At 72.9% G+C, this 83391-nt stretch carries 74 protein-coding genes, 3 tRNA genes and 1 pseudogene; 41 read left to right on the top strand and 37 right to left on the bottom strand.

The window, feature by feature from the left end; genetic code table 11:
• Positions 1–137 precede the first annotated feature (137 nt).
• The 4 genes from V1258_RS11125 (at position 138) to V1258_RS11110 (ending at position 3885) form a co-directional block, all read left to right on the top strand.
• The gene (locus V1258_RS11125) at positions 138–1052 is read left to right on the top strand and encodes a CPBP family intramembrane glutamic endopeptidase (RefSeq protein ID WP_329749747.1); all 915 of its coding nucleotides are present in this window, start codon (positions 138–140) and stop codon (positions 1050–1052) included.
• 117 nt (positions 1053–1169) lie between these two features.
• Complete coding sequence (locus V1258_RS11120) at positions 1170–1889, top strand: metal-dependent transcriptional regulator (RefSeq protein WP_329747242.1); 720 nt, start codon at positions 1170–1172, stop codon at positions 1887–1889.
• Positions 1890–2077: 188 nt separating this feature from the next.
• On the top strand, positions 2078–2956 hold the full coding sequence (locus V1258_RS11115) for a C40 family peptidase (protein WP_329749746.1): 879 nt from the start codon (positions 2078–2080) through the stop codon (positions 2954–2956).
• 86 nt (positions 2957–3042) lie between these two features.
• Entirely contained in the window at positions 3043–3885 is an 843-nt protein-coding gene (locus V1258_RS11110) for a hypothetical protein (RefSeq protein WP_329747244.1), read from the top strand.
• 37 nt (positions 3886–3922) lie between these two features.
• Here the strand turns inward: V1258_RS11110 and V1258_RS11105 are convergent, their stop codons facing one another.
• The 5 genes from V1258_RS11105 to V1258_RS11085 form a co-directional block, all read right to left on the bottom strand.
• Positions 3923–4831 carry an HAD hydrolase family protein gene (locus V1258_RS11105; RefSeq protein WP_329749745.1) on the bottom strand — a complete coding sequence of 303 codons (909 nt, stop codon included), beginning with the start codon at positions 4829–4831 and terminating at the stop codon, positions 3923–3925.
• 90 nt (positions 4832–4921) lie between these two features.
• Positions 4922–5800 carry a putative RNA methyltransferase gene (locus V1258_RS11100; RefSeq protein WP_329749744.1) on the bottom strand — a complete coding sequence of 293 codons (879 nt, stop codon included), beginning with the start codon at positions 5798–5800 and terminating at the stop codon, positions 4922–4924.
• A gap of 6 nt (positions 5801–5806) precedes the next feature.
• A complete protein-coding gene (locus V1258_RS11095; protein ID WP_329749743.1) occupies positions 5807–6352 on the bottom strand; it encodes a YceI family protein in 546 nt (181 codons plus the stop codon).
• A gap of 223 nt (positions 6353–6575) precedes the next feature.
• Positions 6576–7376, bottom strand: a complete 801-nt coding sequence (locus V1258_RS11090) for an MBL fold metallo-hydrolase (protein WP_329749742.1) — start codon at positions 7374–7376, stop codon at positions 6576–6578.
• 42 nt (positions 7377–7418) lie between these two features.
• Complete coding sequence (locus V1258_RS11085; RefSeq protein ID WP_329749741.1) at positions 7419–9812, bottom strand: excinuclease ABC subunit UvrA; 2394 nt, start codon at positions 9810–9812, stop codon at positions 7419–7421.
• 158 nt (positions 9813–9970) lie between these two features.
• Here V1258_RS11085 and V1258_RS11080 point away from each other — a divergent pair, with 158 nt between their 5' ends.
• Positions 9971–11395, top strand: a complete 1425-nt coding sequence (locus tag V1258_RS11080) for a mycothione reductase (RefSeq protein ID WP_329749740.1) — start codon at positions 9971–9973, stop codon at positions 11393–11395.
• A 55-nt stretch (positions 11396–11450) separates the two neighbouring features.
• On the opposite strand, the gene V1258_RS11075 is transcribed toward V1258_RS11080, so the two are convergent.
• Positions 11451–13589 (bottom strand): LCP family glycopolymer transferase, encoded by a 2139-nt coding sequence (locus V1258_RS11075; protein WP_329749739.1) that lies wholly within the window; start codon positions 13587–13589, stop codon positions 11451–11453.
• A gap of 109 nt (positions 13590–13698) precedes the next feature.
• Between V1258_RS11075 and V1258_RS11070 the strand changes: the two genes are divergently transcribed.
• Together V1258_RS11070 and galE are read left to right on the top strand one after the other, a co-directional pair.
• Complete coding sequence (locus V1258_RS11070) at positions 13699–15159, top strand: GuaB1 family IMP dehydrogenase-related protein (RefSeq protein WP_329749738.1); 1461 nt, start codon at positions 13699–13701, stop codon at positions 15157–15159.
• A gap of 138 nt (positions 15160–15297) precedes the next feature.
• Positions 15298–16293 carry a UDP-glucose 4-epimerase GalE gene (galE, locus tag V1258_RS11065; RefSeq protein ID WP_329749737.1) on the top strand — a complete coding sequence of 332 codons (996 nt, stop codon included), beginning with the start codon at positions 15298–15300 and terminating at the stop codon, positions 16291–16293.
• Positions 16294–16335: 42 nt separating this feature from the next.
• Here the strand turns inward: galE and ilvA are convergent, their stop codons facing one another.
• From ilvA to V1258_RS11050, 3 genes are read right to left on the bottom strand one after another with little or no spacing between them, the layout of a single operon-like run.
• Complete coding sequence (gene ilvA, locus V1258_RS11060) at positions 16336–17673, bottom strand: threonine ammonia-lyase IlvA (protein ID WP_329749736.1); 1338 nt, start codon at positions 17671–17673, stop codon at positions 16336–16338.
• On the bottom strand, positions 17670–18167 hold the full coding sequence (ispF, locus tag V1258_RS11055; protein WP_329749735.1) for a 2-C-methyl-D-erythritol 2,4-cyclodiphosphate synthase: 498 nt from the start codon (positions 18165–18167) through the stop codon (positions 17670–17672). Before ispF ends, ilvA begins: the two co-directional genes overlap by 4 nt.
• Positions 18164–18463, bottom strand: a complete 300-nt coding sequence (locus V1258_RS11050; RefSeq protein WP_329749734.1) for a PTS sugar transporter subunit IIB — start codon at positions 18461–18463, stop codon at positions 18164–18166. Before V1258_RS11050 ends, ispF begins: the two co-directional genes overlap by 4 nt.
• A gap of 98 nt (positions 18464–18561) precedes the next feature.
• Between V1258_RS11050 and V1258_RS11045 the strand changes: the two genes are divergently transcribed.
• Together V1258_RS11045 and V1258_RS11040 are read left to right on the top strand one after the other, a co-directional pair.
• Positions 18562–19317, top strand: a complete 756-nt coding sequence (locus tag V1258_RS11045; protein ID WP_329747262.1) for an IspD/TarI family cytidylyltransferase — start codon at positions 18562–18564, stop codon at positions 19315–19317.
• Positions 19318–19327: 10 nt separating this feature from the next.
• Positions 19328–19639, top strand: a complete 312-nt coding sequence (locus V1258_RS11040) for a hypothetical protein (protein WP_329747263.1) — start codon at positions 19328–19330, stop codon at positions 19637–19639.
• Positions 19640–19687: 48 nt separating this feature from the next.
• On the opposite strand, the gene V1258_RS11035 is transcribed toward V1258_RS11040, so the two are convergent.
• Together V1258_RS11035 and V1258_RS11030 are read right to left on the bottom strand one after the other, a co-directional pair.
• Positions 19688–20401: a 2-C-methyl-D-erythritol 4-phosphate cytidylyltransferase gene (locus V1258_RS11035; RefSeq protein WP_329747264.1), complete on the bottom strand. Its 714-nt coding sequence runs from the start codon at positions 20399–20401 to the stop codon at positions 19688–19690.
• A 10-nt stretch (positions 20402–20411) separates the two neighbouring features.
• Positions 20412–20894 (bottom strand): CarD family transcriptional regulator, encoded by a 483-nt coding sequence (locus V1258_RS11030; RefSeq protein WP_076810443.1) that lies wholly within the window; start codon positions 20892–20894, stop codon positions 20412–20414.
• Between the two features lie 283 nt (positions 20895–21177).
• On the opposite strand from V1258_RS11030, the gene V1258_RS11025 reads away from it, so the two are divergent.
• Positions 21178–21711, top strand: coding sequence for a hypothetical protein (locus V1258_RS11025; RefSeq protein ID WP_329749733.1), 534 nt, complete (start codon positions 21178–21180; stop codon positions 21709–21711).
• A 136-nt stretch (positions 21712–21847) separates the two neighbouring features.
• Here the strand turns inward: V1258_RS11025 and V1258_RS11020 are convergent, their stop codons facing one another.
• Positions 21848–22540 carry a response regulator transcription factor gene (locus tag V1258_RS11020; RefSeq protein ID WP_329747266.1) on the bottom strand — a complete coding sequence of 231 codons (693 nt, stop codon included), beginning with the start codon at positions 22538–22540 and terminating at the stop codon, positions 21848–21850.
• Between the two features lies 1 nt (position 22541).
• Positions 22542–23801 (bottom strand): sensor histidine kinase, encoded by a 1260-nt coding sequence (locus tag V1258_RS11015; protein ID WP_329747267.1) that lies wholly within the window; start codon positions 23799–23801, stop codon positions 22542–22544.
• Positions 23802–23974: 173 nt separating this feature from the next.
• Between V1258_RS11015 and phoU the strand changes: the two genes are divergently transcribed.
• A complete protein-coding gene (phoU, locus tag V1258_RS11010; protein WP_329749732.1) occupies positions 23975–24649 on the top strand; it encodes a phosphate signaling complex protein PhoU in 675 nt (224 codons plus the stop codon).
• Between the two features lie 94 nt (positions 24650–24743).
• On the opposite strand, the gene V1258_RS11005 is transcribed toward phoU, so the two are convergent.
• From V1258_RS11005 to V1258_RS10970, 8 genes are all read right to left on the bottom strand, one after another.
• Positions 24744–25109: a DUF4235 domain-containing protein gene (locus V1258_RS11005; RefSeq protein ID WP_329747269.1), complete on the bottom strand. Its 366-nt coding sequence runs from the start codon at positions 25107–25109 to the stop codon at positions 24744–24746.
• A 25-nt stretch (positions 25110–25134) separates the two neighbouring features.
• Entirely contained in the window at positions 25135–26184 is a 1050-nt protein-coding gene (locus V1258_RS11000) for an LCP family protein (RefSeq protein WP_329747270.1), read from the bottom strand.
• 49 nt (positions 26185–26233) lie between these two features.
• A complete protein-coding gene (gene trmB, locus V1258_RS10995) occupies positions 26234–27025 on the bottom strand; it encodes a tRNA (guanosine(46)-N7)-methyltransferase TrmB (RefSeq protein ID WP_329749731.1) in 792 nt (263 codons plus the stop codon).
• Positions 27015–27443, bottom strand: coding sequence for a QcrA and Rieske domain-containing protein (locus tag V1258_RS10990; RefSeq protein WP_329747272.1), 429 nt, complete (start codon positions 27441–27443; stop codon positions 27015–27017). The genes trmB and V1258_RS10990 overlap by 11 nt, the downstream gene beginning before the upstream one ends.
• 46 nt (positions 27444–27489) lie before the next feature.
• On the bottom strand, positions 27490–28056 hold the full coding sequence (gene def, locus V1258_RS10985) for a peptide deformylase (RefSeq protein ID WP_329749730.1): 567 nt from the start codon (positions 28054–28056) through the stop codon (positions 27490–27492).
• On the bottom strand, positions 28053–29285 hold the full coding sequence (locus V1258_RS10980; protein WP_329747274.1) for a YihY/virulence factor BrkB family protein: 1233 nt from the start codon (positions 29283–29285) through the stop codon (positions 28053–28055). The genes def and V1258_RS10980 overlap by 4 nt, the downstream gene beginning before the upstream one ends.
• 153 nt (positions 29286–29438) lie before the next feature.
• Positions 29439–31985, bottom strand: coding sequence for a glycoside hydrolase family 65 protein (locus V1258_RS10975; protein ID WP_329749729.1), 2547 nt, complete (start codon positions 31983–31985; stop codon positions 29439–29441).
• Positions 31982–32761, bottom strand: coding sequence for an HAD family hydrolase (locus V1258_RS10970; protein ID WP_442878615.1), 780 nt, complete (start codon positions 32759–32761; stop codon positions 31982–31984). The genes V1258_RS10975 and V1258_RS10970 overlap by 4 nt, the downstream gene beginning before the upstream one ends.
• Positions 32762–32869: 108 nt before the next feature.
• On the opposite strand from V1258_RS10970, the gene V1258_RS10965 reads away from it, so the two are divergent.
• Together V1258_RS10965 and V1258_RS10960 are read left to right on the top strand one after the other, a co-directional pair.
• Entirely contained in the window at positions 32870–33550 is a 681-nt protein-coding gene (locus V1258_RS10965; protein WP_329749728.1) for an SRPBCC domain-containing protein, read from the top strand.
• Between the two features lie 76 nt (positions 33551–33626).
• The gene (locus V1258_RS10960) at positions 33627–34958 is read left to right on the top strand and encodes an MFS transporter (protein ID WP_329749727.1); all 1332 of its coding nucleotides are present in this window, start codon (positions 33627–33629) and stop codon (positions 34956–34958) included.
• A 69-nt stretch (positions 34959–35027) separates the two neighbouring features.
• Here the strand turns inward: V1258_RS10960 and V1258_RS10955 are convergent, their stop codons facing one another.
• The gene (locus V1258_RS10955) at positions 35028–35579 is read right to left on the bottom strand and encodes a CarD family transcriptional regulator (RefSeq protein WP_329747278.1); all 552 of its coding nucleotides are present in this window, start codon (positions 35577–35579) and stop codon (positions 35028–35030) included.
• Between the two features lie 125 nt (positions 35580–35704).
• Between V1258_RS10955 and V1258_RS10950 the strand changes: the two are divergent.
• From V1258_RS10950 to V1258_RS10940, 3 genes and pseudogenes are all read left to right on the top strand, one after another.
• Positions 35705–36385, top strand: a pseudogene (locus V1258_RS10950) (ABC transporter ATP-binding protein); the annotation flags it as partial.
• Between the two features lie 106 nt (positions 36386–36491).
• Positions 36492–37019, top strand: coding sequence for a hypothetical protein (locus V1258_RS10945; protein ID WP_329749751.1), 528 nt, complete (start codon positions 36492–36494; stop codon positions 37017–37019).
• Positions 37020–37078: 59 nt separating this feature from the next.
• The gene (locus tag V1258_RS10940; RefSeq protein WP_329749749.1) at positions 37079–37618 is read left to right on the top strand and encodes a class I SAM-dependent methyltransferase; all 540 of its coding nucleotides are present in this window, start codon (positions 37079–37081) and stop codon (positions 37616–37618) included.
• A gap of 193 nt (positions 37619–37811) precedes the next feature.
• Here the strand turns inward: V1258_RS10940 and V1258_RS10935 are convergent, their stop codons facing one another.
• A complete protein-coding gene (locus V1258_RS10935) occupies positions 37812–39020 on the bottom strand; it encodes an aminotransferase-like domain-containing protein (RefSeq protein WP_329749726.1) in 1209 nt (402 codons plus the stop codon).
• Positions 39017–39478: a hypothetical protein gene (locus V1258_RS10930; protein WP_329749725.1), complete on the bottom strand. Its 462-nt coding sequence runs from the start codon at positions 39476–39478 to the stop codon at positions 39017–39019. The genes V1258_RS10935 and V1258_RS10930 overlap by 4 nt, the downstream gene beginning before the upstream one ends.
• On the opposite strand from V1258_RS10930, the gene V1258_RS10925 reads away from it, so the two are divergent.
• Positions 39465–39641 carry a hypothetical protein gene (locus tag V1258_RS10925; protein WP_329749724.1) on the top strand — a complete coding sequence of 59 codons (177 nt, stop codon included), beginning with the start codon at positions 39465–39467 and terminating at the stop codon, positions 39639–39641. The genes V1258_RS10930 and V1258_RS10925 overlap by 14 nt on opposite strands.
• Positions 39642–39717: 76 nt before the next feature.
• On the opposite strand, the gene V1258_RS10920 is transcribed toward V1258_RS10925, so the two are convergent.
• A tRNA-Gly gene (locus V1258_RS10920) sits at positions 39718–39791 on the bottom strand.
• 138 nt (positions 39792–39929) lie between these two features.
• Between V1258_RS10920 and V1258_RS10915 the strand changes: the two genes are divergently transcribed.
• Both V1258_RS10915 and tig read left to right on the top strand, forming a co-directional pair.
• Positions 39930–40003: transfer RNA gene (locus V1258_RS10915), tRNA-Pro, on the top strand.
• A gap of 86 nt (positions 40004–40089) precedes the next feature.
• Positions 40090–41439, top strand: a complete 1350-nt coding sequence (gene tig / locus V1258_RS10910; protein ID WP_329747283.1) for a trigger factor — start codon at positions 40090–40092, stop codon at positions 41437–41439.
• A 116-nt stretch (positions 41440–41555) separates the two neighbouring features.
• Here tig and V1258_RS10905 read toward each other — a convergent pair whose 3' ends face one another.
• Positions 41556–42158 carry a dihydrofolate reductase family protein gene (locus V1258_RS10905; protein ID WP_329749723.1) on the bottom strand — a complete coding sequence of 201 codons (603 nt, stop codon included), beginning with the start codon at positions 42156–42158 and terminating at the stop codon, positions 41556–41558.
• Between the two features lie 172 nt (positions 42159–42330).
• The gene (locus tag V1258_RS10900) at positions 42331–43140 is read right to left on the bottom strand and encodes a C40 family peptidase (protein WP_329749722.1); all 810 of its coding nucleotides are present in this window, start codon (positions 43138–43140) and stop codon (positions 42331–42333) included.
• A 363-nt stretch (positions 43141–43503) separates the two neighbouring features.
• Between V1258_RS10900 and V1258_RS10895 the strand changes: the two genes are divergently transcribed.
• The 7 genes from V1258_RS10895 (at position 43504) to nrfD (ending at position 52252) form a co-directional block, all read left to right on the top strand.
• Positions 43504–44136, top strand: coding sequence for an ATP-dependent Clp protease proteolytic subunit (locus V1258_RS10895; protein ID WP_329747287.1), 633 nt, complete (start codon positions 43504–43506; stop codon positions 44134–44136).
• A gap of 130 nt (positions 44137–44266) precedes the next feature.
• On the top strand, positions 44267–44893 hold the full coding sequence (locus tag V1258_RS10890; RefSeq protein ID WP_329747320.1) for an ATP-dependent Clp protease proteolytic subunit: 627 nt from the start codon (positions 44267–44269) through the stop codon (positions 44891–44893).
• 178 nt (positions 44894–45071) lie between these two features.
• Positions 45072–46409 carry an ATP-dependent Clp protease ATP-binding subunit ClpX gene (gene clpX, locus V1258_RS10885; protein ID WP_329749721.1) on the top strand — a complete coding sequence of 446 codons (1338 nt, stop codon included), beginning with the start codon at positions 45072–45074 and terminating at the stop codon, positions 46407–46409.
• On the top strand, positions 46409–46783 hold the full coding sequence (locus V1258_RS10880) for a chorismate mutase (protein WP_329749720.1): 375 nt from the start codon (positions 46409–46411) through the stop codon (positions 46781–46783). The genes clpX and V1258_RS10880 overlap by 1 nt, the downstream gene beginning before the upstream one ends.
• A 62-nt stretch (positions 46784–46845) precedes the next feature.
• Positions 46846–50142 (top strand): formate dehydrogenase-N subunit alpha, encoded by a 3297-nt coding sequence (fdnG, locus tag V1258_RS10875; protein WP_329749719.1) that lies wholly within the window; start codon positions 46846–46848, stop codon positions 50140–50142.
• Positions 50139–51140: a 4Fe-4S dicluster domain-containing protein gene (locus tag V1258_RS10870; RefSeq protein WP_329749718.1), complete on the top strand. Its 1002-nt coding sequence runs from the start codon at positions 50139–50141 to the stop codon at positions 51138–51140. The genes fdnG and V1258_RS10870 overlap by 4 nt, the downstream gene beginning before the upstream one ends.
• Positions 51137–52252 carry an NrfD/PsrC family molybdoenzyme membrane anchor subunit gene (gene nrfD, locus V1258_RS10865; RefSeq protein WP_329749717.1) on the top strand — a complete coding sequence of 372 codons (1116 nt, stop codon included), beginning with the start codon at positions 51137–51139 and terminating at the stop codon, positions 52250–52252. The genes V1258_RS10870 and nrfD overlap by 4 nt, the downstream gene beginning before the upstream one ends.
• Positions 52253–52271: 19 nt before the next feature.
• Here nrfD and selD read toward each other — a convergent pair whose 3' ends face one another.
• Entirely contained in the window at positions 52272–53267 is a 996-nt protein-coding gene (gene selD / locus V1258_RS10860) for a selenide, water dikinase SelD (RefSeq protein ID WP_442878616.1), read from the bottom strand.
• 139 nt (positions 53268–53406) lie between these two features.
• Between selD and V1258_RS10855 the strand changes: the two genes are divergently transcribed.
• From V1258_RS10855 to V1258_RS10840, 4 genes are all read left to right on the top strand, one after another.
• A tRNA-Sec gene (locus V1258_RS10855) sits at positions 53407–53501 on the top strand.
• A 61-nt stretch (positions 53502–53562) separates the two neighbouring features.
• Positions 53563–54969: an L-seryl-tRNA(Sec) selenium transferase gene (selA, locus tag V1258_RS10850; protein ID WP_329749715.1), complete on the top strand. Its 1407-nt coding sequence runs from the start codon at positions 53563–53565 to the stop codon at positions 54967–54969.
• The gene (selB, locus tag V1258_RS10845) at positions 54966–56837 is read left to right on the top strand and encodes a selenocysteine-specific translation elongation factor (protein ID WP_329749714.1); all 1872 of its coding nucleotides are present in this window, start codon (positions 54966–54968) and stop codon (positions 56835–56837) included. Before selA ends, selB begins: the two co-directional genes overlap by 4 nt.
• 119 nt (positions 56838–56956) lie before the next feature.
• Entirely contained in the window at positions 56957–58261 is a 1305-nt protein-coding gene (locus tag V1258_RS10840) for a WXG100 family type VII secretion target (RefSeq protein ID WP_329749713.1), read from the top strand.
• Positions 58262–58321: 60 nt separating this feature from the next.
• On the opposite strand, the gene V1258_RS10835 is transcribed toward V1258_RS10840, so the two are convergent.
• From V1258_RS10835 to V1258_RS10805, 7 genes are all read right to left on the bottom strand, one after another.
• A complete protein-coding gene (locus tag V1258_RS10835; RefSeq protein WP_329749712.1) occupies positions 58322–58810 on the bottom strand; it encodes a PH domain-containing protein in 489 nt (162 codons plus the stop codon).
• A gap of 22 nt (positions 58811–58832) precedes the next feature.
• Positions 58833–61526 carry a valine--tRNA ligase gene (valS, locus tag V1258_RS10830; protein ID WP_329749711.1) on the bottom strand — a complete coding sequence of 898 codons (2694 nt, stop codon included), beginning with the start codon at positions 61524–61526 and terminating at the stop codon, positions 58833–58835.
• A 66-nt stretch (positions 61527–61592) separates the two neighbouring features.
• Positions 61593–62651 (bottom strand): lipoate--protein ligase family protein, encoded by a 1059-nt coding sequence (locus V1258_RS10825; RefSeq protein ID WP_329749748.1) that lies wholly within the window; start codon positions 62649–62651, stop codon positions 61593–61595.
• 77 nt (positions 62652–62728) lie between these two features.
• Entirely contained in the window at positions 62729–64024 is a 1296-nt protein-coding gene (locus V1258_RS10820) for a hypothetical protein (RefSeq protein ID WP_329749710.1), read from the bottom strand.
• Between the two features lie 106 nt (positions 64025–64130).
• Positions 64131–65153, bottom strand: a complete 1023-nt coding sequence (locus V1258_RS10815) for an ABC transporter ATP-binding protein (RefSeq protein WP_329749709.1) — start codon at positions 65151–65153, stop codon at positions 64131–64133.
• Positions 65150–66001, bottom strand: coding sequence for an ABC transporter permease (locus V1258_RS10810; RefSeq protein WP_329749708.1), 852 nt, complete (start codon positions 65999–66001; stop codon positions 65150–65152). Before V1258_RS10810 ends, V1258_RS10815 begins: the two co-directional genes overlap by 4 nt.
• A complete protein-coding gene (locus V1258_RS10805; protein WP_442878614.1) occupies positions 65994–66806 on the bottom strand; it encodes an ABC transporter permease in 813 nt (270 codons plus the stop codon). Before V1258_RS10805 ends, V1258_RS10810 begins: the two co-directional genes overlap by 8 nt.
• 105 nt (positions 66807–66911) lie before the next feature.
• Here V1258_RS10805 and V1258_RS10800 point away from each other — a divergent pair, with 105 nt between their 5' ends.
• The 8 genes from V1258_RS10800 to V1258_RS10765 all read left to right on the top strand — a co-directional run bounded on the left by V1258_RS10800 (position 66912) and on the right by V1258_RS10765 (position 76562).
• A complete protein-coding gene (locus V1258_RS10800; RefSeq protein WP_329749706.1) occupies positions 66912–68186 on the top strand; it encodes a dicarboxylate/amino acid:cation symporter in 1275 nt (424 codons plus the stop codon).
• 120 nt (positions 68187–68306) lie between these two features.
• Positions 68307–70523, top strand: a complete 2217-nt coding sequence (locus V1258_RS10795) for a molybdopterin oxidoreductase family protein (RefSeq protein ID WP_329749705.1) — start codon at positions 68307–68309, stop codon at positions 70521–70523.
• The gene (locus V1258_RS10790; protein ID WP_329749704.1) at positions 70520–71998 is read left to right on the top strand and encodes an FAD-dependent oxidoreductase; all 1479 of its coding nucleotides are present in this window, start codon (positions 70520–70522) and stop codon (positions 71996–71998) included. The genes V1258_RS10795 and V1258_RS10790 overlap by 4 nt, the downstream gene beginning before the upstream one ends.
• Before the next feature lie 48 nt (positions 71999–72046).
• Positions 72047–72451, top strand: coding sequence for an ArsR/SmtB family transcription factor (locus V1258_RS10785; protein ID WP_329749703.1), 405 nt, complete (start codon positions 72047–72049; stop codon positions 72449–72451).
• Positions 72451–73377, top strand: coding sequence for a cation diffusion facilitator family transporter (locus V1258_RS10780; RefSeq protein ID WP_329749702.1), 927 nt, complete (start codon positions 72451–72453; stop codon positions 73375–73377). Before V1258_RS10785 ends, V1258_RS10780 begins: the two co-directional genes overlap by 1 nt.
• Positions 73378–73428: 51 nt before the next feature.
• Positions 73429–74244, top strand: coding sequence for an SDR family oxidoreductase (locus V1258_RS10775; RefSeq protein ID WP_329749701.1), 816 nt, complete (start codon positions 73429–73431; stop codon positions 74242–74244).
• On the top strand, positions 74244–76106 hold the full coding sequence (locus V1258_RS10770; RefSeq protein ID WP_329749700.1) for an ABC transporter ATP-binding protein: 1863 nt from the start codon (positions 74244–74246) through the stop codon (positions 76104–76106). The genes V1258_RS10775 and V1258_RS10770 overlap by 1 nt, the downstream gene beginning before the upstream one ends.
• A gap of 177 nt (positions 76107–76283) precedes the next feature.
• On the top strand, positions 76284–76562 hold the full coding sequence (locus V1258_RS10765) for a hypothetical protein (RefSeq protein ID WP_329749699.1): 279 nt from the start codon (positions 76284–76286) through the stop codon (positions 76560–76562).
• 27 nt (positions 76563–76589) lie between these two features.
• Here the strand turns inward: V1258_RS10765 and V1258_RS10760 are convergent, their stop codons facing one another.
• Complete coding sequence (locus V1258_RS10760; RefSeq protein ID WP_329749698.1) at positions 76590–76862, bottom strand: 2Fe-2S iron-sulfur cluster-binding protein; 273 nt, start codon at positions 76860–76862, stop codon at positions 76590–76592.
• A 93-nt stretch (positions 76863–76955) separates the two neighbouring features.
• A complete protein-coding gene (locus tag V1258_RS10755) occupies positions 76956–77249 on the bottom strand; it encodes a hypothetical protein (protein ID WP_329749697.1) in 294 nt (97 codons plus the stop codon).
• Positions 77250–77470: 221 nt separating this feature from the next.
• On the opposite strand from V1258_RS10755, the gene V1258_RS10750 reads away from it, so the two are divergent.
• The 3 genes from V1258_RS10750 (at position 77471) to ileS (ending at position 83320) form a co-directional block, all read left to right on the top strand.
• The gene (locus V1258_RS10750) at positions 77471–78226 is read left to right on the top strand and encodes a response regulator transcription factor (protein WP_329749696.1); all 756 of its coding nucleotides are present in this window, start codon (positions 77471–77473) and stop codon (positions 78224–78226) included.
• The gene (locus V1258_RS10745) at positions 78223–79731 is read left to right on the top strand and encodes a sensor histidine kinase (protein WP_329749695.1); all 1509 of its coding nucleotides are present in this window, start codon (positions 78223–78225) and stop codon (positions 79729–79731) included. Before V1258_RS10750 ends, V1258_RS10745 begins: the two co-directional genes overlap by 4 nt.
• Before the next feature lie 292 nt (positions 79732–80023).
• Positions 80024–83320: an isoleucine--tRNA ligase gene (gene ileS, locus V1258_RS10740; protein ID WP_329749694.1), complete on the top strand. Its 3297-nt coding sequence runs from the start codon at positions 80024–80026 to the stop codon at positions 83318–83320.
• Positions 83321–83391 lie beyond the last annotated feature (71 nt).

Raw genomic sequence — 83391 nt, 5'->3', positions numbered from 1 at the left:
GTAGTCCGCGAGCAGAACTCCTCACCCCCAGGGGGTTTTTGCCCCGCTCCGCGTCCCGGCGGCAGGGTCCGGCGTGGGCGGGGCATCCTCGACCGAAGGAGGGGTCCCGCGGCGGAGCGCTCGGCGAGAATGGGGCGGTGACCACCGCTGACGTCGGAGCCCCCGCACCCCGCAACCCCGAGGCCGCCGCCCCGCGGCAGGCCCCCGCCGACCGGCCCGCCGTCGTCGGCGCCCTGATCTCGCTGTTCGTCCTTGCAATCGGCGTGACGATCGGGCTGAACCCCGAGGGCGTCGTCGTCTCCCGCGATCCGGGCTACGCCCCGATGCCGGTGCCGCTGCTGATCGTGCCCGCTCTGCTCGCGATCGCGCTCACCCTGCTGCTGCCGCGCGGCCGCGGCGACGCGGAGGTGGGCGTGCGCCGGCCCCGCGCCGTCCGCGCCGAGGCCGCGCTGCTGGTGCTCCTCGCGTGCGGCTTCCCGCTGCTGGTGCCGCTGCTGCCCACCGACGAGGACTACGTGCTGGCGAAGGCCGTCATGTTCCTCCTGGTGCCGATGGTGCTGCTCGCGCTGTCCGCCCGGCGCCGTGGGCCGTCGATCGAGATCGGACGCCCCGAGGTGCGCGGGTGGGTGATCGTCCTGCCCGCGCTGGTGCTCGGCGTGCTCTCCACCCTCGGGCCCTTCTCCTCGGGCGGGCCCTCCGCCTGGCCGCCCCTCGCCCTGCTGCTGATCGCCGCGACGGCCACCGCGATCACCGCCGGCGTCGGCGAGGAGCTCCTCTACCGGCGCCTGCTGCAGACCCGGCTCGAGGCGCTCGTCGGCTCCGGGACCGGGCTGCTGCTCGCCGCGATCCTCTTCGGCCTGATGCACGTCCCCAGCCACGGCGACGGGTCGCTGTGGGCGAGCACGGCGCAGGCCCTGGCCCTCCAGGGGACCACCGGCATCGCGCTCGGCCTGATGTGGCGGCGCTGGCGGAGGCTGTGGGTGTGCATCCTCGCGCACCTGCTGCTCAACGGCTTCGGCGTGCTCCTGCACCTGGTGGGGCTGCTCGTCTGATCGGGGGACGCGAGCGGGAAGGCGTCCGCTCCGGCTCCGCCGCCCGCGAACGCGGCCCGACCCGTCGGCCCGCCGGATAAGCTGGACGACGCCAGTCGCGCCGACCGAGGAGGGCCTGTGTCCGGAGATCTCATCGACACCACCGAGATGTACCTGAAGACGGTGTTCGAGCTCCACGAGGCGGGAGTCGCGCCGATGCGGGCGCGGATCGCGGAGCGCCTCGGCCACTCCGGCCCCACGGTCTCGCAGACGGTCGCCCGCATGGAGCGCGACGGACTGCTGCACCTCGACGACCAGCGCCGCATCCGGCTCACCCGAGAGGGCGAGGAGATCGCGACCGACGTCATGCGGAAGCACCGCCTCGCCGAGCGGCACCTGCTGGACGTCATCGGGCTCGACTACCCGCACGTCCACGAAGAGGCGTGCCGCTGGGAGCACGTGATGAGCCTCGAGGTCGAGCAGCGCATCGCCGCGCAGATCCGGCCGCCCTACGTCGATCCCTACGGCAACCCGATCCCGGGCCTCGCGGCCCTCGGGATCGACGAGACCGCGCTCACCCCCGAGGGTAAAGACTCCGCCTCCGCCGTCTCGGAGCTCGTGGAGGTGGTCGCCGACGGCGAGACCCGTGCCGTGCGCCTCGAGCGGATCGGCGAGCGGGTGCAGTCCGATGTCGCGCTGCTCGGCGACCTCGCACGTCAGGGCATGATCCCGGGAGCGGACCTGGAGGTCGAGCGACTCGCCTCCACCCTCGTGCTGCGCGGCCCCGAGGGGGGAGAGGTAGCGGTCACCGAGGTGGTCGCCGGCCAGCTGCACGTCAGTCTGCCGACCGCTCGGTAAAGGGTCCGTCAAGCTCTCCCCAGAACCTTTCGGTCGAGCTGTCCCGAAGCCCGCTCAGCTCCTAGTCTCGGGGTGCACCGCGGGACCAGGACTCACGGTGACCCGCCCGGAACGCCCCATCGCGCACCGGATCGGAGAGCGAGACGCCGAGAGCGCGAGGACCACGGTCCAGGGGCAGGGAGCTGAACGTGTCGAAGACTGCGATGAACACCCACCGCCGTGCCATGCGCCCGGTGACCCCGGCCGTGCGCGCCGGGCGCGCCGCCGCCGGGACCGCGATGGCCGCCGCCATGCTGCTCGGCGGTGCCGCCGCCGCGACCGCCGATCCCGCCGCCGAGGCCCCCGCCGCCCCGCAGGCCGACGCCGCCCCCGCCGTGCTCACCCCCGTGAGCGCCCCCGCCGTCGGCATCCCCGCCGCCGAGGCGTCCGCGAGCGCCGCGACCGTGATCGCCCCTGCCGCGACCATCTCCATCGAGCTGCCCGAGCCCGAGCCCGTCGTCGAGGAGACCCCGGCGGAGGACGAGGACGAGCAGGAGGGCACCTCGGAGGAGACCGAGTCCCGCGACGAGGACGAGTCCGCGGACCGCTCCACCGAGCGCGAGAGCCGTGAGGAGTCCTCCGACGAGTCCGACTCCGACGAGTCCGACTCCGACGAGTCCGACTCCGACGAGTCCGACTCCGACGAGGAGTCCTCCGAGGACGAGGAGCAGAGCGAGGCTCCGGCCTCCGCCGCGAAGGGCAGCTCGGTCCTGGCCACCGCCCGCTCCGGCATCGGCACCCCCTACGTCTACGGCGGCTCCTCGCCCTCCGGCTGGGACTGCTCCGGCTTCGTGCAGTGGGTCTACGCCCAGCACGGCATCAACCTCCCCCGCACCGCGGGCGCGCAGGCCGCCGCCGGCACCGTCATCCCCCGCTCCGAGGCTCGCCCCGGCGACCTGGTCTACAAGCCCGGTCACATCGGCATCTACGCCGGTGGCAACCAGTTCGTCGACGCCGGCAACCCCCGCGTGGACACCTCCGAGCGCAAGATCTACTCGGGCGACTGGACCTTCATCCGCGTCGGCTGATCGCCCCAGCGCCGTTCCGGCCCCGCCTCCCCTCCGGGAGGCGGGGCCGCTCCCGTTCCCGGGGGAGGGCCGGGTACCGTGGAACGGTGCCGACCTCACGCGCTCTCGATCCCGTCCGCGACCTCCTCGCCACGGCGCTGCTGCTCGTCGCGACGGTGCTGGGGGCGGCGTGGCTCCCCGCCGTCTGGCTCGAGGAGAACGTCGTGGACCAGGAGGGCTTCCTGGCGATCGCGCAGCCGCTCGGCTCCGATCCGGAGCTGCAGCGCGAGCTCTCCGACTCCGCCGTCGAGGAGGTGCTCGGGAACGAGAGGGTGCCCGGCTGGCTCGCGGACTCGATCCGGCCGACGCTCGAGGAGCAGGCCGCGAGACTCACCGGAACCGGCGGCTACCAAGCCGTCTGGGACGAGGCGATGGTCCAGCTCCACGGGGCCCTGTTCACCCCCGGCGGGAGCCCCGTCGACGTCGACCTCGCGCCCCTGGCCGATGAGATGCTCACCGCCGTGGAGGACGCGGTGCCCTTCGTGAGCGTGCCCCGCCCCGAGGACCTCACCATCACCCTGTTCACCGTCCCGGACGTACCGCTGCTCTCCCGAGCCGAGGTGCTCGACCCCTGGGCGCACCGGCTCGGGCCGATCGCCCTGGTGCTCGCCGCCCTCGCCCTGCTGCTCGGCGCACACCGCCGGATCCTGCTGGTCCTCGCCGGGCTCGGCGGGATCGCCGCCGGGCTCGGCGACTGGTTCCTGGCGCAGCGGATCGAGCAGATCGTCCCCGACCAGATCGACCAGGCCGCCGTCCTGGGGTCGATCGTGCAGGCGTTCCAGGAGCGCTTCGCGGCGGAGGTGGGGCCCTCGGCGGTGATCCTGCTCGGCGTGGGCGCCCTGCTGGCCGCCGCCGGGCTGGTCCTGCTGGGTCTGCGGCACCGCAGCTGAGCTGCGCGGCGGGAGGCAGGCGCCGCCCGACGGCGGATCAGAGCAGGCCGAGCCGCTCGAAGGCGTGGAGCACGCCGTGCTCGGCCGGAGGTGGCACCTCGAGATCCGCAGCGGCGAGGACCTCGGCGCGCGACCCCCGAATGGCGACCCCCGTGCCGGCGGCGCGGAGCATGCCCAGGTCGTTCATCCCGTCACCGATCGCGATCGTGTCCGCGACGGGCACCCCGAGGTGCTCGGCGAGGAGGAGCAGGCCCTGGGCCTTGTCCACCCCGGCGAGATGCAGCTCGCCCGAGCCGAGGCCGTCCGGGGAGATGGAGTTGGGCAGCGCCCCGAGCTCGGGGCCGATGTCCTCCGCGAGGGCCTCGATCGGCACGGGCGAGCTCCAGACGGTGATCTTCGCGGCCGGCACCTCCGCGAGGCGATCGGTGGTCCTCACCGCAGCGAGGAGGTCCTCGGTGCCGCGGCCGCGATCCCCCTCGGCGGGGACCACCGACCGGCGGGGACGCTCGCGCAGCAGCTGCGCGGACCGCTCGGTGCACCACAGGGCATCGGGGGCCTCGAGCACGAAGGCGGCGCCGTGCGCCTCGAGCACGTGGACCGCCCGCGCGGTGACCTCCGGGGGCAGACGCTCATCGCGCAGCAGCTCCGACCCGATCCGCACGTGAGCACCGGCGGAGGTGATCCAGCCGTCGAAGAGCGCGGCGACGTCCTCGGCGACGATCGATCCCGGGCGCCCCGTCGACAGCAGCACGGCATGTCCGGCCGCGCGGGCGGCCAGCACCGCCTCGGCCTGGGCGCGGGGCACGACGCCGTGCCGGGCGAGCGTCCCGTCGAAGTCGAGGAAGGCGGCACGTCGGCGGAGAGCGGAGCGCCCCGCCCGGTCGCAGGCGACGGCCTCCGGGCCGGTGGGCGTGGCGGGGACGGACGACGGGGCGGAGGGGGACACGGCGCTCCTGGGCGGTCTCAGCGGTGGGGGACCCGCGCGGGGCGCGGAGGCTCCAGCCTAGGCGACGTCGCCGCACCCGCGACGGCCGCCTCAGCGGGGACGGTGCGCGCTGAGCCGCACGTCGAGGCGGACGGTCAGGCCGTCGGCCGCGGCGAGCGCGGCCTCGACGCTCGCGGGATCCACGTGCCGGGCGCTCGGCGTCATCGCCACCAGATCCTGCGCCTGCTCGGCGGTGAGCGCGAGCTCGGAGCGCACCTCCCGCTCTGCGACGAGCGTGAACAGCGGATCGAGCGCCCGGTGCAGGCGCTCCTCCTTGCGCGGGTCGACCGAGACCATGCCCGGCACCACTTCGCGCAGCTCCGCCAGATGGCCCGTCGCCGGACGCGCCACCAGCAGCGCGCCGCCCGGGCGGAGCACCCGGGCGAACTCGGCCGGGTTCCGCGGCGCGAAGACGTCCAGGAGCAGGTCGACGGACCCCGCGGCCAGCGGGAAGGGGGCGAACACGTCGCCGGTCACCGCGGCGGCCCGCTCATGGGCCCGCGCGGCGGAGCGCAGCGAGCGCGCCGAGGTGTCGAGTCCCAGGCCGACCGCCCGGTCGAAGCGCTCGAGCATACCGGCCAGGTACCAGCCGGGTCCGCAGCCGGCGTCGAGCACCGTCGCACGCTCGTCCCGCCGCAGGGCGGGGACGGTCGCCTCGGCGAGATCCCCGAGGGCGGTGAGCAGCGGGGTATAGGCGCCGGTGGCCAGGAAGCGCTCGCGAGCCCGTGCCATCCCCTCATCGTCGCCCGAGACCGCCCCGCCTCCGCCCAGCAGCGAGACGTAGCCCGCGCGGGCACTGTCGAAGCTGTGCCGCTGCGGGCAGCGCAGGGCGCGCCCGTCGGCCGCGAGCGCGCCGGCGCAGATGGGGCAGCGCAGCAGCGGGAGCCAGGCGGCGAGCGCGGGAGGGAGCTCGGCGGGGGAGGGGGTCACCCGAGCTCAGGCCCGCTTGACCAGGGAGAGCTCGAACTCGAGCTGGATGCTCTCGGAGACCAGCAGGCCGCCCGAGTCCAGAGGGGTGTTCCAGGAGATGCCCCAGTCGCGACGGTCGATGCGACGGCTGCCCTCGAGGCCCGCGCGGACCGAGCCGAAGGGGTCGTTCTCGACGCCCACGAGGCGCAGCGGCACCGCGAGATCGCGAGTCACGTCGCGGATCGTCAGGGCGCCGTCCACGATCCAGCTGCCCTCGTCGACCTCCTCGATGCGGCGGGACACGAAGGTCATCTCCGGGTAGGTCTCGACGTCGAAGAAGTCCGCGCTGCGCAGGTGCTCGTCGCGCTGCGGGGTGCGGGTGTCGATGCTCGCCATCTGCACGGTGAGGGTGGCGGAGGAGGCGGAGGGGTTCTCCGTGTCGAGCACCAGCGTGCCGCTGACCTCGTTGAACGCTCCCCGCACCTTGGTGACCATGGCGTGACGGGCGGCGAAGCCGATGCGGGTGTGGGTGGGATCGACGTCCCAGGTCCCGGACAGCGCGGAGTCGGACATGGTGGCCTCTTCTGATCGGAGGCGGACCGCCGGGAGGGGCGACACCGCCGGGGTCGGGGGCCATGGGCCCCCGGGTCACGGGGATCGACCGCCTGGCCGATCGACGGAAACCTACCAGGGCCCCGGGGCGGGGTCCATGTCGCCCGATCCCCGACCGTCGTGCCGAGCGGTCCGAGAGGTGTGCCGAGCGGTCGGGCCGCCGAGCGGCGACGGGGCGCGCGCCTTAGCCGAGGGGCGTGCCCGGACCGGCCTCGCTCCGCGCCCGGGCCGCCTCGAACAGGGAGAGGTCGTGAGAGTTGATGATCTGCACCTCCGGGTCTCGGGCGAGGGCACGCAAGCGCCTCTGGGTGCGGTGCATCGTGCGCGGATCCTGCGCGATGAGCGTCTGGCGCAGCCGCACGTCGAGACGGAGCCGACCCGTGCGCAGCGTGCGCGCGTCGAGCGCCGCATCCCCGATGTGCAGCAACCACCCCTCGGGCGTCGGCACCGCGACCCCGGCATGGCCGGGCGTGTGACCGGGCAGCGGCACCAGCAGCAGCCCCGGGGCGACGTCGTCGAGCTCGACCGTCCCCTCCAGCCCCTTCCAGGTGCGGGTCCCCCGCGGATGGGCGACCAGGTTCGGATCGTGGCCCCAGTGCCCGGTGCGGTACCGCTGACGCACCCGGGGGCCGCGCCCGTCCCGGATCGCCGCCGCCTCCGCGGCGAGCAGGTGGATCCTGGCGTGGGCGAGGTCCGGGATGCCGCCGGCGTGGTCGAGGTCCCCGTGGGTGAGGACCACATCGCTCACGTCCGCGGGGTCGAGGCCGAGGGCGCGGATCCGCCCCACGGCGGTCCGGGACAGGTCGAGATCGGGGAAGAGCACGTGGCGCACGGGGCCGAGCCGGCGCGGATCGCGCACGTCCTCGGTGCCGAACCCGGTGTCGACCAGCACCAGGCGGTCACCGATCTCCAGCAGCAGCACGTGGCAGACCATGCGGCCGACGGGGGTGCGGAGGGTGCCGCAGTCGAGATGATGGATGCGCATCGAGTTCTCCTCGGGTCGATGACCTGTCCTGGACACGGTGACTCAGCCGCCGACGTACTCGCGTAGGTGCCGCGCCGTGAGGGTTGATCCGTCGGCCACGAGCTCGGCGGGCGTGCCCTCGAAGACGACCCGGCCCCCGTCGGCGCCCGCCCCGGGGCCGAGGTCGATGATCCAGTCCGCATGGGCCATCACCGCCTGGTGGTGCTCGATGACGATCACCGAGGTGCCGGCGTCGACCAGGCGGTCCAGCAGCTCGAGGAGGGTGCCGACGTCCGCGAGGTGCAGGCCCGTCGTCGGCTCGTCGAGCACGACCGTGCCGCCCGCGGTGCCCATGTGCATCGCGAGCTTGAGCCGCTGCCGCTCGCCGCCCGAGAGGGTGGTCAGCGGCTGGCCGATGGTGAGATAGCCGAGCCCCACCTCGTCGAGGTGGCGCAGGATCTTCGCGGCCGCGGGCACCTTCGCCGCCGGATCGGTCTGGCCGGAGAAGTGGGCGAGGGCGTCCTCGACGCTCATCTCGAGGACCTCCGCGATGTGCTTCCCGCCGAGGGTGTACTCGAGCACCGACGCCTGGAAGCGGCGGCCCTCGCACTCCTCGCACGGCGTCGAGACCGTCTCGAGGAAGCCGAGCTCGGTGTAGATCACGCCGTTGCCCTTGCACACCGGGCATGCGCCCTCGGAGTTGTTGGAGAACAGGGCGGGCTTGACGCCGTTGGTCTTCGCGAACGCCTTCCGCACCGGCTCGAGCAGGCCGGTGTAGGTCGCGGGGTTCGAGCGGCGCGAGCCGCGGATCGCGGACTGGTCCACGACTGTGACGTCGGCGCCCTTGGGGAGCGAGCCGTGGATCAGCGAGCTCTTGCCGGAGCCGGCCACGCCCGTGACCACGGTGAGCACGCCGAGGGGCACGTCCACGTCGACCTCCTGCAGGTTGTGCTGCGAGGCGCCGCGGATCTGGAGCGACCCGGTCCGTTCCCGCACCTGCTCCTTGAGCGCGGCGCGGCTGCCGAGGTGGCGACCCGTGAGGGTGTCCGCGGCGCGCAGCCCCGCGACGTCGCCCTCGTACTGCAGCTGCCCGCCGTGGCTGCCGGCGCGCGGGCCGAGGTCGACGACGTGGTCGGCGATCGCGATCGTCTCCGGCTTGTGCTCGACGACGAGAACCGTGTTGCCCTTGTCGCGCAGGGCCAGGAGCAGCTCGTTCATCGTCGCGATGTCGTGCGGGTGCAGGCCGATCGTGGGCTCGTCGAAGACGTAGGTGATGTCCGTCAGCGCCGAGCCGAGATGGCGGATCATGCGGGTGCGCTGCGACTCGCCGCCGGAGAGCGAGCCGGAGGGCCGGTCGAGCGAGAGATAGCCGAGCCCGATCCGCACGAAGGCGTCCAGCAGCGCGGCGAGGTTCGCGAGCAGCGGCGCGACCGTCGGCCCCTGGTGGCGGCCCCGCAGGTCCTCGACCCAGCGCGCGAGCTGGGTGATCTGCCAGGCGGTGACGTCGGCGATCGAGACCCCGTCGATCAGTGAGGTGCGGGCGTGCTCCGCGAGGCGCGTGCCCTCGCACTCGGGGCACTCGATGAACTTCACGGCGCGATCCACGAAGGCCCGCACGTGCGGCTGCATCGAGTCGCGGTCCTTGGACAGCATCGACTTCTGGATCTTCGGGATCAGACCCTCATAGGTCATGTTCATCCCGTCGATGCTGATCTTCGTCGGCTCCTTGTACAGGAAGTCGTGCAGCTGCCGCTTCGTGAACGACTTGATCGGCGTGTCCGCCGGGAAGAAGCCGGAGCGCACGAAGATCTTCACGTACCAGCCGTCAGGAGAGTAGTTCGGGATGGTGAACGGGCCCTCGTCGAGCGACTTCTCCTCGTCGTACAGCTCGGTGAGGTCCACGTCGGAGACCTGGCCCATGCCCTCGCAGCGCGGGCACATGCCGCCCACCCGCGAGTAGGTGGCCTTCTCGGCGATGGTCTTCGCGCCCTTCTGCACGGTCATCGCGCCGGAGGCGGTCACGGAGGGGACGTTGAAGGAGTAGGCGCCGGGACCGCCGACGTTCGGCTCGGCGAGCTTCGAGAACAGGGTGCGCAGGTAGGCGTTCGCGTCGGTCACGGTGCCGACGGTCGAGCGCACGTTCGCGCCCATCCGCTCCTGGTCCACGATGATCGCGGTGGTCAGGCCCGAGAGCTCGTCGACATCGGGACGGGCGAGCGACGGCATGAAGCCCTGCAGGAACGCGCTGTAGGTCTCGTTGATCATCCGCTGCGACTCGGCGGCGATGGTCCCGAACACGAGCGAGGACTTCCCCGAGCCGGACACCCCGGTGAACACCGTCAGGCGGCGCTTCGGGATGTCGAGGGAGACGCCGCGGAGGTTGTTCTCCCGCGCCCCGCGCACGCGGATCACGTCATGGGCATCGGCCGACGGGACGGACGAGGTCTGGGCGGTCATGGCGACTCCTGCGGGAGGGGAGGGGGAGGACGGGGAGGGACGCGAAAGGGTGGGGAGGACGGGGCCCGGTCATTCTGCCACCGGCCCCGCGGCCCGGAGCGGCCACACCCGTCGGCCCGGAGCGGCCGGTGCCGTCGGCCCGCCGATACCCTGGGGAGGTGAGCACCCCGACGCACTACGACATCGCCCTGATCGGCTCCGGCTCGATCAATTCCTTCCCGGGTCCCGACCTCGCCGGTCGCACGATCGTGCAGATCGACCGCGGCGTCGGCCCCGATCACGTCTTCGGCGGGACCTGCCTGAACCTCGGATGCATCCCCACCAAGATGTTCGTGCACACCGCGAACCTCGCCGCGACGCCCGCGGAGTCCGCGCGCTTCGGCCTGAGCGAGCGCCTCGAGGGCGTGGACTGGCCCGCGATCCGGGACCGCATCTTCGGGCGCATCGACCCGATCTCGGCGGGCGGCGAGGCCTACCGCCGCGATCACGAGGACAACGCCGACCTCACGCTGCTGCGCGGCACCGCGACCTTCGTCGGGCCGAAGCGCCTGCGCGTCGAGCTCGCGGGCGGCGGCAGCGAGGAGATCACCGCCGACACCGTCGTGCTCGGCGCCGGGTCGCGGCCCGTGATCCCGGCGATCGACGGCCTCGCCGAGGCCGCCCCGCACACCTCCGACACGATCATGCGGCTCGGGGCGCTGCCCGCCTCCCTGCTGATCCTCGGCTCCGGGGTCGTGGCCGTCGAGATGGCGCACGTGCTCGCCTCCCTCGGCGTCGAGGTCACCCTCGTCGCCCGCTCGGGGCGGGTGCTGCGCGCCGCCGACCCCGACGTCTCCGCGCGGCTCACCGAGATCCTCGGGGAGCGGCTGCGGCTCGAGACCGAGCTCGCGACCACCGCGGTCCGGCGCACGGCCGACGGGATCGAGCTGCGCGGCGAGCGGGACGGCGCCGAGGTGGTGCTGCGCGCCGAGGAGATCCTCGTCGCGACCGGACGCCGGCCCAACTCCGACCTGCTCGGGGCCGAGGCCGCCGGGATCGATCTCGCCGACGACGGCCGCGTCATGGTGGACCCGTACCAGCGGGTGCTCTCGGGCGGCGAGGTGCTCGAGGGCGTCTGGGCCCTCGGCGACCTCTCCAGCCCGCACCAGCTCAAGCACGTCGCCAACCACGAGCAGCGCATCGTGCGGCACAACGTGCTGCATCCGGAGGACCTGCGCCGCTCGGACACGATGCCCGTGCCGGCCGGGGTGTTCACCCACCCGCAGGTCGCCTGGGTGGGGATCGACGAGGAGACCGCCCGCGCGAGCGGCCGCGCGGTGCGGGTCGCGACCCAGGAGTATGCCTCGATCGCCTACGGCTGGGCGATGGAGGACACGACCGGCTTCGCGAAGCTCGTCGTCGACGCGGAGACCACCGAGATCCTCGGCGCGCACCTCATCGGCCCCGAGGCGACCACCCTGATCCAGATCCTGATCCAGGCGATGAGCACCGGGCAGACCGCACGGGACATCGCCACGACCCAGTACTGGATCCACCCGGCCATGCCCGAGCTGATCGAGAACGCCCTGCTGCAGGTGATCTGAGTGGCCCGGGCCCGAGCGAGACCCGGGCCGGGGCCGCGGCGACGAACGGTCGAGGTCAGCCGGCCTGCTCGTTGCTCGGCAGGCAGGACTTCAGCGGGTCCTGCTCGATGACCGGGGCCTCCGTCGCGGTCTCCTCGCCGGTTCCGGACTCCTCCGCGGAGGACTCCTCATCGCTCGGGGTCTCCTCCTCGGCGGTGGTCTCCTCCGCGCTGCTCTCCTCACGGGAGGACTCCTCGCCGGAAGCTTCCTCCTCGGGGGCGGCGCCGGTCTCGGCGGGCTCCGTGGAGCCGGGCTCGGTCTCGCCCACGACCGACTCCGGCGGATCCGCCTTCAGGGAGTCCTCGATGGAGGCCTGGGTCCACTCCTTGAGGTAGTCCCAGTCCGCGTTCGCCGACGGGGTGACGTCCTGCGTGATCGGGTACGAGGTGAACCCGCCGTCCTTGACCCGCAGGGCCAGGTCCACGAAGGCGTCGAGATCGGACACCGGGATGTCCGTGACGATATTCTGCTCGGCCGTGTTGACCAGGCCGGGGATCGACATCGCGAGGGTCGCCGGATCGGCTTCCTCGGCGACGGCGCGGACCATGCGCTGCTGGCGGCACATGCGGTTGAAGTCGTCGGAGCCCTCGCGGGAGCGGGCGTACCAGAGGGCGTGGAAGCCGTCGAGCGTCTGCGCGCCGGGCTCGATGTAGCCGTCGATCGGACCGGCGCCGCCGCCGATCGGGATGCGCCGCTCGACCACGAGGTCCACGCCACCGATGGCGTTGACCAGGTCCTCGAAGCCCTGCAGGTTCACCATCGCGTAGTAGTCGGTCTCGAGGCCGAGGGTCTCCTCGACGGCCCATCGGGTCGCCGTCAGGCCCGGCTCGGGATCTCCGGGGAAGAGGTCCGGACGGTCCTCGGCCCAGGTCCACACGGCGTTGATGAGGTCCTGGTTCTGCCCGAAGTAGCGGAAGCCGTCCGGGAAGACCTCCGCGGCGGGGGTGCCCTCGGGGAAGCGGACGTGCTCGAGGTTGCGGGGGATGGAGAACAGCGCGGTCTGGCCGGTCTTGGTGTCGATCGAGGCGACCATGAGGGTGTCGGGGCGGGTGCCGGTGCGGTCAACGCCCGCGTCCTGCCCGAGCAGCATGATGTTGACCCGCTCGGTGTTCGCCCACGGGTCCGGGCCCTCGGCGAGGTCGGCTGACCTGCCGCCGGCGAAGACGCTGCTCGAGCCGAGGAGGGACTGCCCGGCCCACAGTGAGCGGACCGTGTAGCCGGCGGGGATGGCGACGGCGACGACCATGGCGGCGGAGACCGCGAAGGCCAGATACCGACGCGTGCCGGTGAGTCGCTCCTTGGTGGTCTGGGCGAGGTTCGCGAGCACGATCTGCACGATCCAGACCAGCCCCACGACGGCGGCGACCGCGAGGAACCCGAGGAGCACCGTGCGGGAGGTGAGCAGCTGGATCATCTGCAGCCGGTCGCCGAACCTCCACAGCAGCAGGCCCGCGATCACGACGGCGGCGAGCACGGCGAGCAGAGCGATGCCGAGCCGGCGCATCCGCGTGGTGAGCAGGCCGGCGCCGGGCAGCACGGTGGTGAGCACCGTCCATCCGGCGACCTTCGGCAGGGAGCCCTCCGCGCGGCCCTCTTCACGGCGGGAGCGCGCGGCGGTCGAACGGGCGGCGAGATGCTCCGAGGCAGCCGAGGCAGCCGAGGCAGCCGAGGCGTCGGACGCGTCCGACGAGTCCGGGGACTCCGAGGAGTCCGGGACGTCGGGCCCGGCGGAGGGCTCTGCCGGCTCGGCCGACGGGGCGGGCTGGGTCGACGGGGAGGGAGCGCCCCAGGCGTCCTGCTCGTCGAGGAGGATCGCCCGCCGACGGCCGTGGCCGGGACGGCGCGCGGCGCGGTCCGCCGCGGCGTCCGCGGGCGGAACCGGGGCAGCGAGCGGCGACGTGGGGGGCTCGACGGGGGTGGTCGACGGCTCGACGGGCTGCGCGGGGGAGGACGTCTGCGCGGGCTCGGCCGAGGATGCCGGGGGCGTCGTCGCTCCCGGCCAGGTGCGCTTCGCCCCGCCGTTGCCGAAGGCGGCATTGCGGTTGGCGCGCGCCTGATCGGGGGGCAGCGGCGTCGAGGTCGGTCGCCGGAGCGGCTCCTGGTGCCTGCCGGACCGACGGCGTCGACGTCGGGGGGCCGAGGAGGGGTCCGTCATGAGCGACATCCTAGGTTCACGGGGCGCGATGATCGCGCATCTGCCTGTGAGGACCTGGTGGAGGGTCGATGCCTGCCCGGTGACGCGTCGCCTCCGTATCCTGGAGGGCATGCGCCTGATCCATGACCCGTCGACCGACCTCACGTACGACGACCTCTTCTTCCTCCCCTCCCGCTCCGCGATCACGTCCCGCTTCGACGTCGACCTCGGCAGCGATGACGGCACCGGCACCACCATCCCGCTGGTCGCCGCGAACATGACCGCCGTCACCGGTCGGCGGATGGCGGAGGTGATGGCCCGCCGCGGCGGCCTCGCCGTGCTGCCGCAGGACCTCTCCCCGGAGCGACTCGACTCGATCGTCCGCTCCGTCAAGCAGCGGGACCTGCTGGTCGACCATCCGCTGACCCTCGGGGTCGACGGCACCCTCGGCCAGGCCGCGGACCTGCTGCCCAAGCGCCCCCACGGCGTCGTCGTCGTGGTCGACGCCGAGCGCCGCCCGCTCGGCGTCGTCTCCGCGCAGGAGATCGCCGGTCGCGACTCCTTCGCCGCCGTCGGCGAGGTGCTCGACTCCGAGGCGCTCGTGGTCGGCCCCGCGGACCTCGACGTCGAGCCCGCCCTGCTCCATGCCCGCATCGCCGCGACGCACCACGACATCGCCGTGGTCACCGACGAGGACGGCACGCTGCGCGGCGTGCTCACCGCCACCGGCGTGCTCCGCTCGACCATCTACCGCCCCGCTGTCGACGACGCGGGCCGGCTTCGCATCGCCGTCGCCGTCGGCATCAACGCGGACATCGAGACCCGGGTGCGCGAGCTGGTCGACGCGGGCACCGACGTGATCGTGCTCGACACCGCCCACGGTCATCAGGACAAGATGCTCGAGGCGCTGCGTCGCGCCCGCACCGTCCTCGGCCCGTCCGAGGACACGCCGGTGCGGCTGGTCGCCGGGAACGTGGTCACCGCCGAGGGCACCCGCGAGCTGATCGAGGCGGGCGCCGACATCGTCAAGGTGGGTGTCGGTCCCGGCGCCATGTGCACCACGCGGATGATGACCGGCGTGGGCCGGCCGCAGTTCTCCGCCGTGCTCGAGTGCGCGGCCGAGGCCCTTCGCCTCGGTGGTCGCGTGTGGGCCGACGGCGGGGTGCGCCACCCGCGCGACGTGGCCCTCGCGCTCGCCGCGGGTGCCTCGAACGTCATGATCGGCTCGTGGTTCGCGGGCACCTACGAGTCGCCCGGCCAGATGCGCACCGACGAGCGCGGACGGCGCTACAAGGAGAGCTTCGGCATGGCCTCCAAGCGGGCCGTCTCCCACCGCACCGCCCACGAGGACGCCTTCGCCCGGGCTCGCAAGGGCCTGTTCGAGGAGGGCATCTCCACCTCGCGCATGTACCTCGCCGAGGGGGCGGGCGGCGTCGAGGACCTGCTCGACGTGATCACCGCGGGCGTGCGCTCCTCCTATACCTACGCGGGTGCGGCGGACACTGACAGCTTCCGCGAGCGGGCCGTGATCGGGCTGCAGGGCGCCTCCGGCTACGCCGAGGGTCGGCCGGTCTCCAGCTCCTGGAGCTGAGTCCGGGGCCGATCGACCGGGACCGGGCGGGGCAGCGCACGACGCCGTCCCGCCCGCGTCCCGCCCGCGTCCCGCCCGCGTCCCGCCCGCGTCCCGCCGGCGTCTCGTCGGGGCTCGTCGGCCGGTAGGCTTCCGGTCATGACGACTCTCGTGATCGGTGGTGCCGGGTACATCGGATCGCACGTGGTGCGGCTCCTGCAGGAGAAGGGCGAGCGGGTGGTCGTGGTCGACAACCTCTCGACGGGGCTGCGCTCCCGCTGCGAGGGCGTGGAGCTGATCGAGCTCGACATGACCCTGCCCGACGCGGCGGAGAAGCTGGCCTTCCACCTCCGGGCCTCCGGCGCCGACTCGGTGATCCACTTCGCCGCCCACAAGCAGGTCGGCGAGTCCGTCGCGAACCCCGAGATGTACTGGCACGACAACATCGCCGGCCTCGCCAACGTGCTCGCCGCCTGCGCGAGCGCCGAGGTGCGGGACGTCGTCTTCTCCTCCTCCGCCGCGGTCTACGGCATGCCCGACGTCACGGTGGTCACCGAGGACCTCACCCCGCAGCCGATCAACCCCTACGGCGCGACGAAGTACGTGGGCGAGTGGATGCTCGCCGATGCCGAGCGCGCTCACGGGATGCGCACCGTCGCCCTGCGCTACTTCAACGTCGCGGGCGCCGGCTGGCCCGAGCTCGCCGACACCGCCGTGATGAACCTGGTCCCGATCGTGCTGGACCGCCTCGAGCGGGGCCTGGCCCCCGTCGTCTTCGGCGACGACTACGACACCCCCGACGGCACCTGCATCCGCGACTACGTCCACGTGCTCGACCTCGCGCACGCCCACATCGCGGCGCTCGACTATCTCCGCGGCGAGGAGCGGGAGCATCGCGTGTTCAACGTGGGCACCGGCGAGGGCTCGAGCGTGCTCGAGGTGATCCAGGCGATCGCCCGCGCGAAGGGCATCGAGATCACGCCCGAGATCGGCGAGCGCCGCGCCGGCGATCCCGCCCGCCTGATCTGCTCCGGCGACCGCATCGCCCAGCACCTCGGCTGGAAGTCTGAGCACGGCCTGGACGACATCGTGCGCTCCGCAGTCGAGGCGCGCGGCGCGATCACCCCCGACGTCGAGGCGTACCCGGAGGGCTGAGACCGGCCGGGGCGGGTCCTCCGCCCCGGCGCCCTGGCGTCCTCAGGTGAGGTAGCGGTAGATCGGGTCCTCCGGATCGATCCGCTCGATGGTCATGTTCGAGGCGGCCATCCGCGCCATCAGCGGATCGAGGTCCGAGCGGGTGCCCAGTTCGACGCCGACCAGGGCGGGACCCTCCTCGCGGTTGTTGCGCTTGATGTAGTCGAACAGCACGATGTCGTCGTGCGGGCCGAGCACCCGGTCCAGGAACCGGCGCAGCGCCCCCGGCTCCTGCGGGAAGGTCACCAGGAAGTAGTGCTTGAGGCCCTCGTGGACCAGGGAGCGCTCGACGATCTCGGTGTACCGCGACACGTCGTTGTTGCCTCCCGAGACGACGACCACCACGTCCCCCGTCGACTCCTCGTCCTCACCGCCGGAGCCCCCGCGGCCCAGATGCGGGATCGCCCCGGTGGCCACCGCGGTCGCCGCCAGAGCGCCCGCGGGCTCGGCGATGATCCCGTCGACCTGGTACATCTGCAGCATCTCGGTGCACACCGCGCCCTCGTCCACCGCGAGGAGCTCGGGCTCGATCGCGCGGACCATCCGCAGCGGGGCGGCGCCCACGCGGCGCACCGCGGCGCCGTCCACGAAGGTGTCCAGCTCGTGCAGGGTCACGGGCCGCTCGGCACGCACGGCCGCGGCCATCGACACGGCCCCGGCCGGCTCCACGCCCACGATCCGCACCGATGGGGTGCGCTCGCGCAGCCACGCCCCGCAGCCGCCCAGCAGGCCGCCTCCGCCGACGGGCAGCACCATCGTGCCGACCTCCCGGCCGTGCTCCTCCCGCAGCTGCTCGACGGCCTCGAGGGCGACCGTGCCCTGCCCGGCCATGATCAGGGGGTGGTCGAAGGGCGGCACCTGCGTCGCCCCGGTGCGCTCGGCGTCCTCGGCCGCGGCCTCCGCCGCGTCGTCGAAGGTGTCGCCGACGAGCAGCAGCTCCACGAACTCGCCGCCGATCGCGACGATCCGCTCGCGCTTCTGGCGGGGGGTGGTGCCGGGCACGTAGATCCGCCCCCGGATGCCGAGGGCGGCGCAGGCACGGGCCACGCCCTGGGCGTGATTGCCGGCGCTCGCCGCGACCACGCCCGCCTCGCGGGCGGCCGGGGGCAGGGAGTCCAGGAACAGATGGGCGCCGCGCAGCTTGTACGAGCGGACCGACTGGAGGTCCTCCCGCTTGAGCCAGACGTCGACGCCGGCGAGTTCGCTCAGCCGCTCGCTGTGCAGCAGCGGCGTGCGGCGCAGCACCGGGGCGAGGCGCTCGGCGGCCGCCTCGACCTCCGCGGCGCCCAGCGGCAGGGCCGGGGGAGCGGGGTCGGCGGGGCGGGACGGGGCGTCGGTCATGCGAGGTCCTCCCGGGGGATGACCAGGGCGGTCGCGAGGGCGGCGATGCCTTCGCCGCGACCGGTCAGGCCGAGGGCGTCCGTGGTGGTCCCGGAGACCGCGACAGGAGCTCCGACGACCGCGCTCATCGCGGCGCAGGCCTCTTCTCGACGGGCGGAGAGCCGGGGACGGTTGCCGACGACCTGCACGGCGATGTTGCCGATCTCGAAGCCGGCCCCGCGCACCAGGCGAGCGGCCTCGGCGAGCAGGGTGGACCCGCTCGCGCCCTCCCACTCGGGACGGTCGGTGCCGAAGTGGGTGCCGAGGTCGCCGATCCCGGCGGCGGAGAACAGCGCGTCGCAGGCAGCATGGCAGGCGACGTCGGCGTCGGAGTGGCCGGCGAGGCCGCGCTCGCCCTCCCAGGTGAGGGCCGCGATGCGGAGCGGGCGCGGGGAGCCCTCCGGGGCGAAGGCGTGCACGTCCACGCCGAGGCCGACGCGGGGCAGGGCGCTCATCGGGCCCCGCCCCCCTCCAGGCGCGCGAGCTCCCGGTCGATGTCCGCGAAGGTGAGCGCCGCGTTCGTGCCCAGCAGCAGCGGCATGGCGGAGACTCGCGGGATGCCCAGCGCGGCGGGCAGGTCGACGGTGCTGACCACCAGATCCGCCTCGAAGTCGTTCGAGAGCAGGTCCATCACGGTCGCCTGCACCACCTGCACCTCGCGCCCCGACTCGGTGACGTGCTCGCGCACCTGGTCCGCGATCAGAGCGGCGGTGGCGATCCCCGCGCCGCACACGATGGCGATGGTGAGCATGCAATCTCCTGGACTGGCGACGGGTGGGCGACGGTCGATTCTGTCATGCCCCGAGCAGGACGTCCACGTCAGCGGGGTCGGCCGTCTACGATGCCAGCGTGAACCAGCCCCGCCGCCACCGCTCGGCACGCCGCACCGGCCGTGCCGCCGGCATCGTGCTCGCCGGAGGCTCCGGCACCCGTGTGGGGGCCGGCATCAACAAGGCGTTCCTGCCGCTCGCCGGGCGCAGCATCGCCAGTTGGGGTCTGAACACCCTCGCCCGCGTCGAGGGCGTCGGGCTGCTGGTGTTCGTGGTGCGACCCGAGGACCTCGAGCACGCCCGCTTCGTCGCGGACCGCGAGACCGAGCGCCCGCTCGAGATCATCACCGGCGGGGACACCCGGCAGGAGTCGGAGCTGCTGGCCCTGCGCCATCTCGCCGATCGGATCGACGCGGGAACCGTGGACACGGTGCTCATCCACGATGCGGCCCGTCCGCTCGTCTCCCACGGCCTCGCCGCCGCCGTGCTGCACGCCGCCAGGGAGACCGGGGGCGCGGTGCCGGGGATCCCGGCGACCGATGTCGCCCCCGTCGGCTCCGGCGACACGCTCGCCCCCCGGGCGCACCTGCGCCCCGAGTCCCTCGTGCGGGTGCAGACCCCGCAGGGCTTCCGCGCCGCGACCATCCTCGACGCCTACGAGGCGGCCGCACGGGACGGCTTCGTCGGCACCGACACCGCCTCGTGCGCCGAGGAGTACACCGACATCCCGGTGACCTGGGTGCGGGGCGAGGAGACCAACTTCAAGATCACCTATGCGCAGGACCTGCTGCTGGCCCAGGACGTGGTCACCGCGCTAGGTTTGAGGACCGGGTGAGGAGGAGCCGATGTCCGTCCAGGAGAGCTATCTGCGCTGCACCGCCTGCGAGCAGGAGTCCGAGCATCAGGTCGTCTACGCCGGCCGCTTCGTCACCGAGATCCAGTGCACCTCGTGCGGGGCGGTGACCCGGCTCGACGTCTCGGAGGACTACCTCCCCGATCTGCGTCAGCGCATCTCGAGCAAGCCCGGCCGTCTGATGCGCCGGCTGCGCCACGACCCGGGAGAGCTGGCCACGAGCCTTCCCCAGCGCACCCTGTCGAAGCCCCGGCGCATGCTCGAGGAGTTCCGCACCGTCTGGCGCAGCCGCCGCGACGACTGACCCGGCTGCTGCGTCCCGGGTCCCGCGGCGGGACCCGGGTCGGCGCGATCAGGGTCGCCGCGCGAGGCCGTGTCGGTGGGAGGTGTCGCGGGCGAGGCCCAGCGAGATCTGCGCCTGCCAGAGGGTGAGCCGGTCCACCAGGGCGGTCCCCGCGTGCGAGCCCTGGACGGTGCGGACGGCCGCCCCGCGGTCGAGCAGCGCCTGGATCTCGTCGAATCCTGCGGAGGGGGCGTCGGCGACAGCTCCCGCGAGTGCCTCGCGACGCAGCAGCCGCGGGCTCTGCAGCGCCGCCAGGGTGCTGCGGTCCACGTTCCGCAGCCCGGAGGGTGCGATCTGCTTGACGGAGTCCGTCATCGCGACCGTCGGCACCACGGCGTCGACACCGGGGGCGAGCGCGGCGAGCACCGCGGAGACCACGGCTGCCGGGGTCAGTGCACGCTCGGCGTCATGGACCAGCAGGAACGGCTCGTCGCTGTGCTCGAGCGCCGTGGCCAGCGCCTCGCGCCGACCCGCCGCGACCTCGTGCACCGCCGCGCGGCCCGAGACCGCCCGGCGCAGCGGCTCCGCCGCGTCGGTGCGGGTGATCACGAGCGGGGAGGGCAGTCCGAGGTCGCGTGCGGTGCCGAGCAGGCGATCGACCAGCAGCGAACCGCCCAGGGGCTCGAGGCCCGGGGTGGGGGCCGCGCCGACGATGCCCGGCGCGGGCGGGGCGAGCGCGAGGATGATCGGCCGCACCTCGGCGGCCGACGGGGGAGCGGTCACGACCGGCCGCTCAGGAGGCGAGGACCTCGTCGAGGATCGACTCGGCATCGGTCTCGTCGGTCTTCTCGGCCAGGGCGAGCTCGGAGACGAGGATCTGGCGGGCCTTGGCGAGCATCCGCTTCTCCCCGGCGGAGAGGCCGCGGTCCTGATCGCGGCGCCAGAGATCGCGCACGACCTCGGCGACCTTCTTGACGTCCCCCGAGGCGAGCTTCTCGACGTTGGCCTTGTACCGGCGCGACCAGTTGGTCGGTTCCTCGGTATAGGGCTGGCGCAGCACCTCGAAGACCTCGTCGAGGCCCTCCTTGTCGACCACGTCCCGCACTCCGACGAGATCGACGTTGTCCGCGGGGACCTCGATCGTCAGATCGCCCTGGGCGACCTTGAGCTTGAGGTAGGTGCGATCCTCGCCCTTGATGGTGCGGGTCTTGACCTCCTCGATGAGCGCGGCACCGTGGTGCGGGTAGACGACGGTCTCGCCGACAGCGAAGTTCATGTGGTGGGTCCCCTTTCCGCGTGACAGTCTACCACCGGGTCCACGTGGTAAAATGCGCGGTTCTCCGCATCTCGGCTGGTCAGGGCGTTGCCGAGCGCTTTCGAGCGGTGGTCGGGGCGCTGATCGAGCGTTTGTCGGGCGTTGGTCGGGGAGGCGTGCGGGCATCGGCGGCCGCGGCGCGAGGGGATCTTGCGGGGGAATCCGGGACGGGGTGGTGCGGTACCCTGTGAGGGCTGTCCTTCGTCCCTCCGCCGCCGGTCGCGGCATCGAACAGGAGTCCTCCGTGCGCACCTCCCGTCGTCTCGTGCTCTCCGCCGCCGCCCTGGGCCTGGCCCTCGCCGCGTCCGGATGCGCGTACTTCAACCCGGTGCAGACGCACGAGTTCTACCAGGCCGCCGACGGCACCAACGCGAACCTCTCCCAGGACGGCTCGACCGTGATCGGCGTGCGCAACGCGCTCGTGATCCTGCGGGAGGACGGCACCGCCGAGTTCTCCGCCACGGTCGTCAACTACGAGCAGGCGATCGAGGGCGCGGAGCCCACCCGCACCGTCGACCTCGCGGCCGCGACCTCGGACGGTACCGCGATCTTCGCCACCGGCGTGTCCCTCGCGCCGGAGCAGGTCGTCTCCCTCGGTGCGGGCGAGGACAGCGACCAGAGCGTCCAGATCGGCGACGCCTCCGGTGTCGTCGCCGGCGACATCCTCGACCTGACCGTCACCTCCGGCGATCAGACCGTGGTGATCTCCGTGCCCGTCGTCGACGGCAGCCTCGAGCACTACAGCGAGACCGAGAGCGGGGAGAACGCCGGCGCCTGAGCGCCGCGCGGGCCGCGCCGCTGCACCGGCAGCGCGCAGCATCGAGTCAGACACAGAGCGCCCCGCGGCCAGGCCGCGGGGCGCTCTGTCGTCCGTCGTCTCCGGGTCGCTCCGCGCGGGAGAGCCCCGGGCGCGCTCAGGCGCCGGAGGACTCGAACTTGTAGCCGAGGCCGCGCACCGTCACGAGGTGGACCGGGTTCTTCGGGTCGTCCTCGATCTTCGCGCGCAGCCGCTTCACGTGGACGTCGAGGGTCTTGGTGTCGCCGACGTAGTTCGCGCCCCACACCCGGTCGATGAGCTGGCCCCGGGTGAGCACCCGGTCCACGTTGCGCAGCAGCATCTCGAGGAGCTCGAACTCCTTCAGCGGCAGCGCCACCTCCTGGCCGTGCACCTGCACGACGTGCCGCTCGACGTCCATCATGATGTTGCCGGCGCTGAGAGTGGTGTCCTCTTCCCCTTCGCCCGAGTCCTGACCGCGGCGCAGCACGGCCTTGATCCGGGCGAGCAGCTCGCGGGAGGAGTAGGGCTTGGTGACGTAGTCGTCGGCCCCGAGCTCGAGGCCCAGCACCTTGTCGAACTCGTCGTCCTTCGCCGTGAGCATGATGACCGGCACCGAGGAGGTGCGGCGGATCTCGCGGCACACCTCGGTGCCGCTCATGCCGGGGAGCATCAGGTCCAGCAGCACGAGGTCCGCGCCATGGGCGGAGAAGATGCGCAGGCCGTCGGTCCCGGTGTCCGCGACCGCGACCTCGTAGCCCTCCTTGCGCAGCGAGTAGGACAGCGGATCCGAGAACGACTCCTCGTCCTCGACGATCAGGATGCGCGTCATGTCAGAGTCCCTTCCCCGTGGCGTGGTCCGAGTCCACGGTACGGGAGCGTCGGGCGGAGGCGGCCTCCGCGGTGTCCTTCCGATCGGTGGGGCGCGCCCCACCGACGGTGATGGTGTCCGTGCGCCCCATCTCGGGCAGGCGCAGGGTGAAGGTCGAGCCCTGTCCGGGCATCGACCAGGCCGTCACCTCGCCCCCGTGGTCGGAGGCGATGTGCTTGACGATCGCGAGGCCCAGTCCCGAGCCGCCGGTCTCCCGCGACCGGGCCCTGTCCACGCGGAAGAAGCGCTCGAAGACCCGCTCGAGGTTCTCCTTCGAGATGCCGATTCCCTGGTCCTTCACCGACAGCTCCACCATGCCGTCCTCGCGGCGCACCGAGACGCCCACCCGGGTCATCGGACCCGAGTAGGTGATCGCGTTGGAGATGAGGTTGGACAGGGCGGTGGTGAGCATCGGCGCGGAGCCGAAGACACGCAGGCCGCTCGCGCCGCCCACGGTCACCTCGATCCGCGACCCCAGGGCGAAGTTCCGATTCATCGCCACCGCCTCGCGGACCACCTCGTCGATCTCGGTGGGCTCCGCATCCGGCAGCGCGGAGGAGCCCTGGACCCGGGACAGCTCGATGATCTCCTGCACCAGGCGCGCCAGGCGCCGGGTCTCGGACTGCATCCGCTCGGCGAAGCGGCGCACGGCCTCGGGATCCTCCGCGGCGTCCTCCATGGTCTCGGCGAGCAGGGTGATCGCCCCGACCGGGGTCTTCAGCTCGTGGGAGACGTTCGCGACGAAGTCGCGGCGCGTCTCCTCGACGCGCACCTGGCGGGTGAGGTCGTCGGCCAGGAGCAGCGCCCCGTGCTCGCCGAGAGCCCCGATGCGCACATCGATGACCGACTCCGAGTCGCCGCCCGCCGCGCGGCGCAGGGTCAGGCGCTCGTCCCGGAAGCCGCCGTTGCGGCCGACGTCGGCCGCGAGCTCCATCAGCTCCGCGCTCGCCAGCCGCGGGTAGTCGCCCTCCGCGGCACGCACGATGCCGTAGGAGTAGGCGAGCGGGGAGGCCCGCAGCACGTCGCCGCTCGCGTCGAGCACCACGTACGCGGAGGACAGGATCGCGAGCACCTCGGCGGCCGCCACGGGAACCACGGGGCGCTCCTCCTCGGACTCGGCCGCGGGGATCCGGCGGTCGGCACGCAGCAGCGCCAGCGCGGCCGTGCACCCGATCACCAGGCCGATCGCGCCGGCGAGCAGGAGGAGGGCAGTCGTGGGCACCACAACAGCCTAGGCCCCGGATCGCCTCGCCTGGCATTCCGCTGCGAGAACCGGCACACTGCGAACCAGGAGTTCATGGGGACCACACCTGTCGTTCATCCGCCGCCGACAAGCGTTCACCGACGATTGCGAGGATGCGCGGCGACGATCCCCTTCAGACAAGGAGCATCACCATGCGCGAGGCGTACCAGAGCGACCTGCAGCACGTCATCGACGATCTGGTCGACATGGCCGAGATGGCCGGGACCGCACTGAAGGACGCGACCACCGCCCTGCTCGAGGGCGATCTCGCCCTCGCGGAGCGGGTCATCGCCGCCGACCCCCACCTCGACGAGCGCCAGAGCGAGCTGGACGCGAAGGTCGTCGAGCTGCTGGCCCGTCAGTCCCCGGTCGCCACCGACCTGCGCCTGCTCGTCGCGGCGCTGCGGATGAGCTCCTCGCTCGAGCGCATGGGCGACCTCGGGGCGCACATCGCCCTCATCGCCCGTCGGGCCCATCCGGCCCTCGCGGTCCCCGATTCGCACCGTGAGCAGATCGCCCGTATGGCCGAGCTGGCGGGGGCGGCGCTCGTGGAGGCCGCGCAGGTCATCGCGGAGCGGGACCTGGCCCTCGGGGCCCAGGTCGAGAAGGAGGACGAGGAGCTCGACGAGCTCATGCTGCAGATCTCCCGCGAGATGTCCGGCGAGTCGGGCCTCACCAACAGCCAGGTCGTGGACATGACCCTGCTGATCCGCTTCTACGAGCGCCTCGGCGACCACGCCGTGTCCCTCGTGCGTCGCGTCGGCTTCCTGGTCACCGGCGACTCGCTCGACACGCTCAGCGCGAGCGTGGACGTGCAGGACATCTGAGCCGTCCCCCTCTCCGACGACGAACGCCCCGCGGTGCTCCGCGGGGCGTTCTCGTCGTTCGGGGGAGTGTGCGGGCCGGGCCCGGCCCGCCGGCTCAGCCGCGGTTGGGGCGGGGCCGACGACGGGTCAGCCCCTCCGCGCCGGCCTTCGCGCCGCGCTGGGCGAGCAGGCGGAAGCCCTGCAAGAGCACGCCGGAGACCAGCGCCCACAGCATCGCCTTCCAGATCGGCTGCTCCTCGGACGGATCTCGGATGGCCCGGATCTCCGCCTTCGAGAGACCGTCCTTCTTCGCCTGCTTGCGCTGCCGGAGCGTCTCCTTGCGGGTGGCCTTGGTGGCCTTCGGGGTCGGGGCGTCCTCCCCGAAGACGACGCCCCAGCCGGCGGCGGCGACCTTCCTCCCGAGGGTGGCGGCGATGACGCCCGCCAACGGGACAGCGATCTTCACGAGCGGATTGGCCACGGAGTTCCTCCAGTCGACGAGGTGGTCAGTAGGTCCCGGCGTTCTGAGCGTAGTACGTGCCCATGTCGTCCTCGCGCAGCGCGGCGCGGAGGGTCTCCATGGCGTCCTCGTCCGTCGCGACGACGCTCGCGCCACCGCTGGTGGTGGTGGGACCGCCGTGGGGCACGGAGAGGAAGTACATGTCGCCGCTGCGGATCGAGCGCATCGACAGCCCCAGCTCGACCAGCGCCGAGGAGGTGAGCTGGTCGTCGGTGGTGAGATAGGGGGAGATCGAGCCGACGGTCTCCGAGAGCTTCCCGGGATCGCTCAGGGTGTCGGCGCTGATCAGCTTCGTCGCGATGCCCTTGAGCACGGCCTGCTGGTTCCGGTTGCGCTGGAAGTCGCCGTCGGAGAACTGCTTGCGCTCGCGCACGAAGACGAGTGCCTGCTCGCCGTTCATCGTCTGGGTGCCCTCGGTGAACTCGAAACCGCCGGCGCTGAAGTTCTCCGGGACCGCCACGTCGATCCCGCCGAGGGTGTCGACGAGGCCCTGGATGCCGTCGAAGTCGATCAGCGCGACATGGTCGATCGGCACGCCGGTGTAGTTCTCGACCGTGGTCACCGCGAGGCTCAGGCCGCCGAAGGCGAGGGCGGCGTTGATGCGGTTGGTGCCGTGGCCGGGGATCTCGACGTACAGGTCACGGGGGAAGGAGATGACGTAGACGGTCTCGTTGTCGTCCGAGACGTGCACGAGCATCATCACGTCGGAGCGCTGCCCGGTCACGCCCTCCGAGGCGGCGTCCTCCTCGGAGCGCTTGTCGGAGCCGAGCAGCAGGAAGTTGCGGCCCGATCCGGGCTCCGCCTCGGGCCGATCGCCGTCGGAGGCGCCACGGGTGATGGTCTCGACGGTGCGCTTCTGGTACTGGTTGTCGATCCCGCGGAGGTAGTTCGCCACCACGAGGCCGACGCCGAGCACGAGCACGGCGACGAGGCCCAGGGAGATCAGGGCGATGCGACGACCCCGTCGACCGCGAGGATCGGGGGCGTCCTCGTCCTCCCAGTCGGAGGGGAGCTGGACGTCGTCGGGGGCGTTCATGAGGACTCGCTCTCGCAGATGGTCGACAGGCGCGCGAACCCCATGCCGCTCAGGGCGCGGAGCGGGTGTACGCGAGATCCCATACTAGGCGGCCCGCCGCGCGTCCCTTGGTCTCGAAGCTGGTCTTCACACGACCCGCGAATCGCGGAGCCCATCCCTCCACGGGGAGCCCCGGCGGGACGTCGTCCGTGGTGGTGCCCTCGGGGCGGGGGCCGTCCGGGTGCAGCGGCTCGAGATCCTCGTGCGCGTCGAGCTGCTGGCGCATGTGCCCGGCGTACTGCGCCCAGTCGGTGGCGAGGCGGAAGGTGCCGCCGGGGGCGAGCAGCGGCAGCACGGCGTCGAGGAACGGAGGGTTGATCAGGCGCCGCTTGTGGTGGCGGGACTTCGGCCAGGGATCGGGGAAGAACACCCACAGCTCCTGGATCGAGCCCGGGGCGAGCAGGGCCGGCAGGGCACGCTGCGCGTCCAGCGGCAGCAGCCGCAGGTTCTGCGGGAGAGCGGGGCGGAGCCGGTCCAGGCGGCTGAGGGTCTGCGCGAGCCCCGGACGGTAGACCTCGACGCCCAGGTGATCCCGCTCGGGGTGCGCCGCGGCGGCGGCGACGATGTTCTCGCCGAGTCCGCTGCCCACCTCGACGACCAGCTCGGCGCGGCGGCCGAAGACCTTCTCGAGGTCGAGCGCGGCGTCGTCGGCGGGGAGCGTGTCCCGCTCGCCGCGCGGGAGGTCGAGGACGTAAAGTTCGGCGAGACGGTCCCAGGCGGTCTGGCGGCTCGGCGTCAGGCGCTCGCCGCGCCGGACGAAGGAGACCACGTCGCGGGTCGGACCGGGCCCTTCAGAGGACACGGCGGATCGCGCCGTCGGCGACCTCGACGGCGACCTCGGGCAGATGGGTCGTGGCCGGCCCGAGGAGCACCTCGCCCGTCGCGGCGTCGAAGCGCGAGCCGTGGCACGGGCAGTCCAGCTCCGCCTCGTTCTGGCGCAGGGCGCAGCCGTTGTGGGTGCAGTACCCCGAGTAGGCGGCAATCTCCTCGCCGGTGCCGCGGACGATCAGCACGAAGGGGCTCTGGCCGCCGAAGTTCACGAGCGTCGAGGCGTTCTCCGGGACCTGGTCCAGGGGGATCGAGCCGTCCTCGGTGGCGCGCACCGGGTCCGCGGTCCCGAAGCCTTCGTCCTCGGGGGCGCAGGCGGCGAGGACGCCGAGCCCGGCGGCGGAGGCGGGCAGCAGCAGGGCGTGGCGGCGGGAGAGGCACGGGCGTTCCATGCGCCCAGGATAGGCCGCGACCCTGGAGGTGCGACGGGCGGGGATCTCACACATCGGCGGCCTCGAGCTCGCGGGGATCCCAGGTCAGCAGGCCGCGGGCGCGCCAGCCCCGCCGCGTCACGGCATCCAGGGCCTCGCGGCGCAGTGCGGGGGAGAGGCGGTCGAGGTAGAGGGAGCCGTCGAGATGGTCCATCTCGTGCTGCAGGGCGCGGGCGAGCACTCCGCCCTCGTCCTCCAGCACCACCTCGTCGCCCTCGAGATCGATCCCGGTCACCCGGGCGCCGCGATGACGGGCCGTCGGATAGCCCTCGCCGGGGACGGAGAGGCATCCCTCGAGGGTTTCCTCGTCGAGCTCGAGCCCGCCGAAGCGCTCGAGTCGGGGGTTGATCACCACGGCGCGGTGGCGCTCCCCGCTCGCGTCGGGGCAGTCCACGACGAACAGCCGCCAGCGCGACCCCACCTGCGGGGCGGCGAGGCCTGCTCCGTTCGCGGCGTCGGTGGTCTCGAACATGTCCGCGACCAGGGTGCGGAGCTCGTCGGTGATCTCCCGGACCCGACGGGTGCGCTGCGCGAGCGCGCGGTGGCCGACGATGGTGATGGGGCGGACGGTCATGCGGGGGAGTCTCCTGGAGGGTCGGATCGGGGATTCTCGTGAGCGGCGGGGGATGCGGAGGAATCAGAGGATGCAGCGGAGTCAGCTGAGGAGGACGTGGAGTCAACGGACGCGGACGTGGTGGGGGAGGAGGTCACCCGGTGCCGTGCCGGCGGGTTCACCGCGAGGGGGTTGCGGGCGTCGACGATCCACGGCGTGCGCTCGTGGCGCAGCGGGTCGCCGCTGCGCACGGATTCGGCGACCGCCCGGCCGATCTGCTCGGCGTCCGCGGCGTCGGCCGCCAGGAAGTCGAGGGTGTGCGTGGCGTGGGAGTCGAGCACGATCGCGTGCCAGGCGTCGAGACCGCTCGCGATCTGGCGGGCGCGCAGGAACTCGGCATCCAGAGCGGCGCCGCCGATGATCACGATGTTCGCGAGCCACAGCAGCAGCAGGATCGCGATGAGCCCGTTGAGGACGGTGAGCACCTCCGCGAAGCGCGTCGCGTAGGCCAGGAGGCGACCGGCGAGCAGCGCGGCCCCGAACAGGGTCAGCACCGAGAGCGTCGACCCGAGGGTCATGAGTCGGTACCGCGGCAGGCGCACGTTGGGGAACAGGTAGTAGGCCAGCGACACACCGATGATCAGGATGACCAGCAGGATCGGCCACTTCACCAGGTTCCAGGCGTGGAAGGCGAAGATCGGGATGCCGATGAACTCGCCGATCCGCTGGCTCGCCTCGCCGCCGACGATGATCATGCCGATCGCGAGGAGCACCACCGAGACGATCAGCACCGTCTCCCCGAAGACGATCGTGCGGAACCAGAGGAAGGGCCGGCCCTCGCGCGTGTCGTAGACCCGGTGCAGGGCGCGGTGCAGCGCCGCGACGCCGTTGGAGGCGGAGACGAGCGAGCCGAGGGTGCCCAGCAGCAGCCCGAGCAGGCCGCCGGAGGTGCTCGAGGCGGCCTCGATCGCGGTGAGATACGGCGCGGGGTCCAGGGTCGGGAAGATCTCGACGACGAGGCGGGAGAGGGCCTGGAGGGTCTCCGCCTGGATGCCGATCAGCGACATCAGCGAGACCACCGCGACCGCGCCCGGGAAGAGCGAGAGCACGGAGTAGAAGGTCATGGTGCCGGCGACGTCCCACACCTGGATGTCGAGCAGTCGCATGCGCACCCGGTTCAGGACGTGCACGATGCTGAGCCGCGGCCGGGCGTGCTCGACGATCGGTCGGGGCCGACGCCCGGCGCTCATCCTCGCTCCGCCCCGCGGGTCGCGCCCTGGCCGTCGCGGGGGACGGCGGGGGTGCGGCGCATGATGCTCCTCGATCGGAACGGGCGGGACGGATCGGGAGCCTATTGCATCAGGGGCCCTCGATCCGGGACCTGCCCGCTGCTCCCCGGGAGGTCAGGGATTCTCGAGCAGGTCGTCGGGATCGGTGGGGACCGGGTACTCCCACGGCTCGTCGGGATCCTTGGGGACGAAGGAGGTGACGATGCTGCCGTCGGCCCGCTGATCGCCCAGGCCGCGCGGGGAGGAGAGCACCGCGTCGTCGAGCACCGGACCCTGGTCGGCGAGCGGGACCGCCCGGCCCGCGGCGGTGACCCGGACCTCCTCGCTGCGCACCGTGACCTCGATCTCCGGACCCTCCTCGAGGGTGAAGGAGATCTCCTCGCGCACCAGGCGGACGGTGAAGCGGGACCCGCGCACGGTGAGCGGGAAGCTCAGCTCGGGCCAGTCCACCGGCAGACGCGGGTCGAAGGAGATCCGGCCCTCGTCGTGCCGCATGCCCGCGAAGCCGTGCACGAGGGCGTTCCACACCCCGCCGGCCGAGGCGATGTGCACGCCGTCGGCGGTGTTGTGGTGGAGGTCGCCGAGGTCCACGAAGAGACCCGCGCGGAAGTAGTCCAGTGCGGCCTTCTGATGGCCCACCTCGGCCGCCATGATCGACTGCACGACGGCGGAGAGCGAGGAGTCGCCGGTGGTGATCGGGTCGTAGTACTCGAAGTCGGCGCGCTTCTCCTCGGCGGTGAACTCGCTGCCGCGCAGGAACAGGGCGAGCACCACATCGGCCTGCTTGAGCACCTGGAAGCGGTAGATCACCAGCGGGTGGTAGTGCAGCAGCAGCGGGAAGGCCTCGTCGGGCGTCGCCGAGAGGTCCCAGACCTCGCGCTCGAGGAAGCGGTCCTCCTGCAGGTGGATGCCGAGGGACTCGTCCTTGGCGATGAGCATGCCGTCGGCGCAGGCCTCCCACTGCTCGAGCTCGAGGTCGTCGAGCTCCAGCTCGACGCGGAGCTCCTCGTGCGCCGCCGGATCGGCCTGCTGCAGTTCGCGCACCGCGGCGGCGGCCCGGCGCAGGTTGTAGCGGGCCATCACGTTGGTGAACAAGTTGTTGTTGACCACGGTGGTGTACTCGTCGGGGCCGGTCACGCCGTGGATGTGGAAGGCGGCGTCGCCGTCGGCCGTGACCCGCCAGAACCCGAGGTCCGACCACAGCCGCGCGGTCTCCACGAGCACTCGAACGCCGTCACGGCGCTGGAACTCGAGGTCCCCGGTCACGTCGGCGTACTGCGCGAAGGCGTAGGAGACGTCCGCATCGATGTGGTACTGCGCCGTCCCGGCCGCGTAGTAGGCGGAGGCCTCGTCGCCGTTGATGGTGCGCCAGGGGAACAGGGCCCCGCGCTGGTTCAGCTCCCGGGCTCGCTCCCGCGCCTTGGGCAGCAGGTTCACGCGGAAGCGCAGCGCGTTGCGGGCCCAGCGCGGCTGGGTGAAGGTGAGGAAGGGGACGACGTAGATCTCGGTGTCCCAGAAGTAGTGGCCCTCGTAGCCGGATCCGGTGAGGCCCTTCGCGGGGATGCCCCACTGGTCGGAGCGGGCCGCGGCCTGGGCGAGCTGGAAGAGGCACCAGCGGGTGGCCTGCTGCTCGACGGGTCGGCCGGGGAGGCGCACGTCGGAGCGGGTCCAGAAGTCCGCGAGATAGCGGCGCTGGTCCTCGAGCTGGACCGCGTGCCCCGCTTCGCGCACCCGGTCCAGGGTGCGACGGCAGCGGTCGAAGAGTTCCCGGTGGGGGACCGACCGGGAGGAGTGATAGGCGACCGCCTTGCGCACGACGAGGCTCTGCCCCGCCTCGAGATGGGCGCGCGAGATGTGCCGGCCCTGGTCCGGGGTGGTGTCCACCAGCTGCTGCACCTCGGCCTCGGACTCGACCTGGTGATCGGCGCCGACGCCGAGGGTCATCCCCGACTGCGCCACCCGATAGCCGAGCAGCATCCGCCGCTCGCTGTGCCAGTCCTGCTGCGGCTCGAGCACCCGGTGCGTGAAGGCGGTGGTCTGACGGGGATCGTGCTTGTCCGTCACGGGACCGGGCCCGCCGCGGGAGCCGAAGTCGTCGGCGAAGTCCGTCCGGTTGATGATCTGCGAGGAGATCGCGATCGGCGCCGCGCCGTCGAGCATCGTCACGCGCATCTCCATCAGCGCGAGGTGGCGCTGGGTGAAGGAGACCATGCGCGAGGTCTCGACCTTCACCCGCTTCCCCGCGGGAGTGCGCCAGATCAGCGCGCGGCGCAGCACCCCCTCGCGGAAGTCGATCCAGCGCTCGTACTCCTCGAGGTCTGCGGTCGAGAGCAGCAGCGGCTCGTCGTCGACGTACAGCTTCATCACCGTCGAGTCGGGGACCGGGATCATCGTCTGCCCGGTGCGGGCAAAGCCGAAGGCGGATTCCGCGTGCTGGATCGGCCAGGTCTCGTGGAAGCCGTTGAGGAAGGTGCCGTGGCTGTGCACGTCGCGGCCCTCGGAGGGCGTGCCGCGCATGCCCAGGTAGCCGTTCGCGGTGGCGAACAGCGTCTCCATCAGGCCCAGGTCGCCCCCGGGCCGGGACTCCACCAGCCGCCACTCGTCCAGCGGCAGCCGCGTGCGGTCGACGGGGTCGGCGGGGATGGTGCGCAGACGGGTCATGCCAGCTCCTCCAGGTCGGCGACGACGAGGGTCGTAGGGGTCGCGCCCGCGGCGGAGAACGCCGTAGCGCCGGCGCCGCGGTCCACGCCGATCACCGCGCCGAAGGCGCCGTCGGCGCCGGCGCGCACCCCGGAGACGGCGTCCTCGTAGACGACCGCGTCGGCCGGCTCGACGCCCAGCAGACGGGCCGCGTGCACGAAGGTGTCCGGGGCGGGCTTGCCGGGCAGCCCGTCCCGGGCCGCGACGTTCCCGTCGACCACGTGCTCGAAACGATCGCGCAGACCCGCGCCGCGCAGCACCTCCTCGGCATTGCGGCTCGACGAGACGATCGCGAGACGCGCCCCCTCCGGCAGCGCGTCGAGATAGGCGACGGTGCCCGGGTAGGGGGCGACGCCTTCGGCCCGCAGCAGCTCGAGGACCTGGTCGTTCTTGCGGTTGCCGAGGCCCTTGACGGTCTCTTCGCCCGGCGCCTGGTCCGCGGGATCGGTGTCCTCCCCGAGGGGCAGCTCGATACCGCGCGAGGCGAGGAAGGAGGCGACGCCGTCGTAGCGGGGCTTGCCGTCGACGAAGGCGAAGTAGTCCGCGTCGGTGTACGGCTCGGCGACGCCGCGGGAGGCGAGGAAGTCCGAGAACATTCGGGCCCAGGCCCGCATGTGCACCTCGGCGGTGGGGGTGATCACGCCGTCGAGGTCGAAGAGATGGGCGCGGAAGCCCGTGCGGACGTGCGACGGGTCCAGGGACGGGGAGCGGTCTGCATCAGGGGTCACGCCCGCCATGCTACGGCCCGTCCCGTGCCCTCCCCGGGGAGGGAGATCGATGGCCCCGCGGCGGAGGGTCGGCTAGTCTGCTCGCGTCCGTGCCCGCGCGAGCGCCGGTGCGGAGCCATGACGAACCCCTCCGAGGAGAAGATGGCTGTCACGGAGTCGCTGCCCGTGGTCGACGCGGTGCGCCGCGAACTCGAGATCGACGAGCAGGTCCTGGACGGGCGCCCCCGCGTGCGCGCGGTGCTCACCCTCACCACCCACCTGTCCCGCTCCCCGGCCCAGCTGTGGCCGCTGCTGACCGATCCTGCCCGCCTCGCGCGCTGGTTCGGCCCGGTCGACGGCGAGCTGGTCGAGGGGGGAACCTTCCGCGGCCCGCGCGGCGCCCGGGGGAGGATCGAGACGGTCGAGGCCCCGCACCGTCTCTCCCTCGTCTGGGAACGGGAGGGGGTGGCGGACCCGCTGCTGATCCGGCTGGACCCCGAGGACGACGGCACCACCGCGCTGTCGCTGCGCCACACCGCGCTGCTGGACCGGCAGGACTTCGCGCGCGGCGGTCCCGGCCTCGCCGCCATGGACTGGGAGATCGCGCTGCTCGCGCTCGCCGCCGAGACCGACGGCTGGCGCGACACCTGCCAGCAGGAGGTCCCGGTGCCCACCGCCGACTGGCTCGACGGTCCGGACGGCGCCGGCCTGGTGCGCGCCTGGTCGGTGCGCTGGGCGGCTCAGGCGCTCGCCGCGGGGGTCGACGAGGAGACGGTGCGGCGGGGCGAGAACGCGACGGTGCACGCCTTCGAGGGGTGAGCGGGGCTCCGCCCGGCGCGTGTCCGCAGAGCGGAGGTCTTTGCCCGGGCTCACGATCTCCTGGCAGACTCGGCAGGTGACCCCACCCGTGCCCCGCCCCCGCTCCGGGGACGGGCGCACCGCCGCGCAGGTCATCCGCTCCCTCGCCCCGTCCATCTACGCGCCGAGCTTCCTCGAGTTCGCCGGGATGGCGGCGCTCATGCCGATGGTCCCGCTGCTCGCGCTGGACCTCGGGTTCAGCCAGTCGTCCGCGGCGGCGCTCACGGTCATCTTCGGGATCGCCTCCTTCGCGGGGCCGATCCCGGCCGGCCGGGTCCTCACGCTGCTCGGGGCGCGTCTCGCCCTGGTGGGCACCGGCGCGCTGATGATCCTCGCGAGCCTCGTGGCCTTCGCGGTGATAGAGCCGGGTGCCGCCGCGGAGCCGGCCCGTCACCAGCAGCTCGTCCTCGTCGGCCTCCTGGTCGTGATCGCCGCCTGCTCGCAGGTCTGGCACCTGGGGCGGCAGTCCTATCTCGGCACCGCCCTGCCGCCCACGATGCGCGCCCGCGGGATGACGCTCTACGGGGGCACGATCCGCCTCGGCGAGGTCGTCGGGCCGCTGTTCGGGGCGGTGGTGATCGCGACCGTCTCCTCGACCGCGGTCTTCGTGCTCTTCGCGGTGATGGTCGGCGCCGCGACGGTGATGATCACCGTCTTCCTGCCGCCGGGGGAGACCCGTGCCGCGGTCCCGCCGCGTCCCCGGAGGGGCATGCGCAGCGAGGCCCGGATCCGGCTCGACCGGGCCGTGCTGGGCCGCATGATCGCCGTCGGCGCCGGCATCACCCCGGTGATGATGGCGCGCGTGAACCGGCCCGTGATCGTGCCGCTCCTCGGCGCCCACCTGGGGCTGGACCCCGCGTGGATCTCGCTCGTGTTCGGGGTGAGCGCCGCCCTCGAGATACTCCTGGTGCTCCCCGCGGGGACGCTCATGGACCGCTTCGGGCGGGCCGCCGTGGCAGTTCCCTGCGCCCTGCTGATGGGAGCGGGCTTCGTGCTCCTGGCGGTGCTGGGCACGACGCTCGACGGCCACGGACGCACCGCGGCGCTGATAGCCCTGCTCGTGCCGAGCCTGCTCATCGCGCTCGGCAACGGCATGGGGTCGGGCATCGTCATGACCCTCGGGGTCGACGTCACCCCGGTGCACGGTCGCACCGGCTACCTCGCGTGGTGGAACACGATGCTCGGCGCCGGGCGGCTGGTCGCCCCGTTGCTGGTCACGGGGGTGACGCTGGTCGCGCCGGTGGCCGTCGCCGGGGCGGTCACCGGCGGACTGTGCCTCGTCGGCGGCTCGTGGCTGCTGCGGGCCCTGCCCCGGTACACCCCGGCCGGGACCGGGCGCCGGGGCCGGGGCGGCGCGACCGCCCGCTGACCTCGGGCCGCGCAAGGGCGGGTGCGGACGGGACGGCGACGGTGCCGTTCCGCCGGAGCGGCGGACTGGTCAGGCGGCGCTGGGTCCCTCGCCGGCCGCGACGGCGGCCGCGGCGAGGTCGAGCATCTGCTGGGTGGTCTCCTCGCGGCTCGAGTCGCGGGCGATCGCGATCTCCACGGCGAGCGGCTCCACGGCCTGCTTGAGCAGGTTCTTCTCGGCGAGGCTGGAGGGGTTGCCGCCGCTGTCGCCGTAGATCTCGCGGACGACCTCGATGCGGTCGGTGAGCCGGCCGGTCTGCAACTGCATCGTGAGGGTCTTGATGCGATGGGCCCAGGAGGCCTTCTTCTCGGGGGCGACGATCGGTGCGGCGAGCTGCTCGAGCAGCGCCACGATCTCCTCCTCGCCGAGCAGCTCGCGCAGCCCCACGACGTCCTTGCCATCGGCGGGCACCGAGATCGCCATCTCCCCGTCGACCACCGAGAGGTCCACGTACTCCCGGTCCTCTCCGCGCACGGTCCGGGTGCGGCGGGCGACGATGCGCACCGGGCCGTGCACCGGGTGGCTCAGCAGAGAGCCGATGGCGGGGACGGACGAAGGGGCGGGGGTGGCGGCGACGGACACGGGTGTTGACCTCCTGGAAGGGCGCGGGATGCCGCGGATCGGAGCCGACCTGCTCGGGGCGAGCGGGCGGCGCGCCGATGGCGACACGGACCAGTTTCTCACGGTTCTGACAGAAAGGCCAGGTCATGACGTCTCCAGGGGAGGGATCTCACGGTCTTGGCGTCCTCCGCGAGGCCGGCACGACCCTCTCGGAGCGCCGAGATCTCGACCATGGCGGAGGGCGCGGCGCGACGGGATGCGCTGTGATGGGGCGCATGGTCGCCGCCCCCGCCTCCCCGCTCGTCGTCTTCGACCGGGTCGGGGTCTTGCGGGACGACAGCGCGCTGCTGCTCGAGGCGAGCGGGAGCGTCGGTGCCGGGGAGGTGCTCGCGATCACCGGGGCCAACGGCAGCGGGAAGACGACTCTGCTGAGGGTGCTCTCCGGCGCACTCGCCCCGACCTGGGGTCGGGTGCGCGTGGCGGGTCGGCGGCCCGACGACCGCGACCGCGCCTTCCGCACCGCAGTCGCCGCACTCCTCGGACCGGCGCAGACCGCCCGCGATCTCACTGTCCTCGAGCACCTCCAGTTCGTCGGCGCGACCTGGGGTGACCGGGCGGCCGAGGCGCTGGAGAAGGGACGGCGACTGCTCGAGGAGTTGCGGATCCTCCCGCTCGCCGACCGCTTCCCGCACGAACTCTCGAGCGGCCAGTCCCAGCTCGTCTCCCTCGCCCTGACTCTCGCGCGTCCCAGTTCGGTCCTCCTGCTGGACGAGCCCGAGCAGCGGCTGGACCCGGAGCGGCTGGGCCTCGTCGTCGAGGCCGTGCGGGCGCGGGCCGCGGCCGGGGCCGCGATCGTGCTCGCCAGCCACAGCCCGCAGTTGGTCGAGCAGCTGGCCGGCCGCGATCGCCGGGGCGACCGGGCTCACGGGCCCGGTGGCCTGGGTCGTGCTGCTGCTCGGCACGCTGCTGCTGCTCGGGGCGACGGGCGCCTTCGTCGACGGGATCCGGCACGCCGTGCACACCCTCGGCGCCCCGCCGCTCCTCGGCCAGCGGGCAGGGACCCAGATGGTTCTCCACGCGGTGGCACCGCTGGTGTTCCTCCTCGTGCTCGCGGCCCTGGGCGGTCTCGCGGTCGCCGCGGCGGGCGGAGCCTCCGGGCCCGCAGCGGTGCTGCTCCCGGTGGGGACCGCCGTCGTCGTCCTCGCCTCACGGGCGTGGGATGCGACGAAGGGGACGATGCCGCTCTCGCTCGCGACCCCGATCCCGACCCCGCAGGGCGACCTGTCGGTGCTGGTGATGCTCGCCTGGCAGGCCGACGCGGTGATCGTGCCGCTGCTCGCGGCCGCCCTGCTGCTGGCCGTGCTGCCGCTCGGGCAGCTCGCGGTGCTCGGCGTCGCCGCCGCGCTCGCCGCTCTGCTCGGGCTGCTGACCGCGCGGCGCCTGCGAGCGCTGGAGAGCTAGGAGCCGGAGATCCTGCAGAACCTCGAGAATCCGCAGACCACGACGACAGGAGACGCACCGTGGACATCCGCACCACCCCGAACCCGCTGGTCCGTGCGGCCGGACGCCTGCTGCGCCGGCTGAACTCCCGCCACCCCTGGGACCACAACGCCCACTTCCACCGCTGGATCCTGCGCTCCCTGCCGGAGGGGGCGACCCGTGCCCTCGACGTGGGGTGCGGCCGGGGCGAGCTGGTCCGGGCTCTCGCCGGGGCCGGCCTCGCCGTGGACGGCATCGACCCCGATCAGGAGATGGCGTACGTCGCCGCGCAGCGCTGCCGTGACCTCCCCGCGGTGGCCATCCGCCGTCGGACCCTCGACGAGCACGCGGACGAGATGCTCGCGAGGCACCCGGAGGGTGCCTATGACGCGATCACCTTGATCGCCTCCCTGCATCACCTGGAGCTCGAGTCCGCGATCGCCCGTCTCCGCGCGTTGCTGCGTCCGGGCGGGAGTCTCCTCGTCGTGACCCTCACCGTGCCGCGCACCGCGGCCGACACCCTGTGGGACATCGGGAACGCGCTGACGAACCCGCTGATCGGACTCGTCAAGCACCCGTGAACGGTGCGGGATCCGGTGCCGGGGCCGAGGATCCCGCTGCGGGACCCCGCCTGGTCCCACGGGGAGCTCCGCGAGCGCGTCCGGTCGGTGCTGCCGGGCGCGGAGCTGCGTCGGCGGGAGGGGTTCCGGTCGACGCTGCGCTGGCGGAAGCCGGCCTGAGGTCGGCGTGAAGCCGGCCGGACGCCGGACCGCGTCAGGCGCGGTGCGCGGCGATGACCTCGCCGAGGCGGCCGATCGCGTCCTCGATCACCGCGGGGGCATGGGTGACGAAGCTCAGCCGCATCGTCGAGTGGTCGGGATGGTCGGCGAAGAAGGACCAGCCGGGGAGATAGGCGACCCCGGCCTCGACGGCGTCCTCGAGCATGGACTGGGCGTCGTAGCCCTCGCCGAGCGCCGCCCACAGGAACATGCCGCCGTCGGGGTGGGTGACGTGCGCGCCGTCGGGGAGGACCGGGGCGATCGCGCGCGCCATCGCGTCGCGCCGTTCGCGGTACACCCCGCTCACCGTCGCGATGTGCGCCTCGAGGTCCGCCGTCTCCAGGTACCGGGCGACCATCAGCTGGTCCACCACGGAGGACTGCATCGAGATCGCGGCCTTCGCGACCGCGAGGGTGTCCCGCACGGGACCCTCCGCCCGCATCCAGCCGATCCGCACGCCCGGCGCCATCAGCTTGCTCATCGAGTTCAGCAGGATCGTCCGCTCGGCCATGCCGGGCAGCGCGGCGATCGGCGCCCAGGTGCTGCCGGTGAAGCTCAGCGCGCCGTAGGGGTCGTCCTCGACCAGCGGCACGTCGGTGCGCAGCAGCACGTCGGCGACCGCCTGCCGGCGCCCGACGGGCATGGTCCGGCCGGTCGGATTCTGGAAGGTGGGGATCAGGTACACCATCCGCGGATGATGCGTGCGGATCGCCTCCTCGAGCGCCTCGGGGATCACGCCGTCGTCGTCGGTCGCCACGCCGATCATCCGGGCGCCGTGCACGGAGAACGCCTGGACCGCGGCCAGGTAGGTCGGGGACTCCACGAGCACCACGTCGCCCGGCTCGAGCAGCGCCTGCGCGACGACGAACAGCCCCTCCTGCGAGCCCGAGGTGATCCGGATTTGCGAGGCGTCGGTGGCGAGGTCCCGGGAGAGGCGCCGCGCCGCCTGCTCGCGCAGTTCCCGCTCGCCCTCGCTCACGCCGTACTGCAGGGCGCGCTTGCCCTGATGGGCGAGCACCCAGTCGTAGGCAGCCGTGACCGTCCGGAGGTCGAACAGCTCCGGGTCCGGGATCCCACCGGCGAAGGAGACCACGTCCTCGCGGGCGGCAAGGGCGAAGATGTCCTTGAGCGGGGACGACTCCATGCCCGCATAGCGGGGGGCGATCGGGAAGCGGTACGGCGCGGCGGACGGGGACGAGGTCATCGCTCCATCGTGTCACGCGCGGGGGACGGCGCCGGGCAGCGGCGCCGTGAGATCCGTCCGCGCGGCCGTCCGGCGTGCGCCTGGCGGCGCGTGGCGGCTGCGGGGAGACTGAGGGGATGGTCGATCCCGGGGACGACACGACGGTCCGGCGCCTGCGCGCTGCGGGCTGCGTCTTCGCCGAGGAGGAGGCCGAGGTGCTCCGCCGTGCCGCCCGCGACCCGGCGCAGCTCGAGGCGATGATCCGCCGACGCGAGGCGGGCGAGTTCCTCGAGAACGTCGTCGGGGCGGTGGAGCTCCTGGGGGAGCGCCTCGCGGTCGCGCCGGCGGTGTTCGTGCCGCGGCAGCGCACCGCCCTGCTGACACGAGATCGTCGGCCGCGTCGCCCCGCAGCTCGACCCCCGCACCTGGTACGGGATGCCGGCCTGGGCGCTCGACGGCGAGGTGGTGTGCTTCTTCACCCCCTCCTCGACGTTCGACGAGCGCTACTCGAGCTTCGGCTTCAACGCCGCTGCGCGCCTCGACGAGGGCAGCATGTGGCCGACGGCCTTCGGGGTCGCCGAGGTGGACGACGCCGCCGCGGAGCGGATCGCGGAGCTGGTCGCGCGCGCCGTCGGCTCCTGACGAGCGGCGGCCGCGAGAGCGGACGGGACGCGCACGGGCCGCGGCTCCCTGTCCAGGGAGGCCGCGGCCCGTGGTCTGGAGCGGGCGACGGGAATCGAACCCGCGTAATCAGTTTGGAAGACTGAGGCTCTACCATTGAGCTACGCCCGCATGACCGGACCATTCAACCAGATCAGCGGGCCGGGAGCACCTCTGCTGTGCGCCGCGCGACATGCATCTCCTCACAGGGGCCTCGAACGCATCCGATGCGAGTGCGGGCGAGCGGGTAGCATTCCCTGGGTTGCCCTCCGGGGTGTAGCTCAGCTTGGTAGAGCACCCGCTTTGGGAGCGGGAAGTCGCAGGTTCAAATCCTGTCACCCCGACTCCGCTGCCGGTCGCCACCGCGCGCGAGCCCCGGGCATCCGTGACAGCAGTCCACCGATCCACGATCCACAGGGAGACCTGACCAGTGAAGACCGAGTCCGAGAAGCTCAGCCCCACCCGGGTGAAGCTCACCGTCGAGGTGCCCTTCGACGAGCTGAAGCCCGCCGTCGAGGCCGCCACCGCCAAGATCGCCGACCAGGTGCAGATCCCCGGCTTCCGCAAGGGCAAGGTCCCCTCCACGCTCGTCGAGCAGCGCTTCGGCCGCCCCGCGATCATGCAGGAGGCCGTCAACGACGCCCTCCCGGACTTCTACCAGAAGGCCGCCGCCGAGGCCGAGCTCAAGCCCGTCGGCCGCCCCGAGGTCGAGGTCAACGAGGTCCCGGGCCTGGACGGCACCGAGACCGGCAGCCTGATCTTCACCGTCGAGCAGGACGTCCGCCCCGACATCGAGCTGCCCGATCTGTCGACCCTCGAGGTCGAGATCGAGGAGCCCGCGGTCGACGACGACGCCGTCGAGGTGCGCCTGACCGAGCTGCGCGAGCGCTTCGGCACCCTTGTGGGCGTGGACCGCCCCGCCGAGGATCGCGACTTCGTCTCCCTCGACATGGTCGCGACCATCGAGGACGAGGAGATCGAGACCGTCGAGGGCGTCTCCTACCAGATCGGCGAGGGCAACATGCTCGAGGGCCTCGACGAGGCGCTCATCGGCCTCTCGGCCGGCGAGGACACCACCTTCACCTCGACGCTCGCCGGTGGCGAGCGCGCGGGCGAGGAGGCGACCATCAAGGTCACCGCCCAGTCCGTCAAGGTGCGCGAGCTGCCCGAGGCCGACGACGAGTTCGCCGAGATGGCCTCCGAGTTCGACACCATCGACGAGCTCAAGGAAGACCTGAAGACCCAGGCCGAGGCCGACGCCGCGGGCAACCGCGTGGCCCTGGCCCGCAACGCCCTCCTCGAGAAGCTCCTCGAGGAGCTCGAGATCCCGGTGCCCGAGCAGCTGGTCGAGGACGAGGTCCTCACCCACCTGCAGAACGAGGGCAAGGAGGCGGGCGACCCGCACGGCGAGGAGATCCGCGAGGACACCGTCAAGGCGATCCGCGCCCAGTTCCTGCTCGACGAGCTCAACGCCACCCGCGAGGTGCAGGTCGGCCAGAACGACCTGATGAACTACATGGGTCAGCTCTCCCAGCAGTACGGCATCGAGCCGAACCAGCTGCTGCAGATGCTCGCCCAGTCCGGTCAGCTCGAGCAGATCTTCGGCGAGGTGCAGCGCTCCAAGGCCCTCGACGTCGCGCTGCGCGAGGTGACCGTCAAGAACGCCTCCGGCGACGTGCTCGACCTCGGTCTCGAGGCCGAGGAGGAGGCCGCGGCCGAGGAGTCCGACGAGGACGAGGCCCCGGCCGAGGCCGACGAGGCCGCCGACTCCGAGAAGTGAGTCCTCTCCCGTCCGCGGACGGGCACTGACGGGCCGTCCTCCCTCCGGGGAGGGCGGCCCGTCCGTCTGCCCAGGGCAGTGCAGGGCAGGGTCGCTGAGAACCAGGATCGTGCCGCTCAGCGGCGGCGCGGCCGGTAGAGGCGCCCGCAGTTCTCGGGATCGGTGCCGATCGTGCCGGCCGCCTCCCAGCGCACCCGTCGGCCGCCCGGCACGTCGAAGATCCGCACCCCGTCGCCCAGGAAGATCGGCACGGTCCACACCTGCAGCTCGTCGACGAGATCGTGCTCGAGGGCCTGCCGGGCGATGTCGGCGCTGATGATCTGGACGTCGAGGGGCCCCGCGATCTCCCGGGCCCGGGAGATCACCTCGCGGACGTCCAGGTCGAGGGCGATCACCGAGGGATCCGCGGCGAGCTCCTCGGGGCGGTGGGTCAGGATGATCTCCGTGCCGGACCAGGCCCCGCCGTAGGCCTCCGCCGTCAGCTCGTCCCGCTCGCCCGCCTGCTCGCGGGCCGCGTCGTAGCCGCGCCGTCCGGAGATGATCACGCCGACGGCTGCCGCGAGTCCGGCGAGCTCCGCCTCGTCGGCCGCCTGCCGCTCGGCCGCACTCTCGGCCCCGCCGGGCGCCGCGGGGGTGTCGGAGAGGAAGCTCATGTCGTGGCCGGGGCCCGCGATGAACCCGTCGAGCGAGGCGGTGAAGCCGTAGGCGACCTTGCCCATGTCTGCTCCTGGTGCGCTCGGGATGGCGGGACCCGCGGTGGCGGGGTGGCGGACCCTCGGGTCCTTCAGCCTGCTCCCGCGGTCGTGAGGAGGTCAAGGATTCCGCCCGGGATGCGGGACGGGCCCGATCCCCTCGAGGGGATCGGGCCCGTAGCCGGCGGAGCCGGAGGGATCAGCGGTAGCTGACGAAGGTCGGGTTGCCCCAGATCGAGCGCTCGACGACGCGCTGCTTCGAGCCGGAGGCGTCGATGACCTGGCCGTCGCCGGCGTAGATCGCGACGTGGCCGGGCCAGGCGACGATGTCGCCGGGGCGCGCCTCGGACTGCGAGATGGTGCGGCCGCCGTCGGCGATCGCGCCGGAGGAGCGGGGCAGGTCGATGCCCGCGGCCTCGTAGGCGAAGTTCACCAGGCCGGAGCAGTCCATGCCGCTGAGGCTGGAGCCGCCCCAGGAGTAGGGGGTGCCGACGGCCGAGCGGGCCGCGTCGACGATGCTGCTCGAGGAGGAGGAGCCCTCGGAGGAGGACGCGGAGGCGGAGCCGCCGACCGGAGTCGAGGAACCGCCGTTGAGCGCGCCACGGGTCTGGGGGCCGACCACGCCGTCGACCTGCAGGTCGTTCGCGGCCTGGTAATCCTTGACGGCCGCGTGGGTGCGCTTGCCGAAGACGCCGTCGACCTCGAGGGAGGCGCCGTTGTCGTTGAGCGCCTTCTGCAGGTCCTCGACGTTGTCGCCGCGCGAGCCCCAGCGGAGCTTCTCGGTCGAATCGAGGGCGGCGGAGGGGGCCGCGGTCTGGGCGGCGGGGGCGGACTGCGCGGGAGCGGCGGGGGCCGCCGGGGCGGCCTGGGCGGCGCCTCCGGTGAAGGCGGTGCCGACGAGGACGGAACCGAGGATCGCGGCACCGCCGACGCCGTAGGCAGCCTTGCGGGCGCCGGCGATCGGGGTACGGGCGAGACCGGGGGTCCGGTGGGTGTTGTGCTTGGCCATGAGTGCGGTTCGTTCCTTCCGGGCCGGTCACGTCGACCGGGGATGTCGTGCTGGATCGTGCGACCACCGCTGTCGGGGTGAGTGCGTCACCGTGGGTGATGGATTCACCGTAGGGGCCGGTGCGCGCCTGACCGAAGGGCTTTGGGGGAGCCGGGCAGGGGACTTGACGGGGTCTTTGCGTCAGGTCGACCAGACGTGACCAGACGGAGGGACGGCTTGACGATCCGGCGAACCGTCGGACACAGCGGCGGACGGGGTGCCCTCGCGCCGTCGGCCAGTGCGCCTGCGGCGAACAGCCCCCCGAGGCGCCCTGCGCACCGCCTAGAGTCGAGCCATCGTCCATCCCGCCCTGAAGGAGACACCGTGACCTCTCAGAACACCAGGACCTCCGCGCCGCGCGGCGCCATGGGGGACACCCCCATGGGGCTCGACGACAACGTCTACCAGCGCCTGCTGCGCGAGCGCATCGTATGGCTCGGCTCCGAGGTGCGCGACGAGAACGCGAACGCGATCTGCTCGAAGCTGCTGCTGCTCGCCGCGGAGGATCCCGACAAGGACATCTACCTCTACATCAACAGCCCCGGCGGCTCCATCACCGCGGGCATGGCCATCTACGACACCATGCAGTTCGTCAAGCCCGACGTGGTGACGGTCGGCATGGGCATGGCGGCCTCGATGGGGCAGTTCCTGCTGTCGTCCGGGACCAAGGGCAAGCGCTACGCGACCCCGCACACCCGGGTCCTCATGCACCAGCCGCTCGGCGGCCTCGGCGGCACCGCCACCGACATCAAGATCCAGGCCGACCTCATCCTCTCCATGAAGCAGCAGCTCGCCGAGCTGATCGCCGAGCAGACGGGCAAGAGCGTCGAGCAGATCCACGCCGACTCCGACCGCGACCACTGGTTCACGGCCGCCGAGGCCCTCGAGTACGGCTTCATCGACAAGATCGTCAGCGGCTCGGGCGACGTCACCGGCGGCGGCGGCACCGACGACTGACCGTCCTCCCGCCCGCCCCGTCACCCGCAGACACCACCCCACGCCAGGAGACCTCGTGACCTTCGACCCCCGTTTCTACGGCTCGCTGCCGTCCGTCCCGACCGCGCAGGTCGGTGCGGGCACCACCCCGATGCCCACCAGCCGCTACGTGCTCCCGCAGTACGAGGAGCGCACCGCTTACGGCTTCAAGCGCCAGGACCCGTACACCAAGCTCTTCGAGGACCGCATCATCTTCCTCGGGGTGCAGGTGGACGATGCCTCCGCCGACGACGTGATGGCGCAGCTGCTCGTGCTCGAGTCCCAGGACCCGGACCGCGACATCACGCTGTACATCAACAGCCCCGGTGGCTCCTTCACCGCGCTGACCGCGATCTACGACACGATGCAGTACATCAAGCCCGACATCACCACCGTGTGCCTGGGCCAGGCGGCTTCCGCCGCCGCCGTGCTGCTGGCCGCGGGCTCCCCGGGCAAGCGCCTCGCGCTCCCGAACGCCCGCATCCTCATCCACCAGCCCGCCATGGGCGGTCAGGGCGGCGGCCAGGCCTCCGACCTGGAGATCCAGGCCAACGAGATCATGCGCATGCGCGAGTGGCTCGAGCAGACCCTCGCCCACCACTCCGGCCGCACCGCCGAGCAGGTGAGCAAGGACATCGAGCGCGACAAGATCCTCACCGCCCAGAGCGCTCTCGAGTACGGCCTGGTCGACCAGGTGCTGACCTCCCGCAAGGAGCCCCGCGCCCAGGTCGCGCGCTGAGTCCGACGGGGCGGGGGCCCTGGCCCCCGCCCCGTCCGGCACGCCTCCGTCCCCGGGCGCGGCCTCCCGCATCCGCGGGGCCCCGCACGGTACCGTGGACGAGGTCCTCCACCGCGAGGACCGCCCTGCCGGGCATCGGCCCCGCAGACCCCCGACCACCTGACGAGAGGACACGCAGATGGCCCGCACGAGCGAGGGGACGGACGTCTTCAAGTGCTCCTTCTGCGGCAAGTCGCAGAAGCAGGTGGAGCGCCTGATCTCGGGTCCCGGGGTGTTCATCTGCGAAGAGTGCATCGAACTGTGCAACGAGATCATCGCGGAGGAGATCCAGGCGGCGCAGCCCGCCGCCGAGGAGCAGGCGCCGCTGCCCGCCCCCCGCGAGATCTTCGACTTCCTTGAGGAGTACGTGGTGGGCCAGGAGCCCGCCAAGCGCGCGCTCTCGGTCGCCGTCTACAACCACTACAAGCGTCTGCGCGCCCAGGACGCCGAGGCCGGTACGCACGGCGGTAAGACCGCGGCGGCGGCCCTGGCCGAGGAGGCCGGGAGCCACGAGGACCCGGTCGAGGTCGCGAAGTCCAACGTGATGCTCGTCGGGCCCACCGGCTGCGGCAAGACCTATCTCGCCCAGACCCTCGCGCGCATGCTCGACGTTCCCTTCGCCATGGCGGACGCGACCGCGCTGACCGAGGCGGGCTATGTCGGTGAGGACGTCGAGAACATCCTGCTGAAGCTGCTGCAGGCCGCGGACTACGACGTCAAGAAGGCCGAGCGCGGCATCATCTACATCGACGAGGTCGACAAGATCGGGCGCAAGGCCGAGAACCCCTCGATCACCCGCGACGTGTCCGGCGAGGGCGTGCAGCAGGCGCTGCTGAAGATCCTCGAGGGGACGGTCGCCGCGGTGCCCCCGCAGGGCGGGCGCAAGCACCCCCACCAGGAGTTCATCCAAATCGACACCACGAACGTGCTGTTCATCGTCGCGGGCGCCTTCGCCGGCATCGAGGACATCATCGGCTCGCGGATCGGCAAGCGCGGCATCGGCTTCGGCGCGGAGCTGCACACCCCTCTCGAGCAGGAGCAGATCTACTCCAAGCTGCTGCCCGAGGACCTGCTGAAGTTCGGGCTCATCCCCGAGTTCATCGGCCGCCTGCCGGTGATCACGAGCGTGACGAACCTGGACCGGCCGGCCCTCATCTCGATCCTGACCGAGCCGCGCAACGCCCTGGTGAAGCAGTACCAGAAGATGTTCGCGCTGGACGGTGTCGAGCTCGACTTCGAGCAGTCGGCGCTCGAGGCCATCGCGGACAGGGCGATCGCCCGCGAGACCGGGGCGCGCGGTCTGCGCGCGATCCTCGAGGAGGCGCTGCAGCCGGTGATGTTCGAGGTGCCCTCGCGGGATGACGTCGCGAAGGTCGTGATCACCGCCGGGGTGGTCACCGAGGGGCGCGCGCCTCTCATGGTCACCGCGAAGGACGGCGAGCGCGCCGACCGCGAGCGCCAGGATCGCTCGGCCTGATGAGCGCAGACCGTCCCGCCCCGCTCGTGCCCGACGACGTCGAGCGTGCCCGTGAGCTGCTCCTCGGGGAGCGCCGCAGCATCGACAACATCGACGCCGCCCTCGTGCACCTCCTCGCCGAGCGCTTCGCCCACACCCAGCGGGTGGGGGTGCTCAAGGCGGCCCACGGCCTGCCCCCGGCGGATCCGGACCGCGAGCAGCAGCAGATCCAGCGTCTGCGCTCCCTCGCCGACGAGGCGGGCCTGGATCCCGTCTTCGCCGAGGCCTTCCTGCGCTTCATCGTCACCGAGGTGATCCGCCACCACGAGCGGCTGCGCGAGGAGCACCCCTCCTCCCCGGAACAGTCCGGCCCGTCGGGCCCCGCCTCCTCCTGACCAGCAGGGGAACCTGCCCGGAGTCCCTGCCCTGCGCCGTGCGCGCTGGTAGTGTCGGCGCCATGGCTCGCACCACGTTCCTCGACTGGCCGGTGATCCGGCAGCTTCGCGGAGCGGATCCGACCGGTCGTGGCACCGCCGTCACCTCCGCGCGGACCCGCAGCATCGCGCCGCGCACCGCCGCGGCGGACGGTGTCGTCGACAGCGTCTGCCCCTACTGCGCCGTCGGCTGCAGCCAGCGCGTCCACCACCAGGACGGACGCGTCCTCAGCATCGAGGGCAACCCGGACTCCCCGATCTCCCGCGGTCGGCTCTGCCCCAAGGGGGCCGCGAGCGAGCAGCTCGCCAACTCCTCCCTCCGCCAGACCACGGTCCGCTACCGCCGGCCGTACGGCACCGAGTGGGAGGACCTCGACCTCGACACCGCGATGGACATGATCGCGGACCGCTTCCTCGAGGCGCGCCGGAAGCACTGGGAGGACGTCGACGAGAAGGGCCACCCCCTGCGGCGCACGATGGGGATCGCGAGCCTCGGCGGCGCGACCATCGACAACGAGGAGAACTATCTGATCAAGAAGTTCTTCACCGCCGCGGGCGCCATCCAGATGGAGAACCAGGCCCGCATATGACACTCCGCCACGGTTCCCAGTCTGGGAGCCTCGTTCGGTCGTGGCGGGGCCACGAACACGGTGCAGGATTTCGCCAACGCTGACCTGATCGTCATCGAGGGCTCGAACATGGCCGAGGCCCACCCCGTCGCCTTCCAGTGGGTGATCGAGGCGAAGAAGCGCGGCGCCCGCGTGATCCACATCGATCCGCGCTTCACCCGCACCTCGGCGAACGCGGACCGGCACATCCCGATCCGCAGCGGCACCGACATCGTGCTGCTCGGCGGCGTGATCCGGCACGTGCTCGAGAACGAGCTGTTCTTCGACGAGTACGTGCGGGCCTACACCAACGCCTCGACGCTGATCTCCGAGGAGTACGGCGATCCCGAGGACCTCGGCGGCCTCTTCTCCGGTTACGACCCGGACACCGGCACCTATGACGACTCCACCTGGGCGTACGCCGGGGATCCGGACCGCATCGCCCGCGGTCTCCCCGAGCGCGACGAGACCCTCCAGCACCCGCGCACCGTCTTCCAGATCCTGAAGCGCCACTACGCGCGCTATACGCCGCAGATGGTGCAGGACACCTGCGGCATCTCCCCGGAGGACTTCGAGTTCCTGGCGCGCTCGATCGTGGAGAACTCGGGTCGCGAGAAGACGACGATGTTCGCGTACGCCCTCGGCTGGACCCAGCACCAGGGCGGTGCGCAGATGATCCGCACCTCCGCGATCCTGCAGCTGCTGATGGGGAACATGGGCCGTCCGGGCGGCGGGATCATGGCCCTGCGCGGCCACGCCACCATCCAGGGCTCCACCGACATCCCGACGCTCTACCACATCCTCCCCGGGTACCTGCCGATGCCGAAGGCCGGCCAGGACGACTTCGCCGAGTACGTCCTCTCCGTGGGGAGGAAGGAGCAGAAGGGCTTCTGGGCGAACGCGGACGTCTACGCCGTCAACCTGCTGAAGGCCTGGTGGGGCGAGCACGCCACCGCCGAGAACGACTGGGGCTTCCACCATCTGCCCCGGCTCACGGGCGCCCACGGCACGTACCAGACGGTGATGCGGATGCTCGAGGGCGGGGTCGACGGATACTTCCTCTTCGGCCAGAACCCCGCCGTCGGCTCGGCCAACGGCCGCCTGCAGCGCCTCGGGCTCACCCACCTGAAGTGGATGGTGGTGCGGGACTTCTACATGATCGAGTCCGCGACCTTCTGGAAGGACGGGCCGGAGATCGAGTCGGGGGAGCTGTCCCCGGAGCAGATCGGCACCGAGATGTTCTTCCTCCCGGCCGCGAACCACACCGAGAAGGCCGGCTCCTTCACGCAGACCCAGCGCCTGGTGCAGTGGCGCGACAAGGCCGTGGATCCGCCCGGTGATGCGCGCAGCGACCTCGAGTTCATGTATGACCTGGGCTGCCGTATCCGCGAGAAGCTCCGCGACTCTACCGATCCGCGCGATCGACCGATCCTGGATCTGACATGGGACTATCCCGTCGACGAGCACGGCGAGCCCGATGCGGAGGCGGTCCTCGCCGAGATCAACGGCCGCCACCTGACCGGGGAGAAGGCCGGTCAGCCGCTCGCCTCCTTCGGGGAGATGGCGGCCGACGGTTCGACCATGGGCGGCTGCTGGATCTACGCCGGCGTGCAGGCGGGCGGGGTCAACCGGGCACGCCGGCGCACCCCGGGACAGGATCAGGACGAGACCGCGGCAGACTGGGGCTGGGCCTGGCCCGCGAACCGTCGGATCCTCTACAACCGCGCCTCCGCCGATCCGGCCGGCCGGCCCTGGAGCGAGCGGAAGAAGTGGGTCTGGTGGGACGAGGAGGCCGGGACGTGGACCGGCAAGGACGTCCCCGACTTCCCGCCGACCAAGCGGCCCGACGATCCCGGCGACCCGAGCAAGGGCGGCGCGGCGGCCCTCGCGGGAACCGACGCCTTCATCATGCAGTCCGACGGGAAGGGCTGGCTCTTCGCCCCGACCGGGATGGTCGACGGGCCGATGCCCACGCACTACGAGTCGCCCGAGTCGATGATCCGCAATCCGTTGTACGCGCAGCAGTCCAACCCCACGCGCGTCACCTTCCGCGACGAGGACAACCTCAGCTCGGCGGGTGCGATGGGGGCGAGCGGCGAGGTCTACCCGTACGTGTTCACCACCTACCGGATCACCGAGCACCACACCGCGGGCGGCATGAGCCGCTTCCTGCCCTATCTCGCCGAGCTCCAGCCCGAGATGTACTGCGAGGTCTCCCCGGAACTCGCCGAGGAGCTCGGACTCGAGCCCTACGGCTGGGCGACCATTATCTCGGCGCGCAATGCCATTGAGGCGAAGGTGCTGGTCACCGAGCGGATGACGCCGCTGCGCGTGGGGGAGCGGACCGTCCATCAGATCGGCCTGCCCTTCCACTGGGGGCAGGGCAGCGAGGCGATCGTGACCGGGGACGGGGCGAACGACCTGATCGGCATGAACCTCGACGCCAACACCCAGATCCAGAACAGCAAGAACAACGCCTGCACGATCCTCCCCGGGCGCCGGCCGCGCGGCGCCGGCCGGGCCGAGCTGGTCCGGGAGTACCGTCGGCGGGCCGGGCTGATCCCCGCGCTGCACCCGCAGGTCGACGGGGCCGAGGGTGCGCCGGGTGCGGGACCGGCCGTCGAGGGGACGGCGCATCAGGTGCGCGGTCCCGAGGAGGCGACCGCCGTCCCCACGGGGGAGCCGACGATGAAGGAGATGAGGAACCGATGAGCCTGCTCGCCGGACCCGAGGGACCCGCGGCGGAGGCCGGCTGGGGCCACGATCACGAGCGCCGGGGGTTCTTCACCGACACCTCGATCTGCATCGGCTGCAAGGCCTGCGAGGTGGCCTGCAAGGAGTGGAACCGCAACCCGATCGACGGCAACCTCGAGATCCTCGGCTCCAGCTACGACAACACCGGCGAGCTCGGCGCGAACACCTGGCGCCACGTGGCCTTCGTCGAGCAGGGCCGGGAGCGGATCGAGGAGGCGCGCGAGTCCGGGCGGAAGCTGGTCAGCCTCGGCATGCCGGGGATCGGGCCGAGGAGCACCGGACCGCGCGGCGCCATGCCCGCCGGGGACATCGCGCAGGCGGACCGCACCCCGCCGGACACCCCTGAGTTCCGCTGGCTGATGTCTTCGGACGTGTGCAAGCACTGCACCAACGCCGGATGCCTCGACGTGTGCCCGACCGGCGCGATCTTCCGCTCCGAGTTCGGCTCCGTGGTGGTCCAGCAGGACGTGTGCAACGGCTGCGGCACCTGCGTCAGCGCCTGCCCCTTCGGGGTGATCGAGCGCCGCGACGACGGCACCGTCTCGCCCTTCGCCGTGCGCGAGGAGGAGGACCCGCGCCGCAACACCGCGAGCAAGTGCACGCTGTGCTACGACCGGCTCGTCGACGGCGAGCAGCCCGCCTGCTCCGCGACCTGCCCCACGCAGTCCATCACCTTCGGCGAGCACCCGGATCTCACCGCCGAGGCCCGGCGGCGCGTCGCCGACCTGCACGAGCGGGGCATGACCGAGGCACGGCTGTACGGCGCGAACCCGCGGGACGGCGTCGGCGGCACCGGCTCGGTGTTCCTGCTGCTGGACGAGCCCGAGGTCTACGGCCTCCCGCCGGACCCGCAGGTGCCCACGAAGTCCCTGGCCCGCACCTACGCCCGCACCGGCCTCGCGGCCGCGGGCATGGTCGCGGCCGTCGCGCTGTCCTTCCTGGGAGCGCGCCGATGAGCCTCACCGCCTTCGACGCCGACCGACCGCCGGAGCAGCCCCGACGCCGCGGCGGCGGGAGACGCCGCCGTCGCCGCGGCCTCGGCGAGGTCGGGATGGGCGACGGGTCCCGCGAGGGTGCCGTCGTCGAGGACGTCGAGATCGAGCGGTCCGGCGAGTACGACTCCTACTACGGCCGGCCCGTCGTCAAGGCCCCGCCGTGGAAGGCCCCGATCGCCGCGTACCTGTTCCTCGGCGGGGTCGCCGGCGGCTCCGCCCTGCTGGCCTTCGGCGCGCAGACCACAGGCAGGCCGTTGCTGCGCCGCAACACCCGGCTGGTGGCGCTGGGCGCGATCGGGCTCGGCACCGTCGCGCTCATCGAGGACCTCGGCAGACCCGAGCGCTTCCTGAACATGATGCGGACCGTGAAGGTCACGAGCCCCATGAGCCTGGGGACCTGGGTGGTGGGCGGGTTCGGCTCGCTCTCCGGGGTGCTCGGCGCGGTCGAGGTCGACCGCCTGGCGGGGGAGAGGCTGCCGCTCGGAACTCTGCGCCCGCTGCTGCACGCCGCCGAGGGTCCCGCCTCCGTCGGCCAGGCGGTCCTCGCCCCGCTGCTGGCCTCGTACACCGGGGCGCTGCTCGGCAACACCGTCGTCCCCACCTGGGAGGCCGGCCGCGGCCACCTCCCGGCCCTCTTCGCCTCCTCCGCGAGCCTCGCCGCGGGCGGTGCCGCGATGGTCACCACCCCGGCGAAGGAGGCCGGACCGGCGCGGCTGCTCGCGGTCGCCGGGGTCGCGGGGGACGTGGTGAGCATGCACCGGATGAAGGAGTCGATGCACCCGCTCGAACGGGAGCCGCTCGAGACCGGCGCCCCGGGGCAGCTGCTCGTCTGGGCGGAGCGCCTCGCCGTCGTCGGCGGGATCGGCGCGCTGCTGGGGCGGCGCAGCCGTGCGCTCTCGGTCGCGAGCGGCGCCGCGCTGCTCACCGCCTCGGCGCTGACCCGTTTCGGCGTGCTGCACGCCGGCCTCGAGTCCGTGAAGGACCCGCGTCGCGTGATCGAGCCGCAGAAGGCGCGCCTGGCGGCCCGCCGCGCCGCCGGCATCACCGACGACTCGATCACCACCGTCGGCTGAGCGGGCGGCGGGAGCTCGGTCAGCGCACCCGGATCCCGGAGCCCGCGACCGTCTCGCCGATCACCGGGTATCCGGGCACCTCGCCGACCACGAGCAGCCCGCCCGAGGTCTGTGCATCGGCGAGCAGCAGCAGATCGTCCTCGGTGATCCCGGGACCCGCCTCGACCCCGGGCCGCACCCAGTCGAGGTTCCGCCGCGTCCCGCCGGAGACGAAGCCGTCCCGCAGCGCCTCCGCCGCCCCGTCGACGAGCGGCACCGCGGCCCGCTCGATCACGGCGCCGACCCCGGAGGCCCGGGCCATCTTCGCCAGGTGCCCGAGCAGCCCGAATCCCGTCACGTCCGTCGCCGCGCGGGCTCCGGCGGCCAGCGCCGCCCGGGACGCCTCGCGGTTCAGCGTGGTCATCACCTCGATCGCCGCGGCGGAGACCTCGCCGGTGGTCTTCATGCGGTTGTTCAGCAGCCCCACCCCGAGCGGTTTGGTCAGGGTGAGCGGCAGACCCGGCTCCGCGGCATCGTTGCGCAGCAGGCGATTCGCCGGAGCGGTGCCGGTCACGGCCATGCCGTACTTCGGCTCGGGATCGTCCACCGAGTGGCCGCCGATGACCGGGACCCCGGCCTGCTGCGCGATCGCGAGACCGCCTCCGAGCACCTCCTGCAGCAGCTCATAGGGCAGCACCCCGCGGGGCCACCCCACGAGGTTGATCGCGACCACGGGCTCACCCCCCATCGCGTAGATGTCGCTGAGCGCGTTCGCGGCCGCGATCCGCCCCCAGTCGTAGGGGTCGTCGACGACGGGGGTGAAGAAGTCCGCGGTGGAGAGCACGGCGGTGTCCCCGTCCGGTCCGCCGATCCGCACCGCGGCGGCGTCGTCGCCGTCGTCGAGCCCCACGATCACCTGGTCGTACCGCTGCCCGCTCAGGCCCCGGACGACGTCCTCGAGCTCGCCCGGCGGGAGCTTCGAGGCGCAGCCGCCGCCGTGCGCCATGGTGGTCAGGCGGATCCGGGGACCCGGCAGCGCGGGGACCACAGGAGCAGGTGCGCCGACCGCCGCCGGAGCGGTGTCGGGAGCGGTCGGGGGGAGGTCGTCGGCAACCATGCCCCGAGCCTAGCCGTCCCCGTGAAGCGGCAGGTAAGGCGGTGATAGCGTGGGCGACGGAGGCGTCTGCGCCCTGGTGGTCGCCCCAGTCTTCAAAACTGGTGGGACCGAGCATCTCGGTCCGGCGGGTTCGATTCCCGTCCGCCTCCGCCACACCGTCCGCGGTCGACGTCCGTCGGCCCCGCCCGCGCGAGCAGCGCGACGAGGAGGTCCCGTGCGCGCATCATCGTCGAGCGCCGGCGTCGGCCCCGGGGCCGGCATCGGCGAGGACCCGCGCCGCCGGATCCCCCGCACCGACCATCTGCTCGCCGATCCCGAGATCGCCGCGGCCGGGGCGAGCCTCGGCGCGGCCGCGCTGCGGCGCACGGTCCAGGGGGCGCAGGACCGCGCCCGACGCGGCGAGATCGCCCCCGAGGGCGTCCGCGACGCGGTGCTCGCCGCGCTCGCCCCCCGCTCCGCCGGATCGCTGCGCCCCGTCCTGAACGCCACCGGAGTGCTCGTGCACACGAACCTCGGCAGGGCTCCGCTCTCGGACGCGGCCCGCCAGGCCCTCCAGGAGGCCGCGGGATACACCGACGTCGAGCTCGACCTGGCAACCGGGATGCGCTCCCGGCGTGGTGCCGCCGCCCGCGCGGCGCTCCTCGCCGCCTGCCCCGCCGCCGAGGACGCGCTGGTCGTGAACAACGCGGCGGCCGCCCTGATGCTCGCGACCACCGCGCTCGCTGGCGGCCGCGAGGTGCTGTGGAGCCGGGGGGAGCTCGTCGAGATCGGCGCCGGGTTCCGCCTCGCCGATCTCGTCGCCTCCACCGGGGTGCGCATCCGCGAGGTGGGCAGCACCAACCGTACCCACGCCGAGGACTTCCGGGCAGCCTGCGCTGCGGGACCGACGGGAGCGGACGGCGGTGCGGAGGGGAGCCCCGGCGTGGGCGCGATCCTCACCGTGCACCCGAGCAACTTCCGCCTCGAGGGATTCACGAGCGGCGTCGGCATCGCGGAGCTCGCCGCGATCGCCCACCAGCACGACCTGCCGCTGATCGCCGATCTCGGGTCCGGCCTGCTGCGCCCCGAACCGGCCCTGCCCGCCGAGCCCGATGCCGCCGGCGCCCTCGAGGCCGGCGCCGACCTGGTTCTGGCCAGCGGGGACAAGCTCCTCGGCGGGCCGCAGGCGGGGATTCTGCTGGGGCGGGCGGAGATCATCGCGCGCCTCGCCCGTCACCCCCTCGCCCGCGCCGTCCGCGCCGACAAGCTCGCCCTCGCCGCCCTCGAGGCGACCCTCCGCGGGCCCGTCCCGCCGGTGCTCGCCGCCCTGCGCGCCGATCCGCAGGCGCTCCGGGAGCGCAGCGCGCGCCTCGCCGCCCGGCTCGGCGGGGAGCTGCGGGCGCACGACGGGCGCGTCGGCGGCGGGGGAGGGGTCGGGGTGCCCCTGCCCGGCTGGGCGGTCGCGCTCGAGGAGGAGCTCGCCGCCCCGCTGCGCACCGGCGATCCGGCCGTGGTCGGCACCGTCCGCGACGGCGCCTGCCTGCTCGACCTGCGCTGCGTGCCCAAGGCCGAGGACGGCGCCGTCGAGCGGGCCGTGCTCGCCGCCCGCGCCCGCCTCGAGGCGGAGACCCCCGCCCCATGAGCCAGGTGATCGCGACCGCCGGCCACGTCGATCACGGCAAGTCCACCCTGGTCCGCGCCCTGAGCGGCATCGAACCGGACCGCCTCGCGGAGGAGCGGCGGCGCGGACTCACGATCGAACTCGGCTTCGCCGGGACCACACTCCCCTCCGGGCGGGAGATCGCGTTCGTGGACGTCCCCGGGCACGAGCGCTTCCTCGCCACGATGCTCACGGGCCTCGGCCCCGCCCCGCTGGTCTGCTTCGTCGTGGCCGCCGACGGCGGCTGGAGCGCTCAGTCCTCCGACCACCGCGACGCGATCGCCGCCCTCGGCCTCGACCAGGGCCTGCTCGTGATCACCCGCACCGACCTCGCCCCGGACCGGACCCTCGAGGTTACCGCCCGCGCCCGCGAGGAGCTCGCGGGCACCGGCCTCGCGGACGTCCCCGCGGTCGCGGTCTCCGCCCGCACGGGGGAGGGGATGGAGACCCTGCGCGAGGTGCTCGACGAGGTCGTGGCCGGAGCGCGGACCCCCGACGAGACCGCCGACGTGCGCCTGTGGGTCGACCGCTCCTTCTCGCTCCCCGGCGCGGGCACCGTGGTCACCGGCACCCTCGGCGCGGGCACCCTGCGGGTCGGCGATGAGCTGGACCTGGTCGGCGCGGGCCAGGCGCGACGCACCACCGTGCGCGCCCTGCAGTCCGGCGGCGAGGACGCCGAGCAGCTCGGACCCGTGCGGCGCACTGCCGTGAACCTGCGCGGTGCCGAGGCCGGCTCGATCCACCGCGGCGACGCCCTGCTCACCCCCGGGGCCTGGGATCTGATCGGTGTCGTCGACGCCCGGGTCGACCTCTGCGGCGCGCTGGGCGACCTCGGCGCGGCGCCCGCGGAGCTCGTCGCCCATGCGGGCACCGCCGCGGTGCCGGTGCGTCTGCGTCCCCTCGGCGGTCCCCACGCCCGCCTCACCCTCGACCGGCCGCTGCCGCTGCGCTGCGGCGACCGGATCGTGCTGCGCGGCAGCGGCGAGCACCCGCTGCTCGGCGGCGCTCTGGTGCTCGACGTCGACCCGCCCGTGCTGACCCGTCGTGGGGACGCCGCCCGTCGGGCCGCTGCGCTCGCGGGGATCGGGGCCGACGGGGATGCCGCCGGGATCATCCTCCGCCACGGGGCGGTGCCGTCCGGGCGGCTCGTCCGGCAGGGGGTCCGCCTCCCGGACCCGCTGCCCGAGGGGATCGCGCGCGCAGGAGATCTGCTGGTGGACCGCGAGGCGCAGGTGGCCTGGTCGCGGCGTCTCGCCGAGCTGGTCGACGCCGAGCACACGGCCCGTCCGCTCTCGGCCGGGCTGCCGCTCAAGGCCGCCCTCGACGCGCTCGCCGCCCGCCGGGACGATGCCCGGACCGGTACGCGGGCCGGACCCGCAGGGCCCGCCACCCCGCCGCTGCCCGCCGCGCTCGGCCCCGCGCTGCTCCCGAGCCTGCTGCGCGCCGCGAGCCTCGTCGAGCGGGACGGCCGGCTCGTCGATCCGGTGCGTGCGGGAGGGCTCGGTCAGGCCGAGGAGTCGATCACCCGGCTCGAGGAGCGGTTGCGCGGCGCGCCCTTCGCGGCCCCCGAGGCGGAGGAGCTCGCCGCCCTGGGTCTCGGACCGGAGCAGCTCGCCGCCGCGGCCCGGCAGGGCAGGATCCTCCGCCTGCCGGGCGAGGTGGTGCTGTTGCCGCCCGCGGCGGCTCTCGCCATGCGGGAGCTCGCCCGGCTGGAGCAGCCCTTCACCGCCTCGGCCGCGAGGCAGGCGCTCGGCACCACGCGCCGGGTCGCGATCCCGCTGCTCGAGCATCTCGATCGCCGCGGCTGGACGAGGCGCGTCGACGCGGGCCGCCGCGAGATCGTGCGCTGACCGCCCGTCGCCCGGAATGGGGAGTGCTCCCCATGGGCGGTGCCGGGCATCCGCCCTAGGCTCCTTCTCAGATCAGGGACGAGCATCCGCCGACGGGGCGGGTCAGGGGAGGGGACGAGATGAGCGGGTTCCTCGGAGCAGACACCGAGCAGCTGCGCACGCAGGCGGAGGCCTGCCGGCGCGAGGCGGGCACGCTGCATGACCTCCTCGGCACCACCTCGGCACTGATCGCCTCGGTCGACTGGAACGGGCCCGACGCCGACGCCTTCCGGGAGCGGTGGACCTCCCAGGTGCGGGCGGGGATCTCCGCGCGGGCCGAGGAGCTGCAGGCGCGCGCCGACCAGTTGCGCGAGCACGCCGAAGAGCAGGACAGCGCCTCCGAGAACGGCCGTGGGGCAGGACCAGGACACGGCCCCTTCGGGCTGCCGCTGCCCTTCCCCTTCCCGCTCCCCGGCCCCTTCGGTCCCCTCGGCCCCGGTGGGCCCTTCCCGTCCTTCCCGCCCTTCCCCCTGCCGACGCCGTCGGGTCCCCCGGCCCCGCCGTTCTTCTACGGCGACCAGGGCTATTCGACCCGGGGCACCACCTTCGGGGAGCAGCGCCCCGTCGGGGACGACTTCACCTGGAACCCGGAGCTCCTGCCCGGTCAGGAGATCAGCAACGACGCCGGCTACGTGGACGTGCACGCAGGGGCGAACTACAGCGCGGGCACCAACGTCACCACCGACCCGTACGGCAACACCACTGCGACCATCGGCGCCCGTGGGAGCCTCGAGGCGGGGGTCGAGACCCAGCTGAACGGACCCTTCGGAACGGGGCTCACCACCAGCCACCGGGTCGGGGCGGAGGCGTACGTCGAGGCCGGCGGCACCGTCGGGCCCGACGGCTACTCGTACGGCGCGAAGGCGGGCTCGGGCCTGTACGCCTCGCAGAGCGCGACGCTCGACGGGCCCTTCGGGTCCTCCAGCACCATCACCACCGACGCCTACGTCGGCGCCAACGCGAACGCCTACAGCTACGCCCACGTCACCCGGAACGAGGACGGCCAGGCCAACGGGTTCACGATCGGCGGCGGCGCGAACGCCTTCGCCGGCGGCCAGGTCACTCAGACCTACGAGAGCACCAGTCCGGGCGGATGGTTCTCCTCCTCGACGTCGATCAGCGAGAAGGCCGGGGCCGGAGCCGGAGCCTCCGCCGGCGCGACCGTCTCGACCGACGAGATCTCGGTGAACGTCGGCGGGCAGCTCGCGGTCGAGCTCGGGCTGGGCGGCAGTACGAGCCTCGCCATCCACCCCAATCAGATCGTCAACACCTTCACCCCCAGCGACTACGACATCGACGACGCCATCTCGGATGCCTCCGGTGCCTGGGACAGCGCGAGCAGTGCGGTCAGCAGCACCGTCAGCTCCCTGAACCCGTTCGACTGATGACCCTCGCCCTCGGGGGCGAGGCCCCGGGGCGGAGCGGCTCGTCGGCCGGGATCCGCCTCAGCGGTGGCCGGGGTGGCGCGCCCACCACGCGGCGTGCGCCGCAGTGATCGCCTGCGCGGCACGGAGGTAGCCGCCGTCGGCGGAGTTGCCGCCCTCTCCGGAGGACATGGCCACGGCGCCGACGGCCACGATGTTCCCGTCCAGCAGGTGCAGGCGCACCCCGGTGGGACCCCGCCGTGCCGTGGGCACTTCCACCCCGCGCACCGCCGAGAAGGGAACCGTGCGGCGGGCGCTGGTGAGAGTCCGCCAGGAGACGTCCTCCGTGCTGACCGTGACCGAGGAGCGCTGTCCCGCCAGGAACAGCAACACCCCGGCGATCACGCCGATCGGGACGAACAGCAGCATCACCAGCACCGAGGCGTCCTCGCTCGAGAGCCACAGCAGCACCGGGAGCGGCACGAACACGAGGATGTCGACGACGGCGATCAGCGGGCCGACGACGCGCAGAATCGTCGCCGACCCGCTGCGATAGGTGCGAGCACTCATCGGGGACCGATCGATCCCCCGGTCAGGACGCGGCGCCCTGGCCGCCGCGCGGCTGCTTCACCGGCGGCTCGCCGAGCACGGCGTCCTCGGTGGTGATGCCCTCGACCTCACCGCCGACGATCTCGAGCGTCTCGATCCGGCCCAGTGCCATCAGGTCGTCGCGCGCGGCCTCGAGGTGTGCGGCCGTGGCCTGCGGGGCGCGCACCGTCACGGAGAGCACCGGCGTCTTCTGCGAGACCTTCGCATCGGACTTCAGGCGGCGCACCACGATCGCGGCCTGGGCGACCGCGTCGAGCAGGGCGGCGTCCTGCCCCGCGGCGGCCTCGCGCAGGGGCGCGGCCTCGGGCCAGGGCTGGGTGTGCACCGAGCCGTCCCGCCACCACGACCACACCTCCTCGGTCGCGAAGACGATCACCGGGGCGAACAGCCGCAGCTGCACCTCGAGCGCGATCGCGAGCGCGGCCCGCGCGGAGTCCGCTCCGGCCTGCCCGGTCGCGGAGTTGCCGTGGGCGCGCTCCTTGACCAGCTCGATGTAGTCGTCGCAGAAGGCCCAGAAGAAGGGCTCGACGAGCTCGAGCACCCGCGCGTAGTCCATGTCGTCGAAGGCGACGGTGGACTGCTCGACGACCTCGGCGAGGTTCGCCAGCAGCGCCCGGTCCAGCGGATCGGTGACGACGGCGGGATCGGCGGCCAGGCGGCCCGCCGGATCGGCGGGGGCCTCGCCGAAGCCGAGCGCGAACTTCGAGGCGTTGAGGATCTTGATCGCGAGACGACGGCCGATCTTCATCTGGCCCTCGTCGAAGGCGGTGTCCACGCCCTGGCGGGCCCGGCCGGCCCAGTAGCGGACGCCGTCGGAGCCGTGCTGCTGCAGCAGGCCGATGGGGGTGACGACGTTGCCCTTGGACTTGGACATCTTCTTGCGGTCCGGGTCCAGGATCCAGCCGTTGATCGAGGCATGCTTCCACGGCAGGGCGTCCTGCTGCAGGTGCGAGCGGACGATCGTGGAGAACAGCCAGGTGCGGATGATGTCGTGGCCCTGGGGGCGCAGGTCCATCGGGTAGACCTTCGAGAAGAGCCCATCGGACTCTGCGTCGGAGTTCCAGCCGCCCGCGAGCTGCGGGGTGAGCGAGGACGTGGCCCAGGTGTCGAGGATGTCCGGGTCCGCGACGAAGCCGCCGGGCTGGTTCCGCTGCTCCTCGGTGAAGCCCTCGGGCACGTCGATCGTCGGGTCGATCGGGAGCCGGTCCACGGACGGGGTCAGCACGGCGTCGTAGTCCGTCTCGCCGTCGGCGCCGACGCCGTACCAGACCGGGAAGGGCACGCCGAAGAAGCGCTGGCGGGAGATCAGCCAGTCACCGGCGAGGCCCTCGACCCAGTTGCGGTAGCGGGACTCCATGTGGGCGGGGTGCCAGGTCAGCTCCTTGCCGCGGGCGATGAGCGCATCGCGCAGGCCGCCCTCGGACTGGTCGCGGCCGCCGTTGGTCAGGTACCACTGGCGGGAGGTCACGAACTCGAGCGGCTTGTCGCCGTTCTCGTAGAACTTCACCGGGTGGGAGATCTTCTCGATCTCGCCGGTGAGGTCGCCGGACTCCGTCGCCATCTCCACCACGCGCTTCTGCGCGCTGAACACGGTGAGCCCGGCGAGCTCGGCGTAGTTCGCCTGCCCCTCGGGGGAGGTGATCCACGGCGTCTCCGGGAGGAAGCGGCCATCGCGGCCGATCACCGAGCGGGTGGGCAGCTCGAGCTCGCGCCACCAGGTGACGTCGTTCGCGTCGCCGAAGGTGCAGATCATCGCGATGCCGGCGCCCTTGTCGGGCTGGGCGAGGGGATGGGCGAGCACGGGCACCTCGACACCGAACAGGGGCGAGGTGACGGTGGTGCCGAACAGGCCCTGGTAGCGCTCGTCGTCGGGGTGGGCGACGAGGGCCACGCACGCGGGTAGCAGCTCGGGGCGGGTGGTCGCGATGACGACCTTCTCGCCGGAGCCGTCCGTGCGGGTGAAGCCGAGGCGGTGGTAGGCGCCCTCGCGGTCGCGATCCTCCTGTTCCGCCTGGGCGACGGCGGTGCGGTAGGTGACGTCCCACATGGTGGGGGCCTCGGACTGGTACGCCTGGCCGGCGGCGAGGTTCTCCAGGAAGGCTCGCTGGGAGGTCGCGCGGGAGTGGGCGTTGATGGTCTGGTAGCCGTGGTTCCAGTCGACGGAGAGGCCGAGGGCGCGGAAGACGTCCTCGAAGGACTTCTCGTCGATCTCGGTGAGGCGCTCGCACAGCTCGATGAAGTTGCGGCGGGAGATCGGCAGCTGGTTCGCGGCCTTCGCCGACTTGTTGTCGCCGCCTTCCTGCGGGGGCGTGAAGTCAGGGTCGTAGGGCAGCGACGGATCGCAGCGCACGCCGTAGTAGTTCTGCACCCGGCGTTCGGTGGGCAGGCCGTTGTCGTCCCAGCCCAGCGGGTAGAAGATGTTCTTCCCGCGCATGCGCTGGTAGCGGACGATCATGTCCGCCTGCGAGTAGCCGAAGACATGGCCGACGTGCAGGGAACCCGAGGCCGTGGGCGGCGGGGTGTCGACGCTGAACACCTGATCACGGGTGGTCTCCGGATCGAAGGCGTACAGCTGCTGCTCGCTCCATACGCCGTCCCACTTCTCCTCGAGGCCCTCGAGGGAGGGACGATCGGGGATCGAGGTCTGGGCGTCAGGGCGCGATGCGGTGTCGGTCATGCGGGACATTGTTCCAGGTCTGCGGAGCGGTGCAACGCAGGCGTCGGCAGTGTGAGCGCTGTCGCGTCACGGCACCCGCGCGGTCCACTCCTCGGTGCCGAACTTCGTCTCGACGAGCTGCCGCGCCCGCGCGAGCTCGTCCTCGGTGTAGGTCGACTCTGCCGTGTCGTAGCGGGCGCGGAAGTAGTCCAGGAACCCGTCGATGATCCGCTCCCGGGCCAGTCCCGACTGGGAGCGCATCGGGTCCACGCGCTTGTTCGCGCTGCGGGTGCCCTTGTCGGAGAGCTTCTCGCGGCCGATCCGCAGCACCTCGCCCATCTTGGCGGCGTCGATGTCGTAGCTCATCGTCACGTGGTGCAGCAGCACGCCGCCCGCGAAACGGCGCTGGGCCGCGCCCCCGATCTTGCCCTGCTCGGAGGCGATGTCGTTGAGCGGCACGTAGCGGGCCTTCACCCCGATCTCGGCGAGGGCGCCCATCACCCAGTCGTCGAGATAGGCGTAGGCCTGCTCGAAGCTCAGCCCCTCCACCAGCGAGGTGGGGACGACCAGGGAGTAGGTGATGCAGTTGCCCTGCTCCATGAACATGGCGCCGCCGCCGGTGATGCGCCGCACCACGCCGATGCCGTGCCGTGCCGCGCCCTCGGGGTCGATCTCATTGCGCAGCGACTGGTAGGAGCCGATCACCACGAGCGGCGAGTCCCAGTCCCAGAGGCGGAAGGTGGGCCCGCGCCGACCGGCGACCATCTCGAGCGGCAGCACCTCGTCGAGCGCCACGTGCATCACGGGCGGCAGCACGACGGGAGGGATCACCTCGAAGGTCAGGTCCTCCCAGCTCGAGGCGTGCCCGAGCGCGCGGCGCACCGCGATCGCGACCGCCTCGGCGTCGAAGCCGATCATCTGCACGGGCTCGGGGCGCCCGGCGAGGCGGTCGGTGATCGCGGCGGCGAGCTCGGCGGCGGTCGCCTCGGTGGGCATGCCCCTCAGGGCGGCGTTCAGGTCCTCGAGCGCCTCGTCGGGCTCGAGGAAGAAGTCGCCGAAGACGTGCGCGGAGGCGATCCGGCCGTCTGCCGCCGTCACGTCGACCGCGACCAGCTTCCCTCCCCGCACCTTGTACTCGCCGTGCAGGACCTGCGTCTCCTCGGGGGTCACCATGGCTCCATTGTGCGCTGGAGGGACGGGGGCCGCGGGCCCGGGACCGTACCTCAGCGGATCGTCAGCGAGCGCAGCGCCTTGTGGACCTCCCAGACGAAGTCCGCCGTCGACTGGCTCTTGCGGGGCGCGACCGCGTAGGTCTCGGACGGCCGGTCCGGGGTCTCCTCGCGGGTGACCCGCGGGATGAGATTCCGCCACTCGCGCGAGCCGCCCACCCACAGGCGGTACTCGGTGCCGGAGTCATCGCCGCGCTGCACCAGGCGCACCCCGAAGGAGGTCGCGGTCAGGGCGGGCTGGCGGCGGGCGGGGGCGAGGTCGAAGCCGCGGTCGCGCAGCAGCATCGGGTTCAGCACCGCCCACAGCAGCAGCCGGGCGCCCTCGACGGCGGAGGAGGCGGGCTCGCCGATCAGCTCGCCCGTCTCAGGCGGGGAGCCGGCCTCGGTGCGCCAGGCCGTCCGCCGGGACAGTTGCGCGAGCCGCTCCTCGGCGTCGGCACGGTCCGCCTCGTCCACCAGCGCGCCGATGCCGAGCGGGACCGGCGACTGGCCGGTGCGCAGGAAGTGCACGGGGGAGCCGTGGTCCGTCTCCGCGAACTCGAGGCCGGTGCGGGTGCGGCCCACGCCGGCCTGCAGGTGGGCGTCGGTCTGACCGCGGCGGGTGGAGAAGCGGGGACTGGTGCCGAACAGGGTCCGGGAGGCGTGGTGCAGCACGTCGAGGTGGGCGCGGAACTCGCGGGCGGTGTCCTTGTCGGTGAGCAGGCGCTTCGCGTCCACGGGGAACTGCACGACGGGTCGGCCCGCGTTCTCGCCGACCTCGCCGAGGGTCTCCCAGAGATGGGCGTGACCGGGATCCGCCTTCGGCATGCGGCGGCCGACGCGCGCCCAGCTGGTGGCGACGACGCCGTCCGGCACCGGTCCGTCGAGCTCGGCCCGATCGGTGTGGCGGGCGATCGCGAGCAGCAGATGCTGCGGGGAGGATCCCAGCGCCGTCCGCATCTGCTGCAGCTGGGCGGTCGAGAAGGGCCCGCCGACGCGCAGCGAGATCGCCAGGCGCGCCCCGTCGTCGCTCTCGGTGTCCGAGGGGAGCAGCTCGGCGACGAGGTCTGGGGAGGAGCGACGCAGCCGCGGGGCGGCCGTGATCGAGCCGGTGGTGTGCTCCGTGCGACCCACCACGCGCAGAAAGGCGTCGCGGCTGCGCGGGGACATCAGCACGAACTCGAGCATGTGGCGCAGCATCACCTCGACGCGCACATTGCGCTCGGACCAGTTCTCGAGATCCGGGGAGGAGGAGGCTCGGTCGACGGCATAGGTGAGCATCTGGCCGACGGTGGCGTATGAGCGGGCCATGGTCCTCCTTCTCGCGGGGTAGTCGTCCATTATGTCCCCGCCCAGTCTGTGACATCGCAGGTGGGAGGGGAAGGCGTGTGACGACGACGCGAGATGCCCGGATCGGTCAGGCGGTGGGGCCGTTCTGGGCTATCCGCCGCACCAGGTCCTCGATCGCGGGCTCGCTGAGGGAGAGGTCGCGCACCTCCGCCTGGGCACCGATCGCGGCGAGGATCCCCGGCACCGTGTGCTCCTGCCCCGAGAAGCGGAGCCGATGCCGGATCCCGTCGGCCTCGACCCCGGACTCCTGCACCCCGGGCGGCAGCTCGAGGTGATCCCGCGGGGCGGCGAGGTCGACGATCAGCTCGCGCGGCGCGCCGAGGTGGCGGCGGAAGTCCTCGAGGGAGCCGTCGTAGGCGACCGTCCCCTCGCTGACCACGACGATCCGCTCGCAGAGCCGCTCGACATCGCCCATGTCGTGGGTGGTCAGGAAGAGCGTCGAGCCCCGCTCCGCGCGGTCCTCGCGCAGGAACCGCCGCAGCCCCTCCTTCGAGACCAGGTCCAGGCCGATCGTCGGCTCGTCGAGCACCACCAGCTCGGGGGAGTGCAGCAGCGCCGCCGCGACCTCGCCGCGCATCCGCTGGCCGAGGGACAGCTGGCGCACCGGGCGGGAGAGGAAGGTCGCCAGGCCCAGGCCCTCGACGAGCCGCTCGAGCCGGGCCTCGCGCTGCCGCTCGGTGAGGCGGTGCATGGCGCCGAGGATCCCGTAGGACTCCCGCAGCGGCAGGTCCCACCACAGCTGCGAGCGCTGCCCGAAGACCACCCCGATCTCCCGCGCCAGACGGCGCCGCTCGGGCACCGGATCGCGCCCGAGCACCCGCACCGAACCCGCCGTCGGCCGCAGGATCCCGGTCATCATCTTGATGGTGGTCGACTTCCCGGCGCCGTTGGCGCCGACGAAACCCACCGCCTCCCCGCGTTCGATGCGCAGGGAGACCTGGTCGACCGCGCGCACGATCCGTCGGCGCCGCCGACGCTCGCCCGGCTCGGCCGCGCGGACCGCGTAGTCACGGCGCAGGTCCTCCAGCACGACGGCGGGGGAGGCGGGGGCGGTGGCGGCATCGGGTCGGGTGGGTTCGGGGGTGTTCATCCGCCGGCTCCTGTGTATCTGCGGACCCCCGCCCGCCAGAGCACGGCCGCGACGATCCACACCAGTACGGCGGCGGGCGCGCCCGCCCAGCCGGCCGACGTCGGGATCAGCGCGGGACCGGGCAGGTCCAGCAGGACGAGGGTGGGGGCGTAGGCGACGAGGGTCGCCGGGATGACGAAGGTGAAGAAGGCCCGCAGCGGCAGGGCGAACACCGCACCGGGGGTGGTGGCGACGTAGTTGCCGCCGTAGGTGAAGGCGTTCGCGAACTCGCGCCCGTCGATCAGCCAGAACTGCAGGGCCCCGGCGAGCACGAACAGGCCGCTGAAGATCGCGGCGCCCGCGAGGGGCGCGATCACGGCGAGCAGCAGCGTCTCCGGTCGGGGCGAGAAGTCGGCGACGACGAGCGCCGCGACGTACATGACCAGGCCCACGCCGATCCGGCCGATGCGCCGCAGCGACAGGTCCAGGCTCGAGATCTGCAGCAGCATCGGCACCGGGCGCAGCAGCAGGGTCTCGAGCTTCCCCGAGCGGATCGCGGCGGAGAGCGAGTCGGTCTCCCCGAAGAACATGTCGGCGAGGCCGAAGGCGAGGGCACCGAGCCCGTAGACCACCGCGACCTGGGCGAGGGTCATCCCGCCGAGGGTGCCGACGCGGGTGAGGATCACCCACAGCTCGAGGAACTCGATGCCCACCACGAGCAGCTGGCCCAGCACGTCGGCGAGGAAGCTGGTGCGGAAGGTCGCCTGCGAGCGGATCCGGGAGGCGTACAGCATCCAGATCATCCGCGGCGTCGAGACCGGCCGGTCCGCGGGGTCGAGCCGGCCGGCAGGGGCGGTGCGCTCAGCCACCCTGCACCTCCAGGCTGCGCACCCCGGCGCGGAGCACGGCCCAGGCCGCGAGGGCGAGCACTGCGATCCAGCCCGCCTGCACCGCGACCAGGCCCGCCGCCTCCGCGACGGGGATCCGCCCCGAGAGGGTGTCGATCGGGGTCTGGATCATCGAGGGGAAGGGGGTGGCGCGCGCGATCGCGAGCAACCAGTCGGGGAACCAGACGATGGGGATCAGGAAGCCCGACAGCAGGTTCATCACCGCCATGTACACCACCGACAGGCCGCGGGTCTCCACGAGCCAGAAGGCGGCGAGGTTGACGAGCATGTCCGCGAGGAAGGCGAGGGTGATCGCGAGCAGCAGCGAGAGCAGCCCCAGCGGGTAGGACAGCGGATCCTCGGGCAGAGCCAGGCCCGTGATCAGGGCGCCGATCAGCAGCGGCGGCAGGCCGCGACCCAGCAGGAGGAAGGAGGAGCGGCCCAGCTTCTGCGCGTAGAAGAGGGTCAGGAAGGGCACCGGGCGGAGCAGGTCCACGGCGATGTCGCCCTGGTGCACCCGCTGCGACACCTCGCGAGTCCCGAAGGCCTCGATCGGGGCGAGCAGCGCCTGTCCGAGCCACACGTAGGTCGCGGCCTGCAGTGCGGTGTACCCGGCCAGCTCGCCGTCGGCCGTCGCGATCGCGGCGAACAGGATCGAGGCCCGGATCAGTCCGAACACCGAGTTGGTGAACACCCCGGCGGCGGTGGCGAGACGGTAGGTCGAGTACTGCCGGAAGGCGGCGACGGCGACCCTCCAGTGCACGGACACCCGCGCGACAGTAGCCATCCGCGAGGCATGCCGCAAGGGGTGACGATCGGCCCGGACCTCGGGCGGTCTCCCGGACCAGTAGCCTGTGGCGGTCTCGCCCCCCTCCTCCTGAACCGGACTGCCATGAACTCCGTCGACACCCCTGCCGAGAGCACCGTCGCTCCCGACCCCGCGGGCCCGGCCGCTCCGCGTCGTCCCCGCTTCGGCCTGCTGCCGCGGATCGCGGTCGCGATCGTGCTCGGCATCCTGCTGGGCCTGGTGATGCCCGAGGCGATCGCCCGGGTCTTCACCACCTTCAACGGCCTCTTCTCGGGCTTCCTCGGCTTCCTCATCCCGCTGATCATCGTGGGCCTCGTGACCCCGGCGATCGCCGAGCTCGGCCGCGGTGCCGGGAAGCTGCTCGCCGCCACGGCGGGCGTCGCCTATCTCTCCACGATCGTCTGCGGCTTCTTCGCCCTCGCGCTGTCCCTGCTGGTGCTGCCGGGGATGCTCGACGGCGCTGAGGTGGTGAGCCTCGAGAACCCCGAGGACTCCGCGATCGCCCCGTACTTCTCGATCGAGATCCCGCCGGTCTTCGAGGTGATGACCGCGCTGGTGCTCGCCTTCTGCCTCGGCATCGGCCTGACGCTGGTGCGCCGCGGCGCCCTCCAGGAGAGCTTCGAGCAGCTGCGCACGATCGTGGTGCGCACCATCGAGGCGGTCATCATCCCGCTGCTGCCGGTCTACATCTTCGGCATGTTCCTGGGCCTGACCATGAACGGCCAGATCTGGACCGTGATCGGCACCTTCCTCGCCGTGGTGCTGCTGGTGTTCGCCATGACCGTGGTGGTGCTCCTGGCGCAGTACACCGTCGCCGGGCTCGCCGTGGGGAAGAACCCGCTGCGGATGCTGTGGACCATGGCCCCGGCCTACATGACAGCGCTCGGCACCAGCTCCTCCGCCGCGACCATCCCGGTCACCCTCGAGTGCACCAAGCGCAACGGGGTGCCCGAGGCGGTCGCCGGCTTCGTGGTGCCGCTGTGCGCGACCATCCACCTCGCCGGCTCGACGCTGAAGATCACCACCTTCTCCGTGGCGATCATGCTCGTGACGGGCATGCCGATCGACATCTGGGCGCTCGCCGGCTTCGTGCTGATGCTCGGCGTGGTGATGATCGCGGCACCGGGCGTCCCCGGCGGCGCGATCATGGCGGCCGCCGGCATCCTCTCCTCGATGCTCGGCTTCAGCGAGGCCGCGGTGGGGCTGATGATCGCCTCGTACATCGCGATCGACTCCTTCGGCACCGCCACGAACGTCACCGGCGACGGTGCGATCGCGGCGATCATGGGGCGCCTGTCCCGGGGCCGCGTCTCGGGGGACCTCTCGGTCGACGAGGCCCCGCACCTCCAGGGCACCTGAGCCGAGCGGCGGCGGCCCGGGCGGCGAGATCCCGGCGGACCCGTGACCGGATCGTGACCCGGCGTCCCGGGCGGTGACCCGGGGCCGACGCAAGTCCTTCCCGCCGCGCACGCTCGGCCCATGCCGAGCACTCCGAGCGCCCCCGCGGGCGGCGACCCCGCAGGCGCCGCCCCGTCGGGGACGGCGACGCACTGCCCCTACTGCGCGCTCCAGTGCGCGCAGACGCTCACCGCCGCCGCGGGAGGCGGGGCCGACGGCGGGCCCGTGCTCACCGTCGAGGGCCGTGACTTCCCCACGAACCAGGGCGGCCTGTGCCGCAAGGGATGGACGTCCGCGGAGGTCCTCACCGCCCCCGACCGGCTCACCGCGCCGCGGCTGCGCGGCGCGGACGGGGTGCTGCGGGAGGTCGGCTGGGACGTGGCCCTCGACCACGTCGCGACCCACCTGCACGAGCTGCGGGAGCGCTGCGGTGCGGATGCCGTCGCCGTGTTCGGCGGCGGCGGGCTCACCAACGAGAAGGCCTACGCGCTCGGCAAGTTCACGCGGGTCGTCCTCGGCTCGCGGCTCATCGACTACAACGGCCGCTTCTGCATGTCCGCCGCGGCGACGGCCTCGAACCGCTCGCTGGGCCTGGATCGCGGCCTGCCCTTCCCGCTCCCGGACCTCGCCGGCGCGGACTGCGTGCTGCTGCTCGGCTCGAACCTCGCCGCGACCATGCCGCCCTTCGTCCAGCACCTCGAGGGCGTGCGCTCCCGCGGCGGCCTCGTGGTCACGGACCCGCGCGGATCGGCGACGGCGGCGCTCACCGCGGAGGGCGCCGGCGTGCACCTCGCCCCGGTGCCCGGCACCGACCTCGTGGTGCTGCTGGCCCTGCTCCACGTGGTGCTCGCGGAGGACCTCGTGGACCACGAGTACGTCGCCGCGCGCACCACGGGCCTCGAGTCGCTGCGGGCGAGCGCCGCCGCCTGGTGGCCCGAGCGGGCGGAGGCCGTGTGCGGGGTCCCCGCCCGGCGGCTGCGGCAGGTCGCGCGGATGCTCGCCGATGCCTCCCCGTCCCGCGGCGGTCGCGGCGCCTATGTGCTCACCGGCCGCGGGGTCGAGCAGTCCACCCAGGGCACCGCGACCGTCACCGCCGCGATCGACCTCGCCCTGCTGCTGGGCCTCGTGGGCCGTCGCGGCTCCGGCTACGGCCCGCTCACCGGCCAGGGCAACGGGCAGGGCGGTCGCGAGCACGGGCTCAAGGCGGATCAGCTTCCGGGCTACCGGAAGATCACCGACCCGGGGGACAGGGCGCATGTCGCCGCCGTCTGGGGCGTGGACCCGGAGTCCCTGCCCGGCCCGGGCGTCCCCGCCGTCGAGCTGCTCGGCATGCTCGGCACGGAGGGCGGTCCCTCCGCGCTTCTCGTGTGCGGGGCGAACCCCGTCGTCTCCGCGCCGGACGTCTCCCGGGTGCGGGAGCGGCTCGCCGCGCTCGACCTGCTCGTCGTCATGGACACCGTCCCGTCCGAGACGGCGCTGCTGGCCGACGTCCTCCTCCCCGTCACCCAGTGGGCGGAGGAGGAGGGCACGATGACAAACCTCGAGGGCCGCGTGATCCGCCGCCGTCGGGCGCGGGAGGCCCCGGGCGGGGCGCGCAGCGAGCTGTGGATCCTCCGCGAGCTCGCCGCGCGGCTCGGCGTTCCGACCGGCTTCCCGGCCGAGGCCTCCGCCGTGTTCGACGAGCTCGCCCGGGCCTCCGAGGGTGGCCGCGCCGACTACTCCGGTCTCAGCCATGAGCGGCTGGACCGCGAGGGGTCGATGCACTGGCCCGTCCCCGGCCCGGACCATCCGGGGACGCCGCATGCGCTGCTCGACGGCTTCCCGACGGCCGACGGCCGTGCCCGCCTGCTCCCGGTGACCCACGAGGACCCGGCCGATCCGCTCCGGGCCGATGCCCCGCTGCACCTGGTCACGGGGCGCCTGCTCGAGCAGTACCAGTCCGGGGCGCAGACCCGCCGGGTGCCCTCCCTGCTCGCCGCGCGGCCCGCGGCCTTCGCCCAGATGCACCCCCTGCTCGCGGACCTCCTCGGCATCGAGGACGGCGAGGAGGTGCTGCTGCGCACCCGCAGCGGCGAGCTGCGGGTGCCGGCGGAGGTCACCGAGGAGATCCGGCCGGACACCGTCTTCATGCCCTTCCACTACCCCGGGGAGGGGAGCGCGAACCTGCTCACGGGCAGCGCGACCGATCCGCTCTCCGGCATGCCCGGCTTCAAGGTGACGGCGCTGGAGGTGCTCCCCGCGCCCCGGCCCGTCCCCGTCCCCGATGTGGTCACCGTCCAGCAGAGGAGCATCGTATGAGGATCGTCGTGATCGGCCACGGCATGGTCGGATCCCGGGTCGCCGCGGATCTCGCGGCGGCGGATCCGCAGGCGCGCCTGACGGTGCTCGGCCAGGAGGACCACGACCCCTACAACCGGGTCCAGCTCTCCTCGGTGGTCGCCGGGAAGGCGGATCCCGCCGCGCTCGCCCTCGAGCAGGTGGGGCCGGAGCGGGCGCGCGTGCTGCGCGGCGTGCGGGCCGTGCGCATCGACCGGGCCTCGCACCTGGTCCACGACGAGCTCGGGGAGGCGCATCCCTACGACCGTCTGGTGCTCGCGACGGGCTCCGCGGCGCGGATCCCCGACGTCCCCGGGCTGCGAGCGCCCGGGGGCGCCGCGGAGGAGTCGCCGCTCGTGGACGGCGTGAGCCCGCTGAAGGACCTCGACGACGCCGAGCGGATCCTCCGCCGCTGCGAGGGCGGCGGCGAGGTCGTCGTCCTCGGTGCGGGCGTGCTCGGCATCGAGGTCGCCACGGGACTCGCCGGCCGCGGGGCGCGGGTGACCCTCGTCCATCACCGTGAGCGGCTCATGGAGCGTCAGCTGGACCGCGACGCCTCGGAGATCGTGCACGGCGCGCTCGAGACGCTCGGCATCACCGTGGTCACCTCGGCGAGCGCGACCTGCGTCGACGCGCCGGAGGGCCGTCTCGAGACGGTGCACCTCTCCGACGGCTCGGCGCGGCCCGCGGACCTCCTCGTGCTGTGCACCGGCACGGTGCCGCAGACGGCGCTCGCCGAGGCGGCGGGCCTCGAGTGCGGGGTGGGGGTCCTGGTGGGGGAGGACCTCTCCTGCCCGGGGGACCCGGACGTCTTCGCGATCGGCGACTGCGCCCAGCCTCCCGAGGGGGCGAGCGGGCTCGTCGCCCAGGGCTGGGAGCAGGCGCGCCGGCTCGTCGAGTCCTGGAGGCCGCGGGAAGAGGAGGCGCGGGCACCCGCGCCGCCGCGCGGGACGGGCGGGGACCTGGTGCGGGTCAAGGCGGTGGGGCTCGCGCTCGTGACCATGGGCCGCATCGAGCGGCCGGGGCCCGGCCTGCACGCCCCGCGGTCCGTGCGGCTCGCGGATCCCTCGGGCGGCCGCTTCACCGAGGTGGTCGTGCACGAGGGGCGCCTCGTCGCGGCGACGATCGTGGGGGACGAGGACGCCGCGGCGGAGCTCAGCGCCGCGTTCACCCTGCGCACCCCGGTCCCGCGGGACCCGGTGCACCTGCTCGCCCGTCCGCTCGCCGCGCGGGCCGCGGCCCCGGCGGCCTCCGCGGCGGACATGGCAGAGGACGACGTCCTGTGCCAGTGCAACGGCGTCACCAAGGGGACCGTGTGCGCGGCGGTCGCGGGCGGCTGCGGGAGCACGGCGGAGGTCTCGCGGGCCACGCGCGCGGGCACCGGCTGCGGCACCTGCCGCTCCCGGATCCAGGAGCTGCTGGACGCCTCCCGCGACCGGGAGCCCGCCCCCGTGTGAGCGTAGCCCCTCTTGCCCGCGCGGGAGCGCGACTCCTACCCTTAACGCATGAACGTCTCATCAGATGATCAGGTGACGGTGATCGGCCCCGACGCCGTGGACCCTGCCGCCGTCGGGCACGCCCGCGCGCACCTGCCGGCGCCCGCCGCGGTCGCGGACGTCGCGGACGTCCTCTCCCTCCTCGGCGAGCCCCACCGGCTCACGCTCCTGCTCGCCCTGCGCGGCGGGGAGCTGTGCGTCCACGACCTCGCCCTCACGGCCGGCCAGTCCGAGTCGGCGACCTCGCACGCCCTGAAGCTGCTGCGCGCCCATCGCGTCGTCGCCCCACGTCGCGAGGGGCGCCGCATGTACTACCGGCTCGAGGACCCGCACGTCGTCGAGCTGCTGGACCTCGCCCTCACCCACACGGCGCACTCACCGCTGCGCCATCCCGAGCGCGGGGAGGGAGCCTGATGGGACACAGCCACGGCGGCCACTCCCACGGCGGCGGCGCGGAGGCGCTCAGCGCCGGCGGTCGCCATCGCTCCCGCCTCGCGATCTCCCTCGTCCTGATCGGCGGCTTCTTCGTCGTCGAGCTCGCGGCGGCGCTCCTGACCGGCTCGCTCGCCCTGCTCTCCGACGCCGGGCACATGGCCGCCGACGTCCTCACCCTCACCGCCGCCCTCGGCGCGACCGTGCTCGCCGCGCGCACCGCCCGCAGCAGTCGGCTCAGCTTCGGCCTGTACCGGGTCGAGGTCTTCGCCTCCCTGCTCGCGGTGATGGTCATGCTGGCCGTCGCCGTCTGGGTGGTGATCGAGGCGATCGGCCGGCTCGGCGCCCCCGCGGCGATCGACACCGGCCCGATGCTCGTCGTCGGCGTGCTGGGACTGCTCGTGAACCTCGTGGTGATGCGCCTGCTGGCCGCCGGGGCGCAGGAGAGCCTGAACCTCAAGGGCGCCTACCTCGAGGTGCTCGCGGACACCGTCGGCTCGATCGGCGTGATCGTCGCGGCGGTGCTCGTGGCCCTCACCGGCAGCGCCCTCGCCGACACCGTCGTCGCCCTCGCGATCGGCGCGTTCATCGCCGTGCGCGCGGTGACGCTGGGTCGCGAGGTGTTCGGGGTGCTCGCCCAGGAGACCCCGCGCCATCTCGACGCCGAGGGCATCGAGACCCACCTCGGGGAGGTCCCCGGCGTCGCCGAGGTGCACGACCTGCACCTGTGGACGCTCACCTCCGGCATGGACGTGCTCACCGCCCACCTGCGGCTGGAGCCGGGGGCCGACGCCCACAGTGTGCTCGACGCCGCCCAGCAGGTGCTGCGCGAGGCCCACGGCCTCGACCACAGCACCCTGCAGATCGAACCGGCGGAGCATCGCACTGACGCGGAGAGCACCTGGTGAGCTCACGAACCGGGGCCGGGCGGGCTGGACCGCGGACGTAGGCTCGGTGCCATGAGCACCCCCGTCGCGCACCCTGCGTCCTCCGCGTCTTCAGCGTCTCCGGTCCCGCCCCCCGCCCTGACCGCCGTGGTCACCGGCGCCTCCTCCGGCATCGGTCGCGCGACCGCCGCCCGCCTCGTCGCCGACGGCTGGCGCGTCCTCGCCGTCGCCCGCCGCGAGGACCGCCTCGCGGAGCTCGCCGCCGAGACCGGCTGCGATGTCCTCGGCGTCGACATCACCGACGACGCGTCGGTCGACGCCCTCGTCGGCCGGGTCCGCGAGCTGTTCGGCGAGGGGCTCAACGCGCTCGTCCACGTCGCCGGCGGCGCCCTCGGCGTCGAGCCGGCCGCCGAGGCAGACCTCGCCAAGTGGCAGCGCATGTACGACATCAACGTGCTCGGCACCGTGCGTGTCACCCGCGCCCTGCTGCCCGCCCTGCGGACGAGCGGCCGCGGCGACCTGCTGTTCGTCACCTCCGTCGCCGGCCACGAGGCCTACCCCGGCGGGTCCGGCTACAACGCCGCCAAGGCCGGGGAGCACATGCTCGCCGCCGCGCTCCGCCTCGAGCTCAACGGCGAGAAGGTCCGCGTCATCGAGATCGCCCCCGGCATGGTGCACACCGAGGAGTTCTCCCTCGTGCGGCTCGGCGATCAGGAACGGGCCGACGCCGTCTACGACGGGGTCGAGAACCCGCTCACCGCCGAGGACTGCGCCGACGTCATCTCCTATGCCCTGAACGCCCCGCACCACGTGAACCTCGACCTGGTCACCGTGCGCCCCCTCGCACAGGCCGCGGCGCATCGGGTCGCGCGCCACCAGGGGGTCTGATGGTCCACGGCGGAATGCCGGGCGGCGGCATGGGCATGGGTATGGGCGGCGGAGGCGGAGGCAGGGGACCCGAGGAGCGGCTCCCGAAGGGGCAGAAGGCCGATGTGCGCCGGGTGCTCGCCCTGTTCACGCCGTACCGGGCGACGCTCGTCGCGGTCCTCGCGCTGATCGTGCTCGGCGCCGCGGCGGGCGTCGTCTCCCCGTTCCTGGTGCGGGAGATCGTCGACGTCGCACTGCCCGAGCAACGCGCCGACCTGCTCGCCTGGGCGGTCGGCGGACTGATCGCCGTCACCATCGTCTCCAGCGCCCTGGGCGTCACCCAGGCGATGCTCTCGACCCGGGTGGGGCAGTCCGTCATGCACGACTTGCGCGTCGCGGTCTACGGCCATCTGCAGCGGATGGGGCTGGGCTTCTTCACCCGCACCCGCACCGGCGAGATCCAGTCTCGCATCTTCTCCGACATCGGCTCCATGCAGGCCGTGGTCACCAACGTCATGACCCAGATCGTCTCGAGCGGCGCGGGGATCCTCATGGCGATCGTCGCGATGTTCGCCCTCGACTGGCGGCTGACCCTCTTCTCGCTCGTCGCCCTGCCGTTCGCGGTGTGGATGAACCGGCGCGTGGGCGGGCGCCGCCGGGCGATCGTCAAGCAGCGGCAGGAGAAGGCGGCGGACCTTTCCGCCGGCATCCAGGAGTCGCTGTCCGTCTCCGGGATCCTGCTGGGCCTGACCATGGGTCGCACCCGCGCCCTGGTGGACGACTTCACCGCCGACTCCCGCGGGCTCGCCGATCTCGAAGTGCGCTCCGAGATGGCCGGCCGCTGGCACATGGCCGTGTTCACGACGCTGATGGCGCTGTTCCCGGCGCTGACCTACCTCCTCGGCGGGCATCTGCTGTTCGCCGACCGCGGCGTCACCATCGGCACGCTCGTCGCCTTCATCGCCCTGCAGTCGGGCCTGTTCCCGCAGATCAACGGCATGCTCCGGGTCGCGAACCAGGTCAACGCGTCCCTCGCCCTGTTCACCCGGGTCTTCGAGTACCTCGACGCCCCGCTCACCGTGACCGACGCCCCCGGCGCGATCGACCTCGACCCGGCGGGCGCCCGCGGCGAGATGCGCCTCGAGCACGTCGACTTCACCTATCCCGGCGCGGAGGAGCCGTCGCTCCATGACATCGACCTGGTGATCCCCGCCGGGAAGCACACCGCGCTGGTGGGGACCACCGGCTCGGGCAAGACCTCCACCGGGTACCTCCTCGCCCGGCTCTACGATCCCTCGTCCGGGCGCATCACCCTCGACGGCCACGACCTGCGCGAGCTGACCCGCGAGTCGCTCGCCGCGTGCCTCGGTGTCGTCACCCAGGAGACCTACCTGCTGCACGCGAGCATCGCCGAGAACCTCCGCTTCGCCCGGCCGGGGGCGAGCGACGAGGAGCTCGTCGCCGCCTGCCGGATCGCCCAGATCCACGACCACATCGCCGCCCTGCCCGACGGCTACGCCACGATCGTGGGGGAGCGGGGCTACCGGTTCTCCGGCGGCGAGAAGCAGCGCCTCGCGCTCGCCCGCACGATCCTGCGCGACCCGCCGGTGCTCCTGCTCGACGAGGCGACCTCCGCCCTCGACACCGCGACCGAGCGCGCCATGTCCGGCGCGCTCGACGCCGTCTCCCGCGGCCGCACGGTCATCTCCATCGCGCACCGCCTCTCGACGATCCGCGACGCCGACCAGATCGTGGTCCTCTCCGCGGGCCGGATCATCGAGCGCGGCACCTATGCGGAGCTCCTCGCCGCCGGCGGGGCCTTCGCCGAGCTCGCGGTGCGGGACGAGGTGGCGGTGCGGGACCAGGGCGCGGTCGAGGGCTGATCCCCGGGGCGGCTCGCGTGCCTCTGCGGGGAGCGTCCCCCCGAGGTCTGACCGCCCCGGTGGAGCCGTCGACCAAAGACGGGGTCCTCACCCCTCCGCCGGGGGACGCCCTGCGCGGTGCCGCCGCGGAGGATGAGTCACATGCCCCGACGCACGGATCCACCCGGGGAGCCCCTGATGAAGGATCCGCGCCCGATGCCGCACCGCACCCCCGAGGAGGACCCCTTGGCGATCTCCACCGCACCCGGCTCCGAGTCCGCGCTGACCGCCCGCTCGCGCAAGCCGCTCGGGGGTCGCCCGGTGCTCTTCGCGGCGATGCTGCTGGTCGCGACCCTCGGGGTGCTGGTCCTGCTCGTGGTGGGGCCGACGGCGCCGCTCCCGGTGGCTCTGGTGGCGGCCGCGGGACTGGTCGCGCTGGTGGCGCTCGCCTGGGTGGTGGCGGGGCCGCGGCTCTAGTCGGCGGGGCTCAGCGCCCGGCGCCGATCAGACGTCGATCTCGATCTCGCCCTCGCCGCGCGAGACGCAGGTGATCATCTGCGAGTCCTTCTCGTCGTCCATCAGGAACTCGTCCATGTGCTCGACGTCGCCAGAGACCAGGGGCACCACGCAGGTGCCGCACACCCCACCTTCGCAGGAGTAGTCCATCGAGACCCCGGCGTCCAGGAGCGCCTGCAGCAGGGATTGCCCCTCGGCGACCTCGACGGTGACCCCGGACTTCAGGCACTTGGCGGTGAAGGGCTCTCCGAACAGCGACATCCTCGCTCCTTCTGCGTCGGCCGCCCGGTCGGGCGACTCCATGGAGCAACCAGTCTCCCACCCTCGACGGCCGCGCAGGAGGTGAGCCACGCCTCACCCGTCGGACCCGTCCTCCTCCGCGGAGCGGGGAGGGAGGGCGAGGATCGGAGTCTGACCGGTCAGCGGGGTCGTCCACACGGCGTCCGCGACACCGGACGATCCGGCGGCCGACGCGGTGGGGGAGAGGGCCAGCGCCGCGGGGCCGAAGCTCAGTACCAGCAGGGTCGCGGCGCCGAGGGCGGCGACGCTCGCGGTCGCCCGCCCGCGGAGGCTCCGCGGGGGCTGGGCGTCGACCCCGCCGTCTGCGGCGTCTCCGGGTCCGTCTGCTGTCGTGCCGTCCTCGTCCATGCCGGATCCTCCCTCGGGTCCCGTGCGGCGATCTGCCGATGGCGACCATGCAAGGCCGCCCACCTGTGCCGGTCCTGTGCGCGCGGACCGGGTTCGCTGTGACCTGCTCGGAAGCGGGGCGGATCGGTCCCTCATCGGGGAGCGCGGGGCTACTCTCGGCTCCACCGGCCGGGCCGCCCGTGCCGACAGGCCCGCATCGACCGTCCCCGTGGAGGCGCCCCGTGACCGAGTCCGCGAGATCCGCCCTCGCCGCCCTGCCCGCGCTGTCGCATCCCGACGGCGGGCCCGTGCGCGTCCTGGTCGTCGAGGACGAGCCCACCATCGCCGATCTGCTGCGCTTCCCGCTGCAGATGGTCGGCTGGGACGTCACGGTGTGCGGCGACGGCCTCGAGGCGGTGCGGCTCGCACGCAGCAACCGGCCCGACGTGCTCGTCCTGGACCGCATGCTGCCCGGCCTCGACGGTGTCGAGGTTCTGCGCCGCATCCGCGCGCTGCATCCCGAGATCCCCGCCCTGATCCTGACCGCGATGGACGCTCCCGCCGACCGCATCGACGGGCTCGCCGCCGGGGCCGACGACTACGTGACCAAGCCGTTCACGATCGAGGAGGTGCTGCTGCGTCTGCACCGGTTGGTGCAGCGCTCGGGCGTCGTCGCGCAGGGCAACCAGGAGCTCGTGGTCGGCGACCTGGTGATGGACCTCGACGCCCATGAGGTGACGCGGGGCGGCGAGACGATCGCCCTCACCGCGACTCAGTTCCAGCTGCTGCAGTACCTCATGGAGAACCCGCAGAAGGTGCTGTCCAAGGCGCAGATCCTCGAGGCCGTGTGGAACTACGACTTCGGCGGGCAGGCCAACATCGTCGAGCTGTACATCTCGTACCTGCGCAAGCGCATCGACGTCGGGCGCGAGCCGATGATCCACACGGTCCGCGGCGCGGGGTACGTGCTCAAGCCCGCGACCGGGACCGGCGGATGACGGGCGCGCCGACGCGCCGTCGGGCGGCCCTGCGCACCACGCTGGTCGCCCTGCTGCTCGCGACCGTGGCGGTCGTCTGCCTCGCCGTCGGCCTGGTCACCCACGTCTCCGTCGGCCGACAGCTGGATGCCGAGCTCGATGCTCAGCTGCAGCGCGCCTCCGAGCGGGCCGGCGCCCGCGAGCTCGGGAACCTGCCGCTGAACCCGGGGGACCTCGGCGCCGGGACCCCCGGCGGCGGGGGCGACGGCCCCGGGAGCGGCGAGTACGAGCTCACCGCGCACCTGCAGGACGGTGCCGTCACCGCCGCGCTGTGGCGGGACGACGCCGGGGAGCTGCGGCAGCTCACCGTCGAGGATCGGGACGCGCTTCAGGCGGCGGTCGACGAGCTCGCGGCGGCAGCGGGGACGAGCCCCGGGGCGGCGGGATCGCCCGGGGACGCCGTCTCCGTCACCCTCTCCATCGGTGCCTACCGCGTCATGCTCCAGCCGCTCGACGACACCGCCGCGGTGGTCACGGGCCTGCCGCTCGCCGAGAACCGCTCGACCCTGCTGCGCCTGGACCTCACCCTGCTCGGCGCGGGGCTCGGCGCCCTGGTCGTCACCGGGATCGGCGGCTCGCTGCTGGTGCGTCGCACCCTCTCGCCGCTCGAGGGCGTGGCCGAGCTCGCCTCGGACGTGGCCCGGACCCCGCTCGAGCACGGCAGCGTCCGCCTCGAGCAGCGGGTCCCGGCGCGCCACGCCGTGCCCGGGACCGAGGTCGGCGACGTCGGCGCCGCGCTGAACCTCCTGCTCGACAACGTCGAGGGCGCGATCGAGACGCGGCACCGCAGCGAGGAGAGGATGCGCCGCTTCATCGCGGACGCCTCCCACGAGCTGCGCACCCCCCTTACCGCCATCCGCGGCTACACGGAGATGCTGCGCCTCACCGAGGAGCTCAGCGACCGGGGCCGGCAGTCCGTGGACCGGCTCCAGGCCCAGTCCGGGCGGATGACCTCCCTCGTCGAGGACCTGCTGCTGCTCACCCGCCTCGACGACCACGCGCCTCTGGTCCGCGTCCCGGTCGACCTCGGAGAGATCGTGCTGGAGTGCGCCATGGACGCCCGCGCCGCCGGGCCCGACCATCCGCTCGACGTGTCCGTCCCGGACGAGCCGGTGATGGTCGCCGGCGAGGAGGCGCGGCTCGCCCAGGTGGTCCTCAACCTGCTCTCCAACGCCCGCAAGCACACCCCCGAGGGCACCGCCGTCGCGGTCCGGCTGAGCGCCGAGTCCGGCGGGGCCCGGCTCGAGGTGGCCGATGCAGGGCCCGGCATCGATCCGGAGCTGCTGCCGGACGTGTTCAGCCGCTTCACCCGCGCCGACCGCGCCCGCTCCGGTGGGGAGGGGACCTCGGGGCTCGGGCTCTCGATCGTCCGGGCGATCGTCGAGGCGCACGACGGGAGCATCGCCGTCTCCTCCGAGCCCGGCCGCACCGTGTTCACCGTGTCTCTTCCGCTCGCCTCGGAGTGACCGGGCACCGGGCGGTGCGTACACTGACCGCCATCGGCATCGACCCGGCCATCACCGGCGAGCCGCGGGAAGAACAGCACGAGCACGGATCCGCGAGGAGCCGCCGCCCGCCCAGTAGAACCCGCCGGGACCAGCCCGTCACAGCTGAGGAACGAGGGGAGACCCGAGCGGCACCGCGCCGCGGAGGTGTCAACCGAGGTGGTACCGCGCCACCGGCCGCGCGCCGGCGACGTCCTCGGACAGCAGCATCGCCGTCCCACCGCCGTCCCCGTCCTTCCTCGGAGGTCCTCCCATGGTCTACCCGGTCTCCGGAGACCCGCTCGTCCCCTCGCCGAACCTGCCCGCGCTCGAGAACGCGATCCAGGAGTTCTGGCGCACCGACGACACCTTCCGCGCCTCGATCGCGCGCCGCGAGGGCGCCGAGGAGTTCGTCTTCTACGACGGACCGCCCTTCGCCAACGGTCTGCCCCACTACGGGCACCTGCTCACCGGCTTCGTCAAGGACGTCATCCCGCGCTTCCGCACGATGACCGGCTGCAAGGTAGACCGCCGCTTCGGCTGGGACACCCATGGCCTGCCCGCCGAGCTCGAGGCGATGCGGGAGCTCGGCATGACCGAGAAGTCCGAGATCGAGGACATGGGCCTGCAGGCCTTCAACAACGCCGCCCGCGCCTCCGTGCTGAAGTACACGAAGAACTGGGAGGAGTACGTCACCCGGCAGGCGCGCTGGGTCGACTTCGAGAACGACTACAAGACCCTCGACGTGACGTTCATGGAGTCCGTGCTGTGGGCCTTCAAGACCCTCTATGACAAGGGCCGCGCCTACGAGGGCTACTACGTGCTCCCGTACTGCTGGAAGGACCAGACGCCGCTCAGCGCCCATGAGCTGCGCATGGACGACGACGTCTACCAGGTCCGTCAGGACCAGACCGTCACCGTCACCCTGCCCTTCCGCGGTGCCAAGGCGCAGGAGCTGGGGATCGGGGAAGTCCGCGCCCTCGCCTGGACCACCACCCCGTGGACGCTGCCCACCAACTTCTCCCTTGCCGTCGGCCCCGAGCTCGAGTACGCGGTCGTTCCCGCCGGACCCCTCGGGGCGGCCGACGGGGCCGCCGCGGGCGAGGCCCGCTACCTGTTGGCCCGCGCCCTCGTCGGCTCCTACGCCAAGGAGCTCGGCTACGAGGACGCCGACGCCGCGGCCGCCGCGGTGGAGGAGCGCACCCTCGCGGGGGCCGATCTCGAGCATGTCGAGTACGAGCCGCTGTGGACGGTCTACTCCGAGGACCGTGCGAAGTGGGGCACCGAGAACGCCTGGATCGTCACCGTCGCCGACTACGTCTCCACCGAGGACGGCACCGGCGTGGTCCACCAGGCCACCGCCTATGGCGAGATCGATCAGCAGGTCAACGCCGAGTACGGCATCCCCGTGATCGTCTCCGTCGACGACGGCGCGCAATTCCTGGACTACTTCCGCGGCACCGCCCTCGACGAGATCGCCGGGGTGCAGGTCTTCGAGGCCAACCGCCCGATCATCCGGAACCTGAAGGCGATGGGCCGGCTGTTCCGCGAGGCCAGCTACGTGCACTCGTACCCGCACTGCTGGCGCTGCCGGAACCCCCTGATCTACAAGGCCGTCTCCTCCTGGTACGTGAAGGTCGCCGACCAGCGCGAGCGGATGCTCGAGCTGAACGAGCAGATCGACTGGGTGCCCGGCAACGTCAAGCACGGCCAGTTCGGCAAGTGGCTCGAGGGTGCCCGCGACTGGGCGATCTCCCGCAACCGCTACTGGGGATCCCCCATCCCGGTGTGGAAGAGCGACGACCCGAACCACCCGCGCATCGAGGTCTACGGCTCCCTGGCCGAGCTCGAGGAGGCCTTCGGCACACTCCCGCGCGACGAGCACGGCGAGGTCAACCTTCACCGCCCCTACATCGACGCGCTCACCCGCCCGAACCCGGACGATCCCACCGGGGCCTCGACGATGCGCCGCGTCGAGGAGGTCTTCGACGTCTGGTTCGACTCCGGCTCGATGCCCTTCGCCCAAGTGCACTACCCCTTCGAGAACACCGACTGGTTCGAGTCCCACAACCCGGCGGACTTCATCGTCGAGTACATCGGGCAGACCCGTGGCTGGTTCTACGTCATGCACGTGCTGTCCACCGCCCTGTTCGACCGCCCCGCCTTCACCTCGGTGATCTGCCACGGCATCGTGCTCGGCGAGGACGGCCAGAAGATGTCGAAGTCGCTGGGCAACTACCCGGACGTGCGCGAGATGTTCGACAAGTACGGGGCCGACGCGATGCGCTGGTTCCTCATGTCCTCGCCGATCCTCCGCGGCGGCAACCTGATCGTCGACGAGCCCAAGATCCGCGACGCCGCGCGCCAGGTGGTGCTGCCCCTGTGGAGCGTCTGGTACTTCCTGGGCCTGTACGCGAACGCGGCCGGGGAGAAGGACGCGAGCGGGATCCCCGCCGGCTACCGCGGCCGCCCGCGCCACGAGTCCGACGACGTCATGGACCGCTACCTGCTCGCCCGCACCGGGGAGCTGGTGCGGGGCGTCCGCGAGCGGCTCACCGCCCTCGCTATCGCCGACGGGGTCGAGCTGATCGAGGACTACCTCGACATGCTCACCAACTGGTACGTGCGCCGCTCCCGCGACCGCTTCTGGGAGGGCCACGAGCAGGCCATCGACGTGCTCTCCACCTGCCTGGAGACCCTCTGCCGGGTCGCGGCCCCGCTGCTGCCCATGGTCACCGAGGAGATCTGGAAGCAGCTCACCGGCGGCCGCTCCGTCCACCTCGAGGACTGGCCGGACGACTCCCTCTTCCCGCAGGACCCGGAGCTGATTGCGCGCATGGACGACGTGCGCGCGGTGGCGAGCGCCGGCAACGCCCTGCGCAAGAAGGAGGGCCTGCGGGCGCGTCTCCCGCTCGCCGAGCTGGTGGTCGTCCATCACGATCCCGCCGCCCTCGAGCCCTTCGGGGCGATCCTCGCCGACGAGCTCAACGTCAAGGCCGTGCGCCTGCTGGACGTCACGAGCGAGGAGGCCCAGGGCATGGGTGTCGAGCAGCGCCTGAGCGTCAACGCGCGCGCCGCCGGTCCGCGCCTGGGCAAGCAGGTGCAGCAGGCGATCAAGGGCGCCAAGAGCGGCGACTGGTCCCAGGCGGAGGACGGCACCGTCACCGCGGGCGGGCTCGCCCTCGTCGAGGGCGAGTACTCGCTGGACCTCGTCGCCGGGGAGTCCGCGGCCATCGAGGGGCGTGCCGTCGGCGTCCTGCGCGGCGGTGACTTCCTCGCCCTCGACACCCGGGTGACCCCCGACCTCGAGGCGGAGGGCACCGCCCGCGACGTGATCCGCGCGATCCAGCAGGCGCGCCGCGAGGCGGGCCTGGAGGTCTCCGACCGGATCATCCTGACCCTCAGCGGCGATGCCGCCGTGGTCGAGGCGGTCGGCGCCCACCGCGAGCTCGTGGCCGGGGAGGTCCTCGCCGTCTCTGTCGAGATCGGTGCCGAGCCCGTCGCGGGGGCGCACGCCTCGACCGAGGCCGTCACGGGCGGCACCGTGACGGTCGGCGTCGCGAAGGCCTGAGCAGGGCAGGTCCCTCGGGGGCGGGGGTGGGGGGGAGCCGCCGCGTCTCCCACTTTTTTTTTAGCCCCTTT

Source organism: Brachybacterium sp. J153, from assembly GCF_036311905.1.
Taxonomy (GTDB): Bacteria; Actinomycetota; Actinomycetes; order Actinomycetales; family Dermabacteraceae; genus Brachybacterium.
This window is presented reverse-complemented; position numbering and strand designations above follow the sequence as displayed.

Excerpts from the sequence above, each read along its gene's own strand:
- V1258_RS11095 (WP_329749743.1), bottom strand. The coding sequence starts at position 6,352 with ATGTCCGACTCCGCGCTGTCCGGGACCTGGGACGTCGATCCCACCCAC.
- V1258_RS11090 (WP_329749742.1), bottom strand. The coding sequence starts at position 7,376 with ATGCGCATCCATCATCTCGACTGCGGCACCCTCCGCACCCCCGTCGGC.
- V1258_RS11085 (WP_329749741.1), bottom strand. The coding sequence starts at position 9,812 with ATGACCGCCCAGACCTCGTCCGTCCCGTCGGCCGATGCCCATGACGTG.
- V1258_RS11075 (WP_329749739.1), bottom strand. The coding sequence starts at position 13,589 with ATGACGGACCCCTCCTCGGCCCCCCGACGTCGACGCCGTCGGTCCGGC.
- V1258_RS11070 (WP_329749738.1), top strand. The coding sequence starts at position 13,699 with ATGCGCCTGATCCATGACCCGTCGACCGACCTCACGTACGACGACCTC.
- galE (WP_329749737.1), top strand. The coding sequence starts at position 15,298 with ATGACGACTCTCGTGATCGGTGGTGCCGGGTACATCGGATCGCACGTG.
- ilvA (WP_329749736.1), bottom strand. The coding sequence starts at position 17,673 with ATGACCGACGCCCCGTCCCGCCCCGCCGACCCCGCTCCCCCGGCCCTG.
- ispF (WP_329749735.1), bottom strand. The coding sequence starts at position 18,167 with ATGAGCGCCCTGCCCCGCGTCGGCCTCGGCGTGGACGTGCACGCCTTC.
- V1258_RS11050 (WP_329749734.1), bottom strand. The coding sequence starts at position 18,463 with ATGCTCACCATCGCCATCGTGTGCGGCGCGGGGATCGCCACCGCCGCT.
- V1258_RS11040 (WP_329747263.1), top strand. The coding sequence starts at position 19,328 with ATGTCCGTCCAGGAGAGCTATCTGCGCTGCACCGCCTGCGAGCAGGAG.
- V1258_RS11030 (WP_076810443.1), bottom strand. The coding sequence starts at position 20,894 with ATGAACTTCGCTGTCGGCGAGACCGTCGTCTACCCGCACCACGGTGCC.
- V1258_RS11020 (WP_329747266.1), bottom strand. The coding sequence starts at position 22,540 with ATGACGCGCATCCTGATCGTCGAGGACGAGGAGTCGTTCTCGGATCCG.
- phoU (WP_329749732.1), top strand. The coding sequence starts at position 23,975 with ATGCGCGAGGCGTACCAGAGCGACCTGCAGCACGTCATCGACGATCTG.
- V1258_RS11000 (WP_329747270.1), bottom strand. The coding sequence starts at position 26,184 with ATGAACGCCCCCGACGACGTCCAGCTCCCCTCCGACTGGGAGGACGAG.
- V1258_RS10990 (WP_329747272.1), bottom strand. The coding sequence starts at position 27,443 with ATGGAACGCCCGTGCCTCTCCCGCCGCCACGCCCTGCTGCTGCCCGCC.
- def (WP_329749730.1), bottom strand. The coding sequence starts at position 28,056 with ATGACCGTCCGCCCCATCACCATCGTCGGCCACCGCGCGCTCGCGCAG.
- V1258_RS10980 (WP_329747274.1), bottom strand. The coding sequence starts at position 29,285 with ATGAGCGCCGGGCGTCGGCCCCGACCGATCGTCGAGCACGCCCGGCCG.
- V1258_RS10975 (WP_329749729.1), bottom strand. The coding sequence starts at position 31,985 with ATGACCCGTCTGCGCACCATCCCCGCCGACCCCGTCGACCGCACGCGG.
- V1258_RS10970 (WP_442878615.1), bottom strand. The coding sequence starts at position 32,761 with ATGGCGGGCGTGACCCCTGATGCAGACCGCTCCCCGTCCCTGGACCCG.
- V1258_RS10965 (WP_329749728.1), top strand. The coding sequence starts at position 32,870 with ATGACGAACCCCTCCGAGGAGAAGATGGCTGTCACGGAGTCGCTGCCC.
- V1258_RS10935 (WP_329749726.1), bottom strand. The coding sequence starts at position 39,020 with ATGACCTCGTCCCCGTCCGCCGCGCCGTACCGCTTCCCGATCGCCCCC.
- V1258_RS10905 (WP_329749723.1), bottom strand. The coding sequence starts at position 42,158 with ATGGGCAAGGTCGCCTACGGCTTCACCGCCTCGCTCGACGGGTTCATC.
- V1258_RS10900 (WP_329749722.1), bottom strand. The coding sequence starts at position 43,140 with ATGGCCAAGCACAACACCCACCGGACCCCCGGTCTCGCCCGTACCCCG.
- V1258_RS10890 (WP_329747320.1), top strand. The coding sequence starts at position 44,267 with ATGCCCACCAGCCGCTACGTGCTCCCGCAGTACGAGGAGCGCACCGCT.
- clpX (WP_329749721.1), top strand. The coding sequence starts at position 45,072 with ATGGCCCGCACGAGCGAGGGGACGGACGTCTTCAAGTGCTCCTTCTGC.
- V1258_RS10880 (WP_329749720.1), top strand. The coding sequence starts at position 46,409 with ATGAGCGCAGACCGTCCCGCCCCGCTCGTGCCCGACGACGTCGAGCGT.
- V1258_RS10870 (WP_329749718.1), top strand. The coding sequence starts at position 50,139 with ATGAGCCTGCTCGCCGGACCCGAGGGACCCGCGGCGGAGGCCGGCTGG.
- nrfD (WP_329749717.1), top strand. The coding sequence starts at position 51,137 with ATGAGCCTCACCGCCTTCGACGCCGACCGACCGCCGGAGCAGCCCCGA.
- selB (WP_329749714.1), top strand. The coding sequence starts at position 54,966 with ATGAGCCAGGTGATCGCGACCGCCGGCCACGTCGATCACGGCAAGTCC.
- V1258_RS10840 (WP_329749713.1), top strand. The coding sequence starts at position 56,957 with ATGAGCGGGTTCCTCGGAGCAGACACCGAGCAGCTGCGCACGCAGGCG.
- V1258_RS10835 (WP_329749712.1), bottom strand. The coding sequence starts at position 58,810 with ATGAGTGCTCGCACCTATCGCAGCGGGTCGGCGACGATTCTGCGCGTC.
- valS (WP_329749711.1), bottom strand. The coding sequence starts at position 61,526 with ATGACCGACACCGCATCGCGCCCTGACGCCCAGACCTCGATCCCCGAT.
- V1258_RS10820 (WP_329749710.1), bottom strand. The coding sequence starts at position 64,024 with ATGGCCCGCTCATACGCCACCGTCGGCCAGATGCTCACCTATGCCGTC.
- V1258_RS10815 (WP_329749709.1), bottom strand. The coding sequence starts at position 65,153 with ATGAACACCCCCGAACCCACCCGACCCGATGCCGCCACCGCCCCCGCC.
- V1258_RS10805 (WP_442878614.1), bottom strand. The coding sequence starts at position 66,806 with ATGGCTACTGTCGCGCGGGTGTCCGTGCACTGGAGGGTCGCCGTCGCC.
- V1258_RS10800 (WP_329749706.1), top strand. The coding sequence starts at position 66,912 with ATGAACTCCGTCGACACCCCTGCCGAGAGCACCGTCGCTCCCGACCCC.
- V1258_RS10795 (WP_329749705.1), top strand. The coding sequence starts at position 68,307 with ATGCCGAGCACTCCGAGCGCCCCCGCGGGCGGCGACCCCGCAGGCGCC.
- V1258_RS10790 (WP_329749704.1), top strand. The coding sequence starts at position 70,520 with ATGAGGATCGTCGTGATCGGCCACGGCATGGTCGGATCCCGGGTCGCC.
- V1258_RS10785 (WP_329749703.1), top strand. The coding sequence starts at position 72,047 with ATGAACGTCTCATCAGATGATCAGGTGACGGTGATCGGCCCCGACGCC.
- V1258_RS10780 (WP_329749702.1), top strand. The coding sequence starts at position 72,451 with ATGGGACACAGCCACGGCGGCCACTCCCACGGCGGCGGCGCGGAGGCG.
- V1258_RS10775 (WP_329749701.1), top strand. The coding sequence starts at position 73,429 with ATGAGCACCCCCGTCGCGCACCCTGCGTCCTCCGCGTCTTCAGCGTCT.
- V1258_RS10770 (WP_329749700.1), top strand. The coding sequence starts at position 74,244 with ATGGTCCACGGCGGAATGCCGGGCGGCGGCATGGGCATGGGTATGGGC.
- V1258_RS10765 (WP_329749699.1), top strand. The coding sequence starts at position 76,284 with ATGAAGGATCCGCGCCCGATGCCGCACCGCACCCCCGAGGAGGACCCC.
- V1258_RS10760 (WP_329749698.1), bottom strand. The coding sequence starts at position 76,862 with ATGTCGCTGTTCGGAGAGCCCTTCACCGCCAAGTGCCTGAAGTCCGGG.
- V1258_RS10755 (WP_329749697.1), bottom strand. The coding sequence starts at position 77,249 with ATGGACGAGGACGGCACGACAGCAGACGGACCCGGAGACGCCGCAGAC.
- V1258_RS10745 (WP_329749695.1), top strand. The coding sequence starts at position 78,223 with ATGACGGGCGCGCCGACGCGCCGTCGGGCGGCCCTGCGCACCACGCTG.
- ileS (WP_329749694.1), top strand. The coding sequence starts at position 80,024 with ATGGTCTACCCGGTCTCCGGAGACCCGCTCGTCCCCTCGCCGAACCTG.